Source organism: Companilactobacillus jidongensis, assembly GCF_003946575.1.
GTDB classification, from domain to species: domain Bacteria; phylum Bacillota; class Bacilli; order Lactobacillales; family Lactobacillaceae; genus Companilactobacillus; species Companilactobacillus jidongensis.
The window spans coordinates 57,672-173,014 of the sequence record NZ_RHOP01000005.1 but is presented as its reverse complement, the minus strand read 5'-3'; the positions used below and the strand labels follow the sequence as shown (position 1 = coordinate 173,014).

Annotated in this window: 118 protein-coding genes (2 of these 118 cut by a window edge); 56 read left to right on the top strand and 62 right to left on the bottom strand. The window is 36.6% G+C overall.

Annotated features, from left to right (window positions below; all coding sequences use genetic code 11):
* From cas2 to cas9, 3 genes are all read right to left on the bottom strand, one after another.
* Positions 1–62: the 5' end (the start) of a CRISPR-associated endonuclease Cas2 gene (gene cas2 / locus EKM68_RS04590; RefSeq protein ID WP_225422963.1), read on the bottom strand. Its footprint begins 244 nt before the window's first position; 62 of the gene's 306 nt are visible here — the first part of the coding sequence; it begins with the start codon at positions 60–62; its stop codon lies off the left edge, out of view.
* Positions 63–66: 4 nt separating this feature from the next.
* Positions 67–945, bottom strand: coding sequence for a type II CRISPR-associated endonuclease Cas1 (gene cas1 / locus EKM68_RS04585; RefSeq protein ID WP_125588485.1), 879 nt, complete (start codon positions 943–945; stop codon positions 67–69).
* A gap of 157 nt (positions 946–1,102) precedes the next feature.
* The gene (gene cas9, locus EKM68_RS04580) at positions 1,103–5,170 is read right to left on the bottom strand and encodes a type II CRISPR RNA-guided endonuclease Cas9 (protein WP_125588484.1); all 4,068 of its coding nucleotides are present in this window, start codon (positions 5,168–5,170) and stop codon (positions 1,103–1,105) included.
* A 169-nt stretch (positions 5,171–5,339) separates the two neighbouring features.
* Between cas9 and EKM68_RS04575 the strand changes: the two genes are divergently transcribed.
* Positions 5,340–5,897: a cysteine hydrolase family protein gene (locus EKM68_RS04575; protein ID WP_125588483.1), complete on the top strand. Its 558-nt coding sequence runs from the start codon at positions 5,340–5,342 to the stop codon at positions 5,895–5,897.
* A 29-nt stretch (positions 5,898–5,926) separates the two neighbouring features.
* Here EKM68_RS04575 and EKM68_RS04570 read toward each other — a convergent pair whose 3' ends face one another.
* The 7 genes from EKM68_RS04570 to EKM68_RS04540 all read right to left on the bottom strand — a co-directional run bounded on the left by EKM68_RS04570 (position 5,927) and on the right by EKM68_RS04540 (position 15,026).
* Positions 5,927–7,942 (bottom strand): KUP/HAK/KT family potassium transporter, encoded by a 2,016-nt coding sequence (locus EKM68_RS04570; RefSeq protein ID WP_125588482.1) that lies wholly within the window; start codon positions 7,940–7,942, stop codon positions 5,927–5,929.
* A 67-nt stretch (positions 7,943–8,009) separates the two neighbouring features.
* A complete protein-coding gene (locus EKM68_RS04565; protein ID WP_125588481.1) occupies positions 8,010–8,777 on the bottom strand; it encodes a DUF1003 domain-containing protein in 768 nt (255 codons plus the stop codon).
* 143 nt (positions 8,778–8,920) lie between these two features.
* Complete coding sequence (locus EKM68_RS04560; RefSeq protein WP_125588480.1) at positions 8,921–10,108, bottom strand: NAD(P)/FAD-dependent oxidoreductase; 1,188 nt, start codon at positions 10,106–10,108, stop codon at positions 8,921–8,923.
* A gap of 88 nt (positions 10,109–10,196) precedes the next feature.
* The gene (locus tag EKM68_RS04555) at positions 10,197–11,363 is read right to left on the bottom strand and encodes a cation:proton antiporter (protein ID WP_125588479.1); all 1,167 of its coding nucleotides are present in this window, start codon (positions 11,361–11,363) and stop codon (positions 10,197–10,199) included.
* 8 nt (positions 11,364–11,371) lie between these two features.
* Positions 11,372–11,959 (bottom strand): TetR/AcrR family transcriptional regulator, encoded by a 588-nt coding sequence (locus EKM68_RS04550; protein ID WP_125588478.1) that lies wholly within the window; start codon positions 11,957–11,959, stop codon positions 11,372–11,374.
* Between the two features lie 122 nt (positions 11,960–12,081).
* On the bottom strand, positions 12,082–13,014 hold the full coding sequence (locus EKM68_RS04545) for a glycosyltransferase family 2 protein (protein WP_125588477.1): 933 nt from the start codon (positions 13,012–13,014) through the stop codon (positions 12,082–12,084).
* A gap of 71 nt (positions 13,015–13,085) precedes the next feature.
* Complete coding sequence (locus EKM68_RS04540) at positions 13,086–15,026, bottom strand: coiled-coil domain-containing protein (protein WP_125588476.1); 1,941 nt, start codon at positions 15,024–15,026, stop codon at positions 13,086–13,088.
* A 138-nt stretch (positions 15,027–15,164) separates the two neighbouring features.
* Here EKM68_RS04540 and EKM68_RS04535 point away from each other — a divergent pair, with 138 nt between their 5' ends.
* Entirely contained in the window at positions 15,165–16,361 is a 1,197-nt protein-coding gene (locus EKM68_RS04535) for an acetate/propionate family kinase (protein WP_125588475.1), read from the top strand.
* 1 nt (position 16,362) lies between these two features.
* Here the strand turns inward: EKM68_RS04535 and EKM68_RS04530 are convergent, their stop codons facing one another.
* A complete protein-coding gene (locus tag EKM68_RS04530; protein ID WP_125588474.1) occupies positions 16,363–17,277 on the bottom strand; it encodes a 1,4-dihydroxy-2-naphthoate polyprenyltransferase in 915 nt (304 codons plus the stop codon).
* Positions 17,278–17,361: 84 nt separating this feature from the next.
* Between EKM68_RS04530 and EKM68_RS04525 the strand changes: the two genes are divergently transcribed.
* Positions 17,362–18,333, top strand: coding sequence for a polyprenyl synthetase family protein (locus EKM68_RS04525; RefSeq protein WP_125588473.1), 972 nt, complete (start codon positions 17,362–17,364; stop codon positions 18,331–18,333).
* Between the two features lie 48 nt (positions 18,334–18,381).
* Here EKM68_RS04525 and EKM68_RS04520 read toward each other — a convergent pair whose 3' ends face one another.
* From EKM68_RS04520 to thiD, 7 genes are all read right to left on the bottom strand, one after another.
* Positions 18,382–18,591: a hypothetical protein gene (locus tag EKM68_RS04520; protein WP_125588472.1), complete on the bottom strand. Its 210-nt coding sequence runs from the start codon at positions 18,589–18,591 to the stop codon at positions 18,382–18,384.
* A 112-nt stretch (positions 18,592–18,703) separates the two neighbouring features.
* Positions 18,704–20,443 (bottom strand): thiol reductant ABC exporter subunit CydC, encoded by a 1,740-nt coding sequence (gene cydC, locus EKM68_RS04515; RefSeq protein WP_125588471.1) that lies wholly within the window; start codon positions 20,441–20,443, stop codon positions 18,704–18,706.
* Positions 20,430–22,175 carry a thiol reductant ABC exporter subunit CydD gene (gene cydD, locus EKM68_RS04510; RefSeq protein ID WP_125588470.1) on the bottom strand — a complete coding sequence of 582 codons (1,746 nt, stop codon included), beginning with the start codon at positions 22,173–22,175 and terminating at the stop codon, positions 20,430–20,432. Before cydD ends, cydC begins: the two co-directional genes overlap by 14 nt.
* Before the next feature lie 2 nt (positions 22,176–22,177).
* The gene (gene cydB / locus EKM68_RS04505) at positions 22,178–23,191 is read right to left on the bottom strand and encodes a cytochrome d ubiquinol oxidase subunit II (RefSeq protein WP_125588469.1); all 1,014 of its coding nucleotides are present in this window, start codon (positions 23,189–23,191) and stop codon (positions 22,178–22,180) included.
* Entirely contained in the window at positions 23,188–24,630 is a 1,443-nt protein-coding gene (locus tag EKM68_RS04500) for a cytochrome ubiquinol oxidase subunit I (protein WP_125588468.1), read from the bottom strand. The genes cydB and EKM68_RS04500 overlap by 4 nt, the downstream gene beginning before the upstream one ends.
* A 155-nt stretch (positions 24,631–24,785) precedes the next feature.
* Positions 24,786–25,925: a hypothetical protein gene (locus tag EKM68_RS04495; RefSeq protein ID WP_125588467.1), complete on the bottom strand. Its 1,140-nt coding sequence runs from the start codon at positions 25,923–25,925 to the stop codon at positions 24,786–24,788.
* Positions 25,926–25,959: 34 nt separating this feature from the next.
* Positions 25,960–26,772 (bottom strand): bifunctional hydroxymethylpyrimidine kinase/phosphomethylpyrimidine kinase, encoded by an 813-nt coding sequence (thiD, locus tag EKM68_RS04490; RefSeq protein WP_164509357.1) that lies wholly within the window; start codon positions 26,770–26,772, stop codon positions 25,960–25,962.
* A 134-nt stretch (positions 26,773–26,906) separates the two neighbouring features.
* Here thiD and EKM68_RS04485 point away from each other — a divergent pair, with 134 nt between their 5' ends.
* Positions 26,907–27,662, top strand: coding sequence for a MerR family transcriptional regulator (locus EKM68_RS04485; RefSeq protein WP_125588465.1), 756 nt, complete (start codon positions 26,907–26,909; stop codon positions 27,660–27,662).
* A gap of 17 nt (positions 27,663–27,679) precedes the next feature.
* The gene (locus tag EKM68_RS04480; RefSeq protein ID WP_164509353.1) at positions 27,680–28,228 is read left to right on the top strand and encodes a GNAT family N-acetyltransferase; all 549 of its coding nucleotides are present in this window, start codon (positions 27,680–27,682) and stop codon (positions 28,226–28,228) included.
* A 27-nt stretch (positions 28,229–28,255) separates the two neighbouring features.
* Here EKM68_RS04480 and EKM68_RS04475 read toward each other — a convergent pair whose 3' ends face one another.
* The gene (locus EKM68_RS04475; RefSeq protein WP_125588463.1) at positions 28,256–29,017 is read right to left on the bottom strand and encodes a DUF975 family protein; all 762 of its coding nucleotides are present in this window, start codon (positions 29,015–29,017) and stop codon (positions 28,256–28,258) included.
* 205 nt (positions 29,018–29,222) lie between these two features.
* On the opposite strand from EKM68_RS04475, the gene proC reads away from it, so the two are divergent.
* Complete coding sequence (proC, locus tag EKM68_RS04470) at positions 29,223–29,990, top strand: pyrroline-5-carboxylate reductase (protein WP_125588462.1); 768 nt, start codon at positions 29,223–29,225, stop codon at positions 29,988–29,990.
* Positions 29,991–29,994: 4 nt separating this feature from the next.
* Here the strand turns inward: proC and EKM68_RS04465 are convergent, their stop codons facing one another.
* Positions 29,995–30,585 (bottom strand): NAD(P)H-dependent oxidoreductase, encoded by a 591-nt coding sequence (locus EKM68_RS04465; RefSeq protein ID WP_125588461.1) that lies wholly within the window; start codon positions 30,583–30,585, stop codon positions 29,995–29,997.
* Between the two features lie 94 nt (positions 30,586–30,679).
* Between EKM68_RS04465 and EKM68_RS04460 the strand changes: the two genes are divergently transcribed.
* From EKM68_RS04460 to EKM68_RS04450, 3 genes are all read left to right on the top strand, one after another.
* The gene (locus EKM68_RS04460; RefSeq protein WP_225422962.1) at positions 30,680–31,252 is read left to right on the top strand and encodes a Crp/Fnr family transcriptional regulator; all 573 of its coding nucleotides are present in this window, start codon (positions 30,680–30,682) and stop codon (positions 31,250–31,252) included.
* Positions 31,253–31,322: 70 nt separating this feature from the next.
* Positions 31,323–31,913, top strand: a complete 591-nt coding sequence (locus EKM68_RS04455; protein ID WP_125588460.1) for an ECF transporter S component — start codon at positions 31,323–31,325, stop codon at positions 31,911–31,913.
* A 42-nt stretch (positions 31,914–31,955) separates the two neighbouring features.
* Positions 31,956–32,714 (top strand): class I SAM-dependent methyltransferase, encoded by a 759-nt coding sequence (locus EKM68_RS04450; RefSeq protein WP_125588459.1) that lies wholly within the window; start codon positions 31,956–31,958, stop codon positions 32,712–32,714.
* 38 nt (positions 32,715–32,752) lie between these two features.
* Here the strand turns inward: EKM68_RS04450 and EKM68_RS04445 are convergent, their stop codons facing one another.
* A complete protein-coding gene (locus tag EKM68_RS04445; protein WP_191987371.1) occupies positions 32,753–33,427 on the bottom strand; it encodes a type 1 glutamine amidotransferase in 675 nt (224 codons plus the stop codon).
* 58 nt (positions 33,428–33,485) lie between these two features.
* Here EKM68_RS04445 and EKM68_RS04440 point away from each other — a divergent pair, with 58 nt between their 5' ends.
* Positions 33,486–34,808, top strand: a complete 1,323-nt coding sequence (locus EKM68_RS04440) for a C1 family peptidase (protein WP_125588458.1) — start codon at positions 33,486–33,488, stop codon at positions 34,806–34,808.
* A 52-nt stretch (positions 34,809–34,860) separates the two neighbouring features.
* Here EKM68_RS04440 and EKM68_RS04435 read toward each other — a convergent pair whose 3' ends face one another.
* From EKM68_RS04435 to EKM68_RS04420, 4 genes are all read right to left on the bottom strand, one after another.
* A complete protein-coding gene (locus EKM68_RS04435) occupies positions 34,861–35,508 on the bottom strand; it encodes an EAL domain-containing protein (protein ID WP_125588457.1) in 648 nt (215 codons plus the stop codon).
* A gap of 203 nt (positions 35,509–35,711) precedes the next feature.
* The gene (locus tag EKM68_RS04430) at positions 35,712–36,368 is read right to left on the bottom strand and encodes a zinc ribbon domain-containing protein (protein WP_125588456.1); all 657 of its coding nucleotides are present in this window, start codon (positions 36,366–36,368) and stop codon (positions 35,712–35,714) included.
* Positions 36,369–36,593: 225 nt separating this feature from the next.
* The gene (locus tag EKM68_RS04425) at positions 36,594–37,334 is read right to left on the bottom strand and encodes a hypothetical protein (protein WP_125588455.1); all 741 of its coding nucleotides are present in this window, start codon (positions 37,332–37,334) and stop codon (positions 36,594–36,596) included.
* 84 nt (positions 37,335–37,418) lie between these two features.
* Entirely contained in the window at positions 37,419–37,850 is a 432-nt protein-coding gene (locus EKM68_RS04420; protein ID WP_125588454.1) for a GNAT family N-acetyltransferase, read from the bottom strand.
* Between the two features lie 168 nt (positions 37,851–38,018).
* Here EKM68_RS04420 and rsmG point away from each other — a divergent pair, with 168 nt between their 5' ends.
* The 6 genes from rsmG (at position 38,019) to EKM68_RS04390 (ending at position 42,592) form a co-directional block, all read left to right on the top strand.
* Positions 38,019–38,744, top strand: coding sequence for a 16S rRNA (guanine(527)-N(7))-methyltransferase RsmG (gene rsmG / locus EKM68_RS04415; RefSeq protein ID WP_125588453.1), 726 nt, complete (start codon positions 38,019–38,021; stop codon positions 38,742–38,744).
* A 76-nt stretch (positions 38,745–38,820) separates the two neighbouring features.
* Positions 38,821–39,597: a ParA family protein gene (locus EKM68_RS04410; protein WP_125588452.1), complete on the top strand. Its 777-nt coding sequence runs from the start codon at positions 38,821–38,823 to the stop codon at positions 39,595–39,597.
* Positions 39,578–40,450, top strand: a complete 873-nt coding sequence (locus tag EKM68_RS04405) for a ParB/RepB/Spo0J family partition protein (protein WP_125588451.1) — start codon at positions 39,578–39,580, stop codon at positions 40,448–40,450. The genes EKM68_RS04410 and EKM68_RS04405 overlap by 20 nt, the downstream gene beginning before the upstream one ends.
* A gap of 10 nt (positions 40,451–40,460) precedes the next feature.
* Complete coding sequence (locus tag EKM68_RS04400) at positions 40,461–40,727, top strand: DUF951 domain-containing protein (RefSeq protein WP_125588450.1); 267 nt, start codon at positions 40,461–40,463, stop codon at positions 40,725–40,727.
* The gene (gene ychF / locus EKM68_RS04395; protein ID WP_125588449.1) at positions 40,727–41,830 is read left to right on the top strand and encodes a redox-regulated ATPase YchF; all 1,104 of its coding nucleotides are present in this window, start codon (positions 40,727–40,729) and stop codon (positions 41,828–41,830) included. Before EKM68_RS04400 ends, ychF begins: the two co-directional genes overlap by 1 nt.
* A gap of 15 nt (positions 41,831–41,845) precedes the next feature.
* A complete protein-coding gene (locus EKM68_RS04390) occupies positions 41,846–42,592 on the top strand; it encodes a DUF1129 family protein (RefSeq protein WP_125588448.1) in 747 nt (248 codons plus the stop codon).
* A gap of 76 nt (positions 42,593–42,668) precedes the next feature.
* On the opposite strand, the gene EKM68_RS04385 is transcribed toward EKM68_RS04390, so the two are convergent.
* Positions 42,669–43,304, bottom strand: coding sequence for a GntR family transcriptional regulator (locus tag EKM68_RS04385; RefSeq protein ID WP_125588447.1), 636 nt, complete (start codon positions 43,302–43,304; stop codon positions 42,669–42,671).
* A 136-nt stretch (positions 43,305–43,440) separates the two neighbouring features.
* On the opposite strand from EKM68_RS04385, the gene EKM68_RS04380 reads away from it, so the two are divergent.
* The 15 genes from EKM68_RS04380 to EKM68_RS04315 all read left to right on the top strand — a co-directional run bounded on the left by EKM68_RS04380 (position 43,441) and on the right by EKM68_RS04315 (position 56,966).
* On the top strand, positions 43,441–44,208 hold the full coding sequence (locus tag EKM68_RS04380; protein WP_125588446.1) for a dimethylarginine dimethylaminohydrolase family protein: 768 nt from the start codon (positions 43,441–43,443) through the stop codon (positions 44,206–44,208).
* A gap of 97 nt (positions 44,209–44,305) precedes the next feature.
* Complete coding sequence (locus tag EKM68_RS04375; protein WP_125588445.1) at positions 44,306–45,718, top strand: basic amino acid/polyamine antiporter; 1,413 nt, start codon at positions 44,306–44,308, stop codon at positions 45,716–45,718.
* Positions 45,719–45,878: 160 nt separating this feature from the next.
* Positions 45,879–46,010 (top strand): hypothetical protein, encoded by a 132-nt coding sequence (locus EKM68_RS13745; protein WP_263853634.1) that lies wholly within the window; start codon positions 45,879–45,881, stop codon positions 46,008–46,010.
* 375 nt (positions 46,011–46,385) lie between these two features.
* Positions 46,386–47,072, top strand: a complete 687-nt coding sequence (locus EKM68_RS04370) for a response regulator transcription factor (RefSeq protein WP_125588444.1) — start codon at positions 46,386–46,388, stop codon at positions 47,070–47,072.
* Between the two features lie 4 nt (positions 47,073–47,076).
* Positions 47,077–48,204 carry a sensor histidine kinase gene (locus EKM68_RS04365; RefSeq protein WP_125588443.1) on the top strand — a complete coding sequence of 376 codons (1,128 nt, stop codon included), beginning with the start codon at positions 47,077–47,079 and terminating at the stop codon, positions 48,202–48,204.
* Between the two features lie 11 nt (positions 48,205–48,215).
* Positions 48,216–49,436, top strand: a complete 1,221-nt coding sequence (locus tag EKM68_RS04360; RefSeq protein WP_125588442.1) for a D-alanyl-D-alanine carboxypeptidase family protein — start codon at positions 48,216–48,218, stop codon at positions 49,434–49,436.
* Positions 49,437–49,460: 24 nt separating this feature from the next.
* Complete coding sequence (locus tag EKM68_RS04355) at positions 49,461–50,981, top strand: UDP-N-acetylmuramoyl-L-alanyl-D-glutamate--2,6-diaminopimelate ligase (protein ID WP_125588441.1); 1,521 nt, start codon at positions 49,461–49,463, stop codon at positions 50,979–50,981.
* Between the two features lie 3 nt (positions 50,982–50,984).
* Positions 50,985–51,722, top strand: a complete 738-nt coding sequence (locus tag EKM68_RS04350; protein WP_125588440.1) for an aspartate/glutamate racemase family protein — start codon at positions 50,985–50,987, stop codon at positions 51,720–51,722.
* 69 nt (positions 51,723–51,791) lie between these two features.
* Positions 51,792–52,343 carry a hypothetical protein gene (locus tag EKM68_RS04345; RefSeq protein WP_125588439.1) on the top strand — a complete coding sequence of 184 codons (552 nt, stop codon included), beginning with the start codon at positions 51,792–51,794 and terminating at the stop codon, positions 52,341–52,343.
* A 97-nt stretch (positions 52,344–52,440) separates the two neighbouring features.
* On the top strand, positions 52,441–53,325 hold the full coding sequence (locus EKM68_RS04340) for a metal ABC transporter solute-binding protein, Zn/Mn family (RefSeq protein ID WP_125588438.1): 885 nt from the start codon (positions 52,441–52,443) through the stop codon (positions 53,323–53,325).
* 104 nt (positions 53,326–53,429) lie between these two features.
* Complete coding sequence (locus tag EKM68_RS04335) at positions 53,430–54,089, top strand: metal ABC transporter ATP-binding protein (RefSeq protein WP_125588521.1); 660 nt, start codon at positions 53,430–53,432, stop codon at positions 54,087–54,089.
* A gap of 13 nt (positions 54,090–54,102) precedes the next feature.
* Entirely contained in the window at positions 54,103–54,900 is a 798-nt protein-coding gene (locus tag EKM68_RS04330; protein ID WP_125588437.1) for a metal ABC transporter permease, read from the top strand.
* Between the two features lie 25 nt (positions 54,901–54,925).
* The gene (locus EKM68_RS04325) at positions 54,926–55,354 is read left to right on the top strand and encodes a GtrA family protein (protein WP_404810793.1); all 429 of its coding nucleotides are present in this window, start codon (positions 54,926–54,928) and stop codon (positions 55,352–55,354) included.
* 97 nt (positions 55,355–55,451) lie between these two features.
* Positions 55,452–56,375 (top strand): hypothetical protein, encoded by a 924-nt coding sequence (locus EKM68_RS04320; protein ID WP_125588435.1) that lies wholly within the window; start codon positions 55,452–55,454, stop codon positions 56,373–56,375.
* Between the two features lie 96 nt (positions 56,376–56,471).
* Positions 56,472–56,966, top strand: coding sequence for a hypothetical protein (locus EKM68_RS04315; RefSeq protein WP_125588434.1), 495 nt, complete (start codon positions 56,472–56,474; stop codon positions 56,964–56,966).
* Between the two features lie 152 nt (positions 56,967–57,118).
* Here the strand turns inward: EKM68_RS04315 and scrK are convergent, their stop codons facing one another.
* Complete coding sequence (gene scrK / locus EKM68_RS04310) at positions 57,119–57,991, bottom strand: fructokinase ScrK (protein ID WP_125588433.1); 873 nt, start codon at positions 57,989–57,991, stop codon at positions 57,119–57,121.
* Between the two features lie 287 nt (positions 57,992–58,278).
* Between scrK and EKM68_RS04305 the strand changes: the two genes are divergently transcribed.
* Positions 58,279–58,458 carry a hypothetical protein gene (locus EKM68_RS04305; RefSeq protein ID WP_125588432.1) on the top strand — a complete coding sequence of 60 codons (180 nt, stop codon included), beginning with the start codon at positions 58,279–58,281 and terminating at the stop codon, positions 58,456–58,458.
* A 73-nt stretch (positions 58,459–58,531) separates the two neighbouring features.
* Here the strand turns inward: EKM68_RS04305 and EKM68_RS04300 are convergent, their stop codons facing one another.
* From EKM68_RS04300 to EKM68_RS04290, 3 genes are all read right to left on the bottom strand, one after another.
* Positions 58,532–59,056, bottom strand: coding sequence for a helix-turn-helix domain-containing protein (locus EKM68_RS04300; RefSeq protein WP_125588431.1), 525 nt, complete (start codon positions 59,054–59,056; stop codon positions 58,532–58,534).
* Positions 59,057–59,170: 114 nt separating this feature from the next.
* The gene (locus EKM68_RS04295) at positions 59,171–60,778 is read right to left on the bottom strand and encodes a putative polysaccharide biosynthesis protein (RefSeq protein ID WP_125588430.1); all 1,608 of its coding nucleotides are present in this window, start codon (positions 60,776–60,778) and stop codon (positions 59,171–59,173) included.
* 21 nt (positions 60,779–60,799) lie between these two features.
* Complete coding sequence (locus tag EKM68_RS04290) at positions 60,800–61,171, bottom strand: DUF1304 domain-containing protein (RefSeq protein WP_125588429.1); 372 nt, start codon at positions 61,169–61,171, stop codon at positions 60,800–60,802.
* Between the two features lie 145 nt (positions 61,172–61,316).
* Here EKM68_RS04290 and EKM68_RS04285 point away from each other — a divergent pair, with 145 nt between their 5' ends.
* From EKM68_RS04285 to EKM68_RS04275, 3 genes are all read left to right on the top strand, one after another.
* The gene (locus EKM68_RS04285; protein WP_125588520.1) at positions 61,317–61,871 is read left to right on the top strand and encodes a TetR/AcrR family transcriptional regulator; all 555 of its coding nucleotides are present in this window, start codon (positions 61,317–61,319) and stop codon (positions 61,869–61,871) included.
* Positions 61,872–61,992: 121 nt separating this feature from the next.
* A complete protein-coding gene (locus tag EKM68_RS04280; protein WP_125588428.1) occupies positions 61,993–63,792 on the top strand; it encodes an oleate hydratase in 1,800 nt (599 codons plus the stop codon).
* 170 nt (positions 63,793–63,962) lie between these two features.
* Positions 63,963–64,280: a hypothetical protein gene (locus EKM68_RS04275; protein ID WP_125588427.1), complete on the top strand. Its 318-nt coding sequence runs from the start codon at positions 63,963–63,965 to the stop codon at positions 64,278–64,280.
* A 25-nt stretch (positions 64,281–64,305) separates the two neighbouring features.
* On the opposite strand, the gene EKM68_RS04270 is transcribed toward EKM68_RS04275, so the two are convergent.
* Positions 64,306–64,881, bottom strand: a complete 576-nt coding sequence (locus EKM68_RS04270; RefSeq protein ID WP_125588426.1) for a TetR/AcrR family transcriptional regulator — start codon at positions 64,879–64,881, stop codon at positions 64,306–64,308.
* Positions 64,882–64,983: 102 nt separating this feature from the next.
* On the opposite strand from EKM68_RS04270, the gene EKM68_RS04265 reads away from it, so the two are divergent.
* The gene (locus tag EKM68_RS04265) at positions 64,984–65,856 is read left to right on the top strand and encodes an SDR family oxidoreductase (RefSeq protein ID WP_125588425.1); all 873 of its coding nucleotides are present in this window, start codon (positions 64,984–64,986) and stop codon (positions 65,854–65,856) included.
* 112 nt (positions 65,857–65,968) lie between these two features.
* On the opposite strand, the gene EKM68_RS04260 is transcribed toward EKM68_RS04265, so the two are convergent.
* The 7 genes from EKM68_RS04260 to EKM68_RS04230 all read right to left on the bottom strand — a co-directional run bounded on the left by EKM68_RS04260 (position 65,969) and on the right by EKM68_RS04230 (position 68,724).
* Positions 65,969–66,283: a nucleoside triphosphate pyrophosphohydrolase gene (locus tag EKM68_RS04260; protein ID WP_125588424.1), complete on the bottom strand. Its 315-nt coding sequence runs from the start codon at positions 66,281–66,283 to the stop codon at positions 65,969–65,971.
* A 62-nt stretch (positions 66,284–66,345) separates the two neighbouring features.
* Positions 66,346–66,552, bottom strand: a complete 207-nt coding sequence (locus EKM68_RS04255) for a helix-turn-helix domain-containing protein (RefSeq protein ID WP_125588423.1) — start codon at positions 66,550–66,552, stop codon at positions 66,346–66,348.
* A complete protein-coding gene (locus tag EKM68_RS04250) occupies positions 66,549–67,025 on the bottom strand; it encodes a DUF2975 domain-containing protein (protein WP_125588422.1) in 477 nt (158 codons plus the stop codon). The genes EKM68_RS04255 and EKM68_RS04250 overlap by 4 nt, the downstream gene beginning before the upstream one ends.
* On the bottom strand, positions 67,022–67,477 hold the full coding sequence (locus EKM68_RS04245) for a DUF2975 domain-containing protein (RefSeq protein ID WP_125588421.1): 456 nt from the start codon (positions 67,475–67,477) through the stop codon (positions 67,022–67,024). The genes EKM68_RS04250 and EKM68_RS04245 overlap by 4 nt, the downstream gene beginning before the upstream one ends.
* A gap of 9 nt (positions 67,478–67,486) precedes the next feature.
* Positions 67,487–67,966, bottom strand: coding sequence for a DUF2975 domain-containing protein (locus EKM68_RS04240; protein WP_125588420.1), 480 nt, complete (start codon positions 67,964–67,966; stop codon positions 67,487–67,489).
* A gap of 108 nt (positions 67,967–68,074) precedes the next feature.
* Complete coding sequence (locus EKM68_RS04235) at positions 68,075–68,389, bottom strand: DMT family transporter (RefSeq protein ID WP_125588419.1); 315 nt, start codon at positions 68,387–68,389, stop codon at positions 68,075–68,077.
* On the bottom strand, positions 68,389–68,724 hold the full coding sequence (locus EKM68_RS04230; protein WP_125588418.1) for a DMT family transporter: 336 nt from the start codon (positions 68,722–68,724) through the stop codon (positions 68,389–68,391). The genes EKM68_RS04235 and EKM68_RS04230 overlap by 1 nt, the downstream gene beginning before the upstream one ends.
* 149 nt (positions 68,725–68,873) lie before the next feature.
* On the opposite strand from EKM68_RS04230, the gene EKM68_RS04225 reads away from it, so the two are divergent.
* A complete protein-coding gene (locus EKM68_RS04225) occupies positions 68,874–69,227 on the top strand; it encodes a hypothetical protein (RefSeq protein WP_164509350.1) in 354 nt (117 codons plus the stop codon).
* A gap of 152 nt (positions 69,228–69,379) precedes the next feature.
* Positions 69,380–70,858, top strand: coding sequence for an IMP dehydrogenase (gene guaB, locus EKM68_RS04220; RefSeq protein WP_125588416.1), 1,479 nt, complete (start codon positions 69,380–69,382; stop codon positions 70,856–70,858).
* A gap of 60 nt (positions 70,859–70,918) precedes the next feature.
* Here the strand turns inward: guaB and EKM68_RS04215 are convergent, their stop codons facing one another.
* The 3 genes from EKM68_RS04215 to EKM68_RS04205 all read right to left on the bottom strand — a co-directional run bounded on the left by EKM68_RS04215 (position 70,919) and on the right by EKM68_RS04205 (position 72,253).
* Positions 70,919–71,425, bottom strand: a complete 507-nt coding sequence (locus EKM68_RS04215) for a GtrA family protein (protein WP_125588415.1) — start codon at positions 71,423–71,425, stop codon at positions 70,919–70,921.
* Positions 71,426–71,564: 139 nt separating this feature from the next.
* Complete coding sequence (locus tag EKM68_RS04210) at positions 71,565–71,816, bottom strand: hypothetical protein (protein WP_125588414.1); 252 nt, start codon at positions 71,814–71,816, stop codon at positions 71,565–71,567.
* Positions 71,817–71,827: 11 nt separating this feature from the next.
* On the bottom strand, positions 71,828–72,253 hold the full coding sequence (locus tag EKM68_RS04205; RefSeq protein ID WP_125588413.1) for a MarR family winged helix-turn-helix transcriptional regulator: 426 nt from the start codon (positions 72,251–72,253) through the stop codon (positions 71,828–71,830).
* 213 nt (positions 72,254–72,466) lie between these two features.
* On the opposite strand from EKM68_RS04205, the gene EKM68_RS04200 reads away from it, so the two are divergent.
* Positions 72,467–73,015: a GNAT family N-acetyltransferase gene (locus tag EKM68_RS04200; protein WP_125588412.1), complete on the top strand. Its 549-nt coding sequence runs from the start codon at positions 72,467–72,469 to the stop codon at positions 73,013–73,015.
* Positions 73,016–73,045: 30 nt separating this feature from the next.
* Here the strand turns inward: EKM68_RS04200 and EKM68_RS04195 are convergent, their stop codons facing one another.
* On the bottom strand, positions 73,046–74,443 hold the full coding sequence (locus tag EKM68_RS04195; RefSeq protein ID WP_125588411.1) for an amino acid permease: 1,398 nt from the start codon (positions 74,441–74,443) through the stop codon (positions 73,046–73,048).
* A gap of 140 nt (positions 74,444–74,583) precedes the next feature.
* Between EKM68_RS04195 and EKM68_RS04190 the strand changes: the two genes are divergently transcribed.
* The 4 genes from EKM68_RS04190 to EKM68_RS04175 all read left to right on the top strand — a co-directional run bounded on the left by EKM68_RS04190 (position 74,584) and on the right by EKM68_RS04175 (position 79,094).
* The gene (locus EKM68_RS04190) at positions 74,584–75,756 is read left to right on the top strand and encodes a MalY/PatB family protein (RefSeq protein ID WP_125588410.1); all 1,173 of its coding nucleotides are present in this window, start codon (positions 74,584–74,586) and stop codon (positions 75,754–75,756) included.
* A gap of 226 nt (positions 75,757–75,982) precedes the next feature.
* Positions 75,983–76,777 carry an SDR family NAD(P)-dependent oxidoreductase gene (locus EKM68_RS04185; protein ID WP_125588409.1) on the top strand — a complete coding sequence of 265 codons (795 nt, stop codon included), beginning with the start codon at positions 75,983–75,985 and terminating at the stop codon, positions 76,775–76,777.
* Positions 76,778–76,852: 75 nt separating this feature from the next.
* Complete coding sequence (locus EKM68_RS04180) at positions 76,853–77,410, top strand: M15 family metallopeptidase (RefSeq protein ID WP_125588408.1); 558 nt, start codon at positions 76,853–76,855, stop codon at positions 77,408–77,410.
* 106 nt (positions 77,411–77,516) lie between these two features.
* Positions 77,517–79,094: a cation:proton antiporter gene (locus EKM68_RS04175; RefSeq protein WP_125588407.1), complete on the top strand. Its 1,578-nt coding sequence runs from the start codon at positions 77,517–77,519 to the stop codon at positions 79,092–79,094.
* Between the two features lie 442 nt (positions 79,095–79,536).
* Here the strand turns inward: EKM68_RS04175 and EKM68_RS04170 are convergent, their stop codons facing one another.
* The 3 genes from EKM68_RS04170 to EKM68_RS04160 form a co-directional block, all read right to left on the bottom strand.
* On the bottom strand, positions 79,537–80,475 hold the full coding sequence (locus tag EKM68_RS04170) for an AEC family transporter (protein WP_125588406.1): 939 nt from the start codon (positions 80,473–80,475) through the stop codon (positions 79,537–79,539).
* Between the two features lie 66 nt (positions 80,476–80,541).
* A complete protein-coding gene (locus EKM68_RS04165; protein WP_125588405.1) occupies positions 80,542–81,978 on the bottom strand; it encodes an amino acid permease in 1,437 nt (478 codons plus the stop codon).
* 192 nt (positions 81,979–82,170) lie between these two features.
* On the bottom strand, positions 82,171–83,598 hold the full coding sequence (locus tag EKM68_RS04160) for an amino acid permease (RefSeq protein WP_125588404.1): 1,428 nt from the start codon (positions 83,596–83,598) through the stop codon (positions 82,171–82,173).
* 220 nt (positions 83,599–83,818) lie between these two features.
* Here EKM68_RS04160 and EKM68_RS04155 point away from each other — a divergent pair, with 220 nt between their 5' ends.
* The 3 genes from EKM68_RS04155 to EKM68_RS13670 all read left to right on the top strand — a co-directional run bounded on the left by EKM68_RS04155 (position 83,819) and on the right by EKM68_RS13670 (position 88,333).
* The gene (locus EKM68_RS04155; RefSeq protein WP_125588403.1) at positions 83,819–84,754 is read left to right on the top strand and encodes an NADP-dependent oxidoreductase; all 936 of its coding nucleotides are present in this window, start codon (positions 83,819–83,821) and stop codon (positions 84,752–84,754) included.
* 140 nt (positions 84,755–84,894) lie between these two features.
* Positions 84,895–86,082, top strand: a complete 1,188-nt coding sequence (locus EKM68_RS04150; RefSeq protein WP_125588402.1) for an SLAP domain-containing protein — start codon at positions 84,895–84,897, stop codon at positions 86,080–86,082.
* Positions 86,083–86,494: 412 nt separating this feature from the next.
* Entirely contained in the window at positions 86,495–88,333 is a 1,839-nt protein-coding gene (locus EKM68_RS13670; RefSeq protein ID WP_225422961.1) for an SLAP domain-containing protein, read from the top strand.
* A gap of 241 nt (positions 88,334–88,574) precedes the next feature.
* Here EKM68_RS13670 and EKM68_RS04140 read toward each other — a convergent pair whose 3' ends face one another.
* Positions 88,575–88,904 carry a helix-turn-helix domain-containing protein gene (locus EKM68_RS04140; protein ID WP_125588401.1) on the bottom strand — a complete coding sequence of 110 codons (330 nt, stop codon included), beginning with the start codon at positions 88,902–88,904 and terminating at the stop codon, positions 88,575–88,577.
* Positions 88,905–89,097: 193 nt separating this feature from the next.
* Here EKM68_RS04140 and EKM68_RS04135 point away from each other — a divergent pair, with 193 nt between their 5' ends.
* The gene (locus tag EKM68_RS04135) at positions 89,098–89,376 is read left to right on the top strand and encodes a hypothetical protein (protein WP_125588400.1); all 279 of its coding nucleotides are present in this window, start codon (positions 89,098–89,100) and stop codon (positions 89,374–89,376) included.
* A 190-nt stretch (positions 89,377–89,566) separates the two neighbouring features.
* Positions 89,567–89,752: a hypothetical protein gene (locus EKM68_RS04130; protein ID WP_125588399.1), complete on the top strand. Its 186-nt coding sequence runs from the start codon at positions 89,567–89,569 to the stop codon at positions 89,750–89,752.
* On the opposite strand, the gene EKM68_RS04125 is transcribed toward EKM68_RS04130, so the two are convergent.
* The gene (locus tag EKM68_RS04125; RefSeq protein WP_125588398.1) at positions 89,716–91,128 is read right to left on the bottom strand and encodes a DHA2 family efflux MFS transporter permease subunit; all 1,413 of its coding nucleotides are present in this window, start codon (positions 91,126–91,128) and stop codon (positions 89,716–89,718) included. The genes EKM68_RS04130 and EKM68_RS04125 overlap by 37 nt on opposite strands.
* A gap of 118 nt (positions 91,129–91,246) precedes the next feature.
* Here EKM68_RS04125 and EKM68_RS04120 point away from each other — a divergent pair, with 118 nt between their 5' ends.
* Positions 91,247–91,672, top strand: a complete 426-nt coding sequence (locus tag EKM68_RS04120; RefSeq protein ID WP_125588397.1) for a MarR family winged helix-turn-helix transcriptional regulator — start codon at positions 91,247–91,249, stop codon at positions 91,670–91,672.
* 60 nt (positions 91,673–91,732) lie between these two features.
* On the opposite strand, the gene EKM68_RS04115 is transcribed toward EKM68_RS04120, so the two are convergent.
* Entirely contained in the window at positions 91,733–92,596 is an 864-nt protein-coding gene (locus EKM68_RS04115) for a LysR family transcriptional regulator (RefSeq protein WP_125588396.1), read from the bottom strand.
* Between the two features lie 120 nt (positions 92,597–92,716).
* Between EKM68_RS04115 and EKM68_RS04110 the strand changes: the two genes are divergently transcribed.
* Together EKM68_RS04110 and EKM68_RS04105 are read left to right on the top strand one after the other, a co-directional pair.
* The gene (locus tag EKM68_RS04110; RefSeq protein ID WP_125588395.1) at positions 92,717–93,574 is read left to right on the top strand and encodes an aldo/keto reductase; all 858 of its coding nucleotides are present in this window, start codon (positions 92,717–92,719) and stop codon (positions 93,572–93,574) included.
* 17 nt (positions 93,575–93,591) lie between these two features.
* Positions 93,592–94,239 (top strand): NAD(P)H-binding protein, encoded by a 648-nt coding sequence (locus EKM68_RS04105; protein ID WP_125588394.1) that lies wholly within the window; start codon positions 93,592–93,594, stop codon positions 94,237–94,239.
* A gap of 151 nt (positions 94,240–94,390) precedes the next feature.
* Here the strand turns inward: EKM68_RS04105 and EKM68_RS04100 are convergent, their stop codons facing one another.
* Positions 94,391–94,753 (bottom strand): rhodanese-like domain-containing protein, encoded by a 363-nt coding sequence (locus EKM68_RS04100; RefSeq protein ID WP_125588393.1) that lies wholly within the window; start codon positions 94,751–94,753, stop codon positions 94,391–94,393.
* Positions 94,743–95,405: a MarR family winged helix-turn-helix transcriptional regulator gene (locus EKM68_RS13665; protein WP_225422960.1), complete on the bottom strand. Its 663-nt coding sequence runs from the start codon at positions 95,403–95,405 to the stop codon at positions 94,743–94,745. The genes EKM68_RS04100 and EKM68_RS13665 overlap by 11 nt, the downstream gene beginning before the upstream one ends.
* Positions 95,406–95,664: 259 nt before the next feature.
* Between EKM68_RS13665 and EKM68_RS04090 the strand changes: the two genes are divergently transcribed.
* Together EKM68_RS04090 and EKM68_RS04085 are read left to right on the top strand one after the other, a co-directional pair.
* A complete protein-coding gene (locus EKM68_RS04090; RefSeq protein ID WP_225422959.1) occupies positions 95,665–96,327 on the top strand; it encodes a flavodoxin family protein in 663 nt (220 codons plus the stop codon).
* 318 nt (positions 96,328–96,645) lie between these two features.
* A complete protein-coding gene (locus EKM68_RS04085; protein WP_125588392.1) occupies positions 96,646–97,785 on the top strand; it encodes a trans-sulfuration enzyme family protein in 1,140 nt (379 codons plus the stop codon).
* A 68-nt stretch (positions 97,786–97,853) separates the two neighbouring features.
* On the opposite strand, the gene EKM68_RS04080 is transcribed toward EKM68_RS04085, so the two are convergent.
* The 7 genes from EKM68_RS04080 to trpX form a co-directional block, all read right to left on the bottom strand.
* A complete protein-coding gene (locus EKM68_RS04080) occupies positions 97,854–99,011 on the bottom strand; it encodes an acetylornithine transaminase (protein WP_125588391.1) in 1,158 nt (385 codons plus the stop codon).
* A 16-nt stretch (positions 99,012–99,027) separates the two neighbouring features.
* On the bottom strand, positions 99,028–99,759 hold the full coding sequence (gene argB, locus EKM68_RS04075; RefSeq protein ID WP_125588516.1) for an acetylglutamate kinase: 732 nt from the start codon (positions 99,757–99,759) through the stop codon (positions 99,028–99,030).
* 27 nt (positions 99,760–99,786) lie between these two features.
* The gene (argJ, locus tag EKM68_RS04070; RefSeq protein WP_125588390.1) at positions 99,787–101,001 is read right to left on the bottom strand and encodes a bifunctional glutamate N-acetyltransferase/amino-acid acetyltransferase ArgJ; all 1,215 of its coding nucleotides are present in this window, start codon (positions 100,999–101,001) and stop codon (positions 99,787–99,789) included.
* Between the two features lie 17 nt (positions 101,002–101,018).
* The gene (argC, locus tag EKM68_RS04065; protein ID WP_125588389.1) at positions 101,019–102,044 is read right to left on the bottom strand and encodes an N-acetyl-gamma-glutamyl-phosphate reductase; all 1,026 of its coding nucleotides are present in this window, start codon (positions 102,042–102,044) and stop codon (positions 101,019–101,021) included.
* A gap of 188 nt (positions 102,045–102,232) precedes the next feature.
* On the bottom strand, positions 102,233–102,982 hold the full coding sequence (locus EKM68_RS04060; protein ID WP_125588388.1) for an ABC transporter ATP-binding protein: 750 nt from the start codon (positions 102,980–102,982) through the stop codon (positions 102,233–102,235).
* Entirely contained in the window at positions 102,979–103,869 is an 891-nt protein-coding gene (locus tag EKM68_RS04055) for an ABC transporter permease (RefSeq protein WP_125588387.1), read from the bottom strand. The genes EKM68_RS04060 and EKM68_RS04055 overlap by 4 nt, the downstream gene beginning before the upstream one ends.
* On the bottom strand, positions 103,866–104,864 hold the full coding sequence (gene trpX, locus EKM68_RS04050) for a tryptophan ABC transporter substrate-binding protein (RefSeq protein ID WP_164509355.1): 999 nt from the start codon (positions 104,862–104,864) through the stop codon (positions 103,866–103,868). The genes EKM68_RS04055 and trpX overlap by 4 nt, the downstream gene beginning before the upstream one ends.
* A gap of 571 nt (positions 104,865–105,435) precedes the next feature.
* Here trpX and EKM68_RS04045 point away from each other — a divergent pair.
* The 3 genes from EKM68_RS04045 (at position 105,436) to EKM68_RS04035 (ending at position 108,255) form a co-directional block, all read left to right on the top strand.
* Positions 105,436–106,512 carry a YibE/F family protein gene (locus EKM68_RS04045; protein WP_125588385.1) on the top strand — a complete coding sequence of 359 codons (1,077 nt, stop codon included), beginning with the start codon at positions 105,436–105,438 and terminating at the stop codon, positions 106,510–106,512.
* Positions 106,512–107,270: a YibE/F family protein gene (locus EKM68_RS04040; protein WP_125588384.1), complete on the top strand. Its 759-nt coding sequence runs from the start codon at positions 106,512–106,514 to the stop codon at positions 107,268–107,270. Before EKM68_RS04045 ends, EKM68_RS04040 begins: the two co-directional genes overlap by 1 nt.
* A 187-nt stretch (positions 107,271–107,457) precedes the next feature.
* Positions 107,458–108,255, top strand: coding sequence for a Cof-type HAD-IIB family hydrolase (locus EKM68_RS04035; protein WP_164509349.1), 798 nt, complete (start codon positions 107,458–107,460; stop codon positions 108,253–108,255).
* A 29-nt stretch (positions 108,256–108,284) separates the two neighbouring features.
* On the opposite strand, the gene EKM68_RS04030 is transcribed toward EKM68_RS04035, so the two are convergent.
* The 5 genes from EKM68_RS04030 to EKM68_RS04010 all read right to left on the bottom strand — a co-directional run.
* Positions 108,285–110,366, bottom strand: coding sequence for a HelD family protein (locus EKM68_RS04030; RefSeq protein ID WP_125588382.1), 2,082 nt, complete (start codon positions 110,364–110,366; stop codon positions 108,285–108,287).
* Between the two features lie 158 nt (positions 110,367–110,524).
* The gene (locus EKM68_RS04025; protein ID WP_164509348.1) at positions 110,525–113,092 is read right to left on the bottom strand and encodes a SpaA isopeptide-forming pilin-related protein; all 2,568 of its coding nucleotides are present in this window, start codon (positions 113,090–113,092) and stop codon (positions 110,525–110,527) included.
* A 196-nt stretch (positions 113,093–113,288) separates the two neighbouring features.
* Positions 113,289–114,209, bottom strand: coding sequence for an aldo/keto reductase (locus tag EKM68_RS04020; protein WP_125588380.1), 921 nt, complete (start codon positions 114,207–114,209; stop codon positions 113,289–113,291).
* 65 nt (positions 114,210–114,274) lie between these two features.
* A complete protein-coding gene (locus EKM68_RS04015) occupies positions 114,275–114,853 on the bottom strand; it encodes a helix-turn-helix transcriptional regulator (RefSeq protein ID WP_125588379.1) in 579 nt (192 codons plus the stop codon).
* A 124-nt stretch (positions 114,854–114,977) separates the two neighbouring features.
* A protein-coding gene (locus EKM68_RS04010; protein ID WP_164509347.1) for a glycerophosphoryl diester phosphodiesterase membrane domain-containing protein crosses the window boundary here: on the bottom strand, positions 114,978–115,343 show its end. 1,401 nt of this gene lie beyond the right edge of the window; only the last 366 of its 1,767 coding nucleotides appear in the window; the start codon falls outside the window, past its right edge — the gene reads right to left on this strand; its stop codon occupies positions 114,978–114,980.

Here is a 115,343-nt window from a genome sequence, read left to right as displayed (position 1 = left end):
CGATAGTTTCTTCTATCCTGTGAAGTCAATGTTGGTAAGTCAAACATGATCATTAGTCTCATAACCCTACACCTCATCCTTAAGTTCCACCTTAGCTATAGATTGTTTTTTAGCATCTAAAAACTTGAAGCAGTTTTGAACGTGTTGGTTAATAGCATTTTTGAGAATGTAATTCTTATCATTATAAGTTATTTCTTTTTCCAAAACGGCGAGTATATCTAGCTTTGTACCTTCGTCAAAGGTATCATCATTGTGCTCAATGACGATTTGATCGACAAATTGTCTGAACGGTTCCATCAAGTCGCTAGAAAGATTGAAGTCGTTTTGATTACTGTGGTGATGTATTCCAAGTTGGGTCAGATAACCTTGTGCGATAATTTCCTGGTTGACAGTCGATAATAATATTGTGTAACCATAATTGAGCATCTTATTGATATCATCCTCAGGATCACCACGTGAGAAGTTACTTCCGAAGAGGGCAGGAAAGTACTTCATGGCAATAATTGCTTCACGATTAGTTCGGTCATTATCTTTCATATTATTGAATTCATCGATCACTTCAGTTGTATCCAGTTTTTGTTGTTTCATAACAGCAATTTGATTTTCAATTTTATTGGTAACAATATTGGTCCAAAGAAGTTCTTTTTTCGGTATTGGCCAAGAAAATTGCTTATCAATATTTTGATTTCGATTGTTATTTGAATAATAACCGTTAAGTTCAGAGCATGGATTATGATCGTTGTCACAGAAGATAATTTTAATATCCGCTTCAGTTAACTTAGATATTAAGTAACCAGTTATTACCACTTGTGTTGTTGCGACCAAGATACAACTGATCTGATGAAAAGGAATCTCTGTGATTTCAGTTGTTTTCTGTACTAGCAGATGATTAGATTTGTAAGACAATTTGCACTTAGAAGTTACATATACCGTTTCCCATCCCATAATTATTCTCCTTTATATTGATATTTTTATAGGGATAACTTATAATGAACTTGTTCAAACTACATGAAATGGCGTACTAAGTTAAAATCAACATTTATGTTAAATAGTCTTAATTGACTGCTCCCGCGTGGGGGCTATTTTTTTTGCCCTTTTTTGGCTAATCTATGTGAATTTTTGATTCATATAGACCTGTTGGTGATTGGTATATAAAGTCTGAGTTTGAAAATTCGTAACCATTCATTTTTCTACCAAATGCTTGATTCTTTATATTACCAAATTTCAATTTTGCATTAGTTGAATTAGCATGAAGCAGATTCAATATTTGCTCTATTACAGATACTTGTTTTTCTTCAGGTACTTGATCCATAGCGTTAATATTTTCTGTAAATCGTTTAAATTCACTTTGATATCCGGGATAGAAATTTTCCATTTTGGACAATATATTCATATATATATTTTTTATGAAATTATCATCATAACAACCGAGGATGAATCTGTAGTTATCCAATGTGGAATGTTCCAATAGAGATAATAGTGCGGATTCACCATATGACATGACTAGTTGTTTATTGTTTATCATTTCTGTACCCGATGGTAGAGAAACTAATCCTTTGTCAGAGCTCTCAACAATTTGTCCAATAGGTACCTTATTTATCAAAATCTCAATTTCTTTCTTATGCTTAGTATTGTCAGAAATCCACTGGAGTTTATTGATCCTACCAGCGTCAATTTCGTGAGCAATACGCACAGGGATATTAACTAGTTTTTTCTTGTCATCTATGTTGACTAATGTAGAGTACGAAGGTTTATCACTAGTATATCCACCATAAATATAAGGGTCCACGCCTTTCTTAAGGGGTATAAGTTTCTTTTTGTCATCAGGAGCTTGAATCGTAGCATTATACAAAGCACCATCATAGATATGAGTCTGCTTAGTAATGTTATATTGCTTGAATTTAAATGTCTTACTGATATTATCTTTGATCTTTTGATCCCAAATAATTTCACCATTTTGCTTATTAACTTGAGTCTTACCATTGAACATTGAACCAATAATAAATCCATTACGTGAATAAAGGGGAACCTTACCGTCTTTCTTTCTGGCCTCTTTCTTCAAGTCTTCGAAGAACTTAGAATAAGCATCAAAAGCAAGTCGCATGTTATCACGTGGATATTTTTTCAATTGATAGGTTCCAACAATTGTTGAAATATATGCATCTTGAGCATGATGAAAATCGTTGACATTTCTATTTTTTACGAATTCAGGATGTTCGTAGTGGTAGGTTTCCTTATTAAGATGACTGAAAGCATCACGGAATCCCATTCCTAATCCAGCACGTGTTTCGATAATTTGTGTATCTGGGTAAATACTATCGAGAATATTGGCAACGTTCTTAACCATTTGTGAAGTCTGAACTAATTGACGATTGATGAAGCCTTCTTGTTGTCGTTCAGTAACCTGTGTTCTAGTTAAATTGGCAAACTTTTTAGGTCCCATTAGACCGGCTTCCTTGAGATATTGCCAGCGGTTAGTGTTATTTACAATGACATCATTTGGTAAGAGTAGATCATCTAATTTTCTTTGATTTTCATTGGCTTTAACAAGTGCTTTATTTTCAAGTGAATCGTCCTTGATATAGGACTGTGGCAAAATGTGATCGACCTGATAATCTGTTGTGAATAAACGATTGATATCGATTTCTGCATTGCTATATAAGCTCTTACCCATTTGTGAGAAATACAACATTAGTCGCTCGTTTGATAGAGCGTTTTTTTTGTCTTTCATCAGATTTTTTAAATCATCGGTAGGGTATAATGCGTTTTTTAATTCAGATGCTAAGTTTCTAGTGATGTCTGCTAATTCTTTATATTTCTTTTCTAATTGTTTATATCTGGAATTAGTAATTGTACTATCTTTATCGTCACGTGTGAATTCAATAAAGATATGTTCAGGAGCATGTTTCATAAACTTAGATAGTTCTTGAACAATGACGATGGCTTGCCAAATACCACGTTTTAAAGCGGGGGAACCAGGTAATTCATTGACGAGATCGAGTGGCTTTTTATTATCAGCATCCCCAACATTATTATGTTTGATTTGTTCTTCAAAATTATATTTATCATCACGAATAATTTCCATAAAATTACTCTTTGTTTGCCACATCAAATCGATAATTGAATGCTCACTTGGTTGGTGTTCGTTACCAATCTTCGTCTCAATGAATAATTGTGTAAGCAATTTGTTAGAAAATCGTCCCCAACCTTGATAACGAATAGAGGCTAATTTATTGATTTGTTCGTCAGTATATAGACCGGAATTTTTAAGCTTCAATTTAAGAATTTGTCGATCTTCAAAAACAGTTTGCCATTCAATAACTTCTTCTAAATGCTTAAGATTTTTATTGTCATCAACAAAATCACTACCGAATATTGGAACTAGTTTACGATATGAGGACAGACTAGATAAAAACTTGGTTTTATCGGATAATCCATGAACTTCAGGTGCTGAATAATAGCTTTCTTTAATCAACCAATCTTTGAGACGTTTTGTGGATACTGTAGTGTGTTTCTTAAATAGCTCATTGTAGATACGCTGTTTTACTTCAACGGATAATCTCTCTCCGTTGTCAGACTCTTCACCAGTACTCTTAATTCTGACATTATTAAGTTCACTTAATACTTCGTACTTTTGATATATTAGGCTGTACTTAGGTACAACTGGTTCACCAATCAAGTAAGTATCTGTGGCAGTCATACGACGAATAAAGTTATTTGACGATTTTTCACGGTCAACCTTTTCATCAAAGTTCCATGGACGAATTGGTCCATCAGCTTTTCTTTCCATCCAAGCAAAATCACTCTTATCTTTACATTGAAGAGGTCCGACGTAGTATGGAATTCTAAAGTTAATTAATGATAGAATTTTATCTTTGTTTTCCTTCAAGAATGGATAGTACTGTGATTGATTGTCAATTATTTTAAGTAATTCATTTTCGTTAAGTTGGAATGGAATAACTCCATTTTCGCTTGTTCTTTGTTTTAATAGATATTGACGTTTTTCGATTTTCTCTAAAGAGGTTTGAGAATAGGTATCATCTTTTGTCGATAGATATTTTTTAATGTCTTTATAGAAATCATCAAGATTGTATTTACCATCATCAAGATATTTATCGTAGGCGATTCGTGCTTTTTTAACAGCAGCAGAATCTTCGTCATTTCTCCATAATGTCTTAAGTTGCATTAAGTCTTCATGATGGGACTCGTACTTGATAACCTGGGCAAAGCTCAAATAAGTTTCACCATTGAGGATATCATTTAAAACAATTGTGCTATAAATAGGATTTGCTAATTCAATTATAGAATATTGTTCATCGGTTAATTTTTCTTGGGTATCGCTAAGCTCAGTCTCAATTGTATTTGAAGAAAAACTAATAGATATTTTATCAGTGGATTCAATATCGAATAATTTAGTCAAATCTGCTTTGTTACCAACCAATAATGTAAATACTTGTTTATATAACTGCTTCATATCCTTTTCAGGATTCACCAAAGTTAGGATATCACTGACCTTATGACTAGGGCTCCAGTTTTTCTCAAGTAAAATTTCACTAATTTTTTTAAAATTTACTCCTTCAGGTAGGCTTAGACCAAATTGATCTAATGATTGATTTAGTTCTAATAAGGTATTTTCAAGTCCTTTGTTCATTTTTGAAACATCGAAGTTTTGGTGTTCATATGTGAAGTTACCACGGTATTTTAAAATATTATGAATTACTAAATAAACCAAACGAATATCAGCTTTTTGTGTATCTTCAATTAAATGTTTTCTAAGATGAAAAATAGTGGGATATTTGTCAAAATATGTTTTGTCATTGAATCCTTTATCAATAAATAAATTATATTCATCACGAGTTCTTGTTTTATCCTTCTTAGATATCCAAGTGTATTTCATGCGATTCAAAAAACCTGGATCAGCTTTAAATAATTCGTCCGCAAATATTTCATCTAACCAGTTTAAACGATTACGGCGTCTTCGGTAACGTCTTCTAGCTGAGCGATTTGAACGTCTTTCGGCAGCAGTCTCTGCTGTATTGAATAAACGTACTCCCCAAAGGTTTTTCTTTTTTGCATGCAATAAATTATAATTATTATCCGTAACTGCCCAGCCAACAGAGCCGGTACCAATATCTAACCCAATGTTAAATTTGGTTGTTTTTCTATTCATAACTTGTTCCCTCCTAGTTTGTAACAAGTACTAAAACACTTTAATTCTATCAAAACTGAAAATGTTTTACGTGTTTTTATGGGAAATAATGTTTTTTTTACCTAAGGTTTGACATATCTCCAATATCCATCAATAATCAAAGGTAACAAATAAGAAAGTAGGGATAAACATGGCATCACATGAAGCTTTACTTATTATTGATTACACGAACGATTTTGTAGCGGACAAAGGTGCATTGACTTGTGGAGAAGCCGGCCAAGCTATTGAGCCAAATATCATAAAACTAGCTGAAAACATGCGCAAAAATGATGATTGGGTTTGGCTGCCAACTGATTTGCACATTCCATTTGATCAGTATCATCCAGAGTCCAAGCTTTTCCCAGCTCACAATGTTGAAGATACATGGGGTAGGGAATTATATGGTGAGGTTAAGCCTTGGTATGAGAAGCACCGCGACGAGGATAACATCAAACAATTTCCTAAGACTCGTTACAGTGCTTTTGCCGGCACTGACCTAGATATTAGACTTCGTGAGCGTGACGTTGATACGTTGCACTTAGCTGGTGTCTGTACTGACATTTGTGTCTTACACACGGCAATCGACGCTTATAACTTGAACTACAAGTTAGTAATTCACAGTTCATGCGTGGCATCATTCAATCAAGCTGGTCATGACTGGGCGATGGAACATTTTGAAAAAGTATTAGGAGCTAAAATCGTAAAATAGTGCAAAAAAATAAACTTCCATTTGGAAGTTTATTTTTTTATGTTTCTAACTTGTTTTTTGACCAAATAATGATCGATGTGACTGCCCAAGAATAGTGGAACTTTTTCCTCGGTAACATCACTGAATTCTAAGCCATACCACATGGCCGGTGACAAGGTAAGGTTTTGTAAGAGGATACGTCCACCAATCAAGTATCTGTCCCAGCTATTCATATGCTCCTGAGCACCAAGATCTTGGAATTGTTCGTTTAGGATAACGAATTTGAATGATCCGACACGGCGATCTGGCATCATAGAATAATCAGGTGTCTGTGAATCAATTACGTGATCAGTCATCAAACCGTTGACGATTTGACGAATATAAATATTAACATGTTGTGACTTCTTGAATCCTAGATTCAGTTGAACATTGACGACATTTCTGGTATCCATCATATCGACATTATAGTTACATTCATAAGGCTTGTCCGTTTGATTAACGGTGATGAACCAGTAGACTTTGGCACGTTTAGGTTCTTGATCAAGAATCGAATAGATGATCGAACGTTTGATGGAATAGTCTGACCCGATCCGGTTCAAGAAGACTAGGTTAGTCGCATATAGTGGTACACGTTCATCGTTACTCAATTTTTCCAGTTGGGGAATGTAATTGAGTAGTGAGACGGACTGGCTTTCATCCAAGTACATATCACGACGCTTGTTACCGAAGTACCAAACGACCATGATCATTAGAATGATTGTCGTGATAATTACGGTAATATAACCGCCATGAACGAATTTTACTAAGCTAGAAATAAAGAAGAGAGTCTCGAGTGTGAAGAAGAAGCTGACAAAAATTGTTGCAGCGATGGGATGCTTTTTCATGATGATGAATTGATGCAATAGGATCGTTGTCATTAACATTGTCAAGGTGATGGCAAGTCCATAAGCGGCCTCCATGTGTTCGGAAGTCCTAAAACTCCAGACGATGCCAAGTGTCACTAAGCATAGTAACCAATTAACTGATCCGATATAGAGTTGGCTCTTACTATCGCCGGGAAATTTGACCCTTAATCGGGGTAGTATCTTGAGGCCAATGGCTTCTTCGACCAGTGTATACGAACCAGTAATCAAAGCTTGAGAGGCGATGATAGCTGCCATTGTCGCAATCAGAATAGCAAATATTTTTGTTTGTCCAGGTAGCATTTCGTAGAACGGATTGATTGTATTTAGGTTCATGTATTGTTTGTCCAAATAATGTGACATGACCCAAGCACCTTGACCCAAGTAATTGAGCATCAGCATGGTGTAAACAAATGGCCACGTAGCGTAGATGTTATACTTACCCACTTGTCCCATATCGGAATACAGCGCTTCGGCACCAGTCGTGGCTAGGAAGACACTACCAAGAATAAATATTCCAACGTGATTGACTGGACTGGTCAGAATCTTGATTGCATAAATTGGTGATAGGGCGCGTAAAACGGTCCAGTCACTAGTGATATTTATCAGTCCCATGATACCGATGAAACTGAACCAGATCAGCATAATGGGTCCAAATGATTTACCGATCCGATCGGTACCAAACTTCTGAATGACGAAGATAGTCAACAGAATAACTGTGACCATGATCAGAATAACGCTTTGATCGTTGGACATAGTGAAGTTACCTAGTGATTGCCCCTTGAGGCCTTCCATTGCCGAAGTGACGGTAACAGCAGGAGTTAGTGTGCCATCAGCTAAGAGGGCAGAACCGCCAATTAGAGCGGGGATAATCAACCATTTCTTGGATCGTACCAGTGCAAATAAGGCGAAGATACCACCTTCACTGTGGTTATCAGCTTTCATTGCAATACAGATATATTTGATCGTAGTGATCAGCATCAAAGTCCAAAAGATCAGCGAAATACTGCCAATGATATATTCAGGAACAGCTTCTTTCATTTTACCAGCATCGTTGATTATAGCGTTCATAACGTAGAGTGGTGAGGTACCAATGTCACCATAAACGATTCCCAAAGTTATCAGCATACCTAATTTTGAAAATGAGGATGTCGTTTTTTTCATTATCTAATCCTCCTAATCTGCAAAGGTGATACTAGTCTGAAATTATAAAAATAACAATAAAAGAGCACTATAAATTTTTCCTTTGGTGCCGCAGATGGTTAGGATTGTTTTGCCGATGTTGTTCATCCTTCAAGGATTGAATTTCATTTTCCAGTTCACTCAATACTTCAATCTGCATTTTTTGGATATCTATCAAGTGAGGCCATTGGACCTCATTTAATTGATCAAATTTTTCATGAAGAACACTGATTTCTTTTTCAGATTTGCTGTTAGTCCGGTAGTCATTTTCAGCATCGAATCTATCACGATCGGCCTGACGATTTTGACTCATCATAATAATTGGTGCCTGAATGGCAGCAATACAGCTTAAGAACAAATTGAGTAAGATAAACGGATAGGGGTCGAAGTTAATTCCGAATAAGTGAACAATATTAATTGCCATCCAGACGATCAGAATAATGACAAAGGTAATAATAAATCCCCAGCTACCACCGAATCTGGCGACGGCATCTGATAATTTTTGACCGCGGGTAAGTTTGCCATGAATAGTATCATTTAAATTACGGATCTCATAAGTATCCTTCGACAATTCTTTTTGCAGTTCAGAATTCATGCGACGGTCGATCTCTAGATCATGATCGATGACATTCTGCATATTTGTGAGTCGAATGATTTGTAAGTCACGAAGGCAAATGAAACTGGAATCTTTTGCAAAGTCATTTTTATGCTTTATTTCCTGTTGAAGGGTCGTGTTCAAATCTCTTAAAAAAAGACCCTCCGTTGGAGAAAAGCGATTTTGGCATATGATGCAGTGTTGTGTTTTTTTGACTGACATGAATATCACCTCACATTTACCAAAGATGTTAATATCTTTCTATTAATAAAACAATTTAAATAGACTGAATTAGTTATGATAATACGAAATGTCAATTTGACAACAAAAAAAGACCTCTAAAGAGATCTTTTGTAGTTTATAAATTAAATTGTACCCTTCTTGATAGCTGTCTTGAGTCCGGCAACTTCCATCAAACTTCTGTCTCCTGAGAGATGTTTGAGTAGTGAAGCTGTGTGGCCCTTGAACTTATAACCTTTGCTCAAGATTTCAGCGATACCGTGGTTTTGTCCAAGTGAAGCAATAGTACCAAGTGAGTTGTAGACGAATGGTTTGAGTTCTGCACCGCTCAAAGCTGCACCGATATTGTTAGCTACAGAAACACCTTCAGCTGAAGCGAGTTGTCCAGTTGTTGGTAATGGACGTTCTTGTCCTTCAGGGATCATAGCTGAATCATCACCGATGAAGAATGCTTCAGGGTGATCTTCAAGATTAAGGAACGATGTCGTCATGACACGGTTTCTTCTAGCTTCAATGCCGGAATCTTTGATAACATCACTACCACTGACACCAACGGTCCAAAGAATTGTGCTTCCTTCGACCTTTTTCTCGGTGTCGCCGTCCATATAAACAACAGCTTTAGGCTCGATCTTAGTGATCTTAGCACCGGTTAGAAGCTTGATGCCATTTTTTTCAAGGTATGAAACAGCATAACTAGCAAGGTTCTCGTCAAACATAGGAAGAATTCTTGTGGCCATTTCTAGACATGTAACTTTAATTTCAGGAACGCCATATTTGGCTTTGAGGATCTTAACAGTATCTACTAGTTCCCCAAGAATTTCGATACCAGTAAATCCAGCACCACAAACAACGATACTTAAGTCAGCTGGATCTTGTGATTCTTTGTAATTAGCGATATTTTTGTTCATTGTTTTATATATATTTTTGGCTGTGTCTAAGTCTTGGAGGATGAGGGCGTTATCACTAGCACCTTCTAGGCCAAAGTCTTCTGAACGGAAACCAAGAGCTACGACAATATAATCATAAGTAATATCATCGTGATCATCGAATTGAACTGTCTTGTTATCGAGATCAAGGTTTTTGACCGTTGCTTGAATGAAGTTGACGCTTGAAGGGAGAACAGAACGAATATCAAAACTAACAGCATCTGCTCTTGTTGTACCTGCTGCAATCATGTGTAGTCCAGTTTTTTCAACGTGCAATGCATTTTTATCTACTAAGTCGATTTGTGTTCCTGCTGGTGTTGATTTGGCAAGGTCACGAGCGGCCGTTAACCCACCGTATCCAGCGCCTAATACTAAAATATGTGCCATAATAACCTTCTCCTTCATAATAGTTGATTGAAAAATTGTTTACGCTACCATTATATATCTTTTTATCAAATAGGTGGTACTGATAAGATTATATAGGGTTTTTACTAATAGAGTGTTTCAAGAAAAATGGTGCCAAAATCGTAATCAAGATAATACTGATAATAACTGATGAATAATATTCCTCAGATAGTAGTTGAACACTAAATCCAACCTGTGCAACTATCAGTGCCATTTCACCACGAGAAATCATTCCAGAACCAATAACGTATGAATCTTTCATGTCGAATCCGGAGATTCGTGCTCCGAACCCTGCACCAATCAGCTTACCAACTATGCCTGTAATAGTGAAGAGTAGAATTAACCAAAAATCTTTGATTAAACTAGCAAATTGTAGATTCAATCCGATACTAATAAAGAAAATTGGAATAAAAACTGAATAACCAATAATCTCAATATTTTGATTGATCTTGTTGTTGTAATTAGGTGAGTTAGAAATTGCAATACCAGCCACAAAGGCACCTAAAACAGAATCTAGCTTAACCCAATCGGCAAAGTAAGCGAAGATCAAACAGACTACTAGAGCCGTGATAGTGGGAGCATGTGTGGCTTCTAAGTAGTTTGCTAGATGCATGATCTCTGGTACGATCCAACGATAGGCGACATATGTGACGATGACAAATAAGATCCAGAGTGCTAATAAGATCCAGAGTGCTAATAAGATCCAGATTTTTTTCATTGAGAAATGCCCGGTTAAAGTTCCTGACATAACACTTAAAATCGAAATTGCCAAAATATCGTCTGCTACCGCAGCACCTAAAATAACCGTTCCCGAGGTACTCGATAAATAATTCAAACTCTTCAAAACTTCAACTGAGATGGAGACTGAAGTCGCAGCAAAGACAACTGAGATGAAGATGCTTTCACGCAAATTGATCCCAAATGCAATCGAAGTTACGAGCGTCAAAGCAACTGGAAGAATAACCCCAAAAATAGCTACCGTAATGCTTGGTCCTAAATGCTTACGCAATAAATTCAAGTCACTTTCAAGTCCCGCCAAAAACATCAGCATAATAACGCCAATGTTAGCGAATAACTCTAATTCATGCGTCGGTTGAACAATATTTAGTAGTCCACGACCCAAAATGACTCCAAGTATCAGCTGCCCAATCACGGCTGGTAGGTTCATTTTGTTGAAAATGTGACTAACAATCAAAGTTAGGAAGAGCATTAAAGCCAGAAGGGTTATAAATTCCATTTGTACTCCTATTCTTTTTTGATACCGTGAAGAAAAATCTTGATCATAGTATTCAAATTGGCGATATTTCGTTTGCGACGAGCTTCGCTATACTCGATATAAGGTACAAGCATTGTCAAAAAAGTTCCTACTTGAACAGGGATCGATAGATCAGATCTAAGTTCGTTCTTGTGTGCTTGGAAAATATTGAATAGTACTTTGTAGTAACCGCCGTCCCAATTCTTACTGATTTCTTTTTTTTCTTCGTCAGTAAAAACAGTATCCAAATCATGTCGCAACATGAAAAGATTAAGTTTGAAGTTCTCAACCATGAATGTCGAAATAGTTGTCAACATTTCATCAAAGGGGAGATCCTTGCTACGATTATATTCAGCATACAATTTTTCACTGAATCCGCCGACCTCGTGTTCGATAGCTTTGACGTATAGAACTTTCTTATTCTTGTAGTAATGGTACATATTTGGTTGAGTGATGTTCAACTCTTGAGCAATTTTTCTAGTAGATGTAGCTTGATATCCTTGAGATAAGAAGTCTTTAGCGGCTACTCGCAAGATTGCATTCTTGGTGTTTTCCGCTTGTTTATCACGTGAATTCATTTTTTTATCCGTCCTCATGTTCATTGTTTCCATTATAGCCTATTGTGACTTAATTTTTGTGTCAGTTATCATATGATAATAAGATATTTCGATAAAAAAAATAAAGACCACAAATTTGGTCTTTATTTTTTCTCTCTTATGATATAAATCGGACGCTTTTTGACCTCTAAGAAGATCTTACCGATATATTCTCCCAAGATACCAATACTTAATAATTGTATTCCACCAATCAAGAGGATGATCGAGACCATCGAGGCCCAACCAGTAACACTGCTAAGTGGATAAATCAATTTACGAATGATAATTCCAATAATAGCGAGGACGGAAACGCCGGAGAAAAATATTCCCATCCAAGTGGCAAACATCAGTGGACGTTCAGTGAAATCGATGATGCCGGTTATAGCGTATTTGAGTAGTTTCCAGAAGTTCCAAGAAGTAGTACCAGCAACACGTTCACGATTCTTGTATGGTAAATATTTAGTTCTGAAGCCGACCCAACTGAAGATACCTTTTGAGAAACGATTGTATTCAGTCATTGATAGAATTGCATCGACCATTTGACGTGTCATTAGTCGATAATCACGAGCACCAGGGATGATCTTTGTTTGTGACATTTTATTGATGACACCGTAGAAGCCATTTGAAAAGAAAGAAATAATTGGATTTTCGCCGTCACGATCCATTCTGGCGGTTCCAACACAGTCGTATTCATCTGTTTCTAGCATATCAAACATCTCATCAAGCATTTCTGGTGGATCCTGTAGGTCGACATCCATAACGGCGACATAGTCGCCAGTAACAGCGTTGAGACCAGCATAGAGAGCTGATTCCTTACCGAAGTTTCTTGAGAAAGTAATATAGTGTACTTCGTCAGGATGGGCAGCTTGTAGTTCTTTTAGTACCGGATAAGTTTTATCCCTTGAGCCGTCGTCCACAAACCAATATTCAAATTTGAATTTATTACTATCATTTTTAACCTTAGTCATAGCGTCATAATATAAATTGATTGTTTCTTCTTCGTTATAACAGGGCACAATTACGGATATGGTTTTCATATTCTTATTCACTTTCCTAGGTTTGATTAAAAAAAAGGTACTCAAACGGATGAGTACCCATCATATTACTATTATATTTCTAGTGATTCAGGTAATGCAAGGTTGCTACTGTTAGAAGTTCTAATAACACTCACACTGATATCGCGATTTGTTTCACTTTCAATAGCGTGAAGGTCTTTGCTGAATTGGACTAAGATGTTTGTTACGTCTTGGTTCTTATCAAGTGACTTGATTACATTTTCAATATTGTCAGATACATTTTGAAGTAGTGAGATTGTTTGGTCACTATCCAATTTGTCCTCTTTGATAATCAATTGATAGAGTTGATCGTCAATACTTCCGACAAAGATAGCATTTTGAGTATCAGGTGAGATACTTTCGAGCCACCAAGTGATAAGTTCAGCTTTGCTGTTAAAGTCGTGTTCTAGTAAGCCATTCTTATCGAATAATTGGTAACTTGTTGGTTTGCTGTCTTCAAAGATAATTGTTAGGACAATTGATCCATCTGTTCGATAGAAGTTTTGTTCTGTAAGAACTTTTTCTTTGTTGAAGTTTTGAACTGATGACAATTGTCCAGCAGCATTATAAATATTAGCTTTAACAACTTGATCGTTCTTGTAGTAATTGATACGATCGATTTTTTTATCATCATTAGTGTTGTCATATTCAACTGTCATTAACAAAGTATTGCCTTGGTCATAAATAACAGTGTCATGTGATTTGACGTCAGTCCTAGTTACCCAACCGTCATTTTCTGGGATTTCAACCGTCTTATCAGTTGGATTAGGACTGGCTTGAAGTTGGTCGAATAAGCTGACAACATTTGGAATGTGTACTTTAGCTAGCTTAGCGTTATGATCAACTAATTCATTTAAGTGATTGTTGTAGAAAGTTGAAACTAATGTAACGGGCTTTTGTAGTTTAGCTTCCAGGAATTGAACCATATCGAAGACATCACGTTGTTGTGATTCGGTTTCGAAGGAATCGGCCGTTACATAATAATCTTTATCTTTATCCAAGTAGACGTCACGGACCAAATAAGCTGAATGGAAGACATCCTTAATGTATTTTCCGAGGTAGTCAATGTTACCATTAACTTCTTCTAATTCAGATTCGATCTTTTCGCGTTCGTCAGCTAGGCTTTGAAGGTGTCTCTCAAGACCAGCTTTTGTTTCAATACGATAATTACGGTCATTTTTGATTTTATCTTCAATTTGATTAGCTTTTGACTTCAACATATCAATGTTGGAACTGGTGCCATTAATATTTTTATTAGTTTCATCAAGCTCTGTTTGAAGTGAATCGATTGTAGCTTTGATGTCATTGATCTTAGATTGAATATCTTCGCGTTCTTTGTATAATTTATCGATCGACTTCTTTTGTTCTTCCATAAGGACCATCATCTTTTGAAGGTCTTTTTCTTCCTTGATAGAAGAGGACATGTCAGCTTCAGACTGTTCATTCTTAGTCAATTCATCTTGCGCATTGCTTAGTTTTGATTGGTTGTCGGAAATTTTATCGGATAATTCTTGTTGTTGTGTTTTGAAATTATCTAGTAATTCGTTTTGTTCTTTTTGATCAGCATGAACTCCAGCTAGACGTTCTGTTTCGGCGTCGTCGTTTTGAGCCTTAATGTCAGCTAGTTTTTCATTTGATTCCTTTTGATCACGTTTGAGGGTACCTAAATAATTATCAAGAGTATCTTTTTTAGTCTCATGTTCATCTTTTTCTGAGAAAAGATTTGTTTTTAGATCGTTACGTAGTTGAGCGTAGTGGTGTGAAAGTTGGTCCATTTGCTCTTCAATATTGACACGTTTGTCATGAGTTGTTACAGGAAGTTGTTCTTTTTCCTCTGCTTTTTCTTCGACAACTTCATTTTTTTGGTCAGTATTTTGACTTTTTTCGTCGGTTGACGAATTTTCTTGAGGTGCCTTAGAGGAAGCGGTATCAGTACTTGGAGCGCTCTTCTCTGGATCTGCATCTATCTTGCGTAATATATCTAAAAATTTCACGAATGAATTCCCCCAACAATTGACTTATAATAGTTACTAAAGAGTAGCATTTTTTTAAAGTGGTGTAAAGCTGTTGTGAAGCCTATCAAGCTACCACTTGAGCTAAATGTTAACATCAAAAATAAGGGAGATTTATGTATGAAGATAATGGCCATAAATGCAGGGAGTTCAACTTTGAAGTGGAAGCTGTTCGAAATGCCTGAGAAGAAGACAATTGCATCAGGTATGATCGATCGTTTGGGTTCGCCTAAATCAGTTTTCAAACTCAAGTATAACGGTGAGAAGTTTGAACATGAAGAAGCTATCGAGTCGAATGAGATTGCGGTGCTGTCAGTTCTTGATGCTTTAAAAGATAGAGATATCATTCAAAGATTCGAAGATATTGTAGCATTTGGCCATCGTGTCGTTGCTGGTGGAGAAGAATTCAAGAAGTCTGAAATCGTTACCGAAGAAAATCTTAATAAGATTCTTCAATTGTCAGAATATGCTCCATTGCACAACAAAATTGAGGCTTATTACATCGATGTGTTTAAAAAATTAGTTCCAAAGGCTATTCAGGTAGCTGTCTTTGATTCATCATTTTTTGCTGATATTCCAGAAGTTAATTATTTGTACAGTGTTGATTTAAACGACTACAAAGAATTCAAAGCACGTCGTTATGGTGCTCATGGTACGAGCCACCGTTATATTGCCCAACGACTAAATGAATTGGTCGATGGTGGAATTGAAGATAAGAATGTCATCGTTATGCATTTAGGTAGTGGTGCGTCGATCAGTGCGATTAAGAATGGTAAAGCATTTGATATTTCAATGGGATTCACCCCACTGGCTGGTATTACAATGGGTACTAGAAGTGGTGATATTGATGTTTCTATCTTGCCATATTTAATGAAGCACCTTGGCTTAACGGATATCGATGATATGATCGAAATTTTAAATCACAAATCAGGGTTACTTGGGATTTCTGGTGTATCAGCTGATATGCGTGATATTGAAGCTGTTCAAGATACTAATGAACGTGCTAAATTAGCATTGGATATTTTCCGTAATCGTATTGTTAAGTATGTTGGCTCATACATTGCTGAAATGGGTGGTATTGATGTTTTAGCATTTACAGCTGGTGTTGGTGAAAATTCTCCAGAAGTGCGTGAAGATATTTTAGAGTCATTCAGTTATTTAGGCATAAAAACAGACACTGAGGACAACAAGTTACGTGGAAAAGAAGTTCGTATTACAACGGACGATTCCAAAATTGCTGCATACACAGTGCCTACTGATGAAGAATTGATGATTGCGCAAGATACTTATGGATTTGCACAATTGTTGAATAAATAATTTAGAAGTTAAGTAATACTCCGATGAAGAAAGTAACAACTTCAGTTAGAGTTATCAAAAGTAAATTTTTAATAATAAACGGGAAAGTCTTCTTTTTGATGGGATCATCACAGAAGGCTTTTGTGTTCTTATAAACTATTGGTGTAATAAGAAAGGTTAGGAACATCATTTTTGGTAGCAAACCAATGATGATCGAACAAGTTAGTGCTAAATAACCTAGAACATATAGTGATCTTAGAATAAAAATCGAATTATTCTTGCCAAGATAGTAGACCAATGTTTTGCGCCCAAGAGTTTTATCCTCTGTTTCGTCAGCGATGTTGTTAGCAAGCAGAAGATTAGAAATTGCGAAGACGGTTAGTAGTGAGGACAATAAAATATCACCGTAAAATTTAAAATCTAGGATTGCAGCAGGAGTATCGAAAACATTGATGTAAATTGCAATTAAGTAGATGACGAATCCCATTGTGAAACCTGAGAAAAATTCTCCCAGTGGTCCACGATTGATGGGGTGCGGTCCTCCAGCATAGAAAAATCCGACGGCGAAAGAAAATAATCCCATCAATAATAACGGTAGACCAGTTCGATAGACAATGAAAATACCAATCAGTGCAGCTATGGCTGTGAAGGTAAAGTCGATCCAACCAATTAAATGAATATTGAGATGATGAACGCCGATAACATTAGTATTTCTACGAAAGCTTTCAGCTCCAGTAGCGTTTTTGTAGTCCCAATAGTTGTCATTAATATCAACTGCCATGTTGAATAAGAACATGGCGATGAAGAACAGAATTAAATCAAGAGCATTAATCGACTGCCAGTGATAGTATGAGTACAATGTTCCCATTAAGAATGGGAAGACACTGGCAGTTTTTGCTTTTATTTCAACTAATTCAAAAAATACAGACGGTTTCACAAAATCATTCCTTTGGATTTGATAAACTATATTATAGAATTAGTTTTAGCTACACTACAAGTAATATAGGGTGAGAGGAATTTCATGGCGCATTCAATTTGGAGAGACTATCCGAGTATCGATAGTAAGTTAGATCAGACAACTGCTTTTATTCATAGCAGTGTAAAAATTAGAAATACCGAAATCAATCAGATGATAAATGACTTGACCTCGGGTGGAAAGATGCTGCGGCCAGCATTTTTTCTATTATTTAGCGCGTTTGGACCAGACAGGAAACAGAATGAAGAGTTAATCCCGCTAGCTGCTTCGTTGGAGTTATTGCATGTTGCGACTTTGATTCACGATGACGTAATTGATGATTCACCGTTACGACGTGGTAAACCAACGATTCATACACATTATGGTATGCGTAACGCTATTTATGCAGGAGACTATTTATTTACTTTGTATTTTGAAATGATTTCGCGATATTCACCCGCTCAGAAAGATATTTTAATTAACTCACTCAGTATGAAAAAGATTTTAATTGGGGAATTAGATCAAATGCTGATCAATTATAACGTTGATGCAACTGCAAAGATGTATATTCGTGAAGTCAGTGGCAAAACAGCTGAGTTATTCAGTTTAAGTACTGAGATGGGGGCAATTATTAGTGAAGCGGATGAAAAAATTGTTCGTTTATCTAAGAATATTGGTCACGACATTGGAATGTCGTTTCAAATTATTGATGATATTTTAGATTTTGGTGATAGTCAGACGACTGGTAAACCAAATTTTGAAGATCTCAAAAATGGTGTTTATACATTACCTTATATTCTGGGTTTACAAGATAAGAACAAAGAACTTATTGCAATTTTATCTGGAACGGATTTGAGTAATGAAATGATTCAACAAGCCGCTGATATTGTTGCAACAGATGGTTATTTGGATAAAGCGAAGGATATCGCTAGAACTTATAATCAACATGCGTTGCGTCGGATAAATCGATTACCGAATGGTAAAAATAAATTGGTCTTGAAAAAGGTAGTTAAGAAATTGTTGGATCGAATCAAATAACGGCGTTACAAAAACAGGCATTTATCGTTATAACGATAAATGCCTGTTTTATTTTTTAACATGATTTTTTAGCTTATTGTAGTTCTTTTTGTAATTAGTCTTTTTGTTGTATCTGATCACTAGATAAGTAGCGACGAAAAACAAGATGCTTAGTGAAAAAATATCTAAAGACGAGTTATCAGAGTACAACATTCTAAACCAAATGACGCCTGCAGCAACGATAATAAACACGATGATATAGTTTATCCACTTAAACATTTTGATCACCCCAATACTTATTTTGAGCGATAATACAACCTATTCAGTTATTATGCAAAAAATTAGAATTATTTGGAAATAAAAAAATAACACCTCTTCAGGCGTTATAGGATTAGAGACCTTGGTCCATTTTGTACAGTTCATTAAAATGCTGATTTGTTTGATATAAATCATGCGGTGAACCTTGCATTTCAATCTCTTCAGAGTTCATGAAGATAACATGATCGACATGATCGATTCCTTGCAAGTGATGTGTCACCCAAATAATTGTTTTGTCATGTAAAACGTCGAAGAAGGTCGTTAAGAGGTCATTCTCAGTAATTGGATCTAGTCCAACGGTTGGTTCATCTAATAGAACAACAGGGGCATCTTGTAATAGGATACGAGCAAGCGCCAAACGTTCTTGTTCACCTCCGGAGAAGTTAGAACCATTTTCTCCAACGAGTGTTTCGTACTTATCGGGTAGTGATTCCACTAGATTTTTCAAACCAACTTTTTCGAGCGCTGATTTTACTTCAGAGTCACTCTTGCTTTCATTACCCAAACGAACGTTATTCATAATACTAGTATTAAACAGGAATGGTTTCTGGTTCAACACTGAGAATATTTGTTCCCGATGTTTTTGAATTTCTTGGACATCGTGTCCGTTAACCTTAATGCTACCTTTTTGAGGGATTAAATCTCCTAGGATCAATTGAAGAATAGTAGTTTTACCGATACCACTGGGTCCTAGCAAAGCAACTTTTTGACCTTTTTTAATTTCTTGTGAAAAGTTCTTGATTAAAATTGGTGAGTCAGCATCATATTCGAAGTCGATATTCTTGATTTCAATATCTGAAAATTGTGCCGGATCAAGTTCAACTTGTTTAGGAAGATTATCCTCAACTGGTTTCAAAGTGTTCAGACGCAAGATCGAGTCACGATATTCGGGCCACTCTTCGTATCCTTGGCTGACAGGAATAAAAGTCTCAGACAATGGGAATAGACACAAAACAACGGCAGAAACAAAATTAGCTTGTGCTTGACCATTCGTCATTGTCAGATTAGTGAAGACGATAAAACAAATGGCAATTCCGGCAAAAATCAATTGTAAGAACAAGTCACGATTCCGACGGAATGATTTGGATTTGTCTTTTGAAGTATTTAATTCAGAAATATTCTTGGATGATAGATTTTTAAAATCATCTTTACGACCAGAAATGATCCAGTCGTCAGCACCCAAGATATTATCAGTTAAATTCGTATAAAGATCGGCCTTGATTTGCTTTTGACGTTCACGTCTAGCACTTTCGACAGCAACAGATGCGAGCGGAACAATCAAAACTTCAATTGCGAGTAATAAGAAAACAAAGAAACCAAAGGCAGGATTATAAATGCCTAAAACTAGTGATCCTAAAATAGTGAGTAAATAGGAAATAACGGTTGGAAAGACAGTTCTTAAATACAGATTCTGTAAGTGACTAATATCTTCAGATAGAAGCCCCATAATGTCACCGGTTTTGTGGTGTTCATTTAAAAAGGCAGCATCACTTTCCAAGGTAGTGTACAAACGGGTTCTCAAATTAGAAGTAACTCGTAAGACCCAATTGTGACTCTTTAGTCGCTCAATATATTTGAAAGTTGGACGGCCGATACCAAAGGCCCGAGTTAATAGGATAGGAATATAGATCAATAAAATATTAACTGGATGTGTTGCGGCTTTGTCGATCGTGTAACCAGATGTGAACATCAAGGCAGAAGCACAGATCGAGGTAACTAATCCCAATAGTAAGACTGTGATCAATAGACCTCTGTATTGCTTGATGTATGGTTTGACCCACGTATCGTGTTTGAATGTTTTAAAGAAGTTCATTTTGATCACCTCGCATGTTAGAAATTAGTTGTTTATACGCACCGTTATGATTAGAAAGTTCTTCAGGCGTACCTTGTTCAGTGATTTGACCATTATTCATAACGACCACGTAGTCCATTTCTTTGATCCAGTGAAGTCGGTGAGTCGCAAAAATCACAAGGTGATTCTTAAATAGTTCTTTCATTGGTTTCTTAAGCGCATACTCAGTTTCAATATCCAAATGAGCCGTTGGCTCATCAAATATTAGAATATGACGATCATCAGCTAAAAAGGCACGGGCCAACATGATACGTTGCTGTTGTCCACCAGAGATACCACGGCCGCCTTCTCCAATTATCGTTTGATAACCGAGTGATAAACTATTAACAAAATCAGTTAAACCAGCTTTTTGAGCAGCTGATTCGATTTGATCCTCAGTTGCTTTGGGTGCATAGAAAGCAATATTTTCGGCAATTGTTCCGGCAAATAAGTATGGCGATTGTGGTAAGAAGGTCAGTTCATCTTGCCAAGCACGTTGTTTGAAGTGTTTGAGTGATTGACCGTTAACCGTTATAACGCCTTTGTCTGGAGTTAAGAATCCGCCGAGTGCTCTAATCAAAGTTGTTTTACCAGATCCTGATTTGCCGATAACACCAATATTTGTATAACCAGAAAGTTTGAGTTGGTCGATATCCAAGCTGGAATCAGCGTTGCTTTGATCACGGGTGTAGTTGAAAACTAAATCTTTGATATCAACTTCTGAGTTTTCGTCCCAAGTAAAGTTGTCTAAGGAATCGTCTTCATCAGTATCTTTGAATTCGAGAATCTTAAAGATAGCGTTCAGGGCATTTTTACCATTCAAAGTAGCATGGTAATCACTTGAAAAGTCACGGAGCGGCAAAAAATACTCTGGGGCTAGTATCAGAGTAACCAATGCTGGGAATAGTGGAAAACTATTATTGATCAACCCCAAGCCCAAGAAGACGGCCAGAATGGCAATACCGAGCGTTGTTAGCCAATCTAAGGCAAAAGTCGATAAGATGGCAATACGTAAAGTATTCATCGTACGACGGCGATATTCATCACTGACGGTATAAATATTTTTGGAATAACGCTTACTTAAGCCCAACATTTTTAATGTTGGTAATCCACGAAGGGCATCTAAGAAGTGATTGGAGAGGATGGTGTATTGATGATATTGAGCATCTGCCTTAGCTTGAGCTGCCATTCCTAAGATGATCATGAATAATATGACCAGTGGAACAATGACCGTTAAGGTTATTCCCGATGCCAAGTTTTGCATGTAGATATAGACCAGCAGGACTGGTGGAATAATCGACATATTCATTAATTTGGTAAATATTAATTTGAAATAGTTCTCTATTAAATCAATTCCGTCCAACGAAGAATTGACTAAGCTACCTGTGCCTTCTGCAGAGATCATTGCAGGGCCAGATGTATATACTTTATCAAGTAAGCGGGAACGAACTTCTTCTGAAGTGTTTTCCGCATAATTTTCGACAATTTTATTATTTATCCAATTAAAACAATGGCGAATTATGAAGGCTACTGCAAAGAATGTCATTGGTTGGATAATTGTTTGGAGTGATTTTTGTTCCCACGAGTTTACTAGTGCTTCTGCTAAAAACTTACCTTGGAATAAAATAGCAAATGCTTGCAAGAGGGTTAGTCCTGCAAGCATTATGAATAATTTTTTTGTTCCTGGTAAGCTGAATAACCGCTTATCAATCATTTTTAATATTTCACCGTGTTTTCTTTTGGATTTATTCTCTTCGTGAAGAGTGTGTATGACCAAATAAAGTAGATAGCTACAATTGGTACCAATACGGCAGCGACAATCGTCATGATCGTCAATGTATATTGTGAGTTTGCGGCGTCTTTGATCAAGATACTGTGTGCAGGGTTTGTAGCAATCATAACACGTGGGAATAATCCGTTAAAGAGTAGGACGATAACCATGCTGAGTGATAAACCACTACCAGCAAAGCTCCAGCCCTCTCTGTCCTTTAATACTCCGTAGTAGCCAAGGAGTGAGAAGAGGACGATGAGCAATGTAATTACTAGTGATGAACCAAATCTCTTAGTAAAGAAGTCTGTTTGGAAGAATACCAATACGGCAAAGACTACTTCACCGGCAAATAAGATTGGGTAGAGAATTTGGTTAAGTTTTCTAGCACGTTCACGTAGTGGACCTTCAACTCTTAATCTGATGAAGTTCAATCCATGAACTAATGATAGAAGTGTACCTGCAACTCCTCCGACAACAGATAACAAGTTAACAACATCGAAGAACTTAGGAAAGGCATCGCCATTAGCGTTCATAGGGATACCTTGAACCATACTGAGAAGCATCAAGCAAAGTAAGAATGGTGCAAGGAAGCTTCCAGTAAAGAAAGTCCACATCCAAACGTTCTTACCAGCTTTTGTTTCAGCGTGCTTAACGAATTCGAATGAAACACCACGAAGAATTAGGCCAACTAGAACTAGTAGTAAAACAATGTAATAACCTGAGAATAATGAGGCGTACATAAGTGGCAATGAAGCGAACATTGCACCACCAGCTGTAACGAGCCAGGTTTCATTTCCGTCCCAGTGAGGTCCAATTGAATCCATAAGAGCCAGACGTTCGTCGAAGTCTTTGGCTAAGAAACGAGTTGACATACCTACACCGAAGTCGAAGCCTTCAAGAAATAGGAATATTGAGAATAGCAATCCGATCAATATAAACCATAAATTAGCGAGTGTCATTTTACAAAGGCCTCCTTTGCAAATGGATCAACATTTTGTTTTGAATCTTCCATTTCATAATAAGGTCCGTGGTGAAGTGTCTGTCTGCTGTACCAGATCATAACGCCACCAAGTAATGTAAAGAGTAAGAAGTAAACAATATTACTGAACAATAGTGTACCAACAGTCGACGTTGGTGAAACGGCATCGGCAATTGTGAATAATCCATAAACAATCCAAGGGAAACGGCCGAATTCAGTAATGAACCAACCAGCTGAGTTACCAATGAATGGAACCCAAAGAGTGAGTCCAACAATGACCATGAACCATTTCTTGTTCTCGATAGTATCCTTCTTCTTACGTGACCAGATAACACCGAAGAGTGCTACTAACATGATCAATAGATCAATACCGGTCATAACTCTAAAACTCCAGAATAGAGTCTTAGGTGGAACGTAGTAATCCATGTCCTTACCAAATTGTTTGTCGTATTTAGCATGGAGTTCTTTATTAATGGTATCCATACCCTTTACGGCACCAGTTGTCTTGTGATATGTAAGTAAACTCAAGACTACGGGAATTTCAACTTCATGAGAAGTTGTTTTATCCTTAGAATTGATCAACTCAACAACTGTCCAAGCAGCCGGATTTTTGGTGTCTTTGTAAATACCTTCAGTAGCAGCAAATTTCATTGGTTGATCTTTGAGCATTTGTTGTGTCTGAAAATCACCTGCACCAGCTGATAAAATAGCAAAAATCAAACTTGTCCAAAGACCGAAACGTAGAGAAGTCTTGAAGAAATGATTCTCACCTTTCTTCTTACGCATAAGTCCCCAAGCACTCATACCTGCAATAACAGTACCTGCAGTAAGAATTGCAGCTAGGATAACGTGTGGAAAGACTCTCCACAATTGAGGGTTACCAATAACAGCACCGAAGTCAGTCATTTGAACACGACCAGTAGCGTTGTTAATCTTGAAGCCTGTAGGGTGTTGCATGAAACTATTGGCAGCTAAAATCCAAATGGCTGATAACATAGTACCAATAGCTGTCATCCAGATCATAAATGCGTGGACACCTGGTTTGAATCTATCCCAAGTGAACATCCAGATCCCGATGAAAACAGATTCGATGAAGAATGCCAGTAGAGCTTCAATGGCAAGTGGAGCACCGAATACATCACCCATGAAACGTGAGTATTCAGACCAATTCATACCGAACTGGAATTCTTGAATAATACCAGTAACAATACCAACAGCAAAACTCAAAAGAAAAATCTTTCCCCAGAACTTTGCCATATCTAGATAGACCTTGTCTTTTTTAACTGCGTAGATAGTTTCCATAACAGCAACCAAAACCGCCATTCCTATGGAGAAGGGAACGAAGAAGAAATGGAACACTGTTGTCATAGCAAACTGAAAACGAGCTAAAGAGACAATGCTTAAACCAATATCTAACATGGTAATAGCCTCCTTAAAAACAATATTTATAATCCCTTATTTATACACATTTATCATATGATTACTTATTGAAATAAGCAACAATAAGCCCTTACATTTTTTATAAAAAAAATCCAAAGTCAAGTAAATTGACTTTGGATTGAAATACTCAATTTTTATCTGCGACTACGACTTTGAGATGAATCGTAGTTGGGGAATCCATATGAACCATTTGAGCCATTATTGTTGCTTGGATACTGGTTTTGTTGCGGATTGTATGGCTGGTTACCAAATTGATTATTATTCATTTGATTGTTTGGAACCGGAGTTCCAAACTGATTATTTTGATTATTATTATTGAACTGATTTCCACCAAATTGTCCGTTATTATTAGGAACCGGATAATTTGTCTGTTGACTTTGTTGTGGGAATTGTTGATTAGAACCTTGATTATTACTCATGTTATTGCGAGGGTTAAACTGTCCGGATGGCAATTGTCGTTGGTTCTGCATAGGATTCTGTGGTCGTTGTTGCATTTGATTTTGACCATAAGGATTCTGTGTTTGATTCATACCATTCATTTGATTATTGAATTGGTTATTATTTTGACGGTTGAATTGATTATTAGCTTGAGTTTGTCTAGCACCATATTGGTTATATTGATTGTTTTGAGGTGCAGGTTGGAAGTTATTTGGTTGAGGTTGATAACTTTGTTGATTGTTGAATTGATTATTATTGGCAAATTGTTGATATGAATTTGGCTGGCTGAATTGTTGTTGTCCCTGTTGTCCATATTGAGGTTGACCCTGCATTTGGTTCATAGGTTGTTGTTGAAATTGACCTTGTTGACCAAATTGTTGTTGAGGATAACCATTTTGCTGTTGATCAAAACCATTATTTGCATATTCATCGTTATAACCATTGTCTGGTTCCTCATTCTCTGCAGGTGCGGGGTTCATAATGAGATCGACAATACTGATGATCAAGACGATGGCACCAATAATGATACCCACCCAAGACCAAATAACTAAGAACTTAGTATCAGGTAGATTCGAATTAAACAATCCCATTAATCCACCTAAAATTAAAATCACGAAACTTACGGCATCGGGAACGACGCTATAAGTACGATTTGTCAAAATATAAATAGCCGCTGCAATAATGTAGGTGATGGCTAACAAAATCCCTGCCGCTCCACCAATTGCACCGGTACCAACCAAAGCAGCAATGAAGTTTTCAAAGCCAGATTTGATCATCAAAATAATTGATAGAATTAATAATAGTGTTCCGGCAGAAATTTTTGTGATTCTTACCATGAGTTAACCCTCCGATTCTTTTAGTGCTTAACCCTTATTTTACATCATCCTTGACAAAATGGTTAATAGGTCCGTATTTATGACCAACATCAATTTCATTTTTAATAGCATGATATGTAAAAGTTTTTGAAGTTCTAATTGCGTCTTCTAGAGTTGCTCCCTTAGCAACTTCAGCCACGATGCATGATGAAAGTGTATCACCGGTACCGTTGATATGATCTGTCTTAACATAAGGCTCTGAGATCCAGAATGAGTCGCCGTCTTCGAGAAGCACATAGTCCTCAACGTAGTCGATCGAATCATCGGCATGTTCACCTTTGATCATGATATTCTTAGGACCAAGGTCACGAAGCTTGTGTGCAGCTTCGACGATATCTTCTTGTGACTTGAGTTCGATGCCTGATAGTTTTTGTGCTTCGTAAAAGTTAGGTGTGATTAGATCAGCTAATGGGAATAATTCGTCGATCAAAGTTTGATAAGCTTCGGCTTCTAGCAGCATTGCGCCGTGTTTAGTGATAATAACTGGGTCTAATACAAATGTGCCGAATGGTTTATCTTTGATTGCTTCGGCAACTGTATGAATAATTTCAGAATCAGAAAGCATACCTGTTTTGAAAGCTGAAACTTCAAAGTCGTCTTTGATATCTTTGATCTGACTGTTGATGAAGCTTGAAGGCATGTTGATACTATCGTGGATGCCGTATGAATTACCAGCAACTGCAGCAGTTAAAACGGACATACCATAAACACCGCGTGCCATAAAAGTTTTAAGATCAGCTTGTGCTCCGGCGCTACCATCAGAGTCGGAACCAGCAATAGTTAATACTTGAACAAATTCGTTCATAATTTCACCCACCTAGTTTTTTTATAATTTTAACCTTTATCTTAACAGTTAAGTAAAAAAAGTGATATTGATTTGAAAATTTTCTTGAGGTTTACGCGACGTCATACTTTATACTTCATTTTGTTGGAGGAGAAATCATGGAATATACGATTAAGCAATTAGCTGATATAGCGGGCGTTAGTACCCGCACATTACGCTATTATGACCAAATTGATTTGTTAAAACCTAATTATAATAGTAGAAATAATTACAGAATTTATACTGAAAAGCAGGTCAATCAGTTGCAAAGGATACTTTTTTACAAGGCCTTGGAGTTTCCCTTAGTAAAGATTCAGAACCTGATGCAAGATGACAGTTATTCTGAGTTGTCAGCGTTGCAAGAACAACAAGAATTATTGCGTCTGAAAAGACAAGATATTGATTCTCTTCTAACAACAATCGATAAGACTATCAAAGATAAACGAGGAGAATTAACAATGACAGATACTGAAAAATTTGCGGCATTTAAGAATGCACAATTAAATGAAAATGAAGAAAAGTTTGGCAATGAAATTCGTGAAAAATATGGTGAAGATGAGATTGAAAATTCTAATCAGAAGTTCATGAACTTGTCTGAGGAAGATGTTAAAAAAATGAAAACTATTGAAGATGATATGTTTAAGAACCTTGCGCTGGTTAAAGCAGATGATTTGGACTCAGAAGTTGCTAGAAGGGTTTACGAAGATCACAAAGACTGGCTTAGTTATAGTTGGCCCAATTACAGTGTGGAAGCCCATCGCGGATTGGTCGATATGTATTTGGTCGACGAGCGTTTTGCCAAATACTATAACGACCGAGCTGGCAAGCAAGTTGTACAACTATTGCATGATGTGGTATACCATTACACAAAATAGTGTAGGGGATGAGTTTCGTGACAGATAAGACTAGTTGGCGAGTGGATGATGAAATAGAATTAAGAATCGTTCAACCAAATGATGATGAGGCATTATTCAAACAAGTAGATGCTACTAGGGAACAATTGGAAGAATATATGCCTTGGGCTGAAGATACCAAGACGATAGCAAATGAACGCCGTTTCTTGGAGTATTGCCAGAAGCGTATCGCTGATAAAGCGTTGTGGCCCGTGACAATCTTGGTCAATGGTGAAGTTGCAGGGATGTTTGATTTTCATGACTTTGATCATCCTAATCGTCATTGCTCAATTGGATATTGGTTGGGCAAAGAATTCCAACATAACGGTGTTATGACTAGAACAGTTGAAGCAGCAGTTAAAATTGGCTTTGATGAATTGAAAATGCATAAGATAAATATTTTGGCTGAAGTGGAGAATCTATCTAGTAACGCTGTGGCGGCAAGAAGTGGCTTTCATTTGGACGGAACACTGCAAGACCATATTTATTCAGCTGGTAAGTTTCATAATGCTAATATTTATTCGTTGGTTAATGGGGTGGAAAAATAGTGAATACCAATTTGGTATTCACTATTTTTATTTTAATAATTCAGGATTTTTATCAGCAAGATCATTATAGAAATTAGCTAGGGTCATTGTGTAGTATGGATAGAACCATAGCATATATAGTGCCAATAAAAGTGTACTGATGAGACTTGATATGGCACCAAAAGGAGCACCAATCGCAGCCACAATACCAGCTAATAACCACCAGCCGATAAAGCTAAGTTGAAGTACAAAGAAGCGCCATTTATTGCCGTCCATTAATTTACGACTGATGGTGATGTAATCGGTCAATGAACGATTTTCACCTAGGCCCTTATCGTTTAAGTCCTTGTAGACGAAGTAAGTTTGTGAATATGAAAAAGTCTTGATGATGCCGGGTATGACTAATAACAATGACCAAAGGAATGTGAAGATATTCATCAAAAGATAAGTAAGAATCAGCCTCCACCAGTCAGGATTTCTAAAGTAGGTGAAGTTACTTGGTAATGGTTCGAAGTCTTCTTCAGGGTCTCTGAGCCAATCTAAGCCCTTGAAGTTAGCCGATTGAATGATCAATAGGAAGACTACGCCGATGATAAGACTTGTTAAGAGTGTCATCGACAGGTTCTTTAATAAGTAGAATTGATCCATGATAGATGTTGAGATGAGTCTGGAAGTATAGTCTCCAGTAAATTGCGTAAAAATAATAACAAACATTGGTAACATAAATAGTAGAGAAGCTTTTTTGCGGTCACGGTGAAGTAGATCTTTAACGGCACGCTTCAATTCATATCTAGATTGATAGTTTTTCATAATTGATCCCCCTGGTATGTTTTGTATATATATTTAGCATATCTTAAATATGCTAAATTATCATTGAAAACATTGTGTTATTACAAATTCGTTCACTGTATATTTTGTATATTGATATTCGCTCAATTAATTTTATATTTTTAGTAAATTTGTATAGAATATAAAGGATAATAGAGTCAACGAATACTGAAAAGGGGTATTAGATATGATTGGATTTATTGGTGCAGGTAGTATTGGTGGAGCCGTGATCACTGGCTTGGTCAAAAACGGTTATGACGAGAATGAGATCATCGTTAAAGGTGGAAAATCAAATCGTACTAAGGATCTACAAGACCATCTTGGTTTCAAGATGGTTCAAAAAATCAAGCAGATGGAAGATGCTGACCCAATTTTTATCGGTGTTGGAGCCAATGCCTTAGATAGCGTGCTTTCAGAATTGAAGTCAATCAGCAAAGACAAAATAGTTGTTGCTTTCACTGGTAGTGCAACAGTCGCAAAACTAAGACAAGCTTTGCCAGACGCCAAAGTAGCCCATGCTATTCCTAATACACCAGTTAAAGTTGGTGCTGGATTCACGGGAATTACATACTCCGAAAAATTTACGGATGATGAGAAGAAGAAAGTTGCTTCAGTCATGGGTTATACGGGACAATTAGTCGAAGTTCCTGAACCACAATTGGGGATTATCGGGACAGTTGCCGGCTGTAGTCCAGCCTTCTTGGATCTATTCATCGAAGCTTTGAGTGATGCAGGTGTAAAACATGGGTTGGATAGAAAATTAGCATATGATGCCGCTATTGGAATGGCACTTGGTGCTAGCAAACTAGCTTTGCAATCTGACTTAAACCCATCAGCGCTAAAGGATGAGGTTACATCTCCAGGTGGTTCAACAATCAAAGGTGTTGCTGCATTGGAAGAATATGGATTCCGTAACGCCGTTATAAAAGCAGTTGACGCTGCTGAAAGTGAATAATTAATTAAAGTCTGAAGTCGCGTAGTATTTTTTCACGTTTGGCTAAGGACTTTTTTTCTATACCAGAAAAATTTTTCCATTTAAAATTCCACAACCTGGTCTTAATAAACGTACCTCGGAATAGCATTCTAGTTAGAGGAGAGCCAATCAAAAATTTGTAGACAAATTTAGGAGTACTCATAGTAGTGATCACTTCTATCTTGGGCTGCTTAGTTAGTTTTGTTTTCATCGAATCGGCTTGATAGAGGATACTTTTAGCATATACTTTGTCAATAAAGCCCTTGGTCATTGCAGGCATAACTTCCCACCAAATAGGGAACATAAAAATAATTCTATCAGCTGATAATAATCTTGCTTGGTAATCTGATACCTGTGCATTCATGGACTTGCCACGGCGCCAGTTAGTCAGGTCATCAGCTGACATGACAGGATCAAAATTGTCAGCGTGTAAGTCGATTAAATCTACTTCGTTATTTTGCTCTTTTAGTTGTGTGATAGTTGATTTAAGTAATGCGGCTAAGAATGAGCGATGATGTGGGATGTTTTCTGATGCGGTTGCAGTGTATGGGTGGTCAAAAATAATAATAGTTTTCATAGTTTGTTGCCTCGATTTTTGTTGTTGAACATAATAATAAAGGGAACAGCAAGATCGAGCATTAACAATTGTTAATTGGGAAGGTGGTAAGTGAATGATGCAAAAAGAATTTTCGAATTATTTGAAAAATAAATTTCCAGCTATTGAAGATCACTGGGATGAACTAGGTTCTTTATTTGTCCCAGCTTCATTTGCCAAAGGTACTACTTTGTTAGATGAAGGTGACGTTGCCGCAGAGGTGTATATCGTTATCCAAGGTGCGTTACGATTATGGCATAACGATAACGGCAGAGATATTACCTTGCAATTTTTCTTTGAGAATCAGATGGTATCCTCATTTGAAAGTTTTTATTTAAATAAACCAAGTGGTTTTTCAATTGAATGTGTTGAAGATACTAAGGTTTTGAAACTAAGTAAAAAGGATTTTGACATGATGCGTCATAGATATCCAGCGATTGAGTCGTCGATCACGAGCCTTATTTGTGAGAGGTTTATTGAGTATCGCAATATTTTCTTTTCGCAGATCCAACATTCACCAGAAGAGCGTTATCGAGAACTAGCTGATAACGATCCAGAGGTGTTGGAACGTGTGCCATTACATTTTGTGGCATCTTACTTAGGAATAACACCAGTATCGTTGAGTCGTATCCGCAAACGTAATTTGTGAAGATTAAATTTTGATAAGTTCGGTATAATAATATAGAATTAAAGAAATAATTTTGAGGGGTTCATAGTAAATGCAAAAAAGAAAAGCCTACCGCATTGCTATTCTGGGTATCTTGATGGCGATTATCTTCGTTCAATCTTTGGTACCATTTTTAGGTTTCATTCCAACTGGTTTCATTAATATCACAATAATTCATATAACTGTTATTGTGGCAGCGATAGTACTCGGCCCTAAAGACGGGGCTATCGTTGGCCTTGTTTGGGGACTGGGTACGATGGTTCGTGCCTTTACCAGTCCAACGTCAATTATTGATACAACCGTCTTTACTAATCCGATCGTTGCCGTTTTACCACGGATCATCGTTGGATTAGTGGCTGGCTATGTTTATTTAGCATTGAAGAATCGTTTCAAAAAACGAATGGTTTCAATGGGAATCGCTGCTGCATTAGGTTCATTGACTAATACACTTTTGGTTTTGGGATTAATGCGTGTAATGTATGCGAGTGCCTTGTCGCAAGCCTATACTACTCAGACTGACTTACTAAATAAGCTGCTGTTAATAATCGTCGGAACCAATGGTATACCTGAAATGATTGCGGCCATAATTATTGCTCCAGCAATTTCGGCTGCAATTTTGAAAGCTAATAAGTTCTTAGATTAATTACTAAAAATGTCCAGAAATTACGTAACGAAAAGAGGTTGAATGATGGAAGATTATACAGATTACAACGCAAAGATCGTTGATGGTTGGGTTGAAGATGGCTGGGAATGGGGCAAACCTATTAGTCATGACGAGTATGTGGCTGCTACCAATGGTGACTTTAAGTTAGTTTTGACACCCAATATCGCTGTTCCTAATGATTGGTATCCTGAGCCTATCAAAGGTAAAAAAATTCTTGGATTGGCATCTGGCGGTGGCCAGCAAATGCCTGTTTTAAGCGCTTTGGGTGGAATTTGTACGGTCTTTGATTATTCGCAAAAACAGTTAGATGCTGAAAAGATAGTCGCTGATAGAGAAGGCTATGACATTGAGATTGTTCGTGGCGATATGACGAAGCCTTTGCCTTTTGCAGACAACAGTTTTGATATGATCATTCAGCCAGTTGCCAACTGTTATATCGAAGATGTGCAACCTGTTTGGAATGAATGCTATCGCATTTTAAAATCCGGTGGTCGAATGATCACTGGATTGGATAATGGTGTAAATTATATTTTTGATAAGTCTGAAACTAAACTGTTTCACAGTTTACCTTACAATCCTTTGAAAGATGCTTCGATCAATGAAGAGTTTCCAATTGAAGAAGAGGGTATACAGTTTTCACATACGTTGAATGAACAATTGCGTGGTCAGATCAAAGCCGGTTTTCAGATTGTTGATTTGTATGAGGATACTAACAGTGAAGGGAAACTGCATGATTATAATATTCCAACGTTTTGGGCTAGTTACGTTATAAAAAAATAATCGTCATCAGAAATCAATTGATTTCTAATGACGATTTTTTATTTAGCTGTCGCAGCCATACGTTCTTTGTGTGAAATAACAATCTTGTCGGCAATTGCACGAGCAACATTTTCGTTTTTCAAAATAGGACCATGTGAGTAACTACCGATAGTATTCTTATAACGCATACCTTCGTTACCCTCTTCGGGATTGTTGCCGTAGCCTTCGATCATTTTCCCAAATGGTTTCAAGACCGATTTATCGTCGAAGTAAGTACGTCCGGAATGATTCTCGAAGGCACGAACCTTACCCCATTCGGTTTCATATTCAGTATCACCGATCATCCGACTGTCAGCCTTAAAAACTGTATGGAAAGGCAGAATATCCAATCCCTTGATAGTTTCTCCACCAGATGTTTCGTAGTAGGCACCTAGGAACTGATAACCACCACAGATGCAGAGCATAGGCTTGTTGGCATTGATGTATTTATCGATAGTATCTTTATGGCGAACGAGATCTTTAGCAACGACTGATTGTTCGAAATCTTGACCACCGCCCCAGAAGACGAAGTCGTAATCAAAGGCATTAAAATCAGCACCTAAGCTAATATTATCAACTTGGGTGTCATAACCCTTTTCCTTTAATAAGAAGGCGAGGATCTTAACGTCGCCGCTATCTCCGTAGGTATTCATTAAATCTTCGTATAAATAAGCAATTTTTATTGTTTCAGGCATAATTTTCTCCAATGTGAATATAACTATTGTAATATATTTAGTTAATGAGGTGATTAAGTTGACTAAAGAAATTAATAAAAAGATTTTAGCAGATTTTCAAGCAAACTTACATCAAGACGCTTCGAACAATGTCTTGAAGAATGCAGTTGCACAAGTAGGTATCTTCCAAACTGCTCAAAATATCAATGCTAAAAGTAAATTAAATCCAACTTTTAATATTGAAGTTCCAACTGGAAAAGTTTCCAATCAAAAGCGTTCAGGACGTTGTTGGTTGTTCTCTTCACTAACGAATCTGCGAACAGAATTCGCTATGAAGTATAACGTGAAGGACTTTGAACTATCTCAAAATTATATCTCATTTTGGGATCGTTTGGAAAAGGCTAATTATTTTTATCAAGGAATCATTAAAACAGCCGCATTGCCAATTACGGACCGTAAGGTGAATGTTTTATTCAGTCATCCAACTGGTGACGGTGGCTTCTGGCAATATGCGACTGACTTGATCCATAAGTATGGTGTGGTTCCAGCATATGCGATGCCCGAAACAGCTGTTTCTAATGATACTTCAGCGTTTAATTCAACAATTGGTATCATGCTAAGAAAGAATGGAATCGAGCTGCGAGAACTAGTCAATGCTGGCAAATCTGAAAAAGAAATCGATCAACGTATTGAACAAATGCTGACGGAAGTCTATAAAGTCTGTGTTTATTCATTTGGACAACCACCGGTGAAGTTTGAATTATCGCTCCGTGACGATGCTGGCAAGTTGATCGAAGATTCCAATATTACTCCTAAAGAATTCTTTAGACAGTATTTCACGATGAACTTGGACGATTATGTTGATGTGATCAATGCACCCCAAGATTCTAAGAAATATGGCAAGTTATATACGATCGATACAGAGGGAAATATGGTCGGCGGCAATTTGACGACATTTTTGAATTTACCTATGGATCGTTTGAAAGAAATGGCCATTGCACAATTGAAGGGCAACGACACTGTTTGGTTCGGAAATGATGTGGGTAAGCAGTCCCAACGTAGCAAGGGGATGTTGTCGGGTGACTTGTATCAAACAGATCAACTATTTGGTATTGATACTAAGATGTCTCGCGGAGAGGCGTTAGACTACAAAGAAGCCGCTATCTCGCATGCTATGACTTTTACAGGTGTGAATATCATCAATGATCGACCAAATCGTTGGAAAGTTGAGAATTCATGGGGTGAAGCAAATGGTGAAAAAGGCTACTTCATGATGGATGATGAGTGGTTCAATGACCATGTGTATGACGCCGTTATAAATAAAAAGTATTTAACAGCTGATGAATTAAAGATGTTGGATCAAGAACCAATCATCTTACCAGCTTGGGATTCAATCGGATAATAAAGAGGGGATGCGACCTAGGTCACATTCCCTTTGCTTTTGGAGTATATTTTTAAATTAAAGCAGGTTTACCGTAAAGATAACCTTGCTGAATACTTATGCCAAATTTTTTAGCCAAAACTTGATCAGCTTTGTCTTCAACACCCTCTAATACTATCTCTAAACGATATTTTTGGGCCATATCGACCCAAAAAGATAGGCATTCAGGTATTTCTTCAGCATTTCCACTCATCCGCAAGTTTTGCATGGCAAACTTGATTTGATCGACGTACGGCAATAAATTTATAACGTTGTCGTAAGTATTTGAACCGGTGCCGACATCGTCAAGTACAACGTCGATATTGTATTGGTGAAGTAAAGTGCTTATTTCCTTCATCTCAGATAGGGTTGGGGCTTCAGTCAGTTCGATCGTTAATGCTGCAGGATCGATGCGCTTTTTTAATGTGATAATTGCTCCAAGGGTCAGAGGATCATTGGCTTGTTTTTGATTCAAATTGAAGGCCAGAACGACATCATGCAACGCAGTATTTAGCTTTACAGCGATTTGTTCTAGAAGCTTTGTTTGATCAGCGATAGAAATCGCCGTGAAGTCTTTAGGCAGTTTCCACGAACCGTTATCATCAGTTCTAAGTAAAAGTTCGTAACCAAAGATAGAGTTATTTTCCTCATTTACTTGTGGTTGAGCAAAAAATTTGTACATAGACGCACCCCCCTTTTTTCAGTAGTTTAATTGTCGTTTAATAAAAATAATTGTAGTCTATATTTTAAGCATCATCAATGGTATATACAGTATGAGAACGGTATTGTTACGGCCAATTTGTCAAACATTACCAGACAAATCAAATATACACCACGATATATTTTAATGACAAACAAAAAGCTTTTTTTTATTAAATAATTGGTTCAAAGTGCTGGTGTATGTCGCATGGTGACATCTACCTCTGTTTCATCACAATTACCAGAAACAGGTACGGTAACTGCACGAGTCTTTTTATAACTACCAGATTTATTACTTATTCGAACATAATATAGTCCGGGGATGCTCTTTTTGAGGTAATATTCATTACCGATTTTCTTTGCTGAAACACTTTTGCCTGCGATTTCAAAAATTGGGTTATTAATATTAGTTTCAATAATTATATTTCTTTTATTTAGCAATACTTTGTACTTTGGATATAGTCCCCAATACTTACCGGATCTAACAATTTGAAAATTACTATAAGAACTTTCATGTTCAATAATAGTTTTTATTTGACTGATGGTTCGGTTATTTTTGGCAAATAATCGATTCAGTGGTTCCAGACTTTGCTTTGAGACTGCATTTCCATTAGAAGTAACAATTGCACTGGCCATTTTTGAAGGAACACCGCTAGTGACATTGTCGGATAAATTGTCAAGTTGACGATACTTAGTGTAATGAGATAGTCCGGAGAAGTAGCCGAAGGTCAATAGTATTATGACAATAATGAGTGCGGTTATCACGTAAGGTTTTCTTTTAGAAATTATTTTTAAAATTTTTTTACAAGTTGAAATTATTCTAGTTAAAATTTCTTTGGTCATGATTTTTTACCAACATAGAAGCCAATTTTAAAAAGTTTAGATATTATTTGACCTCTTATAAGAACTTTTAGTCCTTTTAATTCAGGTTGTCGAATTATTTGTTCAGACAGCAAAAAAAGATGCATTTCTGCATCTTGGTTGGTTATATTATGTTTGATTTTATTCCACCAGGAAGACACCGGATCTTTTTGGCTTATGTCGCAACGACGACATCTAAAATAAAAACTATTTAAAACTGCTTTCCTCACGTTCACGTTTTTGAGGAGCAGTATCTTTTAGCACGCTCATCTTAAGCAAAGCAATAGCAGTTAAACCGATCGACGATAGGAGACCCATGTAGAATCCAGTGTCTATCATGTGTTTGATGATGACATTACTACCACTGGCGATGTAGGCAATGATGTAGAAGACAGCTGGGAAAATCGAGCAGATCAAAAGTGTAAGATTATTGTATTTTTTGAACAGTTGCGAAATTGCACCGATAAAGGCAAAGATAATTGTGATCAAAATGGCATATTTACCATACTCAATGTATTTCGATGGTGTACTTGATTTGCTCAACAGCAAACCAATATCAAATAGCGTTAAGCCACTCTTGTGTGAAATTGAACCGATTGAAGCCATCATGTTGCTGTCGAGATGTAATTTGCTAACGGTTGAGTCAATTGTTAGAACCGGCAATCTGAAGATTGAAAGCATATTGAGAATAAAAGCAATAGCTTCCATAACGAAGAAGTCTTTGGTCGTAACGACCGACTTATCCAATTTTTCTAGGCCTGTAACTTTAGCTAGATAGTCATTTGATGGAACCTTTTCACCGCTACTTTTAGTGTAGATCATACCAAGAATGAACAATTCTATAATGATGGCAGCTAAGCCGATCAATGTATTTATAATGCAAAATAGGATGGCAATGATAACGTAAATGGCTATTAAAACTGGATTATTTTTAATGAATTTTGACATTTTTCTATTTTTCCCCCTCAAGGATACAATAGTAATAGTATCAAAAAAGAGTACCCATGTGCTCTTTAGTAGATAAAATTATTTTTAAAATTCCATAAGCATATCTAGGTGAGGAATATTATCTTCTAGATAAACATCTGAGATCGGCTTAAAACCAAAACTTCCATAGAACTTTTGTAGATAGGCTTGAGCTTGAATTTGAATGGGCTTACCCGGAAAACGTTTTTTGATTTCATCAATCGTAGCGCCGACGATCTTTTCACCTAACCCTTGTTTACGGTACTTTTCAACTACTAAGACACGACCAAAATGAATTTTGTCTGCCTCTTCGATGATACGTGTGTAAGCTTCTAGTTCACCATTTTCAGTTAGGCAAACATGTAAGACGTTATAGTCGTCAGCGTCAACTTCTTGATATGGACAATTTTGTTCAACCACGAAGACAGCGACACGGGCTTTTAAGATATCAATCAATTCTTTGGGTGTTAATTCGTTAGTACTCTTTACTGTAATCATATTTTTCTCCTTTTAGTATACGTAAGATTTATTTTTGAGATTGCGAATATAATATCTCTTTTTAGTTGCAAATGCAACTAAAATTGAATAACTCATCATTGAATTACACAGTAGAATAATATAGGATTAAGAAGTGTGAAACATGTGTTTCACGAGTGGAGGATGTAAATGAAACCGGAAGAATTCTATCAAGCTTTAGCCGCAAAGGGCATTGAACTAAGTGATACACAAAAGAAACAATTTGAAATTTATTTTCATGAATTAGTTGAAACTAATAAAGTTATGAATTTAACAACGATCACAGAAGAGGATCAAGTTTATTTGAAGCACTTCTATGATTCACTAGTTTTGGATTTTGTGGATGAAAAACTTTTAACTGAAGAATTGACTCTTTGTGATGTTGGATCAGGTGCTGGCTTTCCATCGATTCCGCTGAAAATCGTTAATCCTAAATTAAAAATTACGATTGTTGATTCATTGAACAAGCGTATTAAATTCTTGGATGGATTAGTCAACAAGTTAGGATTAGATGATGTAACTTTGGTTCATGGACGTGCTGAAGAAGTTGGTAAGAATAAATCATATCGTGAAAAATTTGATATTGTAACGGCAAGAGCCGTTGCAGCATTGAATGTTCTGACTGAGCTATGTCTGCCATTATCAAAGGTTGACGGAACATTCATCGCTATGAAATCTGAAAAAGCTCCTGAAGAATTGGAACATGCGACGTACTCGATTCAAGTTCTTGGCGGCAAGGTATCTGATCAAAAATCATTTGAATTGCCAAATAATGAAGGTGTCAGAAACTTTATTTTTATTGACAAAGTTAAAAATACACCTGGTAAATATCCTAGGAAACCAGGAACCCCAGCCAAAAAACCACTCGTGAAATAATCAAATGACCTTAAATTAACTACTATTAAATGTTAAAATTTAATGTATGCATTTTTTCGAAGAATAGGGGAATAAAATGGCACGAAAAATATCCGTTGCGAACCAAAAGGGTGGTGTAGGTAAAACAACTACGACCATCAACCTTGGTGCGTGCTTAACTGACTTAGGTCAAAGAGTTTTGATAGTAGATATTGATCCACAAGGCAACGCTACAAGTGGTTTGGGTATTAAGAAGGCCAATGTGGAGAAAGATGTTTACGATGTCTTAGTGAACGAATATCCGCTTGCAAAAACAATTATTCATTCTAACCATAAAAATCTTGATATTGTGCCAGCAACTATTCAATTAGCTGGTGCTGAGATGGAATTAACAACGATGATGGCTCGTGAAACAAGATTACGTGCTGGTCTGGAAGAAGTTGATGATAAGTACGATATTATTTTGATCGATTGCCCGCCTTCTTTGGGGCAATTATCAACGAATGCTTTCACGGCTAGTGATTCAATTATTATTCCGGTTCAAAGTGAGTACTATGCTTTGGAAGGATTGAGTCAATTATTGAATACGATTCGTCTAGTTCAAAAACATTTCAATAATAATCTCGCCATTGAAGGTGTGCTACTGACGATGCTTGACGCTAGAACTAACCTAGGCGCACAAGTAGTTGAAGAAGTTAAGTCATACTTCGGTGACAAGGTTTATAAGGCCATTGTTCCACGTAATACGCGACTCGCTGAAGCGCCTAGTTATGGTTTGCCGATAGTAGACTTCGATGACAAATCTCGTGGAGCAGAAGCATATTGCGACCTTGCTAAGGAGGTGTTAAAACGTAATGGCATCAAACAAAAATAAAAAGGGCCTAGGGAAGGGCATTGATGCGATTTTTTCCGAATTCGAAGCAATTGATGAAAATTCCGAAACAGTCGTGGACTTATCGCTTGATGATATTCGTCCTAATCCTTATCAGCCAAGAAAAACTTTTGATGAACATGCACTGAATGAACTAGCTAGATCGATACAACAAAATGGTGTTTTCCAACCTATTATTGTTCGTGAGAGTGTCAATGGTTTCGAGATCATCGCTGGCGAACGTCGTTTTCGTGCAAGTAAAATTGCTAACCAAACAACCATTCCAGCTATCGTTCGTCCATTGAGTGAATCAGGTATGATGGAAATCGCAGTTTTGGAAAACTTACAGCGTGAAGACTTAACACCTCTTGAAGAAGCTGATGCTTATCAAACATTGATTACTAAGTTGAATTTGACACAAGAACAAGTTTCACAACGTCTGGGTAAGAGTCGTCCCTATATTGCGAATTACTTGCGACTGTTAAATTTACCAGATGCGACGAAGAAATTAGTTCAAAATGGCGATCTATCGATGGGACAAGCTAGAACCTTGTTGAGTCTCAAAGATAAAGAACAGATCGAAAAATTAGCCAAGCGCGCGGTCAGTGAAGACTTAACGGTCCGTCAATTGGAACAATTAGCAACTGAAACTAAACATGATATTAAGAAAAAGAAGAAAGTTTCAAAATCTAAATCACCTTATATTCGTGCGACTGAAGAAAAACTAGTCGAAAAATTTGACACTTCGGTGGCTGTCAAGGAAACACGTAGCGGCCATGGTAAGTTGGAGATCGACTTTACCAATACTGAAGAACTCAATCGCATTTTGGATATTTTAGGGATCAACTTGGATTAGAGGACTGTATATGCTTAATTTAGGCGACATCGTTATGATGAAAAAACCTCATGCCTGTGGGGCAAACAAATGGGAAGTCATTCGAATGGGCGCAGATATCAAGGTTAAGTGCCTTGGTTGCGGTCATATCGTTATGATTCCTAGAAATGATTTTAAGAAGAAATTTAAAAAAGTGATAACTGAAGCTGCGCAAGTTGATGTAAGCCAAGAAGAATTTTATTTAAAGCAGACACAAATTGCACGACCTAATATTAATGGAAATGAGGAGAATTTATAATGGCTTTAACTGCCGGAATCGTAGGATTACCTAACGTTGGAAAATCAACACTATTCAATGCCATAACAAAGGCGGGTGCAGAAATGGCGAACTATCCATTCGCCACTATCGACCCTAATGTAGGTATGGTTGAAGTACCCGACAAACGTTTGACAAGAATCGATACTTTAATTCCTGCCAAAAAATTAATTCATACAACTTTTGAATTTACAGATATTGCCGGAATCGTTAAGGGTGCCAGCAAGGGTGAAGGACTAGGTAACAAGTTCCTAGAAAACATTCGTCAAGTTGATGCCATTGTTCATGTCGTTCGTGCTTTTGATGACGACAACATTACTAGTGTTACAGGTACGGTTGATCCCTTAGATGATATTGAAACCATCAACTTGGAATTGAGCATTTCTGATCTTGATGCTGTCAACAAGCGTTATACAAAGGTTGAGAAGATGGCTAAGAGTGCCAAGGATAAAGACGCTCAAGAAGAATTTGAAGTACTTAAGAAGATCAAACCAGTCCTTGAAGATGGTGGTTCTGTTAGAACTATCGACTTCGATGAAGATGAACAAAAAATCGTTAAGGGATTATTCTTGTTAACTTCAAAACCTGTTTTGTATGTAGCAAACATCGCTGAAGACGATATGGCTGATCCCGAAGGATCAAAATACTATAAAGTCATTGAAGATTACGCTAAAAAAGAAAATGCTGAAGTTATTGGTGTTTCTGCTAAGACTGAAGAAGAAATTGCAGAGCTAGATGATAATGATAGACGTGACTTTCTTGAAGCCGAAGGTGTTAAAGAATCAGGTCTTGATAAGTTGATCAAAGCCAGTTACAAACTATTGGGACTTAGAACATTCTTCACTGCTGGTGGTAAGGAAACACGTGCATGGACATTCCATAAAGGCATGAAGGCACCACAAGTTGCTGGTATTATTCACTCTGACTTTGAACGTGGATTCATTCGTGCCGAAGTTATGTCATTTGATGCACTTGACGAGTTAGGCAGTGAACAAGCTGTCAAAGAAGCTGGTAAATTGCGTGTTGAAGGTAAAGATTATGAAGTACAAGACGGTGACATCATTGAATTCAGATTCAACGTCTAATTTGGGGGAGAATTAATGGCTGACGATTTAAGAGAGAAGAATAAGCAAGCTGTGGAGAAACAAAAAGTTACTGCAGCTAAAAAATTAAAGCAATCAGAAACAACAGAACAAATTTATGCTGCTGATGCTACAAATTTGCGCTCACAACTAAGTAACAAGAATGAAGAATATGTCTTTAAGTTAAATAAGTATTTGTTGAATGATGGTTTCAAAGAAGAAGAAGCTCAAGAAGCTATTGATAAGTTGTTGCCTGAGATTATTGATAATCAAATCAAAGGTACACCTGCCAATCAATTGTATGGTCCTGTAACTAAGAAGGCTGGAGAAATCGTTCACCCAGTTAAAAAAGTTAAGACAACACCATTTTGGGCCTCAGCAGTAGATAATTCACTATTGTTCTTTGCCTTATTCGGTTTGTTGTACGGAGTTGTTGCTTTGACAAGTAAGAATTCTAGTTCAAGCAATCAAACAGGTATCGTTACCTTGATCATTCTTTCAGGAATGTGGGGAACATTGCTAACTTGGTTCAATATCCAAATGAAGAAACCCAAGAAAGAACGTCCGGGTTGGGGAATCACAATTGGTTATTTAGCTGTTGGTTTAATGTTGATGTTTGTATTCCTAGGTGGAATGACATTTGTACCATCAACGATTAATCCAACGTTGAATGGAATTGGTTACTTCATCGTGGCTGTAGTTGTTTACGGAATTCGTTTTGTGTTCCGTCGTTACATGGGAATTCATGATCGTGGATTCTTTTAGAGATTAAAAATTACAAAAATAGTAGAAATAACTGTTTAACAGTTATTTCTACTATTTTTTTCTCTTCTTTTAGTTTTTACCATATATCGTATTTTGCATTTTTAATATTCCAATGAACATTTTCTAAAAAAGAACGTAATTCAGTTGTATTCTTCTCTTCAAAATATTGGAGTATCTGTTTGTGTTCGTCATTAGTATGTCTTAAAAGTTCTTGAATGATATTCTTGTCAATTCGTGAATAAGCTTTACCAATGAATATTTTCTTTTTAGTTATTAGCTCATTCTTTATTATTGAATTACTGCATTTATCAAGATAAACATTATGAAATTGTTCTTGTAAACTATTGTACTTTGTATACAATTCGTTATCAATTGCTGAATACATGCTATCTATTAAGAAATTCATTAGAGCGTAGTCATCTGGAGTTAGAACATCGATTTCCATTTGAGCTATTTTACCGTCTAAAACTCCAATCAACTCATATAGATCTTCAACATCTTTCTTTGTGTATGTCTTTATTCTAAAACCCTTCCGTGGTTCTCGCTCTAGTATTTCATCAGCTGAAAGTTGTATGAGTGCCTCTCTAACAGGAGTTCTACTTATCCCTAAGTTGTCGACAAGATACTGCTCTGTTAGTCGGTCACTTCGCTTAAGCTTTCCTAACGTAAGTTGTTCTGAAATGAAGTTGTATACTTTTTCTTTAGGTTCCATGAGTATTCCTCCGATAAGTACATTGTACTACATTAGGTGCAAATTAAATAATATTGCTCTTGAAAATACTAATTGTATATTGTATACTTTGGTTGTGAAGAAATGAGCATTTAATACAAGAGAAGAGGAAAATAAAATGTTTAAGAATGTTATCGTACGTGTTCCATCAAAGCATATTTCAGAGGGTATCACTAGCGCTCACGAAGGTAAACCTGACTATAAAAAAGCATTGCAGCAACACGAAAATTACGTAAGTGCATTAACGAAAACTGGTGTTAATGTCACTGTTCTTGCACCAGAAGATGATTTTCCAGATTCATGCTTTGTTGAAGATGTTGCATTGTGTACAAGTAAGTGTGCTATCGTTACACGCCCTGGAGCTTTAAGCAGACGAAAAGAAGCTGCACTTCCAGATATGATCGAAGCACTAAATAAGTTTTATGATCACGTTGAATACATTGAAGATCCAGGTACGGTTGAAGCCGGAGATATTATGATGGTTGGCGATCATTTCTATATTGGACATTCAGCAAGAACTAATGAGGCTGGTGGCAAACAAATGATTGCTATCCTTGAAAAATATGGACTATCAGGTCAAATGGTAGAAATGAAAGAGATGCTTCACCTAAAGACAGGATTGGCATATTTGGAGAATAACAATTTACTAACAGCTGGTGAATTTAAGACAGCTCCAGAATTTGAAAAATTCAATAAAATTGGGATTGAAATGGACGAAGCATATGGAGCAAATTGTATCTGGGTAAATGGATACGTATTGGTTCCTGCAGGATATCCAAAGGTTCAAAAGAAGATCGAGGATCTTGGATATAAAGTTATTGTTGTTGATACTTCAGAATATAGAAAGATTGATGGTGGATTAAGCTGCTTATCATTAAGATTTTAATTGATCTTTTAAATATTTTAAATTAATAAATTTGGAGGATTGTTGTGTTCGTACTTTATAGCAATTCTCCATTTTTTTATTAAAGAAGGTGTAGCAATTGGAAAATTCTGAAAACAAGATCGGACTGTTTTCACTTGTCGGAATAATTATTAGTGCTATTGTCGGAGCCGGAATATTTAATTTAATGAAAGAAGTTGCTAATTCCGCTTCTGTAGGTGTAACAATATTGGGATGGATCGTTGCTGGTGTGGGTATGGGTTCACTGGCATTCTGTTTTGAAAATTTAAACAATAAACGTCCTGATTTAAATTCTGGGGTTTTTAGTTATGCTCAGGCAGGATTTGGTGATTATATAGGATTTAATTCTGTTTGGGGATATTGGATTTCGGTTATTATCGGAAATGTTGCATTTGGAACATTGTTGTTTAGTGCGTTAGGTTATTTTTTCCCTATATTTGGAAATGGACAGAATGTCCCTTCTATAATAGGTGCTTCAATTATGCTCTGGGTCATACATGTAATGATTATCAGAGGATTAGACAAAGCCGCAATGCTTAATACAATTGTAATGATTGCCAAATTGGTACCAATACTTATTTTTATAGTATGTATTCTGCTGGCGTTTAATAAGAATATATTTATGACAGATTTCTGGGGAAATCTATCAAGTAATGGGACAAGATCTACTAGTATTATGGAACAACTAAAGGGAACAGTTTTGGTTACCATCTGGGTATTTATTGGTGTTGAAGGTGCTGTTGTATTTTCTGGAAGAGCTAGAAAACGTAGTGATGTCGGTAAAGCTACGATAATTGGTTTTTCTGCAGTAACTTTGATTTATGCTACGGTTACAGTATTTTCATTTGGTATCTTAAGTCAAAAGCAACTACAAGCATTACCAAATCCAGCAATGGCCTATGTTTTGGAGGCAGTTATCGGTAAGCCAGGTGCAATAATTGTTAATGCCGGTGTCATTATTGCAATTTTTGGAGCTTGGATTGCTAACACAATGTTGGCCGAAGAAGTCGCATATCAGGCAGGACTGAGAGAACTATTTCCGAAGATTTTTACTAAGGAAAATAAAAACGGTATGCCGATAAATTCAACGTTTATTACTAATATGATTGTTCAAGTATTATTACTTAGTTTTTTGTTCACAGATCAAGCCTATTCATTGTTGTCTAAATTATCTTCATCAACAATTTTATTACCGTATACATGTGTAGCTTTATTTCAGTTAAAGCTTACTAGAGAAAATAAAGAAAAATTTTTCTCAAAAAACATTTTAGTTGGTTCATTAGCTACTATTTATATGTTCTGGTTAATTTATGCTTCGGGATTAATGTATTTGGTTTTGACAATTCTGGCATTAGTTCCAGGCACCATTATGTATATATATGTAAAGAGAAGAAATTCCGAAAGAATCTTCACACGCGCCGAAACCTATATATTTGTAGTAGCGATTTTATTATTTGGATATGGAATCTATATGTTACCCGGAGTAATTTAATCGTTACAAAAGCATCAAAACTTGCACATCTGAAGTTTTGCGTTAGTATGGAGTAGTGATCAATTATGAATTACACAAGAAAGAGCTTCAACGCTAGCAACGCCTACTATTTCCTTTGCAATAACTCATATGGTCTGAATAAGACATGGAGGTATTAAGGATGAAAAAGTTAGACAAAAGTGAAAAGAAGAGATTGAGTAAATTGGCTGAAACAAAAGTCAATAGTAAGGGTGCTGACATCAAGAAGTCATCATTCAAGTCATTTGTTGATCAAATGAATAGTGATAAGTAAATTTGATATTAATTGTGGACTACCATTTGGTAGTCTTTTTTTTTGCATTCAAAAAGGCAATTGAGAAAATCTCAATTGCCTTAGATTATTTAACTCTAAAAAACATAACGATTGCATAGAGCCCAAATCCAATGCAGGCGGACTTCAATATCTCAGAGACCCAAAGTATTTTGGCACCACTGAGATTTCCATTGGTCGACAGCTGCCATTGAACAACTCCGAAAATAATTAGTGAAAAAATAAGGATTATGACAAATCGGATCCGCTTCTTTAAGTAGTCCATAGATACTCACTTTCTTTTCCAGTTAGTAATACACTAACATAATATTGTATAATATGACTAGTTGTAAAAATGTGCGCTTGAGAGGTCTAGTAATGAAGATATTAGTTGTAGATGACGATAAAGAGATTGTTGAGTTACTCAGTATTTACATAAAGAACGAAGGCTATGAACCAGTATCGGCTAATTCTGGTCAAGAAGCCCTTGATGCCTTAGCTGCACATAGTGATATTGCCATGATGATCTTGGATATCATGATGCCAGGAATTGATGGGATTGAAGTTGTTAAGCGAGTTCGTAAGGATTCTCAAATTCCTATTATTATTGTGTCTGCTAAAACAACTGACATGGATAAGATCCAAGGTCTAATTACTGGTGCTGATGATTACGTTACGAAGCCATTTAATCCATTGGAGATCATGGCACGTGTACGTTCATTGCTCCGCCGTAGTGCACAACAAACATCAAAAAATGTTCCTGACAAACTTGAAGTGGGACCTATTACTATTTATAAGGATTCACATGAAGTTGTTACTAGTTCAGGCAATAAGGTCCAATTGACGGCATTAGAATTCGGTGTCTTGTATCTTCTAGCAAGTCATCCTAATCGTGTTTTCTCAGCTGATGAAATTTTTGAACGAGTATGGAAACAAGAGAGTGTTGTTTCAGCCAAAACAGTTATGGTACACGTAAGTCACCTTAGAGATAAGCTCGAAGAAGCAACTGACGGTGAAAAAGTTATTGAAACCGTTTGGGGCGTTGGCTACAAAGTGGAGGTTTGATTTTTTGAATAAGCGAATCAAACTGGATATGAGAGAAAAAGGTGTCCTCCTGTTTGAAGGAATAGGCACCTTTCTTTTATTTCAGATTATAAATATTACGTTAGTTATTATTTCAGATCTCTTCTATAATAATGAAACATTTGAGAGTGTCAGTCATGTCATCAAAAACATCAATGGTGATCTATCCAGATCTACCTTTTGGGGTATTTGGTTTTTCTTCAGTCTGATTATTCTAATTGAACTAGGGATTTCCATCCATGTGGTAGTCAAAACGTATCGTCAATTTGAAGTTTATAAAGTCGAATCAGAACTGATTCAAATTGCGGCGGGAGATCTTAACCACAAGATAAATCTTAAGGTCAACAAGAGATTACAAAGTATTGTCGATAGTGTCAACTTGTTAGTCTCGAACACTAATAAGCATATTTCCGAACAAAAAAAATCTGAGGACAGTAAAGATGAGTTAATTGCGAACGTTAGTCACGATTTACGAACACCTTTGACTTCAGTAATCGGATATTTGGGTTTGATCGAAGGACAAAACTTCGAGGATATTGGTCAAATTTTGAAGTATTCGCACATTGCTTATAACAAGTCACTCGAGATGCAGAATTTGGTTAATTCACTATTTGAGTACGCAAATGTTGAACAAGCAACAAGCAAGCTATCATCTTCTACCTTTGATATGACGCAGATGCTTGATCAATTGTCAGCTGATTTTGAGCTGGAAGCCAACAAGCGTGGCATGGAAATAATTGTCAAATCAAAACCAGAAAAAATCATGATGAATGGTGATACTGAAAAACTTGGTCGAGTCTTCAATAATTTGATAACTAATGCTTTTAAATATGGAAAAGGTGCCACACATTTGTGGTTAGAAGCTGAAAAAACGCCCGAAGATGTTGTAGTGCGAGTTGCCAACAATGGGCAGTCGATCCCACAAGAATCACTGTCACATTTGTTTGATCGTTTCTATCGAGTTGAAGACTCACGTAATAAGGAGACGGGTGGTACCGGACTTGGATTGGCCATTGCTCAGAGCATGGTCAAATTACATGGTGGTACAATATCAGTTACATCGGATAGTGCGCGCACAGCGTTTATTATTCATTTCCCAATTTCGGGGCAATAGCGAGGAAATTAATGAAAAATTTAATACAAAAAATTCTATTACTAATGTCTGTCGTGATACTGTTACCAATCATGAATCTCCATACAGTCCAAGCGGCTGATGAGCCTGAACTAAATGCCAGTGCGGCGATGGCTTTTGATGAAAAAACGGGACAGATCATTTATTCCAAGGATCCTGAAAAAAAGGTTGCAATCGGTTCGATTACCAAAGTGATTACACTGTACTTAGTCACCAAAGCAATTCATGAAGGAAACCTTAAGTGGACAGATAAATTAACACCAACAGCTGAACAAGCTGAAATGACACAAAAAGATGAACTAACCAATGTCCGTTTGGATGCAGACAAATCGTATACTGTTAAACAACTTTATGATGCAGCCTGGATAGTTTCATCTAATTCAGCGGCAATGATGCTGGCTCAAAAAGTAGGCGGTAATGAAAAACAGTTCATTAAGTTGATGCGTCAGACAATCAAAAACTGGGGTATTAAAGATGCTGAAATCTATAATGTCTCGGGGTTGAATAATGATGACCTAGATGAAGGGATGTATCTGGGTACTAAAACGAGTGAGAACAAATTATCAGTCAATGATATTGCGATTATTGTGAAGCATGTCTTGGATGATTATCCAGAGGTTCTACAAACCACTTCTCAGGCCAAATTAGATTTTCCAGTCGGTAATGAAACAAAAACCTATAATTCCTTGAACTTGTTATTAAAGGGCCAAAGGGATTATCAAGCCGATTATGAATTTGATGGTTTAAAAACTGGTACGACTAAACAAGCTGGTGAATCATTTGTCGGAACTTTGCCAATGGACGACACACGTATCGTTACGATCGTTATGGGTGTTTCGGGTGAAGAGAGTGATAATGACAAGCGATTCCGAAGTGCACAGAATTTGGCACATTACGTCAAGGAACACTTCGTTCACCAAAAAATTATGACGCCAGGTGACAAAGTGAATCATAAATATAAACCTAGTAACGATGTTTATATGTGGGTGCCAAGTGATTTTGATCTTTCAACATTAAAATATAGTATTTCTAAAAATGATTTGGGTTTCAAAGCAACCGCCAATAAGAAGACGGTTGACTTGATTGCCACTAATTCACCTAGTGGCTATATACCTTATACTCAAACTAAGCAAAAAATCAAAATCAAAAAAGTTACTGTTAAACATAATTTATGGGATCAAATTGTGGAATTCTTTAGTAATTTATTCAAATAATTAATGTGATTGGGAGTGCAGACGATGAGTTTGGAAATAAGTAAAGCAATTGATATTTTGCAGGAACACGACTTGTTAGTATCCAGTAAGGTCTTAGATGAAAATTTATTTGTGACCAATATCAGCTACAACTCACGAGAAGATCAGAATAATGGCATCTTCTTCTGTAAAGGAAACAACTTCAAAACTGAATATCTGCAACAGGCAGTTGATGCTGGAGCTCAACTGTATGTTTCTGAGAAGGAATATGACATGGGTATCAGTAATTTGATCGTCAAAGATGTTCAAAAAGCGTTGTCGATACTTAGTGCGGCTTTTTATGGCAATCCGGAGAAGTCATTGTTCATCATTGCTTTCACTGGTACCAAAGGAAAGACAACAACTTCATACTTCATTCATAATATTTTGGACCAAGTTTATCCTGGTAAAGTTGCCTTATTCTCAACTGTTGATCGGATTGTCGGTCCTAAGCCAGAGGATAAGTTCAAGTCTGACTTAACAACACCGGAGTCAATGGAACTATTCCGTGACATGCGCCGAGCCGTAGATAATGGCATGACAAAACTAGTTATGGAAGTAAGTTCACAAGCTTATAAAAAAAATCGTGTTTACGGTTTGAAATTTGATATTGGTGGATTCTTGAATATTACACCAGATCATATTGGTGAGAATGAACACCCAACTTATGCTGATTACTTATTCTGTAAGAAGCAGTTACTGATAAATTCGAAGGTCAATATTATCAACGCTCAAACGAATGACTTTGATACTGTTATCGCAGCTGCTCGTGAGACTAGTGCTGAGAAGGATATTTACTTGTTTGGACGTGATACTAAGAATGCAGACTTCAGTATCTCCAGTAAGGAAGCTACTTTGAGTGACAGCATTTTTGATGTTTCTGCGGTAACTGACAAAGGCAAGCAGTTAAATGTTGATGGCGAGTACAAGCTCGGGGTTGTTGGTGACTTCAATGAAATGAATGCTACGGCGGCTATAATTGCATCGAGATTAGCGCAAGCTGACAAAAAAGATATTGCGTCAGGATTGCGTACTGCTAGGGTTCCTGGACGTATGGAACATATAAATACTAAGAGTCACGGAACAATTTTCGTGGATTATGCGCATAATTATGCTAGTATGAAAGCTCTACTTGGATTCTTGCGAACAGAATATCCTAAGTCAAAACTCAAAGTTGTTGTCGGAAGCCCTGGTAATAAGGGTATTTCGAGACGTGCAGGATTCGGTAAGGTTCTAACAGAACTTGCTGATAGTGCCATTTTGACAACTGATGATCCGGGCTTTGAAGATCCAGCTGATATTTGTAAACAGATCGATGAACATATTGATCATTCAAAGGTCGAGGTCAAAACTATCATTGATCGTCAAAGTGCTATTCGTGAAATGATCGAACATGGAAGCGGTGATGATATCATCGTTCTAGCAGCCAAAGGTGAGGATCATTATCAAAAAACGAATGGTATTGATGTGCCATATCCAAGTGATCCAACTGTTGCAAAGGGCATCTTAAAAGATATCGAGGGATAAACTATGAAAAAATTTTTTACTGTTATTGGTGGCATGGGAACTCTTGCCACTGAAAGTTATATTCACTTGTTGAACCAAAGAACTCCAATAACTAAAGATCAAGATTATTTAGACTATATTATTGTCAATCATGCGACTGTACCAGATCGGACAGCTCATATTTTGGACAATTCCAAACCAAGTTTCTTGCCACCACTAGTTGAAGATTTACAGCAACAGAGCCTATTGAAGCCAGAATTCATGGTTATCATCTGTAATACGGCACACTATTACTACAAGGAATTACAAGCTGCCACTGACATTCCATTGATTCATATGCCACATCTGGCCATTACTACTATGAAGAAGAAATATCCTAATGCCAAAAAAATCGGCTTGATTGCTACTAAGGGTACGATTGATGATCACATCTACGAAAATGAAATTCAGGAGGCTGGTTTTGAATACAGCTTAGGCGATCAACAGATTCGTGATGATGTTGAAAGTTTGATCTATGATGATATCAAAGAAAAAGGTCAAATGAATGCTAAGAAGTATTACGATATTTTGAAACGTATGTACAATGAATTCGGTTGTGACGTAATTGTTCTTGGATGTACAGAATTATCTTATGCCCAAGAAAAAGCTTCAGATCATCCTTACAATGTCATTGATGCGCAAAGTATCGTTGTTGACACATCGATTGAATTGGAAACAAAAATGCGTAAAGGTGAAAAGATCGATATTTCTAAGATTTATTAATGTTTCTTGTGTATTATTGCATAACTGATAAATCCCCATATATAATTAAAGAATAGGGAGGTACTGATTATGTTCAAAAAAATCTCACTTGTGACTGTAGTACTGGCAGGCGTGTTATTAGCCGGATGCTCAAGTCAATCAGCAAGTTCGACAGACTCCAATACTAATTCGGAGCAGACAACAAAAAAAAGTGCCAAAAGTTCTACACCAAAGACTAATTCAACAACTAAAAACGATAGCCAAACAGCTAAAGATAATAGCAACAATGACTCTAAGAGTGCAGATACCAATTCTCAAAGTAAAACAACAAGCAGTGGGACAACACCACAACAGTCGACGACAGCTGCTACTGATAAAACAACATCGACTGATACAAACAATCAGCAAGACTCACAAAACACACAAAGCGTTAACTTAACAACTGCAGACCAAGCAGTCAGTTACTTGGCAGATACATTAAGTACAACTTATGACAAGACGACTACTCAGTATGTTGCAAACGGAAAAATAACTTGGAATGATGTGACTGGTTATCAAGTTAATATTTATAGCAAAAACTCAGATTCACCAGTTGGAAGTTATATCGTCCAAGCTAATGGACAATATGCACAACTTTGGTAAAACGGGATTTGCTTGCCTTTGTAGTTAATATTCGATACTATTCTAGAGGTTGGGACTAAGTCCTGAGCTCTATTTTTTTGTTTAGGAAAGGAACATTATGGGAAGTGGACAAATAAGAAAATTAGTTATGACCATCGTTCTGGCACTGGTGCTAGTTCTGGGGGGATGTACACAGACTAAACATGCCAAAAACACGATCACAACGACTGTTAATACATACAAAGAACCAGTCCAAAGTGTTGTCGGTGATAAATACAAAGTCGAATCGATCATCAAGTCAGTTAATGTTGACCCACATAGCTTTTCACCCTCGAATAATAATGCTAAGCAAATTGCTGATTCCAAGCTGATCGTATCCAATGGCTTAGGCTATGATGACTGGGTCAACAAGCTAGTTACAGCTAATAGTCAGGATAAAAACTTGATCGATTTTGCGAGTGATGTTTTGCATAAAAAGAATGGCGATAACGAACATATCTGGTTCGGTGTTACTAATGTTCAAAAACTTAGTCAAGCCGTTTATAAGAAGATGGCGAAGACTGATCCTAAAAACAAAAATTACTATAAAAAGAACTATCAAAACTATTCTGATAAATTGAATAAATTGATTGTTCGTGAGGATAAATTAAAAAAGCAACTTAATGGTAAGAAGGCATACGTAACAGAACCTCTGCCATATTACTTACTGAAAGAACTTGGAGTAACGATTGATAATCCACACTTTGCTAAATCAATCGAAGATGATACTGATCCATCTATCTCTGACATTGAGAACATGCAAAATGGCTTGAAGAATCATAAAGTTGATTTTTTGATTGTTAATAAACAAGTAACTAGTGGAATTATCACAAAAATGACTAATTTAGCAAAAGAAAATAATGTTCCGATACTGTATTTCACCGAAACATTACCAAGTAATGTCGGCTATTATCAGTGGATGAATGGGAATCTTAATCAAATTGAAAAAGTAACAAATAAGTAGATTTATTTGTAAATGATAATTTTTACTATTTACAAATAAACGTTTTTTGTATATTCTGTAATGTATTGATGTAAATGGATGAAAGGTCTGTGAAGGGACAACTAGTGATTGAAGCAAAAAATTTAACTAAGAGATTTGGTAAACAATTAGTATTTAAAGATGTAAATTTCAAAATCAATGATGGTGAATTTATCAGTTTGGTCGGACCTAATGGCTCTGGTAAAACAACGCTTGTCAAAATAATTATGGGTATGGAAAAAAAGACCGATGGTGAATTATTGATGGATAAGAGTCAAACCGTTGGTTATGTTCCTCAATTCCGCAACGTCGATCTTGATTATCCATTGGATATTGAAAGTTTTGTGCGCCTGAATTTGAAATTTACGATGAATCCGAAAAAACGTGCTGAAAATAATGTAATCATTAAGCAAATTCTAGAGAAAACACGTCTAACGCATTTACGTAAACGTCCGTTAGGATTAGCGTCAGGTGGAGAAAAGCAAAAAGCTTATCTGGCCCAAGCTCTATTGAATGATCCACAAATTTTGATTTTAGACGAATCCACGGCCAGTCTAGACGTTGAAGTTAAGATGCAATTGATGGATCTAGTTCAAGAATTAAACCAAAAATATAATTTGACTGTAATATTTATCACTCATGATTACGATTTGACGAAGAAATATACTCATCGAGCTTTGTTCTTTGAGAATAATACGATCAAACCGATCAGTGTCGATGAAATTTCAGAAGCAATGTTTGAGTGAGGTGGGATAAATTATGTTTGGATATGAATTTATGAGAGAGGCCTTTATAGCAAGTACTTTCATCGCTATAACGGCTGGATTAGTTGGAGTTTTTGTTGTTTCCAGAAATATGTCATTCTTATCGCACACACTTTCTGAAATTGGTTTTGCGGGTGCTTCATTTGGTATTTTAATTGGAATATCACCATTGGCAGGGATGATACTCTTTACGATGGTCAGTTCGGTTGCAGTTGGTTCGTTGAGCTCTGAATCGTCACGACGTGAGGCCTCAATCAGTGCAATTTCTTCATTGTTTATTGGTTTGGGAATTCTTTTCTTATCGTTATCATCGGAATCCAGTAGCTACGCTACAAATATTTTGTTCGGTAGTATCGTTGGTATTAGTTCCAAGGAAGTTCATCAATTGATGATTTTGGCATTAGTTGTCATTGTTATTTTTATTGTATTTTACAAACCGTTGGCATTCGATTCATTTGATCATATTGGAGCTAGATCTGCCGGATTGCCTACGCGCATGCTTTCGATAGCGTTTCTTGTAACACTAGCTCTTAGTGTTAGTATTGGTGCCCAGATTGTTGGATCACTATTAGTGTTCATCTTATTGACCTTACCTGGCGCAACGGCAAAATATCTGGTACACTCAGTTCCTAAGTTAATTATGGTTTCAGTCGGTTTATCGCTAGCTGGTGTATGGTTAGGATTGTACTTGGCATTTGTCACTAACTGGCCTGTTACATTCTTTATTTCCGCTTTTGAAGTTATCGCCTATTTCTTAGGATTAACTTATAAGAATTGGAAACTAAATCACTAGAGAGTTCATGGGAGAACTATTCATTATGGATATGAAAGAATTATGGAGTAAGTATAAAGATGCCATACCGTATTTGATATTTGGTGTCTTAACAACAGTAGTGAACTATGTTGGTTTTTGGTTTTTCACTTATATTGCAGGTTGGAATTATCAATTAGCTAACGCTTTTGCCTACTTATTGTCAGTGATTTTTGCATATGTGACTAACAAATTATGGGTATTTGATTCACATACAGATACGATGAAAGCCTTCTTATTAGAAATGGGATCATTCTTCCTTTTCCGTGGAGGGTCTTGGATCATCGATCAAGGAACAATGACAATCGGAGTATCACTTATGCACATTAATGATATGATCGTAAAACTATTTGCGAATGTGTTCGTGATCGTACTGAATTATATTTTTAGTAAGTTTATTATTTTTCGTAAGAGGGAAAAGTTAGATAGCAAATAAGCGTACATGGCAGCAATGCCGTGTGTGCTTATTTTTTTATTGTCAAAATTTAAATTGAGTAATACGCTTAAGTCCGGATATATGAGGGGGACTTAAAGTGAAAAGAAAAGGAATTTTATTTACAGTTATTATGGCATTATTGCTTGTTTTGACAGGATGTACCAGTCAAAGTAAACAGAGCACTAAATCATCGACACCGACAGTGAAAACTACAAAAATTGAAGCTAAGGCATATGATAGTTTGTCAAAGAGTGATCGAGCTAAAGTTAAATTTACATTTAAGTATTATCTTGATGATACTTCTGCTGGAGTAGTTAGCGTGGAAATAAATAATCGGACTGACAAAAAGATAAGCTTTGATCAAAGTAAGTTTATCTTCAAGGGTTCTCACGATGTAAAGGCTAGTAAAAAAGGTAATGTAACAGTGTCACCCAATAAGGAAATGACTATTAAACGATTATTCACCAAAGTTGATAGTTCATTCTTCGAGGAATCAGGATTGTTAGTCTATCGAAACGATAATTTCAAATTAGCTTATGTTGAACAAAATACAAAAGTGTTCAGTTCAGATAATTTAACTAATAAAACTTTGATAAGTGGCTACAAGGAATTTTTTGTTCATCGAGCAGCATGGGATAAACAAAAAGCGGATTACAATAAAGGTATATATGGTAACGATAGTTCTGATAGCAGTTCTGATACGACGGATGACAATAGTGAATCTCAAAATCAGACTGCTACCCAGACATCATCTGATTCTAAGAATGTTGTGAATAATGAAGAGGAAGCTGAAGCGTTAGTTGAAAAGCAAAATGGTTCAGCAGGTGATGTAACGGAGACTGACCCTGATATTGGGGCACACTATACATCATATAGTTATGATATGGTGGACACTGGTAGTGGCGAACGTGCATATTGGGTTAGAATCGCAATTCCTATGGGTGATGTTTCAAGTTATCCGTTTAACTGGACAGTTTTTCCTGATGGCCGAGTAGAACAGGGGAATCCATCGGACAATTAACCATATACCATACGTCTGGCGTTTCTACGGCTTATGTTTTGATATATTAATTAAATTATTAAATAATAATATCAAAAGCGTAAGTAGGTGAACGTCATGGGGTGGAGTTTTGGTAAGAAACAATCTTATGAACTGTTAACGAGTTCAGTACTTATTTCGATACTGATATTTGTTGTAAGCTTCGTTATAACGGATCTTATATGGGTAAGTACTCTCGTTACCATTGTTGGGTTCGTTGCACTCTCAATTGGTATTTTTCCATTGTATTTACCAAGAATGATCAGTTACGTTAAAGTAAATGTAAAGGGTGTCGAATATTATAAGATCACCAATTGGTACGATAGGCTCAGGATAGTTTTTAAACCTAAAGCCTTTAAATTAAGTCGAATTAAATATTCTGATATTGATGACATAAGCGTTATAACGGCTAAGCAACATTTAAATTATGATATTAATGCGGGATCATCAAGTGGAATCATGATTACAACTAAAGAGTCCAAAGATATCTTCGTTGATGTATCTTGGTATGATACTGTAGATAATCCGATTTTTGATCGAGCCATGGAGTTTGTTCAGGATTGTACTAACTAAAATCAAATGTGGCGAAATGAACATAAACTTAAAAAGAGTCCCGTATTTACGTAGTAAATACGGGACTCTTTGCTTTATTTTTTTCTTCGATTTATAAATTTTAACTAAGTTATTTTCCAGGATTTTTTCATTTAAAATCCCTCTAAAGCATATTATTCCTGCAATTCACGAATGGCTAAGGCAAAGTCGCCAAGGGTTGCCGAGCCGTTATCTTTTACTAGAGGCATCGTAATGTATTTATCTAATTCAGGTACAACGACATAATTGTTTAAGAGTGTCTGGAATTGTTCACGGACCTTGACTAGAAATGGTTCGCTGACAACACCACCACCGAAGACAATTTTTTCAGGACGTAATATCAAGGTTGCTTGGATAGCAGCTTGGGCAACGTAGTAAGCCATGATATCCCAAGTGTGATCAGTTACAGGAACATCTTTACCAGGCTTACCTAATCTAGCATCAAAAGTTGGTCCAGCAACTAATCCTTCTAGACAGTCGTCGTGGAATGGACAGATACCCTTGAAGTCTAAGTCATCAGGATGACGTTTGAGTAAAGTATGGCCCATTTCTGGATGTCCCATACCACCAACAAACTTGCCGTCAGAAATGGCGCCGGCACCAACACCAGTACCGATTGTGTAATAAACTAATGAACCAATTTTTTCGTTTGTAAGAGTTGACATGACGTATTCACCGTATGCAGATCCGTTAACATCAGTTGTCCAAAACATTGGTACATTGATTTCTTTTTTGAGTGCACCAACGAAGTCAGTATCTTGCCAACCTGGTTTGGGAGTTGATGTAATGTACCCATATTTTGGTGAATTTTTACGTAATTCGATCGGTCCAAATGAGGCAATACCTAGAGCCTCGATGTCGAATTGTTTAAAGTAATCAATTGTTTTTTGTAGAGTTTCTTCTGGGGTTGTCGTGGGGAATTGAACACTATCCTTGATACGATAGTCTTCGTCACCTATAGCACAAACAAACTTTGTTCCACCTGCTTCAATACTTCCAACTAGCAATGTAAATTCCTCCTATATTGAAAATTTCTGCAATCGCTTTCGATGATTTAAGATACCATTACAAAAACTGGTCGTCAATTGCAATTATTTTAGATTGAGTTAAAAAACATAGGATTATTGTATAATAGATTTATCAGAATCAAGGACATAGGTGGATAGAATATTAAAAAGATACAGGAAAAGAAGAAGTCGGTACAAAGAATTCTCTAGATGAAAAGATTAAGCAAGGAAGCACAAGTTATGCAGAATCTAATAGAACAATAGACAGTACTCAAGAGAATACTTCTTTGAATCCAATAGTTGCAAATGATACGCCAACATATCCAGTTACTGATACGGATTCGGATGAACAGCAAGTAAATATTTATTTAAAAAACCAACATGGTGAAATAATATTTGTGTATACACAGGGAAAAGAAAAATTGGAGACGGACTGTGCCAACCGACCGTTATGCTTATTTCAATGATCAAAAGTAATATCATGTAGCTACAAACGAATGGATTCAAGCAAACTAAAAGACAGCCCATCGAGCTGCCTTTTTAGTGTCCATATTTAATCATAATGATAATGATGATACTAAGAATTACAATTGTTAATCCTAACAAAGTCCATTTCAATGCACTCAAAAGTAACTGTTTTTCAGATTTGTTTTCTAATTTATTGATCTGGTCTAGGAAGTAAACCATGGCTATATTATTACTGATAGCACCAATCCAAGTAATAACATACACAGGCTTGGATAAATCACCATATAAGCCAGTAGTTCCTAAAATAAATAAAAAGGCTAACAAGGTTATAAAGGTAGCGGCTAAATATATATTCATTAATTTGAGCTGTGCTTGTTTCTTAACGTTGTCGACTGCATTTTTGTTATTTAACAGAAGGTCATCTAATGAAATATCGTAAAGCTTGGATAGACGTATCAAACTGTCAATATCAGGAGTGGTGCGACCAGTTTCCCAATTAGTAATAGAACGTTTAGATACATAGAGTGATTTTGCTAAATCACCTTGTGTCATATCTAGTTCAGTACGTTTGTTTTTCAAAATCTTGCTAATTTCCATTTCTATCCCCACCTTTATCTACTTTTAAAATACACTATCGTGGTTATTTTGACGATAGAAAAGTAGTTCTATAATGGCGTTATAACGATAAAAAAATAAGCCCAAAGGCTTATCCTAATAAATATCAGTTCCACGAATTTCTTTAAGAATTTTCATTGAACCATCTTTATATGCAAGTACCGCATAAACGATCATCCCAATGACAGCACAGATAGATAGAATAATTGCAGCGCCGATCTTAGTTTGACCATTGATGAATTTAGATAGTAGTAAATCAGCACCATAGACAACCACTAACATAATCGCGGAATCGATCACAATTTTTAATAATCGAATTGCCAACTGTTTATCAATTAGTTTGTATTGCTGGTTGATGATTCTAAAAGCAAAGTGTCCCATTATCATGAAGGCGACTGTGGTTGCAACCACTGGACCGAAAGCGCCCATATAAATAGTTAGCGGGTATTGTAAATTTACTTTTATCAAATAGGCTAGGGCTAAGAAAATCATTGATGTTTTAGTTTTTTTGTCAACTTGTAGGACATTTTCCAAAATCATGAAAACACAATAGAAGAATGCTTCAATACATGAAACTGCCAAAATTTGAGTACCTAAGGTACTTGGAATATAGAAAGCAGTCCATAGGTGACGGCCAATACCGATCATACCAAAGGTTGCTGGTAAGATGATGAAGACGGTAAATTGTACCATGTTTCTTAGCAATTTTTGAATGTCCTCAAATTTTGCTTTACGACTGATCAACGCTGACAATGCGGGAATGATCGAAGCTGAAACTGAAATAGCTAAAGATACTAGTACCATAATCAGTTTGTTGGCTTGGAATCCAAACATTGAGTACAGGTTATCGATCGTATGTTGACTAGCGTGAAGGACATTTTGATAGATCAACACAAAACTGGTCTGATCGAATAATTGTAGAACGGTCATAATAGTATCGACCAACAGGAATGGAATAGCTGATTTCAACATTGAACCAAAGTTGACTTGTGTTAATTCGCTATCTGGCACTTCAGCTGATGTCTTGATATCTTCAGCCGAAATTGATTTACGAACTCTGAATCGCATCCAAATCAAGAAAATGTAGGCCAGTGTTGCACCAATAAATGAAGCAAAGGTAGATTGGTTAACAGCACTCATGTAGCTGCCCTTTTGCATAACCATGATCGTGTAAGTTGCATATAACATGTAAGCCACACGGGCGATTTGTTCGATAACTTGTGAAAAAGCTGAAAATGAAATGAACGCATAACCTTGAATATATCCACGCATGATTCCTAGAGCGGGAATTATCAGGATAGCGACACTCAGGTACTTGATTGGTGTAACAACACGCATGTCACCAGCAGCAAAGATGATGGCAACGTATTTGGCACCGAAGAACATGAATCCTGCTAGGACGATACCAACCAATGTCATGTAGAAGGTATATTTCTTAAGCAATTTTTCGCTCTGATCATAACGGCCGAGAGCGTTGTGTGCAGCTACTTCCTTGGAAATAGCTGATGGAATACCGGCAGTAGCGATGATCAAGAATAAATTGTAAATGTTATAAACTTTTCCGTATAACGCGTTGGCTGCTCCTAATGCGACTGGACCAATCCAAATGTTCCATGGGATAATATAAATTACCGCAAGGATTCTCGAGAAGATACCTGAAATCGAGATCCAAAGGGAACTTTTTAATAGTGAATCTTTTTTCATGAATAAATTTCCTAACTATTACTATTTATAGAACACTAGTACAAATATCAGAGCAATCAGTGCGGGTAATCCTTGTACATAAAGGATTTTTTTAGTAGCAGTAAAAGCACCATAAACAGCGACGACGATCACATAGATCATCAAAAGGATCATGATTGTTTTTAGAACTGAACCAGTGAAGAAAAGGATCATTGCTAGAATAAGTATTCCTAACATCCCATTATAAATTCCTTGATTGGATAGAGCAGTCTGAGCACCTTGTTGTTTAACAAAATCTAGTGGCATGTCAAAGGCCTCGGCTTGTTTTTCGGGGGCTGCAAATATCTCTAAGACAGCGATTCCGATATGTTCTAGTGCAACTAACGCAACTAGAAGTAGGGTAAAAATCTCCATAAATTTTCCCTCCTTAGGGTATGTCTAATATAATAAACCGTTTTAGACCTGTAAACAACATGTTACTGAATTGCTGGAATAGTGAGCGCTAGTATGAAAAAAATTATATAATTAGATGAAGCAATATATTGAAGGGATGGTCCTGATGCAAAATAATACCAAGAAAATCCTATCTGATTCACTCGTAACAATTTTGGCAAAAAAGCCAGTTGATAAAATCACTATTAAGGACATTGTTGGTGAGTGCGATTTGACCAGACAGACTTTCTATAATTATTTTTCTGATATTTATGAATTAGTTGAATGGACGGCTAGTGAAGTCGCTGATAGGGTGTTGTCTAATGTCTCTGACTATGAGAATTGGCAACGCGGTTTTTATAATGTCATGATTGAAATCAAAAACAATCAAGACCTAGTTATGAATACCTATCAGTCAATTTATCGTGATCTTTTAGAAAAATATATTTATCGGGTTATCTACAGTTATATAATCGTTGTTGTTGAACGTCAGGCAGTTGGTATGTCAGTCGATCAGAAGCACAAAGATTTTATTGCTCATTTTTATAGTTTGGCATTTATTTCATTAATATTCGAATGGGTCAAAGATGGTATGAAGGATGACCCCAAAGATATAGTTGATCAAACTGGAGTTCTGGTTCAGGGTGATTTCAAAAAAGCGTTAAATAAGTATGCAAAATAGATTTACAAATTGAGGGAAGTGTAAAAATAATTTACACTTTTCTTTTTTTGTAAATTGTTTCAACGATCCAGTGGGCTTATCTTAGATTCAGGGCAGATGAAAAACGAAAGAAGGCAGTAACATGAACATTTATAAAACAATGTATCATCCACATAAACCCGCTGGAATCGATGACCGTAAGGCCAACATTGTCGGCGGAGGAATTGCTGGTTTAGCAACTGCAGTATTTTTGATCGACGATGCCAAAATGCCAGCTAAAAATATTACGATTTATGAAAAGAAACCAGTCATGGGTGGCTCAATGGACGGAACTAAGAGCAATCAAGGTTACCTCTGTCGTGCTGAACGTGAATTGGAGCCGTACATGGAATGTCTCTGGTATCTGTGTAGCAAGATTCCTTCATTGGAAAATGAAGGCAGAACAGTACTTGATGACGTTGTTGACTTCAATCGTGACGAGCCTATCCATACAGAAGCTCGTGTAATTGTTGATCAAGGTAAGATCGATGGACACTATCACGAGTACAAGCTGGCTCCTCAATACGCTGCAGCAATGAGCAAAATCGTTGCTTCATCTGAGGAAGAGTTAGCTGACAAGAGTTTGAACGATTTCTTTGATAAAGGATTCTTCAAGACAAACTTCTGGGTTTGCTTCCACAGTCAATTAGCTTTCAAAGATTATCACAGTGTGATTGAATGTCGTCGTTATTGGCAAAGATTTACATTCATCAGTCGTCACGAATATCTCGAAGGATTCATTCATACAAAATATAACGAATATGACGCAATTATTCTTCCTATCGAGAGATTCTTGATTGACAAGGGTGTTAACTTTGTAAATAATTTCGCTGTCTATGACTTAGCATTAGATGCCAAGAATGATACTGTTCAAGGGATTCTAGCTCGTGAAGACGGTGAAAAAGTTGAAGTTCCTGTTGCTATGCAAGACTTAGTCTTCGTAACTACTGGTTCAATCAGTGAAAATAGTACCTTTGGTGACAACAAGACTGTTGCTATTACTAACACTGACACCAAGGACATGGGAACATTCACAATCTGGAAGAACTTGGCTGGTAAAGATGCTAAGTTCGGTCACCCTGAGAAATTCTTGGGTCAGATCGACAAGACGAAGTGGATCTCATTCTTCCCAACTGTTAAGGATTACCCAGAATTCTTCAAACGTATTGAAGAATTATCAGGAAGTAAGGCTGGTACTGGTGGTCTAATGACATTCAGAGACTCTAATTGGGATATGTCATTCGAGATTCACCACAAACCATTCTTCCCATATCAAGCTGATGACGAAGAAGTTGGTTGGGGATATGGATTGTACGGTGAAAATATCGGTAACTACATTAAGAAACGTATGTGGGATTGTACCGGTGATGAAATCATGACCGAGCTCTTGTATCACTTAGGAATGCTAGATATTAAGGATGAAGTATTAGCTCATACTTACATGTCGACAGCAATGATGCCATACTGTACAAGTCAATTCATGCCTAGAAAACTTGGCGATCGTCCTAAGGTAGTTCCTGATGGATGTACTAACCTTGGATTACTGGGACAATTCGTTGAAATTGACGATGATGTTGTCTTCACAGTTGAAACTTCAGTTCGTACTGGACTAGAAGCAGTTTATGAATTATTGAATGTTGAAAAAGACGTTCTCGAAGTTAACCCTTCACGTTATGACGTTCGTTACTTATTGGAACGTATCAAGAGATTCAGAGGTATCAAGGGCAAAGTTACAGCTGATGACTTACCACCAATTACTCCAGAATCAATTCCTGAAGTAACGCAACAATTATTGCACTTGGTAAATAATGTACCGCCATATTATCAAATGTACTTAGGACGCGATAAGACGATTCCTACAAAGGTATCCGTCTTGCACCCTAAGGCACCACACTCAAAATAATACCGAACAAATAATTACTCCCATATAAAATAAATAAACGTTATATCTCAAATAAAAAAGAGACCGCAGTCCCATAATCTGCGGTCTCTTTTAGTATTTATAAAAATATAAATTTTGGTGTTTAGATTATTTCTGAGATAATTAAACCCTACTAAATAAGGAGAAAATCAATGAAATCTATTAAGAATCAAATAATTGATATGTTCGTGTTTCTTACGTCTGAAAATACTATTTTGAATATTTCAGAAAATAATCCTGAAACGGTTGATGGACAATTTTATGGGTATTCTATATCAATAAATATACGTCCGTTTGATTTAGACAAAATAATTACAATTTTTAATTTTTTAGGTGAATTTTCAGTTGAATATTCCGTGAGTTCCAGTATGTATGAGGATGGAAGTTTTGAGTATATTCAAATCAATTTAAAAGAACCGAACAAAAATATGAAATTGAAAAATTTTTTGAATGAGTTTATTGCTCAATAAAGTTAATTTATCCTTATTTTCAAAATCATTTGAGAATACCATGCAAGAATAAATCTAAAAGTGTGTCAAAAGAACTGAAGTTTTGTTTATTTTTAGTATTGGAAGCATTCATACGAATGGTATTAAAAATCATGGTTAGATAAATGTTTGGATTAACGTCCCTTAAAATATTTTCTGCGATACCTTTTTTAATTAGGTCAACGATAGGATTACTTTCAAAACCAACGACATCGTTCATATCAATTGGGGAATCAGGAATTTGCTTAATTTGTTCAATGACATCCATTGAGTCTGGATTTTCGATAGAAATATCGTAAAGCGCCCGAATATATTCGGTTATTTTTTCAAGTGTAGAATGACCATTTTCTAAAATGTCGTTGAAACGTAATTGATAATCAGAAATTTCTGATTGGTAAATTTGTTTGAGTAGGTCATCTTTATTCTTGAAGTAAATATAAATATTTGATTGAGAAATTTGGACCCGTTTAGCGACCTTAGTAGTTGATAAAGTTGCAGCACCATCTTCCTTGATGATTTCAATTGCCGCATTAAGAATTTTTTCGTATTTTTCGTTATCTTTTTTCTTCATGTTACTAATCATAATTAGAATTCTTTTGAAAATCAACCTTGACAAAAGATAGCCTTATCTCTTATAATTCATTTTTGTTAAGAGATAAGGCTATCTTTAAAGGAGAAAATAAATATGAAAATTACATTATTAGGTTCATTAGGACATATCAATAGCTACGTAATTCCTGAATTAGTTAAACAGGGACATCAAGTCACAGTTGTTTCACATTCAGATAAACATAAAAAAGAAATCGAGAATTTAGGTGCTAAGGCAGCAATTGGATCAATGCAGGATGCGGAGTTTTTGACATCAGCCTTTCAAAGTGCTGACGAAGTATATTTGATGCTTGCAGGTGTCAATCGTGATGAAGATATGATTGAGTCGGCACGCCAGCAGGCAATAATTTTTCAAACAGCAATCGTTAACTCTGGAGTAAAGCGCGTCGTTGATTTGAGTAGTGTTGGAGCTGATCAAGGTCCTGAGGTCGGAGCACTCTATATTTACCATATAATTGAGGATGTACTTAAAGAGCTGGATGACGTTAGCTATACATTCATTAGACCAACTGGATTTTATAATAATCTTTTGTCAAAAATCACCGATATTAAAGCTAGTCATGCGATATTTGAAAATCGTCCCGCCACTTCAACAAGCATTTTCGTTGATCCCAAGGATATAGCAGATAGTGTCTTAGAAGCCCTTTTAAATCCTGTGATAGAGAACAGCGTTATGTATGTGGCCAGTGATATTGTTACAGGCAACGAATTAGTTAAATATATCTCTAAGAAAATCGATATGCCTGATTTGAAATGGATTGAAATATCTGATAATGAAATGCAGACGCGGTTAGGAAAAGTTATGCCTAAATCGTTTGCTACATCATTTACTAATATGTACAAAGCAGAAGGAACATCAAAATTTTACGCTGATTTTTACAAGAACGAACCAAAATTGGGAATAGTAAAGATGTCAGATTTTATGAATGTTTTTGCCAATGCTTATTAGAATGCTAAAGATTAAGTGGAAAATAATGTAACAAAAAGAACCATCATGGGAAATCTTTTAATTTCCCATGATGGTTCTTTTTTCAGAATTTGGAGTTTTGTCCCAAACTCTTTTAATTTTCACTATCTTCATTGAATTTCATAACATATTTCTCTTCAAATTTACCACGTTGCATAACTTTTGACTGACGAATGCTGTCCATTTCTTCATACGTGATCGAAGCATCATCTAATATTGCGCGCATGACTTCTTCTAAGTCCCCTAACTCTTCTACGAGGTTAGCGCGAGTATCAGCCGCCTGAACTTCTTTTGCTTCTTCCACTAGTTTGTCACGGAGCGACGTTCGATAGTCATCGTTCGATAGAATATCGAATTCTGCCTTATCTCCAGCGATATCTGGTACTTTGTCACGGACCAATTTTTTCATATATATTCCCCCAAACGAATTACATAAATAGTCTGTAAGAGAATTTTACCATAATTATTGGTCTAGAACTCTGATTTGTACTCAAGGATATCGCCTGGTTGGCAATCTAATGCCCGACAAATTGCTTCGAGAGTTGAGAATCTAATGGCTTTTGCTTTGCCATTTTTTAGGATAGACAAATTGGCAATTGTAACGCCAACTTTTTGTGACAGCTCAGTCAGGCTCATTTTTCTTTTGGCTAACATAACGTCCAAATTAATTACTATCATATTGATAACTCGGTTTCTTTTTTAGAATTTACTAAGTCTTGAGAAACTTTTTGAAGAACGTGTACAAATGTCCCAACCATTAATCCTAGCATAATGACAAACATTTCCATTAGTCCGCCAACGGGAGAACAGTCGTCAGATGTAATGAAAGCAAATAACGGGAACATTGCAGCGTAGATGATGGCAATCGTATAGAATAAATTTCTGATTATTTTTAACGAGGAAACACCTTTTGCTGAGAAGAGATGATTGTGGTCGATCAAGTGAAGCAGCCGCCATGAAAAATAAATAATAGCATAGGATAGAATTCCGGATAGATACAATCCTATTCCTAATAGAACTTTGAGTATTGTGGGCATTTCAGGTTGTCCACGATATGAAATTAAATCGGGAAAGGTGTAGATACAAACTAAAGTTAATAATATTAAGATTAAGCAGAGTACTAATCGCAAAGGAATCGTTAAATTTTTCATGATATCTCCTCTACACGATGATTAATTTTTTGAAGTAGGTTAACGAATAGCCCCATCGAGGTTGCAAAAACGACGATAAATATTTCAGCGGCAAAGGGTGCGGGTGCTTGTTCAATGTTCGCTAATTCACCGACATCGAAGAATGATAATAGATAAACGATGGCAATGTAATAAAAACAAAATTTGATTACCTTCAGAGCAAAGGTACCTGAAGCGGTAAAGACACATTTGTGATCAACTAAGTACAGCAGTCTCCAGGCAAAAATGATAATCCCATAGGCACAAAGAGCGGATGAAAAAAGGAAGAATCCAAAGCTACCTAGAGTAATCATACTTGAGCCACTTTCGTGCATCCAGCCCAAGAGGGATGGAAAAAAGTAAACGACAAAATGACTTAACATAGCAATGATCAGGACTAAAATAAATCTCAAAAAGATCGTCAAAATTTTCATGATATCCTCCTAAATAGTTAGGTCATTCTCAGACTTGATTTCAATGGCATGATGCAGAAGCTTTTGTAACATACTGGCAAAGATAGCAATGACCAATGAAGCTCCAGCCAAAACAGCACAGACGATAATAACACCTGGAGCATCGTCTTTGTCAGCAAAAATATAGAACACAGGTGATTCGAGAAGATAGATAATACACATGCTATAAGCACAGTACTTAATATTTTTGAGCGCAGTAACAGATTTTTTAGAGAAAGCTTTTTCGTGGTCGATCAAGTTAAGTAATTTCATTGCTTGGTACAAAACAACGTAGAATAAAATAGCTGTAACATAGAGACCAAGTCCCAGAATAATTGTTAGAACGGGTTTGTTTGGTAACAGATTATTGGCACCAATCAAATAATGCGGGGCAACAACGATACAAATTGCTGCCATGATGAGTGCCATGACATAAATAGTTACTTTTAAAAAGATAGTTTCCTTTTTCATTTTGAAGCACCTCGTAATAATTTGTAATTTGAGTATAGCATTATTTTATCGATAAACAATAAATATTTATCAAATAACAACAAAAAAAGTCATCTTTTTCAAGATGACTTAGCTGACAAATTTCAATCCAATGACTGAAATGATGATTAGAAAGATAAAGAAGAATCGCTTGAAACTCTTGGACTCATTGAATAACCACATATTCATCAGTGAACCTCCGGCGGCCCCAATTCCCGTCCAAATCGAGTAGCCGATCGACATGGGGATGGTTTGTAGCGATAGGTACAAAAATGAAAAACTGAAAACAAATGAGACGATCATTGCTACTAGGGCAAGTTTCTTTTTGGTGTTTGAATAAAACCCTAGTGCAGTAACACCAGACATTTCTCCACAACCGGCGAGTAATAAGAATATCCAATCCATTAGTGTGCCTGTCTTTCTTCGATATCAGTGACGACTTTGAGTCCGATCACACCGACGGTTAATAGGAGAACAAAGAATAATTTGGGCAGGCTAAATGGTTCATGATAGACTAATACCCCCGCTAAGACGACGAAGAGAGATCCTAAGCCAACATAAACGGCATAAGTCGTTCCTGCAGGGATATTCTTACTGGCATCGATCATTAAATAAAAACTAAAAATCAAAATTGCGACTACGATCACTGCTGATATAATAGAATGTTCGTGTTTCATCGCCGAGACCCAAACAACTTCTAGCAGGGCACCGATGAAAATTTCAAACCAACTTCTGGACATAATTGTCACCTCGAAATAATTTTGTGATAATAACTAATTTACTGGATATGTACCAATAGTCAATCACAATTTGAGCGTAAAATTTGATAAAAAAAATAGTAACATGATACGATATTTTTAAATAAAATAATACGAAGTAGTTGATGAAGATGAACAGAGTAAACGTTGAATTATTTAGCATATACGGTGGATTCTTCTTGCTAGTACTTGTCGGGATCATTTTAGCATTAATTATCAATGACCTGTTACGGCGGAGGATGATTTTGGCATGCAATTTATTGCTGATCAATCATCATGAGATAGCTAAGGTTTCCATGGATTCGGAAACCGAAAAGTATTTACTCAGAAATCATCATCACAACTTGTATCGAATCAATGAACAAATTGAACGAGAAAACGGTATTTTAAAGTATCATCTTTGTTTAGGAAAAAGAGCCTTTAAATTTTATCTGAAGAAGCGTAATGCCTGGAATTACGATGTGGTAGCTGTAAAGATGGATTAGCTTATCGTTATAACGATAAGCTTTTTTATTTTTTAATATTAACTTGTAGATATAACCCGGTTCCATTGACTAACTTGTGAAAATCAGCTACCATGTTTATAAATTTTACCTATATAATATGATAGGGAAATCAAAATACAGGAGGCTCATTCATGTCGGCATGGGAAACAAAATTTGATAAAAAAGGATTCACTTTTGATGACGTTTTATTGATACCTGCAGAAAGTCATGTTCTACCAAACGAGGTTGATCTATCTGTTCAATTAGCAAAGAACATTAAATTGAACACACCAATCTTAAGTGCAAGTATGGATACTGTTACAGAGGCACCAATGGCGATTGCTATGGCACGTCAAGGTGGTCTAGGTGTTATTCACAAGAATATGTCCATTGAACAACAAGCAGACGAAGTTCTAAAAGTAAAACGTTCAGAAAACGGAGTTATTATTGACCCAATCTACTTAACTGTAGACGCTCCAGTAAGTGCTGCAGAGGATTTGATGCACACTTACCGTATCAGCGGTGTGCCAATTGTTTCTAATACCGAAGAATTAAAACTCGTAGGAATTATTACGAACCGTGACCTTCGCTTTATCAATGACTACTCAGTAAAAATTGATACTGTTATGACTCACGATGATTTAATTACAGCACCAGTTGGCACTTCTCTTGAAGATGCTGAAAAGATTTTACAAAAATACAAAATTGAAAAACTCCCACTTATCGACAAAGATGGTCGTTTAGGTGGATTGGTAACAATTAAGGATATTGAAAAAGTTCAAGAATTCCCTAATGCTGCTAAAGATCAATATGGTCGCTTACTAGTAGCCGCTGCCGTTGGTGTTACAAGTGATACATTTGACCGTGCTGCTGCCTTATTAAATGCTGGTGCCGATGCAATTATTATTGATACTGCTCATGGTCATTCAGCAGGTGTACTTCGCAAGATCACTGAGATTCGTGAGAAGTTCCCAGAGGCTACTTTGATTGCTGGTAATGTTGCAACTGCCGAAGGAACACGTGCTTTGTATGATGCTGGTGTTGATGTTGTTAAAGTTGGTATCGGTCCTGGTTCTATCTGTACAACCAGAATTGTTGCTGGTGTTGGTGTACCACAGCTCACAGCTGTATATGATTGTGCCAGTGTTGCTCATGAATATGGCAAGACAATCATCGCTGATGGTGGTATCAAGTACTCAGGTGATATGGTTAAGGCTCTAGCTGGTGGTGGTAACGCCGTTATGCTTGGTTCAATGTTAGCTGGTACTGACGAAGCACCTGGCGACTTTGAAATTTATCAAGGACGTCGCTTCAAGACTTATCGTGGAATGGGTAGCTTGGCTGCTATGTCACACGGTTCATCAGATCGTTATTTCCAAAGTGGTGTTAACGAAGCTAACAAGTTAGTTCCAGAAGGTATCGAAGGTCGCGTTGCTGCCAAGGGTGCTGTTGGTGATGTCTTGTATCAAATGTTAGGTGGACTACGATCAGGAATGGGTTACGTTGGTGCACATAATTTAATAGAATTACAAGATGCACAATTTGTTCAAATTTCAAATGCTGGATTGAAAGAATCACATCCACATGATGTTACTATTACAAAAGAAGCTCCTAATTATTCAGTACGTTAACAAAGATAAAAAAAGGATGGCTCAACTTAAGTTGAGCCACTCTTTTTGCGTAATTAAAAACTAATATTTATTTTTAAAGATAAAGAACTTCGATAGAACATAATTACCAATAATGGCTAGAAGTTGACCAACAATTTTTGAACCAGTGCCACCAGCACTGAGAAGAGAGATTCCGACCCAGAGTGTAGCTGTTTCAATTAAGAAGGTTAGAATTCTAGTTCCGTAAAAGGCTAACATTTCTCTAAAGGCAGTATTGGATTTGTGATGGAAAACGATGACTCGGTCAACCCAAAAACCAACTTGAACCCCTAGGAACCAAGCAACAATATTGGCGAATTGATAATTAAGATGCATTGCGTGATATAAAAGAAAGAATGTTCCAAAATTTACGATAACTGAAAGTAATCCCCATAATAGATAACGGACGGCTTCTTTGCCGGTACTTTCAGGGATGACCGGTGTTTCTTCAGAATTAAACACGGTCCCTGCATCGTTAATACCTTCCGAGATATCATCGATGACCTTTGTCAGTGGACTTTCTTCGTCAAAATCTGTTTTTTTGTTCATACTACTTACTTCTCCCCAACTTAAAATCTATATCTTTATACTAACCCTTTTGTAGGATGTAGAACAAAATTATAAAAATAAGAGTGGATAAACTTGGTAATCTCCTAAGTTCATCCACTCTTATTTTTTTATGATATTTTTAATCGTGATAATTTTTGAGTCGCTCGTAATTGTCAGTATTCATTTCCCAGCCAATTCCACCAATAACCATCAATGTGATGGGGATGATATTACTCAAGACATTCGCAATTCCGGTAAAGGCCAAAAGGTCTAATCTGAAGAAGTGGTTGATTACTAACAAGGTCAATTTAATAAATAATAAGATGAATCCCAACATAAATGTTGTATTGAAAATAGATTTTAGTTTTGAAGAGGCACTTTTTTGGGCCATAACGTAAACTCCTATTCGCTGATTTCAGCTTCCATTTTTCTTAATAGTTTCAACAGTATTATAGTCTCATCTTTGGACAATGGTGCAATAACTTGATTTTCTACTTCTGCAAAAAGATGTCCCAGCTCTTTAATGATTGCCATACCTTTGTCAGTTAAAAAAATACGCTTGTTACGGTCGCTATGACGGTCACGTCTTCTGATAACATAACCATCACGTTCCAAGTTCTTCAACATACTAGAAACACTGGCATCGCGGATACTTAGGAATTCAGCAATTTGCCGTTGAATCATTCCTGGAGTTTTCTCGATCAATTCCAAAGTTCTAGCTTGCTGAACTGTCAAATCGTATTTATTTGACTTCTCATTGAAAAGTCTTTGCTGATTAAAAAGTATTGAATGCATTAAATAATTTGTTTCCTGGGCATACTCGTCCATAATTTCCTCCGACGTTACATAATTAGTTAAAGTATAGCATAAAGCCCGTCATAATCGCGTTTAATAATTTAAATTTCTTATAGTTAGATATTTAATCATTAAATGCTTGACAGTCAGTTACTTTGGTATTATAACTTTACTTGTCGATATTTTAAATCTTAGATATCTAAGCATTAAAAACGGAGATAAATAAAATGTAAAGAAGTGAGAACAATGTTGTTACGTCATGCGGAAATGAAAGATCTACCACAAATCGAACAAATTATCTTGGATGGGAAGGCCCACCTGGCGGCCCAGAATATCAATCAATGGAGAGGACAATATCCGAATATGGATGTCTTAGTCCACGATATTAAGAACGGGTACAACTTTGTTCTTGCTGAGGGTGATGAGATCCTAGGAACTGTTTCAGCTATTCCTGGTCCTGATATGAGCTACCAAACTCTTGATGGTGAATGGTTAACTGAAGAGGGAGAATATATTGCCCTTCATCGTGTTGCAGTGTCTGCTAACCATCGTGGACAAGGATTGTCTACTAAGTTATTCAATGCAGTACTTGATGAATTGGCTCTTAACCCAACAATCAAAGGCATCAGAGTTGATACACACAAAGAGAACTTTGGTATGCAACATGTCATCAAGAAGTCAGGGTTCCAAGAAACAGGCTACGTAAAGGTATTGAACAGTAGTAATCCTGAACAAATTTATAACATTGGCTATGAGAAGTTGAACCTACCAGTTTCACTTCCAATGGCAAACTAAAAAGAGACCGTCAGGTCTCTTTTTTTGGTATCATTTATTCTTTTTAACCAAACTATGCCAATAGCCATAACCGAAGTAGATGACTAGTCCAATTCCAGTCCAGATGCCATACATACGCCACGTGAACGGTTGTAACTGGGTCATCAAGTAGATACAGGCAAAAAATGAAATCAGTGGGAAAACGGGATATAGAGGCACCTTGAAGGCTGGTTTCAATTCACGGGTATTTTTACCGTGTCTCAGGAAGATAACCCCGATCGAAGTTGAAGCGAATGCTAATAAAGTTCCGATATTTACCAGTTCAGTGATTTTGTCGATCGGCAGAACAGCGGCCGCAATGGCAGCCGCCAAACCAACTAAGAGTGTACTGTTTGCCGGTATGCTTTTTTTATTGACTGACTTGAAACTTTTAGGAAGTAGACCATCACGACTGAATGAATAGATCAGACGAGTTCCACCATACATAATCACTAACAGAACGGTCGTCATTCCCATGACAGCACCAAGTGAAATGATTCCGGACGCCCAGTTTTGATTGAGGATATTCAGTGCATGAGCAACTGGATCGGCGACATTCAAGTCTTTGTAATTAACGGCTCCAACCAAGACGAATGAAACCAAACTGTAGAGGATCGCGACAACTAGTAAGGAAACAATAATACCGATCGGCATATTTCGTTTAGGATTTTTGACTTCCTCACTGGCAGTGGAAACAACGTCGAATCCTAAGAAAGCATAGAATGCTACTGAGGCACCTTTACCGATACCACTCCAACCAAATGGCAGGAAGGGATTGTAATTCTCCGGTTTGACGAAGAATGCTGCAACAACTACGAATAGTAATATTACGAAAATTTTGACATAAACCATGATGGCATTGATTCGAACTGATTCAGTTAATCCTTGAAGTAATAGAACTGTAGCAAGCAAAACGATGACGAAGGCAATAATATCAAAACGACCTTGAGCATTACCATTTGTGTGAGCAGCTGATTGAAGTGCTTCGGGTAGAGTTACGCCAAAGCCTGCTAATAAATTACGGAAGTAGGCGGACCAACTTACGGCAGTCGAAGCTGCCGCAAATAGGTATTCAGAGACTAATGACCAACCAACGATCCACGCAACGATTTCACCGTATACTGAATATGAATACGTATAGGCGCTACCAGCTAAAGGAATAGTAGAGGCGAATTCTGAATAACAGAACGCCGCTCCAATACAGACCAATGCCGCAAATAAATATGTAAAAATAACGCCTGGACCAGCATAATTAGTCGCGATGATTCCCGGTGTGATGAAGATACCCGAACCGACGATAACACCGACACCCATGATGACTAGATCCTTGGCGACCAGTGTTCTGGTTAGGATAACATCTTTATTTTGTAGGTCACTGACAACATCTTTTTTTCTAAAAAGCGACGGCATATAATTCTCCTCTAATGTGATTCTAATCGTATTAGTATAATATAAATGACACATTGATGGGAAGTTTTCAAACCAACTTTTTTGATATTAAAGTGTTAATATTTTAATTAATGACTACAAAAACATTGAGGGGTGAAATTATGTCATTTGATTTTGACAAAATTAATGATCGTCGTAATACTGCTTCTGTGAAGTGGGACGTTAAAGAAAACGAATTACCAATGTGGGTCGCTGATATGGATTTCCAAACAGCTCCAGAGATTTTAACTGCGATGCACAAAGCCATTGACAGTGGAATCTTTGGTTATCAAATGATTCCAGATGAATACTATAAGGCCGTAGCTGACTGGTTCAAAAAAGAACATAACTTTAAACCTAAGACTGATTGGATGCTCTTTAGTACTGGCGTCATTCCAACTATTTCCGCAATCTTGCGTCATATGACAGATGTGGGTGATAATGTTCTGTTACAAGAGCCTAATTACAACACATTCTATGGGGTGATTGAACATAACGGTCGTAACGTTACAAATAATGAATTGATTTATACAGATGGAACTTACAAAGTAGATTGGGAAGATTTAGATGCTAAATTATCTGATCCACAAACAACTGTTATGCTTGTATGTAATCCCCATAATCCAACTGGACATATTTGGAGTAAGGAGACCTTGACTAAGGTTGGTAAGATGGCTAAGGAACATAATGTCTTGATTATTTCCGATGAGATCCATGGAGATATTTCAATGCCTGGTCACAGTTATGTACCGTTCGCATCATTAGACCCTGAGGTCGCCGAGAATTCTATTTCACTAGTATCACCAACTAAGACTTTTAACATGGCACAATTACACGCTTCAACAATTATTGCGCCAGATGCTAATCTTCTGGCTAGAGTGGAACGTGCTATCTCAATTGATGACCAAAGTGAACCGGGAATCCTAGCGGTGGCTGGAACTATCGCTGCCTATACTAAGGGTCACGAATGGTTGTCAGACTTGAGACAATATATCAGTGTTAATCACCAATTGTTGACGGACTATGTTGCTAACAACATTTCTGAGCTAAGTGTTGTTAAGAGCGATGCGACATATTTGGCCTGGATCGACTGTACTAAAGTTACAGAAGATTCTGAAGAGTTGAATAACTTCATTCGCCAAGAAACGGGATTATATTTGGCAGAAGGTACAAAGTATCGTGGTAACGGGAATCAATTTTTACGTATGAACTTGGCCACTAATAAGTCACGTGTTGAAGACGGCTTAAAACGCCTTGAAAAAGGTGTTCATGCTTACTTAGATAGTAAAAAATAATTTGATAATAATTAGAAAGCTAGAAATTCTGTTTAGATAGAGTTTCTAGTTTTTTGGTAATCTAGGCACTTCAAAGTACCTATATCACAAAAAAGTACATACTATCTAAGTGGTCGGATACGGTTTATATTAGTAACACGAATTCAACAACAAGGAATTAGTATGATTAGTTCATTAAATGATCACATCAAAATAAATAATGGTACAGCTATTAGGAGGTATTTTTATGGATCTTCATTTAAAAGAGAAAGTAGCTTTAGTTACCGGATCGACCAAAGGTATCGGTAAAGCAATTGCGATTGAAATGGCTCGCGAAGGAACTAATGTCATTATTAATGGAAGAAAGCAACCAGAAGTAGATACAGTTGTAGCAGAAATCAAACGTGATTTTCCTGAAACAGAACCATTGGGAGTTGCAGCAGATTTGGCAAACGAAACTGACCGTCAAAGACTATTTGTTGAAGTTCCAGAAATTGATATTTTAGTCAATAATATGGGGATTTTTCAACCAATGGATTATTACGATATTGATGATGCAACTTGGGAAAAATTCTTTCACGTTAATGTCTTAGCTGGAAATGCATTAGCTAAATTTTATTTACCAAAAATGCTTGCTCAAGATTTCGGTCGTATTATCTTTATTGCAAGTGAAGAGGCCATAATGCCATCTGGAGAAATGCCGCAATATAGTATGACCAAGTCGATGAATCTTTCGTTGGCAAAGAGTTTGTCCAAATTGACAGTTGCCAGTCACGTAACGGTCAACACTATCATGCCAGGTTCAACTTTGACCGAGGGTGTTCAGAAGATGCTTGATGATATGTATCAAGACAGTGATTTGCCTAAGGCCATGTGGGAAAAGGATTTCATGAAAAATCATCGTTCTCGCTCACAAATTCAGCGCTTGATTCGTCCAGAAGAAATTGGTCGTTTCGCGGTGTTCGTGGCTAGTCCTGATGCATCATCATTCTCAGGAGAGGCTCTACGAGTCGACGGTGGATTAGTGCCAACAATCTTTTAGATGAGAACGGTCAAGAAAGTAGTTGTGGTAAATAATATCCGATATAATGATAGTAATACCCAATGGAGGTGTCACATGCCACAACTAAAAACTGGATTTACCAACATACAGATGCTGGATTCTAGCATTATTGTTGACCTGCGCTACGCCACTACGAATAATTTTACTAATCAAAAAATTTATGATTTCGTTACCGCAATTGCTAGAATGGGAACGGCAGAAAAATTAGCAAAAGCTAGTTTAGCTCTGAGGAATCAAGGATATCGTATTAAAGTTTGGGATGCTTATCGTCCTGTCAAAGCTCAAGAGAGATTATTTGAAGTTTATCCTGATCCGGAGTTTGTTGCTAAGCCGAATCCTAATTTTTCGCACCAAAAAGGCGTCACATTTGACCTGACTTTATGTGACTTGAATGGGAATGAATTAGAAATGCCAACAGTCTTTGATGATTTCACAGAAAAAGCACATCGCGATGCTAAGTGTTCGCCGGAAGCGGAAGCTAATTATCAAATTCTTGATATGGCAATGTATGAAGCTGGATTCGTCGGTTACGAAAATGAATGGTGGGATTATCGTGATGCGGATATGAATGATTATGGTCCAGCCGCCGCTGATCCGAATGATTACAAATAACTAAATAATTGACATAATTTTGAGATTACTATAATCTCAATGTAAATTGTATACAGGCTTCTTTTAGAAGGGCCTGTATTTTTTCTTTTTTTGGGGGGAAAACAAAATGGGCCTGTATATTTCAGCCGTGGTTATTTTGATGCTGGTAGCAATTAGTAATTTAGCTGCCAAATTTATTAGAGTAATACCTAGAACGTATATTAATTTACTTATGGGTATTATTTTTGCATGTATTCCTCTCATAAATAAACTGGTTATTGGATTCGATTCCGAGTTCTTCATGGCCTTTATCATTGCACCATTGTTATTCTTTGAAGGACAACAAACACGGAGCTTCTTAGTTCAACGAAAATTCAAAGAAATATTAGGCACGGCAATCGTCTTAGCTCTGATCTCCGCAATTGTTGGATTATTTGCAGTTAATCGGATATTTGACATTGGATTGCCTCTGGCACTGATCATGATAGCTATCAGTACACCGACTGATGCGACAGCGCTGGATTCCGTTCGTGAAGGTCGAGATGTTCCTAAGCGAACCGAAGTGGTTTTGAAAATGGAATCGCTATTCAATGATGCTTCAGGAATTATTTTGTTACAGGCGGCAGTTTTGTGGTTTAAAACCGGTGAGTTGTCATATACCAAGAATTTTAGTGACTTTCTAATTTCGGCCGTTGGTGGAGTGATTTTAGGTGCAGGAATAGCGTTCATAACGATGATTCTTCGTCAGATGATTATTCGTAGTCGCTGGAATGAGACATCATCACATTTAATAATTTATTTCGCTACACCGATACTTATTTATTTGGTAGCGGAACGGATCGAGTTATCAGGCATTATTGCGGTTGTTAGTGCGGGATTAATATTCAATGGTGAAATGAGTCGAAGCAGATTTTCCATTCCTCGTTATCTGAGCTTTTTCAATCAAACTGTCAGTTTTGTTGGAGGAGCCTTGAATAGTTATGTGTTCGTTGTTCTTGGTATCTCAATTGCAAGAATTGTTGCGGATCAACGTGAAGAAATGACTTCAACTTTGGAATGGCTTTGGATCGGTATTATCATCTATGTTGTATCGACGACTATTAGATATTTGTATGCGAGATTCTTATCGAAGAATTCACGAATGGAAGCAGTAACTTTTGCCCTCGGTGGAGTTCATGGTGCTGTTACACTGGCTTTGGCATTTTCGTTGGCGGGAATGGGTATCACCGGAACCAACTTTGATTTGATATTGTTGACGGAAGCAGTGGTTATTATCCTGAGTATGCTGGTACCGACAATATTGTTCAAATTCATTTTGAACCCGATTCTTAATGAAGATGACATTAGAACAAAGTCAAAGGGAGTTCGTGAAAAAATGGTTGGTGTAGGTATCAACTATGTTCGTGATTTGGAAATATCCCCAGCGGTCAAAGAAAGTGTTACGTTCGATTTGTTGGATCAAACACGTAAAACAACAGTGAAGGAATTTCTTAACCAGTGGCGTGGAGTTAATAATAAGCGGTATGTCTTTACTGGTTTTCAGGCAGTTGAAGAAAGACAAATTCTGATGAATGCTTTTGAAAAGGAGCGAGAATTTTTATATGAGCTGTTAGATGGTGTAGCTTTGGGTGAGGCCCAGTATGTTTATGATGTTTATAGTGAGCTGTTGATATCTGAGTCGTTGGTTTTGGATTATTACGAGTAGGTTTGTCTCCGGAAAAAAGTGAAAATTCTGCTGTGGGACCGACTTCAGCCTAAGGGCGGTCTGAAGTCTCGATTTTGAACTCTGCATGGACCGCAGATTTCAAAACTCGTCCTGTTCTGTACGTCCGGCTGTCGCCGTGCTACAGAACTTGCACAGCTGAATTTTTACTTTTTCCCTCCGAATTCATTTGTATCTTTTAACTCATAACTTGGTAGTTATTGGTGAGATTAGGATTTTTTGTTACACAAAATTAGCTGAAGGGGACGAAATATTTGTCAGCCGTGAATGTGGCAAAGCCACAGGACGAACTTTAAGATTTGCAAAGCAAAGCTTAAAGTCGAGGTTCGAGACCTTGGCTCGAACCGGTCCCACGGCAGATAAAATATTTTGTTCCCGGAAGCGGCAATAAAAAAGCGATGCTATTCTCAAAATAGCATCGCTTTTATTTAATTATCATCATCAAAACCGGAACCACGAACAAACTCAAAATGGTAGTTTCAGTAACCATAATAGCGGCATAATTAGAATCGGCATGATACAATTTCGCCACAACTGGTGCGTTAGTCATAACTGGCATAGCTGCTTGAATGATGAAGACTTGTTTCATCAAAGCTGGTCCAGGAATGAAGAGGAATAAGAAGCTCATCAACAATGGAGCACAGATGAATCTTCCAAACAAAATACCAACGTTTTCTTTGTGGAGTGCAATGTTGGTTAAACCAGCATTATAGATAGAGATACCAATGAAGATCATTGATAATGGAATAGTCAAGTTACCAATGTATTGGAAGTCTGACATCAAGAATGTTGGTAATTTGATATGCAGGATAACGAGAATCAAACCAATAATGAAGCCCATCAGTGGTGGGGAGAATAGCTTAGACAAAGTAGTTCTCCAGTTAAATGAACCTTTTTTTTCGCCGTCAACTTGAATCAAGTAAGTACCTAGAGTCCAGAAGAATGTTGTATTAGCCATGTAGTAAACCAACACATATGGCAAACTTTGTGATCCGAACAATGCCATATTGACAGGCAAGCCAACGAAAACGGTATTTGAATTGAAAAACATTGATGAGAATAAACCCTGATGGTTTTTATCAATATGTAGAATTTTGATCATAATAACAGAAATACCGATCAAAATTGTCATAGACAAACAAGGTATGACTAGATTAGGTAACAGTTTGATCAGTTTGCCAGCTGTAAAATCATTCGTGATCGTGTAGATCATGTAAGCAGGCAAAGCTACTTGCGTAACTAGTTTGGCGATCAGCTTAGTGGCATCGTCTGAAAACCAGTCTTGTCGAGCTAAGAAGTAACCAACTGCAATTAATATGATAATTATTAAAATCCCTTGAACACTCTGAAAAAATACTCCCATATAGATTGCCTCTTTAGAAAAAATATATACTTTTTATGTTACACCTTTTTGAAAGTGTATTGAAAACTAATCTTCCATAGTTTCAGTTTTTTCATCGGCATCTTCAACAATAGCTGTTTTGTTTTTGGCGGCGGCTTTATCGATTCGGTATTCTCTGACAAAATAAACCATTGTCATAACCACAAGGAATACTACACCAACTAATAGTGAAACGGTAGTTTCTGGATTGAGAAACATGAAGAACAAAATGACTAGTAATGAGGCAATAGCCAGGTAGTTACTAATGGGATAGAACGGCATTTTGAAGGGATGTTCGGCCATATGTTCGGCGTTGACCTTTCTAAATCTCAATTCACTGACCAAAATAACGAACCAAGGGACCATACCCGGTAGAACACTAGAGCTGTATACGATCACGAAGATATTGTTTGAAGTATGAAAAATTACAGGTAAGACGAAATTCAAAATCAAACCGAGTAGGATCCCTACTGACATAACGATTACAGGTAGATAGGGAACGTTGTGACGAGATAACTTTGTGAAAGCCTTAGGAAGACGGTTTTCTATACCTAATGTATATAGCATTCGGCTAGAACTGAAGATTCCAGAATTACAACCAGACAAGGCAGCAGTCAAAACGACAAAGTTGATAATCTCGGCGGCGAAGGTGATTCCAAACTTAGCGAATGTTTCTGTGAATGGAGAACCGATCGTACCTAATTTGTTCCAAGGATAAATTGTGACGATAACAAAAATAGCACCAATATAAAAAATTAAAATTCTACCAACAATTGAACGAATTGCATGAGTGATCGTCTCTTGAGGATTCTCAGCTTCACCAGCGGTAATGCCGATAACCTCGATACCTTGATAGGAAGCAACGACGATTGCTAGTGCGAAGATGAATCCTTTTAGACCACCAGTAAAGAAACCACCGTTTTTCCAAAGGTTACTAAAACCGACAGGATGACCACCGTTACCAACACCGAGTAGAATAACTAAGAATCCTAAGATGATCATAAAGATAATTGTGACAACTTTGATGATAGAGAACCAAAATTCCAGTTCACCATAGGCTTTGACAGATGTTAAATTAGCAATGCCAAGCGTTACAACAACAACGACACCAACGATCCACTGCGGCATATTAGGCCACCAGAAACTCAAGTAAGTTCCAACGGCAATAACTTCACTGATACCAACGACTAACCACTGGAAGACATTGCTCCAAGCGGTCAAGTAACCGACAACGGGATGAATGTATTCTGTTCCAAATTTGGCGAATGATCCAGTGGATGGATCAACGTAGAGCATTTCCCCAAGTGCACGCATAACCATGTATAGAATTAATCCGGCAAGTCCGTAGGCCAAAAGAACTGATGGACCAGTCCATTTAATAGTTGAAGCCGACCCCATGAATAAGCCGACTCCAATTGTTCCACCTAGTGCAATCATCTGCATTTGGCGTGAAGAAAGGCTTCGCTTTAGTTTTTCCTCTTCCATAGATAAAGATCCCCTTTCATCTGTTTAGAGATGCTGAACAAATGTAAAATATGTTGATACCATGATACTATATATTTTCAATAAAGTACGGAATTTTCTGAAAAAATTTTTCATTAAATAAAAAATATACAAAAAGAGCTTCTAATTATTAAAATTAGAAGCTCTTTTTATGAGAATGTTCGTATTTATATATTAAAACTCCTCTTCGACTGCATCAAAAGCATCCTCAGTAGAAGTAACGTTATCAGGTTTGTGATCACGTCCACGTTCACGTATGAAGTAGATGAGCGTCATAACGATTAAGAAGATAACACCGACCATCAATGAAATAGTTGTTTCTGGATTCAAGAACATGAAAACTAAAATAACTAATAGAGCGGCAATTGCTAAGTAATTACTGATAGGATACAGTGGCATCTTGAATGGATGGTTTTCCATACGTGCAGCGTTGACTTTTCTAAATTTCAGTTCGCTGATCAAGATAACAAACCATGGCACCATTCCTGGAAGAACACTGGAACTATACACAATAACAAAGATATTACTTGAGGTATGGAATAGGATCGGTAATGAGTAATTTAAGATCAAGCCGATCAAAATTCCTAATGAAATTGTGATAACAGGTATATATGGGACTTTGTGTGTGGATAATTTTGTAAATGATTTGGGCAGATATTTTTCGAGTCCTAATGTGTAGAGCATGCGACTGGCACTGAACATACCGGAGTTACAACCAGACATGGCCGCTGTCATCATAACAAAGTTAATGATTTCAGCCGCAAAAGTAATTCCGACTTTGGCAAAAGTCTCAACGAATGGAGAACCGATCGTACCTAATTTGTCCCATGGATAAATCGAAACGATCACAAAAATAGCACCGATATAAAAAATCAAGATTCTACCAACGATTGAACGAATTGCACGAACAATATTTTCTTGAGGATTCTCGGCTTCACCAGCTGTGATCCCGATAACTTCAATACCTTGATATGAGGCGACAACAATCGACAAGGCGAATATGAACCCCTTGAGTCCACCTGTGAAGAAGCCACCGTTTGTCCAAAGGTTACTGATACCAATCGGATGTCCACCATTACCGACACCAAGAACGATAACGAGGAGTCCTAAGATGATCATAAAGATAATTGTGACAACTTTGATCAAAGCAAACCAGAATTCTAGCTCACCATAGGCCTTAACGGAAGTAAGGTTAGCGATACATAGCGTTACGACTACGACCACGCCAGCAATCCACTTGGGCATCGTTGGCCACCAGAACTCTAAGTATGTTCCGACAGCGATAACTTCACTGATTCCTACTACTAAGTATTGGAAGACATTGCTCCAAGCTGTTAAGTACCCGACGACTGGATGAATATATTCCGTCGCAAATTTAGCGAATGATCCGGTTGATGGGTCAACATAGAGCATTTCCCCTAATGCTCTCATAACCATATAAAGTATTAAACCTGCTAAAGCGTAGGCGAGTAATACTGAAGGACCGGTCCACTTGATTGTGGATGCTGATCCCATGAATAGACCAACTCCGATTGTTCCACCTAGAGCAATCATCTGCATTTGTCTTGATGATAAGCTACGACTGAGCTCTTTTTTTGCCATACATAATCCCGCCTTTGAAACTGTTCATTAATAGTGAACATGTGTGTTAATAGTATGAGACTTATCATACACTTTGTTTGTGAAATTGTCATATTTTTTTGAAAATCGATTATTGGCTATTAAGTATTTTTTCAATAATACAAAATATTTGTAATTGATTCAGCATTAATCTAAAGTACTATAGACATATGTATACAAACTAATACTGAGGGGAAATATTATGAGAGCAGTAGTTATTGATGAATACGGAAATAAAGATAAGTTACACATGGAAAATATTGCGATTCCAGAAATTGCAGATGATGAAGTACTAGTTGAGGTTAAGGCAACTTCGGTTAATCCAATCGACTGGAAATTACGTGAGGGTTATTTGGCAGAAATGATTCCTTTGAAATTTCCCATCGTTCTAGGTTGGGATGTGGCCGGAGTTATAACGCGAGTTGGCCAAAATGTAACAGGGTTCAGATCCGGTGATAATGTTTTGGCACGTCCAGACTTAACCAATCGGGGAACATACGCTGAATATACAGCAGTTAAAGAAGATAAATTGGCAAAATTGCCCAACAATGTTTCATTTGAGGAGGCAGCCTCATTACCGCTTGCTGGATTAACAGCTTGGCAAGGTGTTTATGAGAACCTTGAAGTTAAACCTGGTCAGACAGTTTTGATGCAAGGTGGAGCTGGTGGTGTTGGAATCATTGGGATTCAATTATTGAAGCACATTGGAGCACATGTTATTACAACAGCTAGTGCCAAGAATAAGGAACTTCTTCAAAGCCTAGGTGCTGATGAAGTAATTGACTATCACGAGACTGATTTTTCAAAAGTGTTGAATAATGTCGATGCAGTTTTCGATACAATTGGTGGAGACACTCTGGACAAGAGTTATTCAATCATCAAAAAAGGTGGTCATCTGGTGACAATTGATGGCCAAATCGATGAGAAAAAAGTAGAAGCCCAAGGAATCACCGCTAATGCGATTTGGCTGCGTCCTAATGGTAAACAGTTGACCGAATTAGTCGATTTTGTCAGTGATGGTGTTGTCAAAACTGTCATTGATAGTGTGCATCCATTTAGTGAAGACGGAGTTAAAAAAGCTCAAGAAATTAGTGAGTCACACCATGCTAAGGGTAAAATTGTGATTTCCATGAAATGATAAATAACACAGCAAATAATCCGGTTTGCTGTGTTATTTTTTTAAAATTTGTATAAAAATCACTAGATGTATTGCAACGTATGTTCGTATACTAGTATTATTTAAACTAGGTTTAAATAATTTTCGGGAGGAAAAGTTTAATGAAGAAATCATTGATCGTAAGTGGATTATTATTTTCTGGAATGATCCTCGGCTCAGTTGCTACACCTGCTGTAGTTCAAGCTGCTGACAATGCAGTAACTACTGAAGCCACAGATAGTACAAGCACAGGTCAAATCTCTAATAATGTTACATTCAAAGATCCAGATGGAAAAACATTAGTTACAATGGCAATGTTTGGAAAGGTTGGACAAAATCTGACCGTGCCACAATCGTCAACTGCCTTAACTGGTTACTATTTCAATGGAACAGTTCCTGTATTCCAAGCAGATGGTAGCTCATATGATGTTACAGTTACTAAAGCCGGAGACTATAGTAACGTTGTTACATTAAATGTTAACTATTATTTAGGTGATAAGACTAATGTTGTTGGTACAGAGCAAATTACTGGAGCTAAGAACGGTTCCGCTAAATTGGCTTCAATTCCAGCAGGTTACACATTAGTTAATGCTAGTGATGCAAATGTTACATTAGCTGATAAGGATAGTTTGTTGAACGTTGAAGTTAGACAACCAGTTGCTAATACAGTTATCTTCAAGACAGCTGATGAAGCACAAGTTGGTACTACTACAGTTTCTGGAACAAAAGTCGGAGATGCTGTTGCACTAACAGATGCTCAAATTCCAACAGGTTATACAGTTGCTGACAAGAATGTGACATTACAAACTGATGGCAATACACAAATCATTACAGTCACAAAGACTGATACTTCAGGTGTTATTACTAAGTATGATGGTGTTGCTACAACTGGTAAGTTGGGCGCATTGATCTATACCCAAGATGGTAATGTAATCAAAAACCGTGGTTTAGGTGCTAATACTGCCTGGAGAGTTGACAAAAAGTTAGTTCTTAACGGCGTTACATATTACCGTGTTGCTACTAATGAATTTGTTAAGGCTGCCGATGCAACAGTTACTGGCTCTGATGCTAATACCGGTACAGATACAGGTATCGTTACACCATCTGATGCAGCCAAGGCTGACAAGACAGTTGTTACAACAACTTCAGATGATCCAACATTCCTATATAAGGGTAATGGAGAACAAATTAAGAACCGTGCCTTGATGCCACATTCAGCTTGGCAAACAAGCAAGATGGGTACAATCAACGGCGAAAAGATGTACAAAGTTGCTACTGACGAATGGGTTCCAGCCAGTGCAATTAAGTAATAATTAAATTTATATAGTTTTATATTTATGAAAGTCCCTTCAAACCTGATTTTTTGGGTTTGAGGGGCTTTTTTTGTTTTGTAGTTTATTAGATGTAAATGTTGCATGGTATTTATATGTTAAAAATTGATTTGATTGAAGTTAGACTAACGTTTTGATATTTACAAAAATGTTCTTTTATAAAGACTTTTAAATTAGAAATAGATAAGAAAAAAATTATGAATATTTTCACGGTCAAAATTGAATATAATACGTGGATTATACTGATGTAACAATAATTATATTATTAATTTACAAATATAAAAATCTTGTTTCAAGCTATTGAAATGATTTAATATCCCTATATCATATTAGTTACATCTTATGGATAGATTGAAGTAAATTTATATGAAATTTAGGGGGAACTTATGAAATGAAGAAATCATTAGTATTAACAAGTATTTTATTTTCTAGTATGGCGTTGGGATCTGGGGTTGTTACACCTGGTACTGTTCAAGCGGTTGTGAGTACATCTATAGAAATTTCGAATATGGAAAATGAAGTTGTTTATATAAATAAACATGGTAAAAAAATTGATAATCAAAAAATTAATGGAACATTAAACAGTGAATTTGAGTTGGATAGATTGGATATACCTAAAGGATATAAAATAGTTACTGATAATAAGAGGATTATTATCGGTAGTAGTGGAACTAAACATGAGATTAAAGTTGAATCTGACAAAATAAAAAATACTATCAAATTTATTGATTATAGAACTGGAGAGATTATAAAAACACTGGATATTTGGGGATTAACAGATAATTATTATGATATTATTGATGATTTGCCCATTAATTATAAGTTTGATCCATTTTGGGGTAGACAATATTTAATCTCAGCTGATAATGTTGAATCTGAAATTACTATACAGAAAATTATTACCCATTTTAATACGTTTAGATTTGTAGATAAAAATGGAAATTTAATTGAAGAAAAAAATATTATTGGAGAAATAGGTGAAAAGGGGATTCTAGGTAATGACATTCCTTACGGATATGCACTTTCTAATAATCAAACAATGAGTTTTTATTTTACTGACTCAAAAGATCCGGTTGAAGTTACAGTACATAGAGTAGTAAAACCAGATAGTCAAGAGAATGGTAACCATAATAATGGTGGAGCGATTGATAACGATAAATTTAAAACCACTTTTCAATTTTATGATGTATACGGAAATCAAAACATTATAATTTCTTCCATTAATATTGAAGGAAAGCAATGGGATCATATATCATATACTAAAGAGCAGTTACCAAAGGGGTATGAAGCTGTGTATTCTGGTATACCTACTTTAGATATTGATAGTCGAGTACAAAGGCAAGGTGTTAGAAAAATTTTTAATTCAACGGCAAAGTTTGTAGATGTATATGGTAATTATATCGATTCAGTAAATATATTTGGAGGAGAGCGGACCAAAAAAGAAGTACTTTCTCCTAAAGGATATACATTTCTAAATGATGCTCATGAATTTACCTTTGAAAATAATAATCAAGTGAAAACTTTTGTTTTAGTTCCAAACAAACAAAGCGTAACTCCAGACAAAACAAAATTAACAACAAGCATAACCTTCATAGACAAGGACACTAAAAAACAAATCAGTAAAACCCAAGTATCTGGAAAAGAAGGAACCAATCAAAAGGTAACAATTCCAGCAGGATACAAGTTATCTACTGGTTCAAGCAACATTGTAAAGATGGAAAAAAATACGGGTTCTGTAACTATTCAATTGGTTAAGGTCAATGGATCAATTACTGTTACTAAACCAGGATCTAATAATAACCATTCAGGTTCACATTCTAGCGCATCTGGTAAAGTGGAATCTTACTCTACCAACATTTCAACACACTTATCAGGCTCTACACCATTGTTTAATATCAAAGGTAAGGAAGTTAGAAACCGCGCCCTGATGGCAAACACAAATTGGCATGCAGATAAAAAAATGACGCTAAACGGTAAAACTTACTATCGAGTTGCCACAAGCGAGTGGGTCAATGCAGAGCATGTTTATGAGTACACTTCTCACAAGGCGGTGATTAATACTGCCAAAGGGAATTACAAACGTCTCTACAATTCAAAGGGACAACTAAACAAGAATCGAGCTCTAGCAAGTAATACTAGCTGGGCAACTGACAAAACTGCTACAATCAATGGAGTAAAAATGTACCGTGTAGCAACCGATGAATGGGTTGCTGCCAGTGATATTCAATAAATTCAAAAGAGCACAAATCTTTGATGATTTGAGCTCTTTTTAATACTTTTTAAAAAATGTTTTTTAATACATATTTTCAAAAGTTAATTTTTACAAATCACCATAAATCCCTTGATATAGGCATTTACATGTAATATATTTGAATTGTTCCCAAAGGGACAACGTAAAATTTTGCGAGTTTCAAGGCCTTGAAACAAAAAAACAACTCAATCTGATTGAGTTGTGATTTACAAAATTTCTATTAGTTTTTTGATCTATCCATGAAGGTTAGAAGAGCTAGCATTTTCTCAGATAATTCTTCACGTTCGTTGCGTGGTAGTTTAGCTAGATAGTCTAATAATTCTAGATATTGGATACCATTATGCTCTGGCTCATCAAATAATTCAGGAAGTTTTAAGTTAACAGCCTTAGAGATCCTGTCTAATTTGTTAAGCGAGATATTACTATTAACTCCACGTTCGAGTTGAGAAACTAGACTCTCACTAACATCGGCTTTTTCCGCTAATTGCTCAATGGTTAAGCCCAATGACCTTCTCTTGTCACGTATTATTTTACCGATTTCGTTTATCATTCATTTACACCTCAAATTGTTCCTTATGCAACCTTAGTTGAGAATTAAGGTGATTTGAACAGACGATAGTACATCTTTTGAGATGAAAAAAGTAATATAATATCATATAAATTTATTAATTAATTTGTTAGATTAATTTATCCAGTTTTATAGTACGTGTTACATAAAATATAAGAAAAAGAGGCAGAGAAACATGCTACAAGTTGAATTTGTACCTTATTGTGATGATGAAGATAAGAATGAAAGAAAATATATTTTTACTGAAAATTTGAATATGACCATCAATAAATTGGAAAAAGAAAATAGGAAAGTTATCGATATTGATTTTTTTAATACTAAAGATACTTCTTATGCTGCTATTAAGTATGAAGGTAGAAGCTTTAAAGATGAAGAAAATTTGATTAATAAAGAACCGTCAGGCCAGCAAAATTCAAATATTTTAGATCATAAAAATAATTTTAGAAACAATTAAACTTTTTTAGTTTTCAATTTATAAGTATTATAATATCTATTTTTTACTAATAGTGGTGTTTAAATATCTGAAAATATTGTGATAGCAAGAAAATGTAGTATATGAAGAATAAAAGGTGAAGTATAAGTATGGAACCACAATGTGTCCAAACATTGGTGGTTGTTCAAATTAGTTAGTGGGGGTATTTAAAATGGAAGGAATTTGGAAAGTAACTGATATTGACAGTAAATATGAAGTTTCAAATTTGGGCAGAATTAGGCATCGATTGATTAAAGGTCCTAATGGTGAATTGAGATATACTGTAACTCGAGCAAAAGGGTTACCAGTAAAATATGGATACTATTGGCGGGCACGTTCTCGCTCTGGAGATAGATGATTTTTAGTACCAATGTTCAAAGCAATACAGGCGACTATTATAAATAGTAACAATATCAAGAATGAATTTTGAGCACCAATGGCGGTCTTGGCAGAATAGCTGAGGCCGTTATTTGCGTTCTGTGAGAATGCAATCACGGTTGAGACAATAGAAGTTCCCACGGCACCGGCAAATTGTTGAACGGTGTTAAACATCCCGTTACCATCGGCATTTTGACTATCGTCCAGTTGTTGCAAGGCATTGGTCATCGTATTGCCCATAACTGAACCCATACCGATCATTAAGATGATGTAGATTACTAAAATTTGTATCAAGGTAAGAGATTTTCCTAGAATGTAGAACAAGGCAATTGAAATTATTTGTAGAAAGATACCAAACATGATCGGTCTTCTAGCTCCTAATTTGTCGTAAATTGTTCCGCTAAGTGGTGCTAAAATGGCTCCAATTGCGGCACCAGGTAATACGATGAGACCGGCGGTCAATGCGGTCTGTTTGTTTACTAGTTGAATGTAGTTTGGAAGAATAAAAGATATTCCCAAAGCTTCTAACTGAATTAAGAAATATGCGCCAAGATGAAGAGAGAACGATTTGTTTTTGAAAACTTGAAGATTCAGTAATGGATGTCCAACTGTAGCTGAGTGTTTTAAAAATAAGATTAAAGCGACAATTCCAAGAAAGAATGGTATCAAAAAGTTAAGCGGGGTTGTAGTAATTGAAGATAAATTACTGAATCCGATGATAATACCGACAAAGGTTATGGCGATATAAATTAAGCCTCTTACGTCAAGGGTGGTTTTGGTTGGATCAGTAACTTGCTGAATCGATAATAATCCTATTATCAAGGCAACCACGACTAGCGGGATCAAAAATAAAAAGATTCCACGCCAACCATAGGCATCAACAATCAAACCACCATATGTTGGACCGACCGCTGGAGCAATAGCAGTAACTAAGGTTCCCAATCCCATTAAAAAACCAATTTTATCTAACGGAGCCTGTTCAAGAATAATGTTGAACATTAATGGTAAGGCGATTCCGGCACCGATTCCTTGAACAACACGGCCACTGACTAATTGGATGAAGTTGGGTGCGGTGACATCTAGTGTTAGGCCGCCAATGAATAATATCGAAGCCGTCGCAAAGAGTTTCTTAGAACTAAAACTTTTTTTGAGAAATGCAGAGAGTGGCATCATGATTGATGCTATCAAAAGATAACCGGTAGTCATCCATTGAACAGTCGAAGTACTGACGTTGAACTCTTTCATTAGTGTGGGGAATGTGACATTAGTGGCAGTTTCAATGACTACTCCGCAGAATGACAGCAATCCAGTCGCAATAATTGAAAAAATTAATTTTGAGTTTAATTGACGATTCATAAAATCTTCCTTCAAGAATTATTGTTAGAATTCAAACTAACTAAGAAAGTTATAACATGGTTTCGTTGATTTATGCTAGTATAAATTGAAAGTTAGAATTTTAACAAAGGAGCAAACAATGGATAGGTTATTTGGAACGGTGATCAAGCAAGCTAACAATGCGGTTAATCGGAATGCAGAGAAATTTGCACAAACACTGGGTTTAACTAGTGTACAAATTAGTATTATTGATTATGTTTCACGTTTTGAGGATGAAGCTGATGTCTTCCAAAGGGACGTTGAGCACGAATTTAATATTCGTCGTGCAACCGCCACTAGTGCTCTGAAATTAATGGAAGAACGAAATTTAATAGTTAGAGTTTCTGTAAAACGAGATGCGCGTTTGAAAAAAATTATTTTAACGCCCAAAGCTTATGCGCTCGCTAAACAGATAAATAGTTACTTTGATATTACCGAACAAAGAATAATAAATTCTGTTGGTATAGAAAATAAAGATATTTTTCGAAACGCTTTGAAACAAGTTATTAATGAATTATCTGACTAAAATATTGAAAAGCTCCAATAGGATGACTTAAAAAGTCGATCTTATTGGAGCTTTTTTTAGTTATTGTTTCCATGCCTGTGTCATTGAATCAATCAATTGTGTAACTTGAGATTTTTGAGTTTTTAAATATGAAATGTAGAAGTCCATAGTACTGGCGTCATCACTAATTGGAATTTTGACACGATCATCATTCTGAGTAGGTAGATGATTACTAGCTTTGGAAACATTGGTACTGAAATATGGGAAGCTAGAATACTTGGTTATTTCTGTGAAGGCTTCGTATTGTTCTTGATATAAGAACTTGGCGTCAGGAATATTATCTTGAATAATTTGTTTCCAAATACCAATATCATTGATAACAATAAAACTCATGCCCTTTAATTCTTCAAATTTTACAGAATTTTTATTAGCTAAGTAAGTGAATTTATCTAAGTTGACTGATAAATGTTCACTACCAATGAATCGAGATTCAATTGAGTCGGTCATGATTTCTTGATTGGTTAAAATTGCGGCAAAACTACGATTTTCTAAATCCTCTATGACTGTATCTTGTTTTAATAAATTATCATTGATCACAGCATTATCAGGGATATCATCCAATGAATGCAGCATAATAATGGGTCCTGGAGCTACCGAGCCGACCCTTATAGTGGTGTGGCTGGCTTCATATGCTTGGACCGTATCAATAAAATTTTGATTTTGATCCAAAACCCTTTGTGCTTCTTTAGCTGCCAAAATTCCCGTTTTTGTCAGAGAAATACGATTAGGCTGACGGTCAAATATTTTAACATTTAAATCATCCTCAAGCTTTTGCATTCCTCGAGTCACAGTTGGTTGGGTCACCATCAATTCCTCGGCGGTGGCAGCCAGTGTTCCATATTTACTAAAAGTAACTAATTCCTCAAGTAAGTAGTTATCGATCATAAAATCACCTCATTATATTGCTATACGTCCAACGTATAGTAGCATGTTTATCTGGTAATTTTCAAGTGTGCGGTATCCACATATAATGAACTCATAAATCAAATACAGAGGTAAACAAATATGGATACAGTTAAATTAAATAATGGAATTGAAATGCCACAATTAGGATTTGGTGTTTTCCAAGTAACAGACTTAGAACAATGTGAACAAGCGGTCGTTGATGCAATTGCTTCAGGTTATCGATTGATCGATACAGCCGCAGCTTATCAAAGTGAATCAGCCGTTGGGCGTGCTATCAAGCGTAGTGGTGTTGACCGTAAAGAACTTTTCATCACCTCAAAGCTTTGGGTATCAGATGCTAATTATGAACGAGCAAAGAAAGGTATCGAAACTTCACTTAACAATCTTGGTGTTGATTACTTAGACTTGTACTTATTACACCAACCTTATGGGGATGTTTCCGGTGCCTGGCGTGCATTAGAAGAAGCCTACAAAGCTGGCAAGATTCGTGCTATTGGAGTTTCTAACTTTTACGCCGATCAATTGAAGAATTTGGAATTGTCGAATGAGATCAAGCCAGTAATTAATCAGATTGAAGTTAGTCCTTGGTATCAACAAAATTCAGAAGTTGATTTTAATCAAAGTGAAGACGTGCGAGTCGAAGCTTGGGCACCTTTTGCGGAAGGTAAGCATGACATCTTTACTAATGAAACTATCAAAGAAATTGCTGATAAATATAACAAGTCTAACGGTCAAGTTATTCTAAGATGGTTACTTCAACGAGGAATTGTTGTGATTCCTAAGTCAGTTCACAAGAACCGGATAGAAGAGAATATCGATGTCTTTGATTTCAAGTTAACAGATGAAGATATGAACGTCATGAATAGCCTTGATAAAGGCGAGAGCCAATTCTTCGATCATCGTGATCCTGTAACGATCGAACAAATTTTTGGAACAAGTTTGGCTCAATTAAAATAATAATTGGAGAGATAAAAATGAAAAAAGTATTAGTATTAGGCGCAAATGGACAAATTGCTAAAATCGTTGAAGATAGAATTTTAAAGGAACAACCAGATGTTGAATTGACATTGTTCTTGCGTAATAGCAGTAGATTATCAGAGTTAAGTTCAAACAAAAACGTTACTTTGATTGATGGTGATGTAACTGATTATGAAGCTGTTAATGAGGCTATGAAGGGTCAAGATATTGTTTATATCGCTTTTGTTGACCACGATGGCAACAACACGATGACGAAGAATGTTGTGAAGGCCATGAAGGAAAATGGCGTTGAACGTGTCATTGAATCCAGCTTGTTAGGTTTGTATAACGAAGTTCCTGGTGAATACGGTCGTTGGAACTACAGCATGGTTAAGGGTGGTTTGGATGCTGCAATTAACGCTGACAAATTGCTAGAAGAATCTGGTTTAACATACACAACATTACGCTTCCCATGGTTGAATGACCGCGATGAAGTTAAATATACAATTACACATAAGGATGAACAATATCTTGGTGTTTCAGGATCTCGTCAAAGTATGGCCGATGTAATTGTCAAAATCATTGCCGATCCAGACTATTTGAAGAATGATTCAGTTGGTATTGCGGATGCTGACACACAGGGTGAAGATAGACCTGTATATTAAAATATTTATAGCAGTGCAGTTTAAATAAAGTAGCTGCAATAACTACGAAGTACCCCATAATTATTAGAACTATGTCTAATAGTTATGGGGTACTTTATTTTTTAATAATATTTTGCGATTTGGATCTAAAGGTATATTCAGTTATTGCATTCTAAATTTTCTCAACTGGAAGATGCATCCCTTTCCATCCTTCAAGTGCACATGACAATTCGAATGCTTCAAATCCAGCCGACATTAATTGTAGTAATGCAACTTTGCCAAGAGTAGTTCCGGCTGTCCAGTCATAGACTACATATGTTTTTGATTTGTCCAATTCTTCAAGATGTTGAGCTAAATCTTTTGCTGGTATGGCAAGGGCACCTTTGATCTGATCCTTTTTGATTGCTGCGGGTGCGTTACGAACATCAAGTACCACATACTTTGAATTTGGTTTTTGCATATCAGCAATTACGGTATTGTGATCGATGTATAGGCTAAGATAAGTTTTTAAAAAGTCAATTTTTTCATTTTGCATTATTATTATTATTCTCCAATTGTTGTTTTAAATGTTGTGTTCCTTGATTTACTTTTTTTAAAAGTTTGTTTAGTTGTGTCACTTCGTCAGTTGACAGTGTCCCCATAATTGTTTGGACTGCTGAAAAATTGTGGGGTAGAAACTGTGTCACGATTTGTTGTCCTAATTCAGTCAATTGGATCATGGCTGAACGCTTGTCAGTGTCAGATGCTAGGCGTTGTACCCATTTTTTTGCGACTAGTCCTTTGAGTAATTTTGTGACAGTTGCTCTGGTTGCTCCCAATTTATCAGCTATCTCCGAAGGGGATAGTTGTTTTTGATTAGCTTGTCCGAGAAACATCAAGATGATGAATTTTGATTCGGTCAAATCTGAATTCGCTAAAATTTGATCGTATTGTCTTTGCATTTCTCTGTATGCCCATTGAAAATTTAAGAACAGCACAGACAATTCTGCCTCTCCTGATGACCCTGTAACTAATGAGATTCGGGCTGCATCTGGTCGATCGTTAAAATCAAAATTAGTTGAAATTATAAACACCTCCATAAAAAAAATAATTAGCCAGCTTACTATATTCGATATAATAGCAGGTATTATTTTAGAAATCAAGTCATTTAATTTAGCAAAAGGAATCAAATCGGTTTTATCGTACAAATCAACGTGTCCAGCATTGGAGACCTTGTAAAGTTCTTTTGGTTCATGTGCTACCTCATAAGCGTTATTTCAATACTATACTTTATACGTATACTATCATGTTTATCTAGTAATTTTCTTATATCTGAAATGGTCATATACTATGTTCATCGCTTGAGGATATGTACAAGAATATGGAAGTGTGAATGATGAATATTCTAAGAACTGCACATTCTTCTAGAACGAAAGAAATTAATAATCATAAAAAGGAGGATAAAATTTGAATAAAAATTTAAAATTAGGGCCTATAGTCGGAAAAATAAATGAAGTGGATATTTATGCTAATCAACTAATGCGTAAAGGTTCATCTTGGGCCGGAGGCGGGAATACACCTTCAGATGGGAATGATACCAATATTAATAATGATCCCATTAGAAAATTAACTAATACAGCCAAGAGCATAGTTATTTATTGGTCGCGTTCAGGTTCAACTGAACTTCTAGCAAGTAAAATTATTAATAAAACAAATAGTGATATTTTTGAAATCACAGTTAAAGACCCGTATCCTGCTAATTACGTAAAAACACGAGATAGGGCTAATTTTGAAAGAGAGAGTAATACACCACCTGAATTGGATTTGATTTTACCGGATTTAAGCCAATATGATACTGTTTTTCTGGGATTTCAGACATGGGCTATGACACTTAGTCAGCCAATGAAAGCATTCCTATTGGACTACGGAGATAGATTGTCTGATAAGAGAATAGCTCCATTTGAAACTCAAGGTGGCTATGGTAGTGGAGATAGTATAGATTTAATGAAAGAAATATTAAATCAAAATAATACATTCACTTCCCCACTGATTGTCGATGGTAATCGTGTGGATGATGCAAATTCTAAAGTTGAGAGATGGGTTGAAGAAGTCGAAGAATCAAAAATTTGACAAAGAACAATTTCAAGTCTATTCTCATAACCATAAATCAAAACAGGAGGTTCTTCGACATGCTTTTATCTGTTATTCAAACAAAAAACAATTGTTGTTGTGGCTTGCATTTTATGCGATCCACTAGTTTGAGTAGCTAACTTTTGTAGAAGAGCTCAATAATAGTGATATTCGTGTAGGGTGCAGATTAAATATCTGTACCCTATTTTTTGATTTTTGAGAGCATAGTATTACTTGATTCAAACGGACGTTATCTGAGTAAAAATATATACAAATAGTCTATAATAAAAATGATTATAAAAAGGGAGAAGTTACATTATGAAATTCAACACAAAACTTATTCATGGCGGTTTCAGTGAAGACCCAACAACAGGAGCCGTTTCAACACCAATTTATCGTTCATCAACCTTCCATCAACACGAATTAGGTGCTGGTCCCAAGTGGGAATATGGACGTACTGGTAATCCTACACGTGCTTCATTAGAGAAGTTGATTGCTCAAATTGAAGATGGTAAGTATGGCTTTGCCTTTGCTTCAGGTTCAGCAGCCATTCATGCGGTCTTTTCAACATTTTCAGCTGGTGATCATATTGTTGTCGGAAACGATGTCTACGGTGGAACATTCCGTTTAATAAATAAAGTCCTCAAGCGATTTGGCATGGAATTCACATCAGTAGATACTCGTGACTTTGATGCTGTTGAGAAGGCTATTAAAGATAATACCAAGGCTATTTACTTGGAAACACCAACTAATCCATTGCTGAAGATCACTGATATTGAAGGTATTTCTAAAATTGCTAAAAAGCATAATCTAGAAACAATCGTTGATAATACATTTGCCACACCATATAACCAGAATCCATTGACATTAGGTGCTGACATTGTTGTTCATAGCGCTACTAAATATCTTGGTGGACACAGCGATGTTGTTGCTGGTTTAGCTGTTACAAGCGATGATAAGATTGCGGAAGACTTGGCATTCTTACAAAATTCAATCGGTAGTGTCTTGGGACCTGATGACAGTTGGTTGTTGATGCGTGGTATTAAGACCCTTGGAGTTCGCATGCGTGTTCACGCCGATAATGCTAAGTTGGTTTATGATTATTTAGATAATAACGATAAGGTTGCTAAAATTTACTATCCAGGTAACCCAGAATCAGTCGGCTATGAAATTGCCAAAAAACAAATGCGTACTTTTGGTGCGATGATTTCATTTGAACTTCAACCAGGACTTGATCCTAAGAAATTCGTTGAGAGTTTGAAGTTAGTAGATTTGGCTGAAAGCCTTGGCGGCATTGAGAGTTTGATCGAAGTTCCAGCCGTTATGACTCACGCTGCTATTCCACGTGAGATTCGTTTACAAAACGGTATCAAGGACGAGTTGGTTCGTTTATCCGTTGGTATTGAAGATTCAGAAGATTTACTTGATGATTTGAAACAAGCTTTTGATCAAATTTAAAATCTTGGAAATTAAATAAGGATCCGATACTTTGATTGTATCGGATCCTTATTTTTGTGGTTTGAGGGTTAATTTTCAGTCAAAACCGTTTCACTTTGCAAGACGGCTTTAATTTTGCCGAGACCTTCGAGCAATTGATCTTCGCTCATAATTAGAGGAGGCAACAGCCGTAAAGTATTGTATTTGGCTGATAAAGTCAACAGTCCTTCAGTTTGTAATTTTGCAATAATATCATTGACAGCGACTTTTTTTTCATCCAAATGAATACCAATCATGAAACCAAGTCCGGATATGTCAGTAACAACATCTAGTGATTTTATTTCATCGTTAAGGAAATTCCAAACGGTTTTAGACTTAGACTGAACATCACTCAAAAATTCGGGGGTCAGCTGTTCTAGTACACCAGTAGCTGCAGCTAATGACAATTTGTTACCACCGAAGGTGGTACCGTGTGATCCGGGTCCAAATGCTGAGGCAAATTCTTTTTTTCCGATCATGGCACCAATTGGTGTTCCGTTACCCAATGCCTTAGCAAGGGTAATGATATCGGGTTTGAGTTCGAATTGTTCGAAGGCAAACTTAGTACCAGTACGTCCAATACCAGTTTGAACTTCATCCACAATTAATATAACACCGTTATTATGACAAGCTGCTTGAATTTTTAACAACCAGTCTTTGTCACCGACATTGACGCCACCTTCACCTTGAATAACTTCAAGAATCACTGCCGCAATATCAGGAGTAATTAAGTCGATAGCGTCATTGTCATTATAATTTGCGAAGACAATGTCAGGAACCATCGGTGAGTATCCGGTTTTGATATCAGGATTACCAGTCAGTGACATGGAGCCATAAGTACGCCCATGGAATCCATTGTTGAAGGCAATGACGGTTGATTTACCACTAGCCTTACGTGCCAATTTGAAAGCTGCCTCATTAGCTTCGGTTCCGGAATTACAGAAGAAGGCTAGTTGATCATCGTCACATAATTGATTGGCCACTTTGTCCTGTAATGCACTTTCATAGAGATTAGAAGTATGCCAAATTTTCGTGAGTTGACTTTCAACACTATCCTGAATAATTTTATTACTGTAACCAAAACTACAAACACCAATTCCACTTGTAAAATCTAAATAAGTTTTGTCATTATTATCTGTTAAGTAACAATCGTGTCCTTTGACTAGGTCAAAAGGGAAACGTTGATATGTTGGAAATACATGTTCCATAATAGGTTCCTCCATTTTATTGAAATTGTGTTCCGGGCTTGCATAAGTCATTTGTGATAAATGTTTGATCAACGCCGTTATTGTGGGCAGTGAAGGAAGCATTGATTTTAGGCATCATGCCTGATTTTATAATATCTTTTTTGAAAAGATCATCAGCTACGGTCTCAGTGAGTTTTGGCAGGACTTTACCTGACTTGAGAACTCCTGGGACATCGGTGATGAGAACGAGTGATTCAGCCTCCAATTGCACGGCAATCGTTGCCGCAGCCATATCGGCATTGACGTTTAACCAATGTCCGTCTGCGGTCTGAGCAAGTGGTGCTAAAACACCAATTTGATTTTTCAACTCTGTATCTAGCCAAGCTTTATTGATACCAGTGACTTTACCGACCTCACCATAAGTAGATTGGTCGAGGTATTCGCCTTGGATTAAGTGATTATCGCTGGCATTTATGCCAACAACTGGTAATCCTTTGGCAGATAGAGCCTGACACAATTTTGGTTGGACCATTCCTAGTAGAACCGCTTTGGTAACATCTAACGTTGTTTTGTTAGTAACACGAATGCCATCGATCTTTTTAACGGCCAAATGCAGCATTTCACTCCACTTTGATATTTGAGGTCCACCACCATGGATTATTAAGACATGTTTACCAGCATCCCACCAATTTTTGATTTGTGCGAAGAATGTTTCTGGTAACTGGTCGCTAGCGTTTCCACCAATTTTTATTACGATTGTTTCTTCCATCATCTACACCCCATGCTCATTTTTTGTTTAGCTTTTGTATGTGGCATTGATTCGGACGTAATTATATGTAAGATCACAGCCCCAAGCTTGACCGGATTCTGATCCGCTATTTAGGTCAACGTCAATTGTGATTTTATTATTGGATAAAGATTGTTTCATTTCTTCTTCGCTGTAGTCTGCGGCATGACTATCTTCAACAAGTGACAGTCCATTAAGCCAAATAAAGGTGTGTTCGATATCGACTGTAGCATCGGTTTGACCAATAGCGGCGACGATTCTACCCCAGTTAGGGTCTTCACCAAAGATGGCTGATTTTACTAAGTTAGAACCAACAATAGCTTTAGCAACTTTTTGACCATCGCTATGTGAAGCAGCGTTATGAACATTTACTTCGACCAACTTTGTTGATCCCTCACCATCTTCTGCGATATCCTGCGCCAGTTGACTCAAGACTTCATGAAAGGCACTGACAAATTTGGGATAATCTTGACTGTCTGTCGTTAACTCCTGATTGTTAGCCATTCCGTTAGCCATAGTCACGACCATATCGTTAGTTGAAGTATCGCCATCAACCGTGATTTGATTAAAAGTAGAATCTACTTCTGTATTGAGTATCTGTTGTAAGAGTCCATCTTGAATATTTGCATCGGTCATGACGAATCCTAACATAGTTGCCATCTTAGGATGAATCATACCTGATCCCTTACAAAAACCACTAATAGTAACGATTTTGTCATCTATATTCAGTTGAACACTGATAGTTTTAGTATGTTTGTCAGTTGTTAGAACAGCACTTGTAACATTAGTATTGTCAGTCAATTCAAGTTGATTGATGCCATTTTTGATAATATCCATTGGTAGGTTCTCACCAATCAAACCAGTGGAGGCAACACCGACTAATTCGGGTGAGATACCTAATTTTGCAGCGGTCAATTTTTGAGTAGCCAAAGCATCTAGTTCACCTTGGTGACCAGTACATGAATTAGCGATAGCACTATTCATGATGATGGCTTGTAGCTGATGGTCTTGATTGATCGTTTGTTTAGTCAATTTAGTAGGGGCAGCTTGGAATTGGTTAGTTGTATAAGTTCCAGCAGCTTGGGCAGGAATTTCTGAATAGATCCAGCCCATATCTTTTTTGACCTTACGAAGTCCAGCGTGGAGGCCGTCTGAGTAATAACCATTGGGCCAAGTGAAGTCGATAATTTGATATTTGTTAGTGTTGTTTTTAATTTCAAGCATAAAAAAATCCTCCTAATTTATGGTAGAACAGGCGTTAGATCTAAGCCTGCGTCTGGCGCGAAATCAAACATTTGGTTAAAGTTTTGAATCGCTTGTCCAGCTGCACCTTTTAGGAGGTTATCAATTACACTGACTATTACGATTTGATGGGTAACAGGGTTTAGTTGATAACCGATGTCACAGAAGTTAGTTCCGACAACTTGTTTCAAAGTTGGGAAAACTCCTTCAGTAGCATTCACAAAGGTGTCATCTGAATAAGTTCGGACAAAAGCGTCTCGTACGTCATCTTCAGTTATGTCAGGTTTTGCCTTTGCGTAGCAACTGGCCATAATTCCACGTGTCAGTGGTAATAATGTTGTTGTGAACTGAATATAAGGTACATCTTTGTCCCAAAGCTTTAATTGTTGAACGATTTCTGGAATATGTTGATGTTGGTTTACCTTATACAGTTGCAGATTTTCATTTGTTTTAGTGAAATGTGTCATATCGTTTGGTTTCTTGCCAGCTCCGGAAGTACCAGATTTGGCGTCTACAACAATCGAAGTTGGGTCGATGATCTTATTTTGTAACAATGGTGCTAGAGCCAGCAGAGTTGCTGTAGCGTAGCAGCCAGGATTACAGACATAAGTCTGACCCTTGGAAGATACAAAGTCAGTCAAGCCATAAAACGACTTTTGTAGATATTCAACTGCGGGAGCGGGTTTGTTGTACCACTTCTCGTAAGTTTTTTGTGATTTCAAACGATAATCACCGGCCAAGTCGATTACGGGAAAATCAGCCTCGATAAATGGTTTGGCTGATTCAGTAGTAACGCCGGCCGATGTGGCAAAGAACACTAATTGATTATTCTTCATGATATCAGCAGGATCATAAGGCAAAATGTCAGCTTGTGATCGCAATTGTGGTAATATCTCATTCAAAGATTGTGCTACCTTGTTTGCGTGTCCGTATAAGTTGACATGATCAACGTTAGGATGTCGTCGAAGGAGTTCAAATAATACACTCCCGCTATAGCCGGTAACTCCGACAAGTCCAACATTCATTTGCTATCATCCTTTCTCGATGTGTGAAGTTTGATCATTTCCATTTGTTCGTTGGAAATTAATAAACACAATACTCTTACATTTTTAATAAAATAAGCGTTTTTTTAATGTAGATTATAAATATTTTAATTTAAGACGTAAAAAAGACACCTCCGTAGTGGTTACGAAAGGTGTCTAATTTGTCTACATTAAAAATACTCAAGTAGATCCTGTTCTTTTAATTTTGCCTTAGCTTCATTGTCGAGGTCTAAGACAATTTTGCCTTTCTTCAAGATAATCAATCGATTCCCATATTTAACAGCTTCAGTTAAGTTGTGAGTGACCATTAAGCAAGTTAATTTCTTTTCGATGATAACTTTATTGGTAAGTTCCATCAGTTCTTGACTAGTTTGAGGATCTAGTGCGGCAGTATGTTCATCAAGCAATAGTAATTCAGGTTTTTGAATGATTGCCATCAAAAAACTTAACGTCTGACGTTGTCCACCGGATAACTTGTCTGTAAAAGTATTTAGACGATTATCAAGTGTTGGCAAGTCCTTAGTGAATGATGCAAATTCTTTCATATGATCATTTAATTTACGTAAACGTAGTCGGCGGGGAAGTCCACGGCGTTTGGCCAATAGTAAGTTTTCAGCAACGGTCATACGAGGAGATGTTCCAAGTTTGGGATCCTGATAAACTCGGCTGATGTAGCGACTCCTTTTGGCAAGATTAGTTGATGTGATGTCGTCACCATTGAGTAAAATTTTGCCGGAGCTTAATGTGTTAGCGCCAGTAATAGCATCTAGCAGAGTTGATTTACCTGCACCATTGGTACCGAGTACAACGATAAAGTCTTGGGGGTTGATCGATAGGTTGATACCGTCCAAGATATTTAGTTCTTGATTGTCGTTACTAATAGTTTTTATAGCATTGTCGATTTCTAATAATGATTTCATTTACTCTTGACCCCGTTTCTGAAAGCTTGGAAGAATTGTGCCCTGATAGTTGGTAGTGCAAGGCATAGTGCTAAGATAATGGCTGAAATTAATTTCAAATCATTCGTGTTAAAGCCTAATTGAAGAACGATCATCAGAATTAAACGATAAACGATGGAACCAATTACGATCGTAACAAGTCTGGCACTGAGTGAAACGTCAGGATAGATAACTTCACCAATAATAATAGCTGACAGGCCGATAACGATAGAACCGATTCCCATGTTTACATCCGCGAAACCATTTTGTTGCGCAATAAGACCACCAGTTAAAGCAACGATACCGTTTGAAACCATAATACCGATGAATTTCATCATGGTAGTGTTGATACCCATTGAAGCAGCCATTGTTTCGTTGTCACCAGTTGCAATAACAGCTTGGCCTTTTTCTGTGTTGAGGAAGACGATCAAGAGAAATGTAATAATAGCGATGATGACGATGCCTAGGAAGATTCCGTTGAAGTTAACCGGTAATTTGTCTAATCCGTAACGATTGAAGATATTGTCAGATTTAGTTAAAGACATATTGGCTTTACCAAGAATACGCAAATTGACTGAGTATAACGCCGTCATAGTTAAAATTCCAGCTAACAAACTAGGAATGTGGAGCTTAGTATACATGAAGGCTGTTGCAAACCCAGCTAGTGAACCGAAGATAAATGCGATAAGTAATGCTAGTTCTGGTGAGTAACCGTGTTGAATGAAGATGACCGCAGTGACGGCACCGAGCGGAAAACTGCCTTCGACAGTCATATCGGGGAAGTCAAGAATTCTAAATGTTATGAAGAGGCCAATAGCCATGATAGCCCAGATGAAGCCCTGGCTGATAGTTGATATTATTAGATTCATTTGATGATCTTCCCTTCTTTTTGAGCTCGTTTGATAACTGATTCTGGGAACATGATGTTAAGTTTTTTGGCTTGCTTCTCGTTCAAAATCAAATGGCCTTTTTTGATAAATGTGACAGGCATTGTAGCTGGTTTGCCTTTACCGCGAAGAATCTTAACGACATCCTCACCAGTTTGTTCACCCAGCTCATATTGGCTTAATCCATATGTAGCGAGTCCGCCGTCAGAAACCATGGTTGTTGCGGCTGGAAAGACTGGAACACCTTGTTTAGCAGCGATGCTTGATAGAAGTTTCATACCACTAGCAACTGTGTTGTCAGTTGGAACGAAGATAGCTTGTACTTTTTGTGAAAGACTAGTTGATACTTGTTCTAAGTCATTAACGTTACTGATACTTGATACAGAAACATTCATACCTTGTTTAGCAGCTAGTTTCTTCATCTTCTTCATTTCAGTGGTAGCTGACATATCACTGGAAGTATAGATGATACCGATATTTTTAAGATCAGGCATGATTTCTTTGATCAACTTAAGTTGACTGTCTAGTGGAGCTTGATCAGATACACCAGTGATATTGCCGCCTGGTTTGGTATTGCTGGGGATGATCCCGAAGCCTTTAGGATCGGTAACAGCACCCATGACGATAGGAATAGTTGAAGTAGCGTTTTTTAGTGATTGAACTGATGGAGTTGCTATTCCGACAGCAACATCAACGTTGTCTTGAACGAATTGTTTACTGATAGTTCTTAGATTGCTCTGATCCCCTTGAGCATTTTGGAATTCGATCTTGATGTTTTTACCATTGATATAACCGTGTTTCTTCAATGTATCATCAAGCCCTTTATTGATTTGATCTAAGGCTGGATGGGACATCAATTGCAAAACTCCGACCTTCGGAATCTTGTTTTTAGCAACGGTTTCGTTATGGCCTGTGTAGAAGAAGGCGAATATCAAAAAGGCAAATAAGAAAATAATAGTTCCGTATAAACGTTTCATATGTTTCATTTTTTCTCCCCCGTGATTCTCATATTAAATATTATAGAAAACAAAAAGACAATCTCATAGCTTGTGAGATTGTCTTGGACAAAAAAATCCCACATGGATTTTATCTAGAAATTCCATGTGGGCTTAAGTTTTTAATTAAACTAGTTTAATAAGCCGACACGGATATGATCCTCTTCAGGTCACATCCATACCGGATCAACCTGAATTATCGGCTTTGCCAACGCTTGTTAACGATGTTTAGAGAAATAGTATTTTTCATGATAAAAATCTCCTAACGTTTTCTTCAGCTAAAATTCAGTTGAGTAGTTGATGTCAAAAATCATATTTCAAACTGAAATGTTTGTCAACGGTTTAATCAAAATATCTTGATATAATCATAAAACACTTTGATAATTAAAAGACGTGGAACCTTTATTTGATAAGGATTATACTGGCTTTGCATTGACGTTAATTATTTTTTTAAATATCTTTTAATGAACGCCGAGGATATGATATTTTTAACTAGATTACTAAATAATGTTAAGTAGTGATATTATTGAATAATAATTTGAGTGGTGAAATCATGAAAAAAAAATATTTACGGATATGTATTGTTATAGTTATCGCAATTCTTGCGGTGATTTTTACTGAATTCGATGCATTTCTATATAAAGATCCAATTATTAAAGTTGAAAATATTAAGACGTTGGAAAAGAGCAAGAACACTGATCAATATAAGAATACAGATACCCAAGTAACTCAACGAGTTACTGGTAGGTTCTTGAATACTGCTAAGCGCGGACAAAAAATATCGTTGAAAAATACTTATTATCGATCACAGTTGACTGATCAAAAATATCGAGTCGGTCAACAAGTAATGCTGACGAAGACTGGCAAACATTATTCGATTAACGATGTTAAGCGAGACACGGTCTTAGTCTTTACAATTGGACTGGTAATGGTCTTATTATTCTGTATGCAATTTAGTCGAGGTAAGTTATTGACGAGCGTCTTATTGAATTTGGTTGTTTATTATGGATTTATGAAGATGTTGATCAATACCCACAATAGTATTTTGTTATTGATGACCGTTATAACGGCGTTACTTATTTCAGGAATTGCCCTAATAGTCATTCTAGGTCCAACGTCAGATGCACTAATGGCATATTCAAGTACGGTTATTTCCACTACCGTTTCAATCTTATTAAGCGTTCTATTGTTGAATCTATCTAATAATAGTGGAGTTCACATGGAACTGACAGACTTTGGATTGCAACCGTATTTTAGTGTCTTCATATCTCAAGTTATATTCAGTGTTCTGGGTGTTATCTTGGATGAAACAATGGATATTTCGTCATCACTGATTGAGATGAAAAAAGAAATCTCTGATGTATCTGAAAAAACATTGTTCAAATCTGGAATAAATATTGGTCGTGAACTAATTGGTCCGCTGATCAATATTCTATTATTTATTGTAATTGCAGAGCATTTAAATGTGGTTTTACTATACTTGAGCAATGGCAATTCAATTAATTATACTTTTGAAATGACCTTAAGTTTGGGATTGGCACAATTATTGATCAGTGGGATTGGAATCGTTCTGACAGTTCCGATAACTAGTTTCATTGCTAGTAAAGTAATTACAAGGAGGACTGTCTAATGCTGTACTTATTAGGAGCTTTTGTAATTTTATTACTACTTGTAGCAGGTAGTCGTGGTCTGTCACTTTTGTTTGGTTTAGGAATAAATATTATTTCAATCGTAGCATTATTGATTTTGATTGCTGATGGATTCAATGTTTTAATAACTACTGCGATTGTTTCGGTTATTATTTTGATTGTAGCAATATTTATGAACGTGGAGAATCCTAGTACTGCCAACATCGCATTTAAGACATCATTATTGATTATGGTAGTTATAGTTCTAATCACGATACCGATTGAATATTGGGCCAGTGCGCAAGGTATGGGAGTGGAGGATCAGGAAGAACTAGAGGGATTTTCGCTTGCTGCGGGTGTTTCATTCCCTCAATTAGCAGTGGCAATTATCGTTGTTAATAGTTTGGGTGTTATATCTGAAACCAGCGTCGCTATTACTAGTGGTTTGAATGAAATTGTCGAGAATAAGCCGACGTTGACGCCAACAGAAGTATTCAATGATGGATTCTCAGTTGGTAATCGGATTTTGAGCACACAGACCAATACTTTACTATTTAATTTTTTTGCAACAACTTTTCCGCTATTCTTTTTAATTCATTCATTGAATGACAATGTGGGTGAAATTATTAACGATAAGTTGGTGGTGGCAGAAGTCATAACGATGCTGATATGTGCAATTGGTGTTATATTAACTGTTCCGATTACTTCTTATCTTGTGTATCGGAGAGTAAAGAACAAGTCTAGTAAAGAGAGAATATAATATGTTCACGATCTCGGAAGATAAATTTCGCAGGTCGTTTTTTTGTATATAATATGTATACTCAAAATAGCGTAATTTATTTTATAAATTATGCTATTTTATGCTAAACTTTATTTGATTAAACAAGTAATTAAATATAATGATTATTTTGATATTAGGATATTCCTAATACAACGGAGGAATGACCATGATAAAAATGATAGCAACAGATATGGATGGCACTTTTTTAGATGATTACAAGGAATTTGATAATGATCATTTTGATTTTTTGAATACCAAATTTGAAAAAGAGAATATCAAATTTGTAGTAGCTAGTGGCAATCAGTATCAGCAATTACTTCATTATTTTAATAATGACTATTCAAATCAGACCTATATTGCTGAAAATGGCGCATTGATAATTAATGACGGTAAAATAATTTTTGAAAAAATATTAACCAAAGAACAATTATCCAATATTCTGACATTACTTAGTAAAATAAAAATACTTAAAGGGGCAATAGTTGTTTTGTCTGGGAGAAAAGGAGCATATGTTGCAAATTCAATTTCGGAAAAATCTATGAAAGAAACAAGAAAATATTATCAAAATATTATTAAGGTCGATGATTTGAAAAATGTCGATGATAAGATTTACAAAGTTTCATTGAATTGGATAGATCAGGATACGATGAACAAAGAAAATGTATTAAATGCAGAAGTCGGTGATGTACATATTACTTCTGGCGGGTTTGGTGGTTTGGATATAGTACCTGAAAACATTAATAAGGGAACAGCTCTTGAGTATTTACAAGATCTTTGGAATATCGATAAAGGTGATACCGCTGCTTTTGGCGATAATTACAATGACTTTGAATTATTGAATACCTGTGATTTTGGGTTTGCTATGAAGAATGCTAATGAATATATTTTGAATAGTAGTAAGTATGTAACTGAATTCGATAATAATGATGATGGCGTGTTGCGTACGATTGATATGTTGGTATAAAACAAGTATTACCTTTGACTAAGGACACTTCAATGGCGACTTTTTTTAATTGAATTAACGATCAATATTTTTGAGGCACGTGAAAAAACTGTGTAAATTCGATTTTCACCAAAACGTGTATCTTTATAGTAATCAGAATTAATATCTGCCACGATGACATTATCAAATTCTAATCCTTTGGCTAATGTTAGCGGTAGAACAATAGTACCTTTTGCAGGCAGTCTTTCGGAATCAGTCCCGAGGACGGTCTGTTTTATTTTGTCATGAATTGTTTCTGCCAAAGTAAGGTTACTTGTAACGACGGCTGAAAGTTCAGTATTGTCGATGTTATGGAGCTGCGTTTTCAAGTTAGCCAATAATTGGTTGAGTCCATTGTTACTAATAAATTTAGGTTTATTACCACCAACTTGAATTGCATTTATCTTTGCTGCTAGTTCAACGGAACCGTGCTTGACGAAAGCGTCAGTTATGGTGCCACTTGAACGGTAACTAGTGTACAAGTTTCGTTGTATTACACTAAGATGATGTGATTCAAAAGCTTTTTTTAGATCTGCGAATGTCAATGGATCGTTAGATTCACGAATAGATTGGAATTGATCGCCCACCAAAGTCCATCTGGCCTTAGGAAAAGCGGTGATCAGGAAAATGATTTGATCCATTGAATAATCTTGAATTTCGTCGATCATTGCAAATTTGAGATTTTTCCGAGTTAGGTTTAGTAACTTTAGGCATGTATATATGTAATCAAGTTGATTTATATGATTGTCTTTTAAGACCGTTTTAATAATTTGTGTAATATTCAACCAAGTTTTTTGTTTCAGTTGTTTTAGTAATTTTTTATTTTTCCATTGCAGCATTTTTTTTGTAGCACGTTGAAAGGTTAAATCAGAATTAGGTGAAATGATTTTGCCAAAGATCTGATCTTGTTGAGTATCAGACAGGTCTGATAGTTTGGCTTGTATCTTACCATCTTTAGAATCACGTTCAATGCTGTCTTCGATTTGGCTGACCATCACTGAAGTCAGAGCAGATACTCTTTTGTCTAGTGACAAGTTGTTAGGAGTTTTGTCGAATAACTCTTTGATACTGTCTTGAGTAAAAATATTATTACCGTTAAGTTTGATATTCTTGAAGTCTCTAGATGATAATTCTAATTTGTTTAATAGATCAGCCAGTTTTTGGACATGACTAACATTGGAATTGAATTTGATCTTAGTATTTGTGAACTGTTCTAATAGTTGTTTGAATGTCATTTGTAGCGGTGATTCTTCACCCAAACTTGGTAAAACTTGATTAATATAATTGGTAAATAATGTATTTGGTGTCAATATTAGTACTTCGTTAGAAATTAAATTATCACGGTAACGATACAATAGATAAGCAATTCGTTGAAGCACTACAGAGGTTTTACCACTACCGGCAATACCATTAACTAACAGAACTGGGCTAGTAGTATCACGAATAATTACGTTTTGTTCCTTTTGAATCGTAGAAGTGATTGAACTCATCTGGCTATTCTTGTGTTCTTGTAATGTTTTAACTAACAGTGGATCTTGAATCGCTACATCAGTATCAAAAATATCTTGTAAAATATCATCATGTAAGAGGAATTGACGTCGCTTATCAACGGAAACTTCAATTTTTCGATTATTAGCTAGATACTCCGTCGGTCCAATCTTATTGTTGTAGTATAGATCAGCAATTGGCGAACGCCAATCTAAGATCATTGGATCTTCTGGAGTTTTAGAGAATCCAGCAGATCCAATATAGAAGGGAATTGTCTCTGTTTCATCTGGATATTTCAAATCAATTCGAGCAAAATAAGGAGCAGGCAGAAGGCGGGTAACGCGTGATCTTGTGTCTTGTAGTTGATCTTGTTTGCTGTTGTAGTAATCGATTTGTTTATTCATAGTTTCGATTGCTGCGAAGGTGTCTAAATTATCGGCGTAGCTATCAAAATTCAAGGCGGTCTCTTTTCCGACACTTTTCTTGAAATTCTTAGCTGTATCGGCGTTATCCGCAAGTAGTTTGTCTATACTATTTAACGTATTCTCAAGTGTCTGGTAGACCATTGTTAAATGTGCCTGTTCTGATTTGAAAGTATTATCCATATATGATACCTCCTTATATTAGGTACTTAATATTAGTCCGATAGTTCTATAAATAACAGTCTTGTAATGAGTCAAAAAATCCTTCATAATATATATGAGGAAAGAATTAATCACGTAAAAAATAGGACCTACTTTTTAAAAGTAGATCCTATTTTTTTTTAGATATGTTTACGATTTATTTCAAATCCGGCAAATCCAATCAAAATTAGGAAACCAGCTAAGGTTGCTAAGATATTTTCTTTATTACCGGTTTGAGGGAACTTGCTAGAGCCACTGTTCATGTATGTTCCAGATGATCCAGGAACAGATTGTCCAGGAGTAATACCTCCGGGATAAGTTGTTGAAGGAGTTCCGGTTCCAACAGATGAACCTTCGTTACTTCCACCAGGTAATCCAGGGATTACGGGGCTAGTAGGTCCACTAGGTTCGTTGGTACCAGGGACAGTAGGTTTCACAGGTCCAGGTACAACAGGTTTTACGGGTCCAGGTCCAGGTTCACTAGGTCCACCGGGTCCAGGTACAACAGGATTTACAGGTCCAGGTCCGGGTTCACTAGGTCCACCGGGTCCAGGTACAACAGGGATTTCAGGTCCGGTAGGGGACTTCTTATCCTTGGCACTTAACTCAGTAGTTTTACCATTCTCAACTGTGAATTCAATTGGAGTCTTGTTGACATCATAGCCTTCAGGAGCTTTGATTTCAGTCAAGATATACTTGCCATCGACCAAATCTTTGATAGTAATTTTACCATTTTTGTCAGTAGTGTATGTACCAACAACTTTACCTTTACTATCTTTGAGTTCATAAACTGCGTCAGCTAAGAATTTTCCAGATTCGTCAGTCTTTGTAAGGATTACAGTACCTGTTTCTGGTTCAACAGGAGGTACTACAACCGGTGGAACTGTGACGCCAGGTGTCTTTTTATCTGTAGCAGTTAGTTGAATGATTTTACCTTTTTCAACTGTGAATTCGATAGGTGTCTTATTGATCTCATATCCATCAGGTGCTTCAATCTCGATCAAAGTATACTTGCCATCAGCCAAGGCATCAAATGTTAATTTGCCGTCTTTGTCAGTAGCATATTTATCGATCACCTCACCATTGCTGTCCCTTAGTTCATAGACAGCGCCAGTCAAAGGATTTCCTTCAGAATCATTCTTGGTCAAAACAGCACCACCGAAATCTTGTTCACCACCAGTCAGATTATCACTTGCGGTTACATAAGTTGATTTATCTTTTGTGATAGTGAAATTAATTAATTCTGTGGATAGATCGTATCCTTCAGGTGCTTTTGTTTCTTTGAAAGCATAATCACCGGTCTCTAGTCCGCTAATTGAAATACGTCCTTGATCGTCGGTTACAAGGCCAGTTTGAATAACTTTGCCATCGGCATCAAGTAAATCGTATTCGGCACCGGGTAACAAATCGCCAGTGGTTACAGATACTTTGTCAAAAATAACACTACCAGTATCAGGTTTCACAACTGGAGGTGTTGTATCAGGATTATCTACTTGATCTAGATCAAGTGTTTCACCTTTGATATTACCAGGAATTGTGAATTCGATAGGATTTGTATTTAACTCATATCCATTAGGTGCTTTTATTTCAGTTAAAGTATAAGTTCCAGCGGGTAGATTATTTATGGTTAATTGTCCATTTTCATCTACAGTAGCATCGCTCATTAATACTTTGCCAGTGCTATCTTTTAATTCGTAGACAGCACCTGTCAAAGGTCTACCAGATTCATCAGTCTTCTGTAATGAAATGTTACCTGTAGCGGTACTACCATTACCATTACCATTACCACCATAATGAACACTGCTGTCAACTTCACCAGTTATTTGATCAGATGTGAGTGTCGCATTGTCCGTGTAAATGTTATCTGCATTTTGATTGACGTCGATCAAAACTTTAAAAGTCATGTCAACTGCAGTAGAAACATTTCCAAAGTAGAATTTAAGTTCATTGCCGTTTTGTACGACTTGTGGAGTAATTGTTCCACCATCGGAAATGAAGTTATTGTTCTCATTATAGCTACCAGTTGGAGCATAAACAGATCCATCGACATAAGTTTGTCCAGGACTAAGTTTATCTGTTACAACAACATTAGTTAGATTTTCACTTCTAGGATTAAAGGCTATATTCCATACAACATATTTTGGCAAGCCAGCTTCTGTATAGTCGCTTAACCAACCAATTTTGTTAATGTTCCAATCTAGTTGTCCGGGTTCGCCAGTATTAGTATTTCTACCTCTAACATGAAAAGTCAAACTACCTTCTCTGTCAAAAGTTGTTGATGATAAGGCATCGTTGAAGGTGATAGTACCAGTAGATTCACCAGCATTGATTGAATATGTACCAATTTGAACCCCGTCGTCATTATACATAGGAACGTTTGTTAAATTGGCAGTTACTCTAACATTTTCGGGTAATTCAAATGTGGCTGTATCCCCATCTTTAATTTGAACCCCGTCAGCAATTGACCAATCATAAGTAACGTTGTAATGACTCCAATAATAGTATGGATCATCATTTGAAACTGCGTTACCATTTGAATCTTTAATGATTGCATCTTCAGGATTTAATCCAGCCACTGCGATACTCGAGGTGGGTTGAACCCCTGTGGAAGTTGCCGCATGGGCAGTCTCAGTAGGAACCATCCATGCTAGAAGAGCCATTAGAATCGCAACCATGCTAATCAAAAAGGATTTCTTTTTGATACTCATGATTAACATCTCCCTTAGCAATTTAATGCTCTTTATTTGATTCAAAACGAATTATAGTTCCTTACAATGAAGTTGGATGATAATTGGCTCAACTGTTTTTTTATAATATATATATTAAACAATTGTATGTAATATCAATTATTTTTTTATAAAAAAAATAGACCGAGAATATATTCTCAGTCCAATTTTTAAATTTTTATGGCAAGTCATTACCAGCAGCAAAGTATATGTCATACCACTCTTGTTTTGTAAGATTGATATCAGCACCCTTGGCACTGTCAGCGATATGTTCTGGATTCATTGTACCGATGACAACTTGCATGTTGGCAGGATGTCTTAGGATCCAGGCTGTAGCGATACCGTTCTTGGATACGCCATATTTTCCAGCCAATTCTCGCAATTTTTTATTCAAGTCTGGGAACTTATCATTATCAATGAAAACACCTTGGAACATGCCATATTGGAATGGTGACCAAGCTTGAATTGTAACGCCCATGCGTCTCGAGAATTCAAGAATTCCACCGTCGTGATTGATCGAACGGGTATCAGCCATGTTAGTGTGCATTCCAAAGTCGACCATACCAGTATGCATAATACTGAATTGTAATTGATTAATGATCAATCTTTGATCAACGGCTTCTTGAACCATCAAATATTGTTGAGGATTGAAGTTGGAAACACCGAAGTGACGGACTTTGCCTGATTTTTGTAACTCATCAAATGCCTCAGCAATTTCTTCTGGTTCCATCAATGGATCTGGTCTGTGAAGTAAGAATGAATCAAGATAGTCAACGCCCAAACGTTCAAGACTTCCGTCAACAGCATCTAATAAATGTTGTTTGGAAAAATCATAGCGGACACCAGATACGATTCCACCCTTTGATTGAATATACAAATCCTCACGTTTAACGCTGGTCTTTTTCATAGCTTCACCGAAGATCTTTTCAGAATCTCCATCGCCATAAATATCAGCGGCATCAATAAAATTTATTCCATTATCGAATGCTGTGTCGATCGATTTGGCAGCTTGGTCAGGTGTCAATGCATTCATGCGCATGATTCCGAGTGCGACAGCTGAAGCTTCCCAACTTGTTTCACCGATGTAACGTTGTTTCATATGTTTTTCCTCCTACATTTAGTAACAGTTTAATTATCGTAGTTACTCAGAAGGTAGTCAAATAATTAGTGGAAAGGGTTCCAGGAACTTGTTCTTGGTCCATTGCCTCTTGCATCGTATGGGAAATAAGTTAGAGTTTCATATTTACTACGTGGATAACCCCAGTATTTTTTATCGATTAATTTGAGACTAAAAACATAAGACCCCTTGTGTGAGACCATTGCCCAATGGTTGTCTTTTTCAATAATACCGGCATAAACTTTTTGCCAAAAGCCATTTCCGAAGGCATCGTTTTGAATATAAATGTCTTTTTTCGGAATTGGTTTATTAGTTATCGGCATAACAGCATAACTGGTTTCGGTTTTTAAAAATGGATTAATGAGATCAATGTATTCTTTTTGATAATGATGTCCATAGCTGAGTAATCCTAAAAAGGATAGCGTCATAACGCCGATTATTGAGAGGGTAATTGCAAAGCGCTTATATTTTTTCTTACCAGTAACATCTTGACTGATTTTCTCCACCACGTTATTATTTTCCCATTTAGAAATAGTTTGTCTACTGACGTGCAGTTTGACGGCCAATTGTTCTTGAGTTAGCTGTAATTTGTTACGCTTGTTTTTTATCACATTACCGAGTTCCATTTCATCACCTCTGTAATTATTATCGCAGGGAGTGGGGATGATTCATAGCAAATTTGACGGGCATTGTGTAAAGATTTGTTTACATTCGTGAGATACAAAAAAGACACCCGAAAGTGTCTAAAAGTTAAAATGGACTTTGCATTTGTAAGATAAAGTTCCAGATTCGCTTAGCGTAACCGGCTTGATCAAAATTAGTACGAATCTCTGTTTTTAAGTCGGACAAATTGTCGGTTATAATGCCATCAACATCTAAAAACATCATCTGACTCATGGCTGCAGTATCGTTGACCGTCCAGGCGTAAACTTTTTTGTGGATGGCATGCGCATTGTCCACAAAATTAGAATTCAAAGTTGTGTATTCCATTGTGAATCCATCAGCGTCACTGATTGGGACACCGGTGAGATTAAAGGAAAGAATATAGTTTGCTGCAACCTTTGGCATATAACGAGTGCTATCTTCAATATAGCTGTATTTGAGTGAATGAACCAT

Bases quoted from the DNA above. Each gene is read 5' to 3' on its own strand.
- EKM68_RS04040 (WP_125588384.1), top strand. From the start codon at position 106,512: ATGCTGTACTTATTAGGAGCTTTTGTAATTTTATTACTACTTGTAGCA.
- EKM68_RS04245 (WP_125588421.1), bottom strand. From the start codon at position 67,477: ATGAAAATTTTGACGATCTTTTTGAGATTTATTTTAGTCCTGATCATT.
- EKM68_RS04035 (WP_164509349.1), top strand. From the start codon at position 107,458: ATGATAAAAATGATAGCAACAGATATGGATGGCACTTTTTTAGATGAT.
- EKM68_RS04340 (WP_125588438.1), top strand. From the start codon at position 52,441: ATGGGAAGTGGACAAATAAGAAAATTAGTTATGACCATCGTTCTGGCA.
- EKM68_RS04325 (WP_404810793.1), top strand. From the start codon at position 54,926: ATGGATATGAAAGAATTATGGAGTAAGTATAAAGATGCCATACCGTAT.
- EKM68_RS04485 (WP_125588465.1), top strand. From the start codon at position 26,907: ATGGAATATACGATTAAGCAATTAGCTGATATAGCGGGCGTTAGTACC.
- EKM68_RS04420 (WP_125588454.1), bottom strand. From the start codon at position 37,850: ATGATTACAGTAAAGAGTACTAACGAATTAACACCCAAAGAATTGATT.
- EKM68_RS04355 (WP_125588441.1), top strand. From the start codon at position 49,461: ATGAGTTTGGAAATAAGTAAAGCAATTGATATTTTGCAGGAACACGAC.
- EKM68_RS04250 (WP_125588422.1), bottom strand. From the start codon at position 67,025: ATGAAAAATTTAACGATTCCTTTGCGATTAGTACTCTGCTTAATCTTA.
- EKM68_RS04265 (WP_125588425.1), top strand. From the start codon at position 64,984: ATGAAAATTACATTATTAGGTTCATTAGGACATATCAATAGCTACGTA.
- EKM68_RS04475 (WP_125588463.1), bottom strand. From the start codon at position 29,017: ATGAAAAACTATCAATCTAGATATGAATTGAAGCGTGCCGTTAAAGAT.
- EKM68_RS04330 (WP_125588437.1), top strand. From the start codon at position 54,103: ATGTTTGGATATGAATTTATGAGAGAGGCCTTTATAGCAAGTACTTTC.
- cas9 (WP_125588484.1), bottom strand. From the start codon at position 5,170: ATGAATAGAAAAACAACCAAATTTAACATTGGGTTAGATATTGGTACC.
- cydC (WP_125588471.1), bottom strand. From the start codon at position 20,443: ATGAACTTCTTTAAAACATTCAAACACGATACGTGGGTCAAACCATAC.
- EKM68_RS04300 (WP_125588431.1), bottom strand. From the start codon at position 59,056: ATGGAAATTAGCAAGATTTTGAAAAACAAACGTACTGAACTAGATATG.
- EKM68_RS04080 (WP_125588391.1), bottom strand. From the start codon at position 99,011: ATGGAACATGTATTTCCAACATATCAACGTTTCCCTTTTGACCTAGTC.
- EKM68_RS04085 (WP_125588392.1), top strand. From the start codon at position 96,646: ATGAAATTCAACACAAAACTTATTCATGGCGGTTTCAGTGAAGACCCA.
- EKM68_RS04275 (WP_125588427.1), top strand. From the start codon at position 63,963: ATGAAATCTATTAAGAATCAAATAATTGATATGTTCGTGTTTCTTACG.
- cydD (WP_125588470.1), bottom strand. From the start codon at position 22,175: ATGATTGATAAGCGGTTATTCAGCTTACCAGGAACAAAAAAATTATTC.
- EKM68_RS04370 (WP_125588444.1), top strand. From the start codon at position 46,386: ATGAAGATATTAGTTGTAGATGACGATAAAGAGATTGTTGAGTTACTC.
- EKM68_RS04210 (WP_125588414.1), bottom strand. From the start codon at position 71,816: ATGGCCCAAAAAAGTGCCTCTTCAAAACTAAAATCTATTTTCAATACA.
- EKM68_RS04555 (WP_125588479.1), bottom strand. From the start codon at position 11,363: ATGGAATTTATAACCCTTCTGGCTTTAATGCTCTTCCTAACTTTGATT.
- EKM68_RS04110 (WP_125588395.1), top strand. From the start codon at position 92,717: ATGGATACAGTTAAATTAAATAATGGAATTGAAATGCCACAATTAGGA.
- EKM68_RS04445 (WP_191987371.1), bottom strand. From the start codon at position 33,427: ATGCCTGAAACAATAAAAATTGCTTATTTATACGAAGATTTAATGAAT.
- EKM68_RS04115 (WP_125588396.1), bottom strand. From the start codon at position 92,596: ATGATCGATAACTACTTACTTGAGGAATTAGTTACTTTTAGTAAATAT.
- trpX (WP_164509355.1), bottom strand. From the start codon at position 104,864: ATGAAACGTTTATACGGAACTATTATTTTCTTATTTGCCTTTTTGATA.
- EKM68_RS04060 (WP_125588388.1), bottom strand. From the start codon at position 102,982: ATGAAATCATTATTAGAAATCGACAATGCTATAAAAACTATTAGTAAC.
- EKM68_RS04465 (WP_125588461.1), bottom strand. From the start codon at position 30,585: ATGAAAACTATTATTATTTTTGACCACCCATACACTGCAACCGCATCA.
- EKM68_RS13745 (WP_263853634.1), top strand. From the start codon at position 45,879: ATGAAAAAGTTAGACAAAAGTGAAAAGAAGAGATTGAGTAAATTGGCT.
- EKM68_RS04170 (WP_125588406.1), bottom strand. From the start codon at position 80,475: ATGGGAGTATTTTTTCAGAGTGTTCAAGGGATTTTAATAATTATCATA.
- EKM68_RS04100 (WP_125588393.1), bottom strand. From the start codon at position 94,753: ATGCAAAATGAAAAAATTGACTTTTTAAAAACTTATCTTAGCCTATAC.
- EKM68_RS04150 (WP_125588402.1), top strand. From the start codon at position 84,895: ATGAAGAAATCATTGATCGTAAGTGGATTATTATTTTCTGGAATGATC.
- EKM68_RS04175 (WP_125588407.1), top strand. From the start codon at position 77,517: ATGGGCCTGTATATTTCAGCCGTGGTTATTTTGATGCTGGTAGCAATT.
- EKM68_RS04495 (WP_125588467.1), bottom strand. From the start codon at position 25,925: ATGGTAAGAATCACAAAAATTTCTGCCGGAACACTATTATTAATTCTA.
- guaB (WP_125588416.1), top strand. From the start codon at position 69,380: ATGTCGGCATGGGAAACAAAATTTGATAAAAAAGGATTCACTTTTGAT.
- EKM68_RS04255 (WP_125588423.1), bottom strand. From the start codon at position 66,552: ATGATAGTAATTAATTTGGACGTTATGTTAGCCAAAAGAAAAATGAGC.
- EKM68_RS04280 (WP_125588428.1), top strand. From the start codon at position 61,993: ATGAACATTTATAAAACAATGTATCATCCACATAAACCCGCTGGAATC.
- EKM68_RS04020 (WP_125588380.1), bottom strand. From the start codon at position 114,209: ATGAAACAACGTTACATCGGTGAAACAAGTTGGGAAGCTTCAGCTGTC.
- EKM68_RS04190 (WP_125588410.1), top strand. From the start codon at position 74,584: ATGTCATTTGATTTTGACAAAATTAATGATCGTCGTAATACTGCTTCT.
- EKM68_RS04290 (WP_125588429.1), bottom strand. From the start codon at position 61,171: ATGGAGATTTTTACCCTACTTCTAGTTGCGTTAGTTGCACTAGAACAT.
- EKM68_RS04235 (WP_125588419.1), bottom strand. From the start codon at position 68,389: ATGGATTGGATATTCTTATTACTCGCCGGTTGTGGAGAAATGTCTGGT.
- EKM68_RS04455 (WP_125588460.1), top strand. From the start codon at position 31,323: ATGCAAAAAAGAAAAGCCTACCGCATTGCTATTCTGGGTATCTTGATG.
- EKM68_RS04360 (WP_125588442.1), top strand. From the start codon at position 48,216: ATGAAAAATTTAATACAAAAAATTCTATTACTAATGTCTGTCGTGATA.
- EKM68_RS04155 (WP_125588403.1), top strand. From the start codon at position 83,819: ATGAGAGCAGTAGTTATTGATGAATACGGAAATAAAGATAAGTTACAC.
- EKM68_RS04285 (WP_125588520.1), top strand. From the start codon at position 61,317: ATGCAAAATAATACCAAGAAAATCCTATCTGATTCACTCGTAACAATT.
- EKM68_RS04565 (WP_125588481.1), bottom strand. From the start codon at position 8,777: ATGTCAGTCAAAAAAACACAACACTGCATCATATGCCAAAATCGCTTT.
- EKM68_RS04550 (WP_125588478.1), bottom strand. From the start codon at position 11,959: ATGAATTCACGTGATAAACAAGCGGAAAACACCAAGAATGCAATCTTG.
- EKM68_RS04315 (WP_125588434.1), top strand. From the start codon at position 56,472: ATGGGGTGGAGTTTTGGTAAGAAACAATCTTATGAACTGTTAACGAGT.
- EKM68_RS04135 (WP_125588400.1), top strand. From the start codon at position 89,098: ATGCTACAAGTTGAATTTGTACCTTATTGTGATGATGAAGATAAGAAT.
- EKM68_RS04535 (WP_125588475.1), top strand. From the start codon at position 15,165: ATGAAGATAATGGCCATAAATGCAGGGAGTTCAACTTTGAAGTGGAAG.
- EKM68_RS04140 (WP_125588401.1), bottom strand. From the start codon at position 88,904: ATGATAAACGAAATCGGTAAAATAATACGTGACAAGAGAAGGTCATTG.
- proC (WP_125588462.1), top strand. From the start codon at position 29,223: ATGATTGGATTTATTGGTGCAGGTAGTATTGGTGGAGCCGTGATCACT.
- EKM68_RS04525 (WP_125588473.1), top strand. From the start codon at position 17,362: ATGGCGCATTCAATTTGGAGAGACTATCCGAGTATCGATAGTAAGTTA.
- EKM68_RS04240 (WP_125588420.1), bottom strand. From the start codon at position 67,966: ATGAAAAAGGAAACTATCTTTTTAAAAGTAACTATTTATGTCATGGCA.
- EKM68_RS04015 (WP_125588379.1), bottom strand. From the start codon at position 114,853: ATGGAACTCGGTAATGTGATAAAAAACAAGCGTAACAAATTACAGCTA.
- EKM68_RS04025 (WP_164509348.1), bottom strand. From the start codon at position 113,092: ATGAGTATCAAAAAGAAATCCTTTTTGATTAGCATGGTTGCGATTCTA.
- EKM68_RS04380 (WP_125588446.1), top strand. From the start codon at position 43,441: ATGTTTAAGAATGTTATCGTACGTGTTCCATCAAAGCATATTTCAGAG.
- EKM68_RS04270 (WP_125588426.1), bottom strand. From the start codon at position 64,881: ATGATTAGTAACATGAAGAAAAAAGATAACGAAAAATACGAAAAAATT.
- cydB (WP_125588469.1), bottom strand. From the start codon at position 23,191: ATGACACTCGCTAATTTATGGTTTATATTGATCGGATTGCTATTCTCA.
- EKM68_RS04030 (WP_125588382.1), bottom strand. From the start codon at position 110,366: ATGGATAATACTTTCAAATCAGAACAGGCACATTTAACAATGGTCTAC.
- EKM68_RS04425 (WP_125588455.1), bottom strand. From the start codon at position 37,334: ATGTCAAAATTCATTAAAAATAATCCAGTTTTAATAGCCATTTACGTT.
- EKM68_RS04460 (WP_225422962.1), top strand. From the start codon at position 30,680: ATGATGCAAAAAGAATTTTCGAATTATTTGAAAAATAAATTTCCAGCT.
- EKM68_RS04350 (WP_125588440.1), top strand. From the start codon at position 50,985: ATGAAAAAATTTTTTACTGTTATTGGTGGCATGGGAACTCTTGCCACT.
- rsmG (WP_125588453.1), top strand. From the start codon at position 38,019: ATGAAACCGGAAGAATTCTATCAAGCTTTAGCCGCAAAGGGCATTGAA.
- argC (WP_125588389.1), bottom strand. From the start codon at position 102,044: ATGAATGTTGGACTTGTCGGAGTTACCGGCTATAGCGGGAGTGTATTA.
- EKM68_RS04560 (WP_125588480.1), bottom strand. From the start codon at position 10,108: ATGGCACATATTTTAGTATTAGGCGCTGGATACGGTGGGTTAACGGCC.
- EKM68_RS04435 (WP_125588457.1), bottom strand. From the start codon at position 35,508: ATGTACAAATTTTTTGCTCAACCACAAGTAAATGAGGAAAATAACTCT.
- EKM68_RS04570 (WP_125588482.1), bottom strand. From the start codon at position 7,942: ATGAAAAAAACGACATCCTCATTTTCAAAATTAGGTATGCTGATAACT.
- EKM68_RS04385 (WP_125588447.1), bottom strand. From the start codon at position 43,304: ATGGAACCTAAAGAAAAAGTATACAACTTCATTTCAGAACAACTTACG.
- EKM68_RS04545 (WP_125588477.1), bottom strand. From the start codon at position 13,014: ATGAAAACCATATCCGTAATTGTGCCCTGTTATAACGAAGAAGAAACA.
- EKM68_RS04165 (WP_125588405.1), bottom strand. From the start codon at position 81,978: ATGGAAGAGGAAAAACTAAAGCGAAGCCTTTCTTCACGCCAAATGCAG.
- EKM68_RS04205 (WP_125588413.1), bottom strand. From the start codon at position 72,253: ATGGACGAGTATGCCCAGGAAACAAATTATTTAATGCATTCAATACTT.
- EKM68_RS13670 (WP_225422961.1), top strand. From the start codon at position 86,495: ATGAAGAAATCATTAGTATTAACAAGTATTTTATTTTCTAGTATGGCG.
- EKM68_RS04405 (WP_125588451.1), top strand. From the start codon at position 39,578: ATGGCATCAAACAAAAATAAAAAGGGCCTAGGGAAGGGCATTGATGCG.
- argB (WP_125588516.1), bottom strand. From the start codon at position 99,759: ATGGAAGAAACAATCGTAATAAAAATTGGTGGAAACGCTAGCGACCAG.
- EKM68_RS04160 (WP_125588404.1), bottom strand. From the start codon at position 83,598: ATGGCAAAAAAAGAGCTCAGTCGTAGCTTATCATCAAGACAAATGCAG.
- EKM68_RS04295 (WP_125588430.1), bottom strand. From the start codon at position 60,778: ATGAAAAAAGATTCACTATTAAAAAGTTCCCTTTGGATCTCGATTTCA.
- cas1 (WP_125588485.1), bottom strand. From the start codon at position 945: ATGGGATGGGAAACGGTATATGTAACTTCTAAGTGCAAATTGTCTTAC.
- EKM68_RS04055 (WP_125588387.1), bottom strand. From the start codon at position 103,869: ATGAATCTAATAATATCAACTATCAGCCAGGGCTTCATCTGGGCTATC.
- EKM68_RS04430 (WP_125588456.1), bottom strand. From the start codon at position 36,368: ATGACCAAAGAAATTTTAACTAGAATAATTTCAACTTGTAAAAAAATT.
- EKM68_RS04575 (WP_125588483.1), top strand. From the start codon at position 5,340: ATGGCATCACATGAAGCTTTACTTATTATTGATTACACGAACGATTTT.
- argJ (WP_125588390.1), bottom strand. From the start codon at position 101,001: ATGCTTGAAATTAAAAACAACACTAACAAATATCAAATTATCGACTTC.
- EKM68_RS04045 (WP_125588385.1), top strand. From the start codon at position 105,436: ATGAAAAAAAAATATTTACGGATATGTATTGTTATAGTTATCGCAATT.
- EKM68_RS04450 (WP_125588459.1), top strand. From the start codon at position 31,956: ATGATGGAAGATTATACAGATTACAACGCAAAGATCGTTGATGGTTGG.
- EKM68_RS04195 (WP_125588411.1), bottom strand. From the start codon at position 74,443: ATGCCGTCGCTTTTTAGAAAAAAAGATGTTGTCAGTGACCTACAAAAT.
- EKM68_RS04520 (WP_125588472.1), bottom strand. From the start codon at position 18,591: ATGTTTAAGTGGATAAACTATATCATCGTGTTTATTATCGTTGCTGCA.
- EKM68_RS04180 (WP_125588408.1), top strand. From the start codon at position 76,853: ATGCCACAACTAAAAACTGGATTTACCAACATACAGATGCTGGATTCT.
- EKM68_RS04260 (WP_125588424.1), bottom strand. From the start codon at position 66,283: ATGAAAAAATTGGTCCGTGACAAAGTACCAGATATCGCTGGAGATAAG.
- EKM68_RS04390 (WP_125588448.1), top strand. From the start codon at position 41,846: ATGGCTGACGATTTAAGAGAGAAGAATAAGCAAGCTGTGGAGAAACAA.
- EKM68_RS04225 (WP_164509350.1), top strand. From the start codon at position 68,874: ATGAACAGAGTAAACGTTGAATTATTTAGCATATACGGTGGATTCTTC.
- EKM68_RS04200 (WP_125588412.1), top strand. From the start codon at position 72,467: ATGTTGTTACGTCATGCGGAAATGAAAGATCTACCACAAATCGAACAA.
- EKM68_RS04230 (WP_125588418.1), bottom strand. From the start codon at position 68,724: ATGTCCAGAAGTTGGTTTGAAATTTTCATCGGTGCCCTGCTAGAAGTT.
- EKM68_RS04125 (WP_125588398.1), bottom strand. From the start codon at position 91,128: ATGAATCGTCAATTAAACTCAAAATTAATTTTTTCAATTATTGCGACT.
- EKM68_RS04130 (WP_125588399.1), top strand. From the start codon at position 89,567: ATGGAAGGAATTTGGAAAGTAACTGATATTGACAGTAAATATGAAGTT.
- EKM68_RS04345 (WP_125588439.1), top strand. From the start codon at position 51,792: ATGTTCAAAAAAATCTCACTTGTGACTGTAGTACTGGCAGGCGTGTTA.
- EKM68_RS04410 (WP_125588452.1), top strand. From the start codon at position 38,821: ATGGCACGAAAAATATCCGTTGCGAACCAAAAGGGTGGTGTAGGTAAA.
- EKM68_RS04400 (WP_125588450.1), top strand. From the start codon at position 40,461: ATGCTTAATTTAGGCGACATCGTTATGATGAAAAAACCTCATGCCTGT.
- EKM68_RS04120 (WP_125588397.1), top strand. From the start codon at position 91,247: ATGGATAGGTTATTTGGAACGGTGATCAAGCAAGCTAACAATGCGGTT.
- EKM68_RS04500 (WP_125588468.1), bottom strand. From the start codon at position 24,630: ATGTTAGATATTGGTTTAAGCATTGTCTCTTTAGCTCGTTTTCAGTTT.
- EKM68_RS04185 (WP_125588409.1), top strand. From the start codon at position 75,983: ATGGATCTTCATTTAAAAGAGAAAGTAGCTTTAGTTACCGGATCGACC.
- EKM68_RS04215 (WP_125588415.1), bottom strand. From the start codon at position 71,425: ATGAACAAAAAAACAGATTTTGACGAAGAAAGTCCACTGACAAAGGTC.
- EKM68_RS04105 (WP_125588394.1), top strand. From the start codon at position 93,592: ATGAAAAAAGTATTAGTATTAGGCGCAAATGGACAAATTGCTAAAATC.
- ychF (WP_125588449.1), top strand. From the start codon at position 40,727: ATGGCTTTAACTGCCGGAATCGTAGGATTACCTAACGTTGGAAAATCA.